The sequence below is a fragment of the Alcanivorax hongdengensis A-11-3 genome (assembly GCF_000300995.1).
Lineage (GTDB): Bacteria > Pseudomonadota > Gammaproteobacteria > Pseudomonadales > Alcanivoracaceae > Alcanivorax > Alcanivorax hongdengensis.
Genome location: NZ_AMRJ01000009.1, coordinates 1 through 109,737, shown reverse-complemented (window position 1 = coordinate 109,737; position 109,737 = coordinate 1). Strand labels below are relative to the sequence as shown.

Genomic DNA, 109,737 nt, shown 5'->3' with positions numbered 1-109,737 from the left:
GTTTTTGGACGGAAAATCCCTAGAACCCCACAACTGGACGCCGGCTACCACCTGACAAGGTGGGTTCGCCGGACGCTTACGGTCAAGAACCAGGTGCGCATCCATTCACTCAGCACCCATGCCGCAGGTAGCCCTAGCCAGAGTGCCATTGCATCCATCTCAGGGCGCAGGCAGCGCACGAGGTACGCGACGCCCCATGGAAAGAGGGCGAGCAGCGAGACAAAGGCCGCCGTGACTAACACCGCCACCACGGGGCCATTGCCGTACTGGCTAATGCTGATAAAGACCCAGGAGACACCCACGCCGAAGTAGCCAAGGCCAAAGAGGTAGGCCGACCACAGCGCCTGACGCCTTGAAGACTGCGCGGTCAGGACAAAAAATGTTGCCAGAGCGATCACCGCAAGCCATGCCCAGCCCACAGGGGCAAAGGCAAGCGGCATGGCGCCTCCAGCAAGTAGAGCCATCCCCCCTGTCAGAAGCGGCTTATAGCGCACGCCCGTGTATAGGCTAGAGGGTAGCGCGCACTTATCACCCAATGCTCTCTCGCCTCCGAATCCAGGATCAACCCTGTGGCTCATGCTTTCTTGCTCCGCTTAATCAAGCTGCGTCAATTCATTCGGCCGGCTGGCCAGGGTGGCAAAGTGAATGTTTCTGGACTCGACTAGGTGCGCCGTAAGCTGGGAGCTGCTTCGTATTCGGCCAGCACGACAGTGGCTGTGTTGGGGAGCAGTACGTTAGCTTTGCGATACCACCCCTTCCAAGCCCGCTGATACCAGAACGAACAGGACGAAGCCGCCTATGAAAGCCAGCGGTGAGATGTGCGTATCGTCACCGCTCTCGTGAGCCTCGGAGACCATATCTTCGATGGCAGCGACCGTGAGAAGGCCTGCCGTGAACGTCAGTGCCGCTAGCTTAAATGCCTCCGGCTGGTTCCTGAGTACGAAGTAAGCAAAGACGGCTGCCGAGAGCACAGGAATCGCGAAGGAAGCAGAGAGCAGTATCCGCTTGCTACGAGGGATTCCTTTATCTTTCATGGTGGCGATCGTCGCAAAGCCCTCAGGAACATCGGCGAGAACCTGACCCGCCGCCAGGATTATCGCGACCGACGGTGAGACCGCCGACCCCGCCCCGATCAGGAGGCCATCGCTGAACAGGTCGATGGATACGGCGATATAGATCATCCAGACACTCGTCTGACCGCCTTCTCCCTGCTGGCCTTGTCGCTTCTGGAGACTCTCAACGAGCTTCTCGATACCTACGTAAGCAATGCCGCCCAGCGCGAAAGCGAGGGCGATTACCCAGGCTGAGAGGTTCTCTAGCACGCGCGGCATGATTTCAACCGCCACCACCGCAATGACGAGGCCGGCAGCGCCGTGAAGGGCGTAATTGAGACGGCGCCCGGTAGTTCGGGAGGCCTCCGCAGCGAGCCCACCACTAAAATTGCCTAAGGCGGGCAACAGCGCCAGGCCGAGTACCAGCCAGATACTATCCATCATCTTCTTTCCTTGGTTGATTCCTAGATACGCTACCTTGCTGGCTCCGAGCCTTCGCGCTATATGCTGTCGTTCAGGCCTAGCGCGCTTGTACAGCCACTTCGATCAAGTGTCCCAGGCATCGATAGCTGCGTACCGTGCAGCCTCACCCCTTGAGCGCCAGGATGCGCCGAGCGCCGTTGAGGACGATCAGGCCCACGATGGTACCGATAATCAGGTCAGGGTAGCTGGACCCCGTCCAGGCGACCAAGGCACCGGCGGCGATGACGCCCATGTTGATCACCACATCATTGGCCGAGAATATCCAGCTTGCCTTCATATGCGCGCCGCCTTCGCGGTGCTTGGATATCAACAGCAGGCAACCGGTATTGGCGATCAACGCGACGAAGGCGATCGCCATCATCATCAGCGATTCAGGCTCACTACCGAAAACAAAGCGTCGCACCACCTCGACGAGTACGCCGATAGCCAAAATCAGTTGCAGTACCCCTGCCAGATGCGCGGCACGTACCTGCATTTTCGCACTGCGCCCTACGGCATAGAGAGCCAGGCCATAGACGGCTGCATCGGCAAACATATCCAGGGAATCAGCGATCAGGCCGGTAGACTGGGCGATCAGGCCAGCAGTCATTTCCACCACGAACATGATCGCATTGATACCGAGCAACACGCGCAGAGTGCCTGACTCCTGCGTAGCAGAGACTGCCGAGCTCTCAGCGGCCTTGATCGTCTCTGGGTCGGCAATGACGGTTTCCTGAAGAGAGGCGCCTAGCCCCAAGGTCGCCAGTTTCGCGGTAATGGGCTCAGCCTCGCCGTCATGCACGACCTCCAATCGGCGGTTCGACAAGTCGAAGGACAGCGTTCGAATCTCATCAAAGCCGTTCAGCGCCAAGCGGATCATCCGTTCTTCTGAGGGACAATCCATCTTCGGCACAGCATACACGCTGACCCATTCCCCTGACGCTTCGGAGGAGACCGGCATATCGGTATCCGCTGCAGGCGTTGCATCGCAGCTACATGGGCCACCACAGGCTTTACTCACGATACGGCTCCAGTTAACCAACATAGATTGCTAGTAGAGTTATTGTCAAATCTGGTGTATGACCATCAGGCAGCGTTCCTGTCAGATTGATCATCCACCTGTTCTCCATCCCGAAACTGGACGTTGTTCACGACCAGTCTGAGTTGGTCGAACCCCTTGATCCGCTTCCAGCGTTTCTGGGCGGATTGGAGCAGTTTGAACACCATCGATAACGTGGTGTCGCGGTTGCCACAGGATCGGCTCCGCTTGGTTCTCAGTCGTACGGTGGCGAAAGTGGATTCAATCGGATTGGTCGTCCGCAAGTGGATCCAGTGAATCGCCGGAAAATCGTAGAAGGCCAGCAGTTCGTTGCGGTCCTTTTCCAGGTTGTCCATGGCCTTGGGGTACTTGTCTCGGAACCGCCGCAAAGTGCTGTCAAAGGCCTTGTGAGCGCCGTCACGGGTCTCCGCCAGGTAGATCTCGTGCAGTGCCGACTTGACCTTTGGTTGTACCGATTTAGGCAGCTTGTCCAGCACATTAGCGGTCTTGTGCACCCAGCATCGCTGGTGCCGGGTGTCCGGAAACACCTTGCTCAGGGCCTTCCAGAAGCCCAGTGCGCCGTCGCCAACAGCCAGCTTGGGCGAAGGCTCCAGGCCCCTTTCCCGTAAGTCTGTGAGCAATTCTCGCCAACTGGCTTCAGACTCCCGGTGGCCATCCTCGACAGCCACCAGTTCTTTATGGCCGTGCTCGGTAACACCGATGATCACCAGCAGGCAGAGCCGGTCATCCAGGCGGACGTTGCTGTACACGCCGTCTGCCCACCAGTACACATAACGCTTCTGGCTCAGGTCCCGGCGCTGCCAATCCTTGTGCTCATCCAGCCACTTGGCCTTGAGCCGGGAGACCGTGTTCGCCGACAACCCGTTGGCCTGCTCGCCGACCAGGGCACTCAGGGCCTCCTGGAAATCGCCAGAGGAGACACCGCGCAGGTAGAGCCAGGGAATCAGCTCTTCCAGACTCTTGGCCCGCTTCAGGTACGGCGGCAGCAACTGGCTGTTGAAGCGAACGCCGGTGCCGCTGCGATCCCGAACCTTGGGCACCTGGACGTCAACGTCGCCAACACCGGTCTGAATAATGCGCTTGGGCAGGTAGCCGTTGCGCACCACCGCCTGGCGGCCATTGGGCGTGGTGACATCCGCGTACTGGCTCAGCAGGCCTTCCAGTTCGGTCTCTACCGCCCGGGCAATCAGGTCTCGGGCTCCCTTGCGAATTAAATCGTGCAACGGGTCATTCGTTACTGTCTCTGGTTGTGAAAGAGCATGCAGGTTAGACTTGGACATGGCGTATCCATCCTCTGTTGGTTGTGATCGTCGCGGTGATCAACCAACAGGATACGCCACCTCTTCAGCCTGCTTCCATACACCAGAAATCACCATAACTCTTGCTAGTATTAAAAACTATATAGCTACTATAAGGTCAATGGGACAGATGATCCGTTGAGGAGTAAGCCTGATGCGCATTGGTCAGTTAGCCCAGATAGCGGGTATCGACACGCAGACGATCCGCTTCTATGAGCAGCAGGGCCTGTTGCCGCCGCCAGAACGGCAGGAGAATGGTTACCGTGTCTATACCGAGAAGCATGGCGAGTGGCTTGCCTTTATCCGCCGCTGCCGAATTCTGGACCTGTCACTGACAGAGATTCGCGAGCTACAGAGCTATCAGGACGACCCTCGCCAGCCCTGTACCGCCGTCAACGCCATGCTCGATGACCACATCTCTCATGTGCGGTCGCAGATAACTGCTCTGCAAGCGCTTGAGCAACAACTCGTTTCACTGAGGGCGAGTTGCAACGAGGGTCGGGAGATCAATGCCTGCGGCATCCTGACGGGGATCAGCGAGGAGAGCAAACAACAGCTGTATAGGGCTAGCTCAGGCCGTAAGGACTGAGCAGAGACATGCCGGACCTTGCAGTGACATTGTGAATGCATGGTGTGTTGATCGCGAAGCCTCACTGCGTATCTCGGCATGCGAACCTGGGCGTTGCTGCAAACTTGCAGGGGCCGTGAAGAAGAGTCGTCATCAACCAGGTAATCCGCTGAGCTGATGGTTGGTTCCGTCATCATGATATGAGCCAATCAACCAAAAAATCCGGATACCCTCTTTTTCTTGGTAGCAAATTCAGCTTCGGCAAAGGTCAACTGGGTCATGACTGGCTCCTCTGGGGTGTTGGCAGTATTATGCCAAAAATCATGACTTTTTCAGAGGTTCCCTAGCAGGTCCCAGCTTCCGTTCTCCTCCGTCAGAGCAAAGCGCCCAGCAACTCCATCAGCCGGAAGAGCACGTGCCAGGTAATGCATGACCACGTCGTTATGGCTATAGCCGACGAATAGCACGGTGAATTGACGAAAGACGTCGACCAGGAATCGCCGCGCCCAGCCCTCCGTCAGATACGCGCGCCCGAAATCCGCATCAGTAAGCACCAGATCCCGTGCGCGGGGAAGCGCTCCATGAACGTGCACAATGCCAGTGAAGTCGTAGCCCAACGGCAAGGCCGGAGCTCGGTAGACATTGGGTGCTGAACCGAACAGCGTGCTGGCGGCCGTCTCAAAATGCAGATCGAAATTGGTAGTCACCAGCCTTACGCGCTCAGCGGTGCGGAATAGTCGCAGCAGGTCTTGATGAAGAGCATTCGGTGCGCTGCCTGCGGGTGATAGGAGTTGGGCAGCTATTTCGTGGACCTTGACCTTGCGATGATCCAGTTGCCCCAGAAAACGATCCAGCGGCTCCGTTGGTTCGAGCCCCGTGCGTTGAGCAATATCGCTGGCGAGTTTCCCGAAACTGGCCAGATTCGACGGTGGTCCCATCGAAACACCAGCGCCAGCGAAGACCACCAGCTTATCGTCGCGCAGGGCTTCGAGAATGCGGTCGTCGAAATCAATGGCACCGAGCTTGGTCATGAGCAAGACCTGCCCGTCGCAGTAAGGTGGATGACTTCTAGTGGCCTTTCCGCACGGACATCCGTGCTCTGACACTTGGCGTCGCAGTTGACTACGGAATCCACGTCTTCAGAAGAAAACCCATAGATCCCGTTGACGGAATTGGAGAGAGTCATCGTGTCGGCTTTCCTCACTTCTTATTCCGACCTTCTTCATCAGCAGCCCCACCCGATTTCACCCATTCATCGACTTCCTGCGTCTTGAACTTCCACAGCCGCCCTATTCGGTGGGCTGGCATGCCCCGTCCACGAATCCATGCATAGACGGTGTCCTTGCTCACTCCGAGGTATGCGGCGATCTCTTCGACCGACAGCCAACGCTCTGACATAGTCTTCCTACGCGAAGTCAAAATTCGGGCAGATTGCCAATAATGGCATGAAACAAGTAATAGACATAGCGTATTGAGCATGATTTAGAACGATTTGATAGGGTTTGACCTGATTCAAACGGGCTAATTTTCAGTATCCGGCCAGCCCCCGGCTCACGCCATAAGCAGTAGATGAAATCTCCTCCCTGAAATGAATCAGGAATCCGGTAACCCCCTCGTTCCTATTCTTTGCGGCGCAAGCCAAGCTCATCCCCCAGCATCGTGCCATTCGCCTCACGAGGAATGGCACGATGGCAAACCACAGCAGCCACAATACCCCATGGCACCGCGCCATCGTCGCGCTGCTGGCTATCTCTGTTCTGTCTGTCGACCCGGTACTGGCCGGGGATGGAGCTAACGAACAGACTCAACTGGCGGCACTGATCCGTCAACTCGACATGATCGATCGGCTGGCCAAGCACAGTGCCAACCTGCCTCACCCAGAGGGCAGCCGTTATCACTTCGACTACGCCCGCCTGACCAAAGACATCGAGCATGTGCGTCAGGGCATCCGCGATTACCTGGTTCCCCAACGTGCACAGCCCCGTGATCCGGTAGAGCTGCTCGGCGACTACCGCCAAGCATCCGAGGAGGCTGCTCCGTGAACAGCGCCCAAGTCTCCGCTTTTCAGGCCAATGCCGGTTTTTCCGCAGGGGAAGTCTCCGTGGTGCTCTTGAGCCTAGTGTTCGCCGTGCTGCTGCTCTGGGGAGTCTGGGCGCTGCGCACCGCCTATGTCGGTTGGGCCGAAGAACGTCTTTCTCAACGTCAGTTCCTTGGGGTCGCGGTGCGCTTCGTCGCGATGTACCTGGTGCTGACTTTCTTTCTGCTGTCTTGACCCGACGAGGACTTCATCATGGCTTCCCGTTTCGTTTTCCACCGTCTGATTCAACGCGCTCGCTTGTCCGCTGCTGCCGTGCTGTCGGCCAGTGCGGTGCCGCAGGTGTACGCCCAAGGGCTGCCGACACTGGAGGACCCGTCGCGGGGTACGGGCAGCGGCATCATGGAGACGCTGCGCAACTACGGCTACGACATCGTGTTGCTGGTGGCGCTACTGGTAGTGGCCTCGATGTTCATTGGCGTCTGCTACCACGCCTACAGCACCTACTCGGAGATCCACACCGGGCGCAAGACCTGGGGGCAGTTCGGCCTGACTGTAGCGGTTGGGGCGATCCTGCTGGTTGTGGGCATCTGGTTGCTGACCGAAGCCACCGGCATCTTGTGAAGGCGTCTCACGATGTCCAGCACCCCTGAACTCAACGAAGACGATATGGTGAGCTTCCTGCCACACCGGCTCAACCGCCAGCCTGTAGTGGTGCGGGGACTGACGGCGGATGAGTTGTGGATTTGCGTGGGTCTGTCGGCTCTAGCGGGATTGCTGCTCGGTCTGCCCCTGGCTTGGCTGACCTCTACCATTGCGCTGATACCGTCGATGATCGTCGCCGCCATTGCGTTTGGCATCTTCGTTGGCGGGAGCGCACTGCGACGTCGGAAGCGGGGGCGACCCGACACCTGGCTCTATCGCCAGTTGCAGTGGCACATCGCGCTCGGTCATCCCTTGCTCTCTCCCTGGGTAGGCGGGGATACGCTGGTGACGCGCTCGGGCTATTGGACGACCCGAAGGGGCAGACCATGAGCCGTTTCAAGAATGAGGTCACCCACCTTCAGGCCCATATCCGAACCCTGCGCCTGGGTGTAGGAGCGCTGTTCGTCCTTACCCTCGTACTGGGTTTTGGCTGGTGGCAGGCCCCGCGTGATCTCACCATCCATGTGCCCCCGGACTTGCGCTCCGGCAGTGTGCGCAAGTGGTGGGACGTGCCGCCGGAGTCGGTCTACGCCTTTACCTTCTATATCTTTCAGCAGCTCAACCGCTGGCCCACCAATGGCGAGGTGGATTACGCACGCAATATCCATGCGTTGTCTGCGTACCTGACGCCAGCCTGTCAGCACTTTCTTCAGCTCGACTATGAGCAGCGACAACGGACTGGCGAGCTGCGTCAGCGAGTGCGGGGTATCTATGAGATTCCGGGTCGAGGCTTTGGCGATGACCCAGCCCAGCGGGTGAAGGTGGTGTCTGAACGCGATTGGGTCGTCACCTTGGACATCTCCGCCGACGAGTATTACGGCACCGAACAGGTCAAGCGCGCTCTGGTGCGCTATCCCCTGAAGGTGGTGCGCCTGGACATCGACCCAGAGCGCAATCCCTTCGGTCTGGCCTTGGATTGCTACGACGGTACGCCACAGCGCATCGCTGCCGAAGCGCCATCCCCCACACCGGATACCCCGTAGAGGACTTGTCATGTTACGACCATTCCGCTTTCTGGCCTGTCTCACCCTGCTTCTCGGCTGGATACCTGTTAGCCATGCGGTGGAAATCCTCAAGTGGGAGCGCATGCCGCTGGCCGTGCCTCTGGTGGTCGGCCACGAGCGCGTGGTTTTTATCGACCGCAATGTGCGCGTCGGCGTTCCTGCATCAATCGATGATCGCCTTCGGGTGCAAAGCGCGGGTGGAGCTATCTACCTGTTGGCGCACGACACCATCGAACCCACACGGTTGCAGTTGCAGGATGCCGACGACGGCACCTTGATCTTGATCGACATTGCCGCACAGGAAGGCGATGAGCCTCTGGAGCCAGTACGCATCGTCGAAGGTGATGCCGTTGGTCCCCGTTATGGCGGTACCAGCACACAAGCCCCTGGGGTGCCGAGCGCTGCCACCGCGAATCCCGCGCGGGAGACACCGGTGCCGGTGATACTCACGCGCTACGCAGCCCAGCACCTGTACGCACCGCTGCGTACCGTCGAACCCGTGAACGGCCTCTCGCGCGGGAACCTGCACCGCGACCTGGTGTTGGACACGTTGTTGCCCACCTTGCCGATCCACGCCAGGGCGCTGGCCACCTGGCGGCTGGAGGATCAGTGGGTGACAGCGGTGCGCCTGACCAATACCGCTCATCGCTGGATCGACCTCGACCCGAGGACGTTACAAGGCAATTTCGTGGCGGCGACGTTCCAGCATCCCGACTTGGGACCGACAGGTACGTCACACGACACCACGGTGGTGTACCTGGTGACACGCGGCCATGGTCTGGCGAAAGCGCTGCTGCCTGCCATCAGTCCCATCGACGCTTCCCGCAATCTGCCAGCCGCCGCTGCCACCGGTGATGCGAAGGGAGTGAATCATGCGCAGTAACGGTCTGCTCAAATGGTTGATGCTCCCGGTACTGGCGTTGCTGGTGTTCGTCGGCATCCGGCTACTGTCGGGGGACCGTGGCCCTGGCACGCCCCCCCAAGAGGCAGGGGCACGACTGTCCGCCGATGAAATGCGCGCCCTCGGCATCGAGGGGGATACGCCCAACGATACGGTGGCTACGCTGGTGGCCCAGGTCCGGCAGTTGCGCGGAGAACTGCAGACAGCCCTGTCGGACAACCGCGCCCAGCAGGCAGAGAACGACCGCCTGCGCCAGCGTGAACGCGCCATCGACCAACGCATCCAGACGGCGCTGGATACCGAGCGAGCCCAGTTGCGTCAGGACCGCGACCAGGTGGCCAGAGAACGGCAGCAAGCCCAGGGCCTGTTGCAGGATTTGCAGCGGCAGCTCGAAGGTTTGAGTGGCGCGGAAGGTCATGAGGATCTACCCATCGGCCTCGGGCTCGAACCTGGCGACGGTCAGGGGTTCGGCGAGGGTATGCGCTGGATCGAGCCGGATGATGCCCGGCCAGAAGACCCTCGCAGTGGCAATCGCAGCGGCTTCACTTTTCCCAACACCTTTGGGCCAGCCCAGGGGACCATCGACTCGGCGAGTGAAACTCTGGGACGGGCCACGGATGGGCAAGTGGGCGCTTCACCGTTGAAAGCGGTCTACACCGTGCCCTCCAACGCCACCCTGATGGGCTCGGTCGCCATGACGGCACTGATCGGTCGCATCCCCGTCGACGGCACGGTGAACGATCCCTATCCATTCAAGGTGGTGATCGGCCCCGACAATCTCACCGCCAACGGCATCGAGATTCCCGATGTGGCCGGTGCCGTGGTCAGCGGTACGGCTTCAGGCGACTGGACGCTGTCCTGCGTGCGGGGGCAGATCCGCTCGATCACCTTCGTGTTTCAGGACGGCACCATCCGCACCTTGCCGGAGGAGGACGGCAGCAATACCCGCAGCAACCGGAACGATGTCGACATCCTCGATGGCCTTGGCTGGATCAGCGACCCCTACGGTATCCCTTGTGTGACCGGTGAGCGGCGCAGCAATGCCCAGCAATATCTGGGTACCCAGGCACTGATCACAGCCGCCGGTGCCGGTGCAGCTTCCCTGATCGACTCGGAGAGCGGCCGCATGTCTTACGTTGGCAGCGATGGCTCTCTGGGAACGGTTGGCATCAGTGGTAATGAGGCCATGGGCCGCATTCTGGCGGGTGGCGTGCAAGAGATGTCGCAGTGGGTCAACCAGCTCTATGGGCAAGCCTTCGCGGCGGTCTACGTGGAACCCGGTGCCCAGGTGGCCGTGCATATCGAACAAGCTCTCAACATCGACTACGACGCCAAGGGTCGCCGGGTCGATCATCGCATTGGAGGCTCCCATGTACAGGTTCTCGACTGACCGCAAAGGGGTCGGATACGCGGCCCTCATCCTTGCCATCCTGTTTCTGGCGGGCTGCGCCACCAACAAGGATGAACTGCTTACCCACAATGGTCAGACCATGCACGACATCTGGAGTCGTGAAGCAGGCAATGGCGGCCGCGCTGCCCGAGAGCTCTTGGATGCACGCCAGTCTCTGCGTCGACCACTAACCACGGAAGACGTGCAGGCAGCGCCGAGGGAACAGGCCCGTTATACCCGTACCGCGCACAATGAAATCGTCAGTCAGTTCCAACGTCTGCCCAATCCGGACCTGGTCATGTATGTGTTCCCGCACCTGGCCGGTACAGACCCCGTACCGGTACCTGGCTACAGCACCGTGTTCCCCCTGTATCAGCGCGTGCAGTACGCCCTGCCGGGCGAACGGGTGGAGGATTATTGATGGCCTGGTCACTGCCTTGGTTAAGACAAGGGTTCATTCGAAATCGTGCCGGGCAAACACGGGCGTTACCAGCGCCACCCGATGCCTGGGCCCGTCATGTGGAAAACCTGCACAACCACGGCATTCCCACACCGAGCGGCCATCGCGACCCCAAACGATCCACCGCGACACAAGCGGACGAACAGCACCTGTATGACGTCAAGCCATCATTCGTCGACCTTCTACCCTGGGTGGAGTACCTGCCAGGCTCGCAAAGTCTGCTGCTGGATGACGGCGAGTCAGTCGCAGCCTTCTTCGAGTTGACGCCTATCGGCACCGAGGGGCGTGAATCGCAATGGTTGTTGCAAGCTCGTGACGCCCTGGAAAACGCCCTGCAGGACAGCTTCGATGAATTGGACGAACACCCCTGGGTGGTGCAGCTCTACGCCCAGGACGAAACCGACTGGTCCAGCTACCTGAACACCCTGCGCGACTACATCCAGCCCCGCGCCCAGGGCAGCGCCTTCAGTGAAAGTTATCGGCGTTTTCTGGCTCATCACTTGCGCGCCATCGCCAAACCCGGAGGGCTTTTCGAGGACACCACCGTGACCCGACTGCCCTGGCGCGGCCAATGCCGCCGCGTGCGCCTGGTGGTCTACCGCCGTGCACCGGGCACTGCCCGGCGTCGAGGGCAAACCCCAGAGCACGCGCTGACGACAGTGTGTGATCGCTTGCTGGGCGGACTGGCCAATGTCGGTGTCGGCGCGCGCCGCATGCAAGCAGCGGACATCCACGCCTGGTTGCTGCGCTGGTTCAATCCGCATCCCAGCCTACTCGGGTCGACAGCGGAGGATAGGGAGCTTTTCTATCAGTTGACGGCTTACCCCAGTGAGTCGGAGCCGGGCGAAGTCGAGCTGGTCAGCGGTACCGATTTTTCGCAGCGATTGTTCTTTGGCGAGCCGTGTTCCGATGTGGAGAACGGTACCTGGACTTTCGACGGTATGCCGCACCGGGTCTTGGTGCTCGACCGTTTGCGCACGCCACCGGCTACCGGCCATGTCACCGGCGAGACCCGCAAGGGCGGCGACGCCTTCAATGCCCTGTTCGATCAGATGCCCGAGGACACGGTGATGTGCCTGACCTTGGTGGCCACCCCCCAGGATGTGCTCGAAGCGCATCTCAATCACTTGAACCGCAAGTCCGTTGGCGACACGCTTGCCTCCGAGCAAACGCGCCAGGATGTACAGGAGGCGCGTTCACTGATCGGCAGTGCCCACAAACTCTATCGCGGCACCCTGGCATTTTACCTACGCGGGCGCGACCTGGCCGAGCTGGACGCGCGCGGCCTGCAACTCGCCAACGTGATGCTCAATGCAGGTCTGCAACCCGTGCGTGAAGAGGACGAAGTCGCCCCCCTCAACAGCTATTTGCGCTGGCTGCCCGGCGTGTTCGATCCAGGCAAAGATCGCCGCCAGTGGTACACCCAGTTGATGTTCGCCCAGCACGCGGCCAACCTCTCGCCACTCTGGGGCCGCAATCAGGGCACCGGACACCCCGGCATCACTTTCTTCAATCGCGGGGGCGGCACTGTCACCTTCGACCCCCTCAACCGGCATGACCGGCAGATGAACGCGCACCTGTTCCTGTTCGGCCCGACCGGCTCCGGCAAGTCCGCGACGCTCAACAACATCCTCAACCAGGTGGTTGCGGTCTACCGGCCACGGCTGTTCATCGTCGAGGCAGGAAACTCCTTCGGTCTGTTTGGAGACTTTGCCAAGCGCCTTGGACTGAGCGTGCACCGGGTCAAGCTGGCCCCCGGTGCCGGTGTGAGCCTGGCACCGTTCAGCGATGCCAGGCGCTTGGTCGACACCCCCGGCGAGGTCAGCACCCTGGATGCCGATGCCCTGGATGACGACGAGGAAGGTGCGGTGCCCGGCACGGAAGAGGAAGAACAGCGTGATGTCCTCGGTGAATTGGAAATCACCGCCCGGCTGATGATCACCGGCGGGGAAGACAAGGAAGAGGCTCGGATGACCCGCGCCGACCGCAGCCTGATTCGCCAGTGCATCCTGGATGCCGCCCGCCGCTGTGTCCAGGACGAGCGCACGGTGTTGACCGAAGACGTGCGCGACGCCCTGCGTGAGCGCAGCGCCGACACGACATTGCCCGAAACCCGGCGAGTGCGCCTGCTGGAGATGGCCGACGCCATGGACATGTTCTGCCAAGGCCTGGACGGTGAAATGTTCAATCGCCCCGGCACACCCTGGCCCGAAGCCGACATCACCATCGTCGATCTGGCGACCTTTGCCCGCGAAGGCTACAACGCTCAACTTTCCATCGCCTACATCTCCTTGATCAACACGGTCAACAACATCGCCGAACGTGACCAGTTCCTGGGGCGGCCCATCATCAACGTCACCGACGAGGGCCACATCATCACCAAGAATCCCTTGCTCGCCCCCTATGTCGTCAAGATCACCAAGATGTGGCGCAAGCTGGGAGCCTGGTTCTGGCTGGCGACCCAGAACCTGGACGACCTGCCCAAGGCTGCCGAGCCCATGCTGTCGATGATCGAATGGTGGATCTGCCTGTCCATGCCCCCGGACGAGGTGGAGAAGGTGGCGCGCTTTCGGGAGCTCAACCCCGCTCAGAAAGCGCTGATGCGCTCGGCACGCAAGGAGTCCGGTAAGTTCAGCGAAGGCGTGATCCTGTCGAAGTCGATGGAAGTATTGTTCCGCGCCGTGCCGCCAAGCCTCTATCTCGCCATGGCGATGACCGAGCCCGAAGAGAAAGCCGAACGTCACCAGTTGATGCGCGAACACGGCATCAGCGAGCTGGAAGCGGCCTTCAAGGTGGCGGAGAAGATCGACCGGACGCGAGGCATCGAGCCCTTGTCGCCGGACAGTTTCAACTGAGGTGCTCACATGGACAGGTCTTGGCATGCAAACCACAGAACACGAGCCACCATTGGGTTGATACTGGTCACAGCGGCAGTCTCCATTGCCCTTCTGATATGGGTATTCTCGTCACGCGGCCTCAGTTCGCAACACGCTAATGATCCTATCGCCGAACCGATGGGACCACCCTGGTTCTACGGCCACCTCGATGCACGGTTCACCGTGGTCTCCTACGCCGATCTGGAATGTCCGTTTTGTCAGGCCTATTTCCCGATTCTGAGACAGTGGATCGACACCCATCCCGAAGTAAATTGGCAATGGCACCACTTGCCGCTGGCCTTCCATGAACCCGCCGCCACTCAAGGCGCGCGTATGGCGGAATGCGCCGGGGAAGTGGGCGGCCGCACCGCGTTCTGGCAGACCATTGCCTGGGTCTACCAGCACACACGTAGTGATGGCCATGGCGTTCCTGCCAGTATTCCAATCCCCGGTCTGACACCTGAGTTACAAGCGTGTCTGGATAGCACGAGGCCCGATGCCGCAATTCAAGCCCAGGCTGATGAGGCGGCACAGGCAGGTGTGGTCGCCACGCCGACCCTGCGCCTGATCGACAACCACACCGGGACTGACCTGCTGTTACCAGCGGGACCTGTCGAGGGTGATGCCCTGATATCCGCCATCGACCTGCTCATGGCCATGGCGAGTGAGACAGCGGAGGAATCGGCCACCACAACAAGCGAAATGCCTGCCGACGTCGTCGGCGACATGCCCAGGTAGCCACGGTCTTCAAGGCTACGGCGTGGTTCTGACCACGTTGATCGACCCGTTCGCTCCGCATCCCTCGTGCGAACGTCCATCACCTGTGATGGAGGATGCCTATCGTTCCGGCCCGATTGCGGGCCTTCCACTGTCCCAGGGGGCCTTGCCCCTTGGGACAGGAGCCTCCGTTCCCCTCTAGGAGGTTCCCATGACTCTGTCCGAAGCCGTCACCGACGGCACCGCTTGCACGCTCGTCGACTATGCGAGCATCCAGGATGACCCGCTGATCCGTCAGGCCATCGGCGTGCTGGAAGAACGCCTCTTCAAGCGCGGTGCGTCACTGACCAGCCCTGCCGCCGTACGTGAGTACCTGCGGTTGAAACTTGCCGGTGAAGCACTGGAGGTCTTTGCTGCCGTCTTCCTCGACTCGCAGCATTGCGTCATCGCCTATGAGCCAATGTTTCGAGGCACCATCGACGGCGCTGCGGTCTATCCACGTGCCGTGGTCAAACGTGCCATCGAGCACAACTGCGCCGCCGTGGTTTTTGCTCACAATCATCCTTCGGGTTCAACCGAACCGAGCCAGGCCGACAAGGCCATCACGACTCGCTTGAAATCGGCTCTCGAACTCGTCGATGTGAGAGTGCTGGATCACTTCATCATTGGTGATGGCATCCCGTTCTCGTTCGCCGAATCGGGTTTGCTGTAATCCCTGTTCTTTATGGAGGCGTCTTCGGACGCCTCCTTTCTTCTCCCCTGCAATAAAACGGTAGGCATTCAATTCGCATTCTTCATGGCGCATGTACCCCAAGACGATCGACGATCGCCCATCATCGATACTGGGGAGCCATGACATGCCATCAGCCACTGCCCGATTCACAAATACCAGCCACCTCCTAGTCACGGCAGTCTTCATGCTGCTGGTTTCGTCCTATGTCCAGGCGGCAGATGTGCTGGTCTTCACCGATCAAAAGCATGCCGTAGTGGCACCAAACGATGTGCCGGTCATTCACCTGGATGCCCCCGCAGAGATCGAAGCGGAACTGGCATCTGAGCTGCCTGCCGATTCCCAGCGAGCAGAGGTCATCGTTCGCCAGCGGCTGGGGGATGGCGGTACTGAGCTTCAAGCCCGTCTTGCCAGCGCTTACCAAGGCGTTGTCGATGCCTGGCATCTGGGTATCACCAAACTTCCCGCCATCGTAGTCGAGAGGCGCTATGTGGTATATGGCGATGCCGATGTGTCACGGGCCATAACCGCCATCGAGGCTTACAAGAGGGGGCAGCAATGAAATCACCTCGCCGGAAGCTACGTGCCAGTCTCGCTGTTTGCCTGATGAGCGCAGCCATACCGGCCTTCGCTATCAACACCGTCACCATCACCAGTTCGGTGCTATCCCCTGACTGCGTCAGCTACCGTGTGAAGGGTATCTGCTACTGGCTGCTCTGCACCCTGACCGGTTGTACCGTGAGGACTTCCGTCAAGGTAGAACACTACGTGCCCGATGCGGTGGTCTCCAGTTATTCCAACACGGGCGAGAACCCCTGGGTGGAAGTGCGGGCGATGAGCATGCCCAACCCCACTGCAGAAGACGGCGGCGACGGCACCACCAACGAGGAACACGAGAACAACCTGGCCAAGTTCAAGAATGCCGATGTGATCGGCCATCCAGGCTCAACCCTGTTCAGCCAGTTCATCAGCCAGTGGGGGTATTCCTGTGCGGGAGCAGGCACGGCCTTTATGCCCTACCTGCTGAGCACGCTCGATACCGTGGCTTGGCGTTACAACGTGCCGGAATCCCTCTATCCCGAAGCTTTGATACCGGGCAGGCGTGAGATCGGCACGCGATTGGGGCTGAACCTTTGGGGCAATGTCTATCCCCGTGGCGGCTTTCTGCACCATGTCGATGACTACAAGGCCGCCGCTGTCGTGGCTCAGAGGGCGGGCGATATCGTAACCCGCCGTGGTCAGGTCCATGTCTATCAACCGTTGGTGGCCAATGCCTATGACGGCTATTGGCCAGCCGGTGCGTTGATGGAAAGCGATGCCAGCACGGGCAAGTGGCAGGAACTCACTCCCACACTCAAGAACACCTGCGCGGTCTTCCCTCACAACGAGCGCCGGGTTCAGGCACAACGAGGCGACTACGCCTGGGCACTCTGGCGACCCTATGCCTGCTGCCAGCGTCGGGGCCAGATTTTTCTTGGCAGCGTGGATTTCTATTGAGGGCAGGCCAATGAAGCGACTTATCCAACGATCACTGCTGCCCATAGGGCTTGGCATGATGCTGCTCGGTCAGCCGCTGTGGGCACAAACCACTGTCGATGACTACAACGTCCATCACCGGGGCAGCGTCATCGGTGACGACGTGCTCTACAGCATCGGTGGTGGCCGGGCCGTTTCCATGGGGCCGGTCGGCCAGATGCAGACCCTGGGGGTCGGCATCGGCTGGAACAGCAACCTGATCTGCGGCGACATGAGCCTCACTACCACGCTGCAGAACCAGCTCAACGGCATCACCAATGGCTTTCAGACGATCATGAGCAACGTGATCCAGAACGCCACGTCGGCAGTTGCCTCACTGCCAGCCCTCATCATCCAGCGTGCCGATCCTGGCCTGTACAACCTGCTCACCAACGGCATTCTGCAAGCTAGGCTGGACTTCGATCGCTCGAAGATGACCTGCCGCGCTATCGCCAACCGCATGGCGGACATGGCGGGCGGCCAACTGGGTTGGGATCAACTGGCCGAGGGCATGGTGCTCAAACAGGCGGTGGCCAGTACCGACGCGGTGTCGGCCATCGAGGAGGCGGAAGCCAGCCGTGGGAATGACGGCGTGGCCTGGGTCGGGGGCGGCAATGCCGGTGGTTCGGGGCAGGCTCCCATCCGCGTGGTCGGTGACGTGACCCGTGCTGGTTACAACCTGCTGAACGGCCGCAGCGCTACCGACAGTTCGCCCATCGACAGTGCGACCTGTGGACACCGACTGAGTTGTCAGGCCTGGCCCTCGCCAGATGCCGCTGAAGACTGGGCAACGCGGGTACTGGGTGAGCAGGAACAGCGTACCTGCGATAGTTGTGAGAAGACCCGGACGGTACCGGGCGTTGGCCTGACGCCCATGATTCAGGAGGAATATGAGACTCGCTTCGAGGCACTGCGGGATCTGGTGACCGGAGCCACACCCACCACCTTCGAGAACCTGGCAGAGGCCGGTACCGCTTCATTGCCCATCACCCGTGGCGTGATCGAGGCACTGCGCGATGAGCCAGATCAGGACATCCTCGCTCGTCGCCTGGCCTCCGAGGTCGCGCTGTCCAGCGTGCTGGAGAAAGCGTTACTGCTGCAGCGGACACTACTCGCCGGACGCAAGGAGCCCAACGTGGCAGCCAACCAGCTCGCACAGGATGCAGTGTCACGCGAGAGTGACCTGCTGGCCCAGGAAATCGACAACCTCAAGACCGAACTGGAATTGCGTCGCGAGCTGGCGGCCAACTCCCCGATGGCAATCATCCAGCGCCACAGCAGTCGCAGCGACGTATCGCGGGGCATCTACCAGGGCGACACCGAGCGCAACCGCCTTGATGCCATCCAGCAGGCACCGAATCAAGGCAATCCACCATGAAACCCGCATGGTTGTTCAACCGTTCATTGGGGAGGGCACTGCTCTGGACAGCATTCGCCGTACTGATGGCAGTGGGCGTCAATCTGGTCGGCATCAGTATTGTTGGTGATGTATCGAACTGGAGCCTCTGGCTCGACGACCACGCTGGCTATTTCTTGGTCTGGCGACTGTGCCTGTACGGCGCAACCGGCTACGGCTGGCTGCGGATGCGACGTCGGCTGTCTTGGGATAAAGACACACGCCAACGGCTGTTCCGAGCAGAGATCGGTGCGGTAGTGGCCGTCCTGCTGCTCGAAGTCAGCGTATGGATGACTTAACCCCGATGGCTGGAATCTCGATATGACGCTCTACACCTCGGACTACCTGGAGTACTACCTGACCCTGGTGGCCTGGATCATCAACAACGGCATCTGGGACGTGCTCGTCGCCAGCGGTATTTTCGCTTTGCCGTTTCTGGCCATTGTCGTACAGGAATGGCTGAAGGCTCGCGCGGAAGGCGCAGATGAAGGAAACAAAGGTGTCCTCTCATCCATGCGTATCGAAAACCGCGTGTGGGTGGCCATCGTGGTCATCCTGTTTGCGGGCATCCCCTTCATTCCGGTCGATCTCGGCACACTCCAATTTGATCGCAGCCGTTCCCAGCAGTGCCAGGTCAATGTGCCGGAGCCGTCGGAGACCAACTGGTCGACATCCTTCACGACCCTCAACAACCAGAGTGCCCACGTCCCGGTTTGGTGGTTCTTCATGCACGCCATCTCCAAGGCGGTCACTGGTGCGGCGGTGGCATCTATCCCCTGTGGCACCGACCTACGCCAGATGCGTATGGACATTGACAGCACACGCATCGCCGATCCGCTGCTGGCTCAGGAAGTCGCCGATTTCACACGCGACTGCTACGGCCCTGCACGAGCAAAACTATTCACGAACCGCCCCACACTGAACAACGAGGAAATGCACGATGTCACCTGGGTCGGTTCGCGTTTTTTCCTGAATACGGCAGGCTTCTACGACACTTACCGGTCTCAATCACCCCGCGACGCCTGGCCCTACAGCGACAGCCGCGACGCAGGCCTGGCCGAAGTCGCCAGTGGCGGCGGTTACCCGAATTGCCGACAGTGGTGGTTGGACAGCGGCGACGGTTTGCGCGACCGCCTGCTTGCACAAGTCGATCCCGATCTGCTGACCCGGCTCGGGCAATGGGCAGGCTTTCTCAGCCAAACCGAAGTGGATGACTCGGTGATCCGCGCCATTGCCTCACCTCAGCACCAAGTGATGAACCAGGGACATGTCTACACCGACTACGGTGGCCAGATCGGAGTGACACTTCCCAACGTCACGACCCGCGCGGCGTCCGACCTCGGCCTGACAGTAGGCTCACTCGGCTTCTTTCCAGCCATGGACGTGGTGCGTCAGGCACTGCCGATGGTGCTTTCCTTCCTCAAGATGGCCATGGTCATCTGCATTCCGCTGCTGCTCATCTTCGGCACCTATAACCTGCAAACGGTGGTGACGATGACCGCCGTGCAGTTTGCCCTGTTCTTCGTCGATTTCTGGTTCCAGCTTGCGCGCTGGGTGGATTCCACCATTCTCAACGCGCTCTACGGCTGGCAGTCCCCGCACGTCAACTTCAATCCGCTGTTTGGGCTCAACAACGCCTTCGGAGATATGCTGTTGAACTTCGTCATGGCGTCGATGTTCATCATTCTTCCTGGCTTCTGGGTCGTCGGCTTGAGCTGGGCTGGTATCAGGGCGGGGAATATTCTCAGCGGCTTTATTACGGGCACGTCCGATGCTAAATCAGCAGGGGGAAGTGCTTCTGGGCTTGCCATGAAGGCTGCGACAAAGGGTTCGAAGTGATTGGTGCAGCGTACGCTCTCCATAACCAGAGGTGATCAGAGATCAACGCCAGCCCAGAGAAAACAAGATGATTTACGCGTCTAGAAGGCCTTGCAGTTCACCGTGCATATTTACCAGGTCAGGGAGAACATCTTTCTCGATTAGCAAGGTTTTGATGTCACTGCCAAAGCGCTCAAAAAGTTCGGACAAATCCATGCTGGACTCGGTTTCATCGACGATCAACCCCACGTAAGCATCCACCAGTTCATGTGCAATAGAGGAAAGATCGGCCTCCGGGTCAATCATCACATCAACATGCGATGCCAAAATTTCCGAAAATAAGCCCGCATCCGAAAGTGCCGAACAAACAACCCCCTCGCTACTCAGCTCAGAACTAATGACATCGCCACGATGTGGGCCTATCAAGTCAAGATTTAGGTGCGATGCCTTCTCTGAAACTTCCTCCACCAGGAGTGAAGCAATACCGTCTATCCAGATGCTTCCAGGCTCATACTCATCGTCATGCTCAATCCGTTCAGCGGCATAAATGCTCAAAAAGACTTTTGCATGACGGGGCAATGTCTCGATTTCTGCCTCAATAATGCTACGAAGCAAATCATTACAGCCTTGATCCAAGGAACCGCCAAACCCTGTGAAGTCTTCATCATAAGGCCCGGTTTGTAAAAGCCAACAATACTCGTCCCACATGTGACGGCTGGCGATCTCGCCAAACATCTCGACTGGGGGCATCTCCCGAAGGCCACCAATAACCGCAGCGACCATTCTCTCAACTTCTGGTCGCGCTGCTGACTCTGCTGCTGACAAAAGCTGAGCCATACCCTGAGCATCTATTTCCATACGATCGCTTGTCATTTCAGTTCAAACCCTTTCAAGGAAGGCAGCCATTTTTTGTTTGGCGTGGACGTTAATCGCACAGGACGCAATCAGCAATCCACATTATCTTCAGGATCCCACGGCGGCTGACTTTCTGGCAAAGTCATTTCTCTGAAGTAGTGAGTCAAAGCCATTGCGGCTTCATCCGGCTGCTTGCATGGCAGGGCGCTAATTGCCCGGAGAACATTTCTAACCACTTCATCTTCGATAACTAAATGCGGCACCAGTACATGGTAGAAGTACCGATCCCATCGTTCATCCTGCTGCTCTGCTGGGTCAAGAAACAGGCCAGCCTGTGGCGAAAAGAAATGCTCAACATACCGCTCAGCCAATACCGAGAATGGGCTCAGTAACGGCCAAACATCAACGGAAGACGACACACCGAAAGCAGTAAGTTTTTCAAGAGCAGGGCTGTTCACCTCAAGCAATCGAGCTGCCTTCAAAAAACGACGCCGACAACTCATAACGAGACTATAGAGCTGCGACTTGGCTCCTTCCTGCTGGTATACGCGGAAATTATCAATGTGCATGGTTAATACCCCGGATACTTTTCCCAAACTCGATCATCTTCAACGTCCCAACTTTTGAATGCGTAGAGATCATCGGCCATCTCCGCAATCACATGACGCAGCTCCAAGGGTTCCAACCACACTTCCGGAATAGCCTGCACGCCATGAAGTGCCCCCAGGATGTTGCCAGTAATCGAGCCTGTGGAATCCGAGTCGCCATCGTGGTTGACGGCCAGAATCACACCCTGCCTGAAATCACGGGCCACCAACGCACAATAAATCGAGATTGCCAAGGCCTCTTCTGCAATCCATCCCTGGCCAAGCTGAGCAATTGCTTCTGCATGGGAGAGTCCCGTATCGCCTTGGTACGAAAGCGCCAACGCTTCCGCAGCCTCAATCGCTCGTAATGTCTCCTGATGCTGCGCCTCGCGAAGCAGCAAGCCTTTGGCCTTGGTCAGCGCATCCGGCAACGAGGCACCTTCAACCAAAGACAAAATCAGCACAGCCAGAACCCCTCCCGTCAGACCACCGGTCGGATGGCCGTGGGTCAGAGCAGCCAGCTCCGTGCCCAGCTTGAATACTTCATCCGGCTTCTCCTGCATGCCAAGTGACCAGCCAAACAACCCCACCGGCGCGACACGCATCACACCACCGCAGCCTTTGCTATCATTCTTGGCGGGGTCACCCAGGGCTGACATCGACCGCAGCGCAGCCAAGCAGGTATTGCCCGGGGCGCGACGACTATGCAGTTCTTTTTGCTGGAACAGCCAGCCTGGCTCCTCGTCCCCGAACATGATGTCGTTGCGCGGCCGCTCACCTTGGGTTTGTAGCCAGCGTAGATAGGCGTGGGCCGTAACGCCTGAATAGGTGGTGATACCTTTCAAGCACTCACGTACCCAGGCGCGAAGCAGACCCTCGGCGGTAAACAGGGTCATCTGGGTATCGTCGGTGATTTTGCCCAGCCCACCGTAGGCCGGGGCATATTCCGATATACCTTCTGGCCCGAAGCGCTTGAGAATTTCACGATGAGACATGAACTCCACTGAAGCCCCAAGGGCATCCCCCACTGCGCCACCCAGCAGGCAACCGTGAAAGCTCTCCTGAGCAGTGCGCTGCAACGTCGGCGCAGACGCTTGACCTGAGAAAGCACTCGATGCCGTTTCAGTTTGATCCACGGGTGAAAATGCTATCGGACCTGCATCACTGTCGAGCTTGGAATACGACATGAGTTCGGCTACTACCTCACTGGCTAAACGGGGTGGTAAGTCCTTGTGCATTCGCCAGTCAGGCAACTCCGAGCCATCCCAACTGATCCCGACGCCATGCTGCCAATACGACAGATAGGCTTCTCCTCGGTCAGCGGCATAAGCATTTCCACTTCCCGCCGAGCAATCGAGTGCGTACTCCCAGTTATTGGCGCGCATGCAGACGCCATGCTCGGGGTGGGGCACCCTACTCAATTCTGTCAGGTAGTCGATGCTCTTCGAGTCCAGTGAGTGAAAGACAGCAACGCGTAAACGTCCATCATCGCGTGGCGAGAGCGCCGCCAGAAGGTCATTTCCCTTCTGAATCGTGACTACCTCCCCGTCCAGATCGACGGAACCTACCTCCATCCACCATTGGTCGCACGAAACCACCCCTGCGCCAGACGGCTCGAACATGGGTTTATTCTCTGTGTTACTCATTGCTTCCTCCCTAGGTCACTCCAACCCCAAAGCACCGCACCATGATGCACAGATGCTTTGCATTATGCAGATAATAATAGAAGAAAAAAGATATGGATAGACTTTGATTGGGGCAAACCATATACTCCAGTCAAAAGACACTACCCGCATTCACAAACAAGCATGAGGCCATAGTGACCAGCGGAATGCCGAACGAGCAGCTCTCAACCCTGACCCAGCCGCAACGCGACCGCCTCGCGTTCATAGAGCTGCGCGTACACTTCTTTGGCGACCTGCGTCGGCATGAGCTGGTGTCTCGCTTTGGCATACAAGCCGCAGCCGCCACACGGGACCTGGGTATCTACAAGGATCTGGCACCTGGCAACATCGACTACGACGCCAAGGCCAAGGCCTATGTGCTGGGGCAAAGCTTCAGGCCGGTCTTCACCTTCCCGCCAGAGAGGGTGTTGTCCTGGCTGACCCAGAGCTTTGGCGATGGGGAGCCGGGGCCACTGAAGGCCTGCGTCCCCAGCGAGTACCCCTGGCGTCTGGACCAACCCGACCTCGCCGTCCTCGCCCACGTCACGCGAGCGATTCACCAGGAGTATCCGCTCAACATTGAATACCACTCCATATCCAGCGGCCGCACTGAGCGAGTCATTGTTCCTTTCGCCTTGATCGACAACGGCCTGCGCTGGCATGTCCGTGCCTTCGACCGCAAGTCCCAAGAGTTCCGGGACTTCGTCATCACCCGCATCAAGCGTCCTGAGCGCCTCAAGAGCGACGCCAAGGAACAAGCCATCGCCGCCCACGAGCGCAGCGACCAGGACATTCAGTGGACCCGCATCGTCGAGTTGGAACTGGTGCCACACCCGGACCAGCCGCATCCCGAAATCACCGAAATGGACTATGCCATGCAGGACGGCATGATCCGAATGAAGCTGCGCGCGGCCATGGCGGGCTATGTGCTGCGCAAGTGGAGCGTGGACTGTTCGCCGGATCACAGCTTGCACGGCCCGGAGTACCGGTTATGGCTCAAGGACCATCTGGCCATCTACGGGGTGAAGAATGCCATGCTGGCTCCGGGGTATCGCGCACCCGATGCGCAACGACAGCAACACAGTGAATTGAGTTGAGGGCGGGCATGCTTGAGAAACTCGGAAAAATTGTCGACGAAATAGCCGCCCTGCAGACCAAACTGATCCTACTTGTTGGAGAGTCAGGCTCAGGGAAAACTGCGCTTTTAGCCAAAATGGCCGACAGTCGTGGTGGGCAGGTGTTGAACGCTGGCGTGCTCCTGGGAAAGCGTCTGGCAGCGTTGCCCCATCGACAACGCCCCTTGAAGGTGAATGAAGAATTGAAAGCCCTGGCTGACGACTATGTCTGTGACAAGGATCTGGTGCTGCTCGACAACATCGAGCTGTTGTTTGATCAGTCGCTGAAGCTCGACCCACTAGAGCTGCTGAAACGCCATGCACACTCCCGGCGAATCGTCGCCGTGTGGCCTGGAGAGCTGCTCGAAGGACGGTTGAGCTATGCCGTCATGGGCCATCCGGAATATCAGGACTACGGCCTGGATGGCCTGGTCCCTTTTGAAATTAACAAGAATTCGTAAAGAGGAAGCGCATGCAATACGGGGACCTTATCCAGTTCGAACCGATCGAATCGGTCATCCAACTCCTTGACGCCAACAGGCCGGACGAGGCGAAGAAGCTCGTTGCTACTTACGTCATTTCGGACGACATGGCTGACCGTATCGCTGGGCAAATGATCCCCCAGCTCTCCTTCGATGAGTCTGTTGATCACAAGGGCGTACTCATCGTCGGCAACTACGGCACCGGTAAGTCACACCTGATGTCGGTGCTGTCGCTAGTTGCAGAAGACGATGCCTACGTGCCCATGCTGCACCACCCCAAGGTGCGTGATGCCGCCGGGGCCATCGCCGGCAAGTTCAAGGTGCACCGTATCGAGATTTCAAGCCAGATGTCACTGCGAGACATCATTACCCAGGAGCTTGAAGCCTTCCTTGAAAACCATGGCATCAGCTATAGCTTCCCCCCGGCAGATAAAGTGGTAAACAACAAAGCCGCATTCGAAGAAATGATGGCGGCTTTCCACGACGCGCATCCAAATCAGGGGGTGCTGCTGGTGGTTGATGAGTTCCTCGAATTCCTGCGCTCTCGTAAAGACCACGACCTGGTACTTGACCTATCCTTCCTGCGCGAAATTGGCGAAGTCACCAAACACCTGCGTTTCCGCTTTGTAGCTGGCGTGCAGGAGGCCATCTTCGATAGCAGCCGCTTCCAGCACGTGGCTGACAGCCTGCGTCGAGTAAACGAGCGTTTCACCCAACTGCTGCTGGCTCGCCAGGACGTGAGCTTTGTGGTGGCTGAACGTCTGCTCAAAAAGACTGCCGATCAGCAGCACAAGATTCGTGGCTACCTGACCCCCTTCGCCAAGTTTTACAGCAACATGAACGAGCGGATGGACGAGTACGTTCGTCTGTTCCCTGTGCACCCAGACTATATTGGCACCTTCGAGCGCCTGGTGTTCACCGAGAAGCGCGGCGCACTGGTAACCCTGCGCGATCAAATCCAGGCCATCCTGGAGAGCCCAGTACCAGAAGATCGCCCCGGTCTGATCGGCTTTGATCAGTTCTGGAAAACGATCACTGATAACTCCGTACTGCGATCCGACCCCAACATAGGGCCAGTGCTGAAAGTAGCTGAAGTCCTTGGTGAACGTGTACAAAAGGCATTCACACGCCCCGCCTACAAGGCCATGGCCATTCGCGCCATCAACGGGCTTTCGGTACACCGCCTTACCACCGGCGGCGACATCTATGTCCCGGTTGGCCCAACGGCGGAAGAGCTGCGCGATACCTTATGCCTGTATCAGCCAGGCATTGAAGACCTGGGCGGCGAGCCCTCCGATGACTTGCTGACAGCCGTACAGACCACGCTGCGCGAGATTGTAAAAACCGTCAACGGGCAGTTCATTTCCAAAGCCCCGGATACCGAGCAGTATTACCTCGACCTGAAGAAGGACGTGGACTATGACGCTCAGATCGAAAAGCGCGCCGAAGCGCTGTCTGACGACGCGCTGGACCGAGCTTATTACAGCGCGCTCATGCAGCTCATGGAATGCACTGACGATCACGCCTATGTCACGGGCTACAAAATCTGGCAACACCAGGTTGAATGGCAGGATCGCCGAGTAGAACGTAACGGCTACCTGTTCCTCGGCGCGCCCAATGATCGTCCAACTGCCCAGCCCGAACGCGACTTCTACGTCTACTTCATTCAGCCCTTCGAGCCGCCACGCTTTCGTGATGAAGCTAAGGCCGACGAAGTGTTCTTCCGCCTGAAAGATCCAGATGCAGACATGCGTCGCTACTTGTCGTTCTATGCCGCAGCGCAAGAGCTGGCATCAACTGCCAGTGGTGCTGCCAAGTCAGTCTATCTGGACAAGACCAAAGACGCGTTGCGCGACATGAGCAAGTGGCTGCAAGACAAGCAGATGAGCGCCTTCGAAGTCACTTATCAGGGTAAAGCCAAAAGACTTCAGGACTGGGCAAAAGGGGTATCGATGCGCGACAAGCTACGCCTCGGCCCCGATGAACGCGCCAACTTCCGTGACATCGTCAATGTCACTTCTGGTCTGGCCCTTGGCACTCATTTCGCGGATCTCGCACCGGAATACCCGACATTTTCCGTGCTGGTCACCGAATCCAACCGCAAACAGCTCATCAACAATACGCTCAAGACCCTGGCGGGAGGCACCCGTACCAAGGATGCCGTCGCCATCCTGGACGCCTTGGAAATGCTTGATGGCGACCGTATCGAGCCGACTCGCTCCAAATATGCCCAAGAAGTACTCGCTCGCTTGCAAGCGAAAGGCCATGGTCAGGTACTCAACCGCAGCGAACTGATCAGCGGTGCCAGCGAGGTGGAATATTTCGCACCGGTTCGCTTCCGACTGGAACCTGATCTGCTGGCCGCCGTATTGGGCGGGCTCGTCTATTCCGGTGACATCGTACTGGCGGTTACTGGAGACAAGATCGACTCCGGCAAGATCTCTCTGTTGGTCGAGCGAGGCATGGATGACCTTACGCACTTCAAGCATGTCGAAGCACCCAAAGAAATCAATGTCGCGGTGCTTCGATCCCTGTTTGAATTGCTGGGGCTGCAACCCGGTCTGGCTCAGATGGCAACCCAAGGTAAGGAAGAGCCAGTCAAGAACCTTCTCGACGCTGTGGCTCAGCAAGTACAGCGCGTACTGACGATTGGCACCGACCTGCAAAACCGCCTCAGCCTGTGGGGACAACCACTCCTGCGGGAAGAAGAATTGAGCGATAGACGATCACGACTGGAAGCCCTGAAAGGCTTCCTGGAAAGCCTGTCGCCCTACAACACAGTGGGCAAGCTCAAGAATCTACGCATTACCCAGGCAGACATCGATACCCAGAAGAAGAACTTCGACGTACTGGCCTCGGTTGAAAAGCTGCGCGATCTGGTGGCTGAGTTGGGCTCCACCGCCACCTATCTGAGCCAGGCCGAGATGGTGCTGGCACCGGACCACCCCTGGGTTCAGCAGACCCAAACTGCGCGCAAGGAAATCCTTAGCAAGCTCATTCAGGATCACGGCGCTCAGCACGCCGCTGAATACCGCCAGCGCCTGGCCGCTCTGAAAAAGGACTACATCCACGCCTATGTGGCAGACCACAGCAAGGCGCGCCTGGGTGTAGCGGAAGACAAGACCAAGACGGCGTTGCGCAAAGACCCACGGATGGCCACCTTGCGCGCCCTGGCGGGCATATCACTGCTGCACCCCAGCCAACTCACAACCTTTGACGACAAGCTGGACAAGCTCAAGAGTTGTGCCGCCCTGGTGGAGTCTGAACTGAACACAAACCCGGTGTGCCCACACTGTGGTTTTCGTCCCGCCAACGAACAGAGTGACTGGATTCCCGCCACCAATGTGCTCAAGGCATTGGACGACGAGCTGGATCAACTGCTGGATAGCTGGCAGCAAGCGCTTCTCGACAGTTTGGAAGATCCGATCATTCAGGCCAATTTCGAGCTGCTGAAGGATAAGCAACGCACGCTGGTTGAAAGTTTCCTGAAAGCGAAATCATTGCCAGACCCCGTGACCCCGGAATTCATTGCCGCCATACAGGAAGCTTTGTCCGGTTTGGAAAAGGTGGTGATCACGGCGGAGGACGTCAAGACCGCTCTGGTCAGCGGTGGTTCACCGGCCAAGCCAGACGACCTGCGCAAACGCTTTGAGAACCTCATCAATGAGCGCTGCAAAGGGAAGGACGCCAGCAAGCTGAGATTTGTGGTGGAGTGAGACCAACACTGAATATGTATAGGGGGCAACAAAAATGAAGCTAACAAAAGTTCAAGTCACCAACTTTCGATCTGTCGAAGACAGCGGCGAATTTCATGTCGGCGCTTTGACATGCCTTGTCGGCAAGAACGAGGCGGGAAAGACAGCGATCTTGAATGCTATCCAAGGCATTGCCCCTTCTGATGATGATTATGAGTATGACAAAACGCGAGACTACCCACGGCGGTATTTAAGCAAATTCCAGGAACGCCACCCCAAAGAAGTGTCTCCGGTCGCGCAAAGTTGGTGGCAACTGGAAGACGATGACACCGAAGCCCTGGAGGACCTTCTAGGCGCAGATGTTCTTGAGAGCAACGAAATCATCATCACCAGCCATATTGGTCGCGGGAATACTTGGACGATTCGTGTCAACGAGAAGGAATGCATCAGCAAGCTCCAGGCACGCCACGGCTTGAATGTCAAAGACAAGGGTGATCTGAAACAGGTCAAAACAGTAAAGGATGCTTTAACCACACTCAAAGGCCTTCCTGAACGGACGGAAGCCCAAACTGCGCTTATGCAAGCCATCGAGAAATTCCGTGACGGAAGTCCTGTGCTTGCAGCTATCGATCTCCTCAATGAGCGAAAGCCTACCTTCTTCTATACCTCTCACTTTGAAAGGATGTCAGGCGAAATTTCCCTGAACCAACTCGCAGAGGACAAGAAGCATGGAAAGATCAGCTCCGGAGACAAGATCTTTCTCGACTTCCTAGAGTATGCGGGCACGACCATAGAAGAGCTGCGTGATGCTGCAAAGCACGAGGAACTGGTAGCACAGTGCGAAGGGGCGTCCAACGACATCACTGATGAAATCTTTGAGTTCTGGAGCCAGAACGACGCCTTGGCTATCAAAATTGAGATCAACGAGGGGAGACCTCAAGATAAGCCTCCGTTCAACAGCGGGAAAATCGCCAAAATCCGAATAGAGAACAAGCACCACCGCGTGACTGTTCCTCTGTCCGAACGAAGCGCCGGTTTTGTCTGGTTCTTCTCCTTTCTGGCGCAGTTCAAGCAACTCAAAAAGTCTGCTGGCAAGGCGATCATCCTACTTGATGAGCCGGGTCTGACTCTGCACGGTAAGGCGCAATCCGATCTTCTTCGGTATATCGAAGAGCGGATTCTGCCTGAGCACCAGGTTATCTATACCACGCACTCCCCCTTTATGGTGCCCGCTCAGCGTTTGGAAGATGTGCGTGTCGTCGAAGATGTTGTCGACTACCACGATCCACGTCGCCCGGTGGTAAAAGGAACAAAAGTTTCCGCCGACGTCCTCTCTGTTGATAAGGACACGCTTTTCCCGTTGCAAGCTCACCTCGGCTACGAAATCACCCAGTCTCTCTTTGTTGGCCAAAACTGCCTGTTGGTAGAAGGGCCGTCCGACGTTGTTTATCTACAAGTTGTGTCGAGAGCATTGCAAGCCAGGGGAAGAACTGGCTTGGATGAGCGCTGGACCATCTGCCCCACCGGTGGGCTGGATAAAGTCTGGTCTTTCTCCTCGCTCTTCAGCGGCAACAATCTCAACATGGCCGTGTTGTGTGATTACGGGAAAGGTGACAAAAGCAAAGTCGAGAGACTGCGTCAAAGTCAGATCTTGAAATCCGAAAGAGTGCTCACAGCATCTGATTTCACAGAAAAGCCTGAAAGCGATATCGAGGACTTATTCGACAGCGCCTTCTATTGTGCTCTGGCCAACCAAGCACTTGGGCTCAAGGACGGTGAGATTACAGTCGAAAAAGCCAGTGCCGCCGATGAGAAAACCTGCCGCATCGTCAAGCAGGTGGAGGCGCTATGTCGAACGCTACCGGCTGACACTCCAGACTTCGGTCATTATGTTCCCGCTGAATATCTTTTGAGAAACCCTCAGATTCTTGATGGGGAAGACGATTCAGTTACCGGAACATTGGATCGCTTTGAGAAAGTCTTCAAAGCGCTGAATAGCTTTTTGGCCTAAGCAGGACGGTGACCCAGTGAATCTATTAGAAGCAGGCAGCTGAATTGATAACGGACGTGATGCCACCTTTAACTGAAGAAGCAGCGGTCGAAGCCATTCGTGACTTCTTCCGAGGCAAGCCGTTCGTCTTCTTCGGCACAGGCATGTCCTGCGCCTTGGATCTGGGGTTTGGTATGCCCGCGCTGAGGGACGCCCTCATTGAGCAGATGCAGCACCAAACACTCAACGCCGTTCAGTGCGAAGAGTGGAACGCAGTTGTGGAGCACCTTCAACAAGGCGGCGACCTGGAAGGCGCGCTGGATTCGGTGAGTAACCACGATTTGCTGAAAATGGTGGCCGCCATTACAGGTGAATTTGTCGCCAGTCTAGATAAGAAATTCGCCTATGCCATAGCGCAGGGGACCACGGAGTGGCCAGCAATCAGCTTGTTAAACCGGTTGCTCGCAACGCTACCTGATAGCGATCCAATTCTGCATGTGCTGACGCCAAACTACGACATGCTATTCGAATATTCCTGTGATTACTCCGCCATGCCCTATACGAATGGCTTATTTGGTGGCGTCGAGCGAAAAGAAGACTGGAGCGCCATAGACCGAGCATTGCTCTCTCCCTATAAAACACGCCAAGGCACCAAGATCAAAACCTTGTTTCGGCACAGAAAGCATATCCGCCTTTATAAGGTGCATGGCTCGCTAAACTACTTTCTACATCGAGGAACTGTCATCGAGAACAACGCCTGGATGTGGAGCCCGCCTGGTTTCGCTGAGCGTGTGATGATTACGCCAGGACTATCGAAATACCAGGCGCTTCAGCGATACCGACGTGAGCTGCTCCAGTTTGCAGATGATGCCGTAGAGAGCGCCACGCATTTTCTATTCCTCGGTTACGGCTTCAATGACAGCCACCTTGAGGAATACATGAAACGAAAGCTTGTCACCCAGTCCAGTCAAGGACTGATTGTGACGCGAGACTGCAACCCACGAATAGAGTCATTGCTTGAAGAGGCAGATAACCTCTGGTTAGTCTGCAAAGAAGAAGATGGTGATGGCTCCCGAATTTATAACAAGCGGCACTCTGGATGGTTGTCCTTACCCAACCAGAAGCTCTGGGACGTTCGTGACTTTACACACCGGATATTTGGGGGATAACCATGCCAATTTTCACATTCGACGCTTCGTACTTGCTCGGCAAAGTCCGCTCGGTAGATACGCGAAAAGTTAATGTTCAAGTCAGGAGCGATGAGGACCTCCGAAAGGCTCGTGTTGGTCAGCTAGTTGCCCTGGATCTTCCAGGTGCTACCGAGGAATGGCTCATCGGGATCATTGAAAAGGTTGTCAAGACGCCGGTTCTGGAAGAAATAGCCGGGTGGGACGAGCAAGAGTCAGATGAAGACACCTCTCTGGATTTACCGAGAGAGAGCGTTCATAACACGGTCCAGCTTACCCTGGTAGGCACCGTCTGCCTGACCGTGAACAACAACGCCCGGTTCTCTCGCTCCCTGGTGCAAGTACCAGAGATTGATGCCCAGTGTTACATCCTGCGGGATGCTCAACTGCAGTCCTTCATGAACTTACTTTCCGCAGAGAGCAAGACGGATCATTCGCTGGAGATCGGCTGCTACACCATCGACGAAAGCGCCAAGGCGTACCTCGATGGGAACAAGCTCTTTCAACGCCACGCAGCACTTCTGGGAAGCACAGGATCGGGCAAATCCTGGACCGTTGCATCAATCCTGGAGCAGGCAGCCAAACTGCCATCATCCAACCTGATTGTATTTGACCTGCACGGTGAATATCGCGAACTGGGCTATGCAAGGCACCTCCGTATACCTGGCCCTGAAGAACTGGGCAATGCAGACCCCTCACTCCTGTTCCTGCCTTATTGGCTCCTCAATGCCGAGGAGCTGCAAGCCATGTTCATCGACAGAAGTGAATTCAGTGCCCACAACCAAGTGATGGCGTTCCAAGATATTGTGGTTGGGGAAAAACGCAATGTCTTAGAGTCGCTTGGCAAAACGGATGTCCTGAATGCGTTTACTCTGGATAGCCCTGTACCCTTTGACATCAATAAAGTTATTGACGAGTTAAAGCGGCTCAATGAAGAGAAGGTTCCTGGCTCTGGAAGCAATATGAAGCAAGGGCCGTTTTTTGGCCAATTCAGCCGATTGCTGTTGCGCCTTGGCAGCAAGGTGAGTGACAAGCGTTATGGTTTTCTTTTCCAGGCCCCAGAAGCACAGCATGACTATGGCGCTATGGCGGACTTGGTCAAGCGGCTCATGGATTTTTCCGAGCAGAGCTCGCAGATTAAAGTTATCGACTTCTCCGATGTGCCTGCGGACATACTCCCGGTCATTATCGGACTGGTGGCACGGATCATTTACCAAGTTCAGTTCTGGACAGATCGTGACAAGAGACAACCCCTTGCTCTTGTGTGTGATGAGGCCCACCTCTACCTACCCAAGAAGGATGGCAAGAATCCAGTTGAGCAACGCGCAATCGAAAACTTCGAGAAGATCGCGAAGGAAGGCCGGAAATATGGTGTGGCTCTGTTTGTCATTAGTCAGAGACCAGCTGATGTCAGCACCACGATACTCAGTCAATGCAACAACGTCGTTGCGCTTCGCCTGACTAATGGCGACGACCAGAATACGGTTAAGAGACTGATGCCGGAAAGCCTGGAAGGGCTGATGGACACGCTCCCCATTCTGGACATTGGTGAAGCCCTGGTCGTCGGTGACGCAGTGCTGCTGCCAAGTCGAATCCGAATTCACGAACCCACAGAAAAACCACTGAGCGCCACCATCGACTTCTGGGATGAGTGGAGCAAAGACCCCAATGCTCCTGACTTCGAGAAGTCAGTAGAGAACATGCGCAGACAGAACAGAGCATAAACATGAACGATCAACTTAATTTTGGCCAGACAGAGGCATCAGCCCAACCGGTGGAATGCCTAGGGCAAACTTTTCCGAGCGATGAGGCTCGCCGTGAGCATTTTCTGAAGCTATTGTCTGAGAAGCTGAAAGATCCGGAATTTCGTAAGCAGGAAGGCTTTCCGCAGGGAACGGATGAAGCCATTTTGGCTATGTCTGACCCGCCGTACTACACCGCTTGCCCGAATCCTTTCATAACAGACTTCGTCTTGAAGTACGGAAAGCCATACGAACCTGCTCAGAAATACAGCAGGGAGCCTTTTGCGGCTGATGTATCAGAAGGGAAGAACGATCCAATCTACAACGCGCATAGCTATCACACAAAGGTGCCGCACAAAGCAATCATGCGCTATATCGAACATTTCACGTCGCCCGGTGACTTAGTGCTCGATGGTTTCTGTGGCACGGGAATGACTGGGGTTGCTTGTTCCCATGTGGGAGAGGGAAGAAAATCCATTCTCGTTGACCTTTCACCAATAGCCACTTTTATCGCAAAAAACCTTAATGGGACTCTCGATGCAGTCGTCTTTGTGGAGTCTGCCAGAGCGCTAGTTGATAGTGTCAAGCTGAAGGAGCCGAATCTCTATAAAACCAAGCACTCAGGCTGGAAGGTAAGAGATAGAAAAATCGTCGAGCACAAATCCTACAAACACGTAGATTCTTCGCAGGGAGAAGTTGAATTTGTCCTCTATTCCGATGTTGTTTCTTGTCCAAACTGTGGCGCTCAGTATCCCTTCTACTCCATAGCTGTTGATGAGATCGAAGATTCACTTCGATCGGAGCTCAGCTGCCCGTCTTGCAGCGTTATCTCCCGAGAGACGGATTGGGAGACTTGTTACGAGAATCGGATTGATCCCTTGATGGGCGCTGCACATAAGGAAGCAAAGACTGTCCCTGTGTTGATCAATTACTCAGTAGGCAGCAGTAGATATGAAAAGATTCCTGATAATGAGGATCTTGCTGCCATTCGAGAGATGGAGGGAAAGCTTAGTCATTTAGATTTTCCTGTGGTTGAGCTAATTCCAGGGAAGGAAACGCAAAGAAACGTCTCAAGGGGCATCACACATTTGCATCACTTCTTCACGTCGCGTGAGTTGTATACCGTTGCTCTGCTATTGCATCACATTAAGAAACATCAATCAGCATCGATACGACACGCGTTGTTATTTGCGCTTACGGCTTGTTTGCCCTACGCATCAAAGATGCGGCGATTCCGTGCCGACAGGAAGGGCGGCGGCCCATTGTCTGGAACACTGTATGTTGGGTCCCTAACTACGCCACCAAATGTTCTTAACTCCTTTCTACGTAATGCTGAAACCATTGCTTCAAGTTTGTCTTACCAGCGGGCTATGAAGAAAAGCAACATCATTTCTACCCAGAGCTCTACGACGTTATCCAGGATCTCGGATAATAGTATCGATTATATTTTTGTGGACCCTCCCTTCGGGAGTAACTTCGATTATTCTGAGCTAAATTTCTTCTGGGAAGCCTTGCTTGGTGTTGTAACGCATCAGTTTTCTGAAGCAATAGTTAGTAACTCGCAAGAGAAGAATATTGCTGATTATCGATACTTGCTGACTAGGTCTTTCAAAGAATTTTTCCGCACTCTGAAGCCAGGAAGATGGATGACGGTAGAATTTTCAAATACTAAGGCGTCTATTTGGAACACCATTCAAACGTCCTTGCAAGAAGCAGGATTTGTTGTCGCCAATGTTTCAGCTCTGGATAAGAAACAAGGTAGCTTTAAGGCAGTAATGACTGCAACTGCGGTCAAACAAGATCTTGTCATTTCGGCCTATAAACCAAACGGTGGACTTGAAGAAAGGTTTGAGACAACCGGAGGTAGCGAAGAGTCAGTATGGGACTTCGTCCGAACACACCTGAAGTACCTGCCAACTGTAAAGGTTAGAGGCGGAGTGCTTGAGTTTGTCACCGAGCGAGACCCTCGAATAATTTTTGATCGTATGATTGCTTGGTTCGTTCGTCATAATACTGCTATTCCACTTTCGAGCCAGGAATTCCAAGAAGGATTGCGACAACGGTTTCCAGAGAGAGATGGAATGATTTTCCTGCCTGAGCAGGTGGCCGAATACGACAGAAAGCGAGCTCAGGCTACACAGGCGCCACAGCTAGAAATGTTCGTTTCGGACGAGCGCAGTGCGATCGATTGGCTTTGCGATTTCTTGAAGAAGCGCCCATCTACCTATGCAGAAGTTCACTCCGAGTTCATTAGGCAGATCGGCGCGGGCTGGCGAAAACATGAATCCAAACCCGAGCTTTCCGACTTGCTTGAAGACAATTTCTTCAAGTACGACGGCAACGGCGACGTCCCGAGCCAGATCCACAGCTATCTATCCACGAATCACAAGGATTTGCGTGGGCTGGAGAAGAACGATCCAAATCTGATCGCCAAAGCCAAGGATCGCTGGTATGTGCCCGACCCCAACAAGGCGCAGGATCTGGAGAAGAAGCGCGAGAAAGCGCTGCTAAAGGAATTCCAGACCTACCTGGCATTCACCGGCCGTCGGCTCAAGGAGTTCCGGCTTGAGGTACTGCGCGCGGGCTTCAAGGAAGCCTGGGCAAGCAAGGACTATGCAACCATCATCAAGGTGGCGCAAAAGATTCCCGATGCCGCCCTACAGGAAGATGAAAAGCTGCTGCTCTGGTATGACCAGGCCCTGACCCGCACGGAGGCCGACAGTTGATGCCCTACGAGGAGTTGCCATGAATCAGGATGAACTGCTCGCTCGCCTGAATGGCATCGAGTGGAACGACTTCGAGTGCAAGCGCGCCCAGCGGGGTGTGCCGGAGGATGCCTACAAGACCGTCTCCGCCTTTGCCAACACAGCGGGCGGTTGGCTGGTGTTTGGCGTGAGCGAGCGGGACGAACGTCTTGAAATCTCCGGTGTGGAAACCCCGGACAAGGTGCAGAACGATTTTCTGGCGGCCTTGCGGGGCGGCCAGAAACTGAACCGGGTCATTGCCGTGGAGCCTCACCGTTACGAGATCGACGGCAAGCACGTGTTCGCCTTCCATGTACCGGAGGCGACCCGTGCGGATAAGCCGGTCTATCTCAAGGGCGACCCACGCCAGAGTTATGTGCGGCGCGGTGCCGGTGATGAGCAATGCACCCAGAGTGAGCTTGAACGCCTGCTGCGCGATGCCTCGCAGGAGCGCTATGACGGCATGGTCTTGCCCGATATGCCGGTGGACCGCTGCTTCGACCTGGACACGGTGAAGTGGTACCAGGCTCAGTTCGCGCGACGCAACCCGGAGCATAAGGAGATTGCCGACCCAACCGAGTTCCTGCTCAACTGGAATTTCATCGTCGAGCAGGCGGGTACGTTGCTGCCTACCCGCGCCGGTGTGTTGTTGTTTGGCGAGGGGCGCTACGTGCGGCAGATTCTGCCGCGCCCGGTGCTGGACTATCAACGTATCGATACCGCGTTCGAGCATTGGTCGGCGGAACAGCGCTGGCACGACCGCTATGTGTTCGAGGAAAACATCTTCCAGACCTGGCAGGGGCTGGTGGCTCGCTACATGCGCATTGCCGAGCACCCCTTCTCGCTGGACCCATCCTCCCTGCGCCGCACGGACGATCCGCCGGATTATGTGGCGTTCCGCGAGGCGGCCATCAACCTGCTGATTCACCAGGACTATGGCGACCATGGCCGTAAGGCGTCCATCCGCCTGTTTACCGACCGCACCATCTTCTGGAACCCCGGCGATGCCTTCGCCACCGAAGCCGAGTTGCTGGACCCCACCGAGAAGGAAGTCCGCAACCCCTCCATCGTCAAGGCATTCCGGCGCATTGGTCTGTCGGACCAGGCGGGCACGGGGATTCGCGCTATTTTCCGCAATTGGCATGAACTGGGCCGGGTACCGCCTCAGTTGAACAATGACAAGGCGCGCAAGCAGTTTGAGCTGGTGTTACTCAATCAGCTCCTGGTCACCGAGGCCATGCAGCACTTCCGCCAAACCATTGGCGCCAATCTGAACCGGGAGCAGGCCGATGTGCTCGCCTTGGCCCTGGGGCAGCCAGATGACGGACGGATCAGCCTGACGGACATTCGCGGCCTGGGGGTGGCCACCACCCAGCAAGCCAGGCGAATCGCCGATTTCCTGGTTCAGCAACAACTGCTGCAGGCGGTAAGCGACACCCTGTTTGAGGTGCCGGAAGCGCTGCGTCAGCGCTTTGCCGGAGCGCCTGTGGCAGGCACAGGGAGCGGGACCCAGCAAGCGAAACCCTCTACCGGGGAAGTTACCGGGGAAGTTACCGGGGAAGTTACCGGGGAAGTTACCGGGGAAGTGCGCAAGCTGCTGTTGGTCATGGCCGGAGAGATGAAGCGGGCGGAGATTCAGGCCGCACTGGGCCTGAAACACGAGGACCACTTCCGGGATGCCTATCTCAGCCCGGCGTTGGCGGCTGGCGTCATCGAAATGACCATTCCGGACAAACCTCGCAGCAGCAAACAGCGCTACCGGCTAACCGCCAAGGGCCTTGCCCTGCAAGGAAAAGCACAATGACGGGCAAGGTGTACGCCGTTGGCGATTGGTGCTGGCACAAGCGGCTGACTGCGCCTTGCCGGGTGGTGGACAGTCAATCGCTGTGGGGAGAAAACACCTATCGGGTTTGGCTGCCAGCCAAGGATGCCGTGGTGCGCGCCCGCGCCGAGGAGCTCGGCTCACTGGCTGACGTGCAGCCGACGGCTGATCAGATTCTGCATACAGCTGCCGCGGCCAAGCTGTGCGCTGCGCTGGAGGACAACCTGCTGCTGGCCCCGATACAGTCCAGCGTGGTGCCCCTGCCGCATCAGCTTCATGCGCTGAACAGGGCCATGAGCCGGGACCGCATTCGCTACCTGCTGGCGGATGAAGTCGGCTTGGGCAAGACCATTGAAGCTGGCCTGATCCTGCGAGAGCTCAAGCTGCGTGGCATGGTGAAGCGCGTGCTGGTGGTCGCTCCCAAGGGCTTGGTGCGTCAGTGGCAGGCGGAGATGCGCTTGCACTTCGGCGAGGCACTTCGCTTCATCGAGGCAGCCGACCTGGCCGCCTTTCGCACCTGGCGGAACAACGATGACAACCTGTGGCGCATGCATGATCAGGTGATCTGTTCGCTGGACTCGGTAAAACCCATCGAAGCCCGCCGTGGCTGGAGCCTGGAACAACTCGACACCTACAACCGCGAACGCTTCGAGGACTTGGTATCCGCCGGTTGGGACCTGGTGATCATCGACGAGTCGCACCGCATGGGTGGCAGCACCGAGCAGGTCGCTCGCTACAAGTTGGGCGCTGCGTTGGCAGAAGCTACCCCCTATTTACTGTTGTTGTCTGCTACCCCCCACCAGGGCAAGACCGATCAGTTCATGCGTCTGATGCAGTTGCTGGATCGTGAGTCTTTCCCCGACGAGAACAGTATCAATCGCGACCGGGTACAGCCTTATGTGATCCGTACCGAGAAACGTTCCGCTATCGATGCCGAGGGCCAGCCACTATTCAAGCCGCGTGCAACCAGGCTTCAGGCCGTGGCATGGCAGAACCGCCATGCAGCTCAGCAGACACTCTACGAAGCGGTGACCGACTATGTGCGCCATGGCTACAACCAGGCCATGGCCGCCAAGCAGCGCCATATCGGTTTCTTGATGATTTTGATGCAGCGCCTTGTCACATCCAGTACGGCAGCCATTCGTGCCACACTGGAAAAGCGCCAAAGTCTGCTGAAAGAACCGCAATCGCAAGCCAGCTTGTTTGATACGACAAGCATGGATGAATGGGCTGAGTTGGATGGGCAAGCGCAAGTGGATATTGCGGTGCAGGCCAGTGGTTGGGAGCAGGAGAAAGCGGAAGTCGAGATGCTGCTCGACCTGGCGCGCGAAACCGAGCGCCAAGGTAGCGATGCCAAAGCCGAAGCCCTGTTGGAACTGATCTACAAGCTTCAACAGGAAGAGAGCGATCCGCAGCTCAAGGTGTTGGTGTTTACCGAGTTTGTGCCCACGCAGGTCATGCTGGCGGAGTTCCTGGAAAGTCGTGGTTTTTCCGTGGTGTTACTCAACGGCAGTATGGATCTGGATGCACGAACCAGGGCACAGCAGGACTTTTCCGGCGATGTGCGCGTGCTGATCTCGACGGATGCCGGTGGTGAAGGTTTGAACCTTCAGTTCTGCCATGTGATTGTCAATTTCGACATGCCCTGGAACCCCATGCGATTGGAACAGCGGATAGGCCGCGTTGACCGTATCGGGCAGCCTCATGTGGTGCGGGCCATCAACCTAGTACTCGAAGACACGGTTGAGCACCGAGTTCGCCAGGTGCTGGAAGAGAAGCTGGAGATCATTGCCCAGGAGTTCGGTGTAGACAAAGCGGCGGATGTCATGGACTCGGTGGAAGTGGAGCCGATTTTTGACGAACTGTTCGTGCACGGCTTGCAGGACCCAGACCGTATTGACCAGGAATGTGATGCCGTCATCGACCAGGTACGGGATAAGGTAGCCGCAAGCCGCACGGACAGCGACCTGCTGACGGAGGACTACAACCTGGAAGCGGATGATGCCCGAAAATGGCGCGACCATCCCGCGCAGTATTGGCTGGAGCGCGCCATCACTACCGGGCTGCCCTCGCGTGGCGGCCAGGCGGAAAAACGCGATGCATCGTGGAGGGTGACCTGGCCGGACGGCAGTGAATCGCCCCGTGTTTGCTTTGATGCGCGCACCGCCGAGCAACACCCCGAAATCGAGTGGGTCACCCTGGAGGACGCTCGCGCCCGCGCATTTATCAGTGAACTGCCACGCTGCGTGGCGGGGCAACCCCTGCCAATAGTTTCAATACGTGGGCTGCCTGAATCGGTTACCGGCGTATGGTCACTCTGGGAGATCAGTTTGGACGCTTCCCATGTCTCTGACCGATTCAGCCGTCGTCGCTTCCTGCCTGTCTTCATTGCCGAGGATGGACGCAGCTTTGTGCCTACCGCTAAACGAATTTGGGACTTGTTACTGACAGAGCAATTGTCTCTCTCCTCTGAGCTGGAAATCGAACAGGCTGGCGATGATTTTGAGCGTGCTTTAAGTGCTGCCCGAGATCAAGGTGCGCGGTTGTTTGCTGAATTACAGGAAGAACACCATAGCTGGCTTACCGAGGAACGGGAGCGAGCGCGCTATGCCTTTGAAGCTAGATATCAGGCTATCGGCCGCATTGGGCTTCCTGCCGTCAGGGAGCACAGACGCAAGCGCCTGGATGCGGAACACGAAACCCGTATGGCAGCGCTACAGGATGCCGAGCAGGGAACCCCGGAGCTTAACGCTGTATTGATGTTGCGGGTTGGCAGTAGTGGGAGGAATGCAGCGTGACGAATACCGCTTGGGTAAACCGTATCGTTGAAGATCTCCCATCCGATGTATCTCGCCTGTGGATTGTCTCGGACCCGGATGGCGTCCTGCTCGATGAACATGTTCTGGCGAGTTTGCGTGAACGTGGTTTTGAGACGCTGCTGTTCGAGGATAGTGTAGCGTTCCGAGCAGAATACGAAGAACGCTATCGCGCGGCCTGGGATCAGGGAGAAGCTGCCCCCTCGGATGCACTCATTTTGCATCTACGGGAACACCAGACGAGCGAACTGCCATGGGACTACTTGCGTCATGGGCGCAGCTTGAACCTGAGTCTATCCACGCTGCTGCCAAAACTCAGTTATTCAGTCTTGCGGCAACTGGACAACGAGATGCTGCCCGCCCTGTTCGAGGCACAGTCCCAGCATGCACAGCAGGTTCTGGGGGAAGCGGCCACCAAAGAATTTGTGCTGACACATATCTTTGAACTTGGCCCTCATCTGATAAAAAAGCCGGAGCAATTTTGGCGGGAACTGCTGCGCTTGCATTACCGCGAGTCGACACTGCCATTGGTGCTGGCTCAGTATGTAGAGCAAGTGCTAGGCAGCCAGACGACATTCAAAGACATCCCTCTCGCCGAACTGTTCTCGAATAGAAGCCATACACTGCGAGTGGTGCAGGAAGCCTGGTATGACTTCCTGGAAATGCATGGTCTTACTGGCAACCGTATCAGGGAACCCTCACCACCAGAATCTAGCAACAAGCTGAACATTCCCTTTGATCACCCTGATGTCTGGCTGATCGTTGACTCCATGTTCCTGGATGGCACTCTGCACCCACTGGAAGTCTCGGGGACATCTGCAGCGTTGCCTGAGTGGGCCAAGGTGGGGATAGTCCAGACCCCGCTGGACATGCGTACCCTGGTGTCGAGCGGCATCAAGACATTGCAGGACGAGATACCAAGCACCGATTCAAGTTATCGCGACTGGGCACACTTTGCCCGCCGTCTTGGCGAAATTATTTCGCGCTTCAACGGCCTGGATGCCAGCCGTGCCGAAGGTTTAAGAAATGATCTACTAACATTGCAGATGTTGGCTGACTCTCAGCTCCAGGCATGGTTGGTGAAGCACTACTCTGACCTGCCATCGCTCCCGGCCGTGAAGGGTCCGATCATGTTGCATCATGTCCCTCGTTTTCTATCGATACGGCGAGATCATGGTGAACAGAAAATCGCGCTGCTTCTGTTCGACGGACTGGCCATCGACCAGTGGGTTCAGATCCGGGAAAGCATCACCAAATCCATGTCTCAATTGATATTCGATGAGCAAGCTTGTTTTGCCTGGCTGCCAACGCTGACATCAGTTTCTCGGCAAGCCCTGTTTTCAGGTCTGCGCCCACGTGAGTTTGCCGACAGCATCGAAACGACATCCAAAGAACCAGGACTGTGGGATCGCTTCTGGCGAGACCATGGGCTGACATCCAGAGAGGTTTTCTATCGTAAGGCCATCAAGCGAAATGACGACTTGACTGGCCTGGAAGCTGATTTGTCTAACCCCGCTGTCAAGGTGGCAGGCATTGTCGTCGACACTGTAGACGAGATGATTCACGGTGCGGTGCTTGGCAAATCCGGCGTGGCAGCGCAAATAACAAAATGGTGTGAATCCGGCTTTGTTGAAAAACTGTTCCAGATGTTGCTCAGCAATGGCTTCAGTATTTACCTGACGGCGGATCACGGTAATGTAGAGGCGGTAGGCATAGGCCGACCGAATCAGGGCCTTGCTCCTGAGCTTAGGGGCGAGCGGGTGCGAACTTATCGTAGCGAAGCACTGCTTGCCGAAGCCTTGGCGACGAACCCTGATGCCTTCAACTTGAGCATTGGCGGCTTGCCAACGGACTTTATGCCGCTTTTTGCTGGAGGCCGTGGAGCCTTCGTACCGAAAGATGACCAAATAGTAGTGCACGGTGGACCTTCCGTTGAGGAACTCATCGTGCCGTTTGTAAAAGTGAGCCGTGTAGTTTGAATACCATGAAACCCTCTGCACCTAAAATTGGCTTTGATCGCTTCATACCGCTCGAATGGGCGGCGGCAGCGCTTGATGTCCGTGCAGAGTCAAATACCCTAGACGACTTGAACGCACTGCTGGATCAAGCTGAACTTGGGGCGGCTGCCCGCAAGAAAACCCGCACCGTTCTCAACCGACTTTGGCTTGAACCGCGACCAGAGTTAGCAGCATTCGCTGATCGTGGCATTGCCATTCATAAAGCTGACCCAAACACTCCCGTCGCCGCACTAACCTGGGGGATGGCGATAGCCACCTACCCGTTTTTCGGCAGGGTAAGTGAGCTTGTTGGACGACTTTCTTCCCTGCAAGGCGATTGTGCGTCGGCGGAAATTCATCGCCGTATGAGTGAAACCTACGGGGAGCGCGAAGGCACCTATCGAATGACGAATATGGTCTTGCAGTCGCAAGCAAGCTGGGGAGCCATTGAACGTATTGAGAAAGGCAAGCGGTTAGTGCGCATGCAGCCGATCGTGGTCAGCAATGAGCAGGCTGTTAGCTGGCTGATCGAAGCCGCATTGATGTACAGCGGAAAGGCGCTTCCAGTATCCAGCCTGTCATCACTGGCCGTGCTTTATCCTTTCATTCTCGATCAGCCGCTAAGCTACCTTGTTTCCAGAGGTGCAAGCCTGGGTGTGAGGACTGAAGGGACTGGCAATCAATTCGTTTATTTGGACAGACGGCAACTCTGAGAGTAGTCCATGGATCGACTGGGCATCGATGTTAGCAACGACAATGGATATGAAGTCACTGAAGCATTATTGATGCTTCCGCCGGATTTTCCTTATGCCGGGCTCCAGGCAGTATCCACGATCTTGGAGAAAGAGAGCGTATTCGTCCCAGGCTATATAGCACCCGACGTTGGCATCTACCATGTCGATGGTTTTATCTATCATGCCTGGGTAGAGAATTACGAAACTGTACTTCTTCCGGACAGAAACATTGTCTCCCGATTGGCTCAAATTGCCAAAGGAGATTCCCTGGCCAACAAAGGGGATGTCCATAGCCGAAAGGTAGCTGCAATTTTGGCGTTCGCCCAATGCCTTGATATTCAGATCGAACCATCCATTGCTTTTCACGAGCTGGCACCCCATCAGGGAAATACTGAGGCAATGGATGAACTGGCTTGGTTTCGTGTCGCTGATAGTGGCAAACCGCACGAGTGGCTTGCTGTTGCACTCAGCGAAGCAGATCGTATTTTAACCGTTGGCACTCCTCAACCAATTGACCCACTAGATCTGGCCAAACCACTCAAACGATGGAGGCGCAATTATGCGGTTGCCCTAAAAATGGCATCCCTGGAACTGGCACAAAACCTCAGTGCCCTTGACAAGGTTCTGGCGCTATTCAGATGGATGTATTCGGATTTCATTTTGGCTGGCCCGGCAGCCATATTGGCCTGCGTTTATTTCGCTCCCAACTCTCCACCGAAGAAAGGACTGCTAAAGAGCCTGCGCTCACCAACCAGGCAGAGAGCTATCGAAGGAATAAAAAATGCTGCCTGGGACATCACACACTTGAGTGATTTCGTTCGCCACGTTAATGATGAGCCAGAACATAGTGGACGCCGGTTCATATTCGCCACTCTTGACGAGAGCTTGCGAGAAATTGCGCGCATTCTGATAGGACAGAATTCAGATATTTCTCCTCAAGATGAATTGGCTTTGTCCCTACAGCAATGGTGGCCTGCGGATGACGCACAGCGCATCTCAGTCACCTGGTTTGAATACTTGAATCAAACTCGGGATGCTGACTGGTGGGATCAGTACCAAGACCGTCCTGAATACGTTGGAGAAACAGTTGCTCATATCGAGCATGACATTCTGGCCTGGCAACCTCAATAAACCACGCCCTGAATGGAACGAAGAGTTACCGAAAGCTAGGGCTCGTCTGGATCACCCATATCGATTCGCCAGTCATCCTTGTCGTACAAGCCAACGCCCGAATGCCCGTCTCTCAGCTCTGGCTGTCGTTCTGACTCTGGGTCCAGATTCTGTGCAAGCCAGGCAGAAGCTATCACGATGACGGCTAATAGGGCCAACCAAAACGCTACATACAGCAGCAAGCCAACTACGAGGATTTTGATCAGCCAGAACAACAACCATCCGGCTCGGGCCGGAACCCCTTGCTCTGCCAACCAATCAACAGCTCGCGCTTCACGATGAGCAACACCTCGCCACACGCGACCCAGCCAACGACCGGCGCGTTCAGATTTTTTGACAGTCGGTGCTGCTTTCATCGCTTTACCTCCTCAGAGGATTATCGTTTCTCCTTCTTCGACCAGTCTGGCCGACTGGCTGCCACCAGGCTTTCCCAATCATCTGGCGGGTTGCCTTTCTTGAGCATCTTCTCGAACACCGCGTAGGGGTCGGACTTGCTACCGGACGACCGTAATGTCTGCTCATCGTTGACCCAGGCATACACGATGGTCTTCGACCTGGAGTCGTAGCGGAAGAACAACCGAAAACGCCTTCCGATCTTGGCTCTCCGCCAGTGCCGGTGCTCTGGCCCTAGCGTATTGCCCTGGCGGTATTCGTCCCGCCCCGGATCACTGGGTACCACCTCCAGGATCAACTGCGTCAGCGACCTGAATAGCTTGACGTTGGCGTTACTCTCGTAGCCTTTCGGGTCACTCCGTTGCGATCGCTCGGTGGCGACGTACAACTTCTGCAACTGTTCCACGATGCAGTCGTGGAACAGCAGTATCCATCCATGGCGCTCCATCAAAGTGCCACTTCTCCTTCGATGTTCTCATCGATGTCCACCGGATGCCCCAGGTTGGCCAGCATGGCTTGAGCGAGGTCGTCCGGCAGATTGCCGACATGCTTGCCCTGGCGAATGTCCTGCTCCAGTAGGCCAAGGAAGGAACCGATGGCAGGGTCTTCATGTTCCGCATCGGCACGGGTGACGATCACCTCGCCGCCGCGCAGTTCGAAGGACACTTTGCCGCCCATCGTCACACCGAGGGCCTGGCGGATCGCCTTGGGCAAGGTGATCTGGCCTTTGGACGTGAGGGTGGCTTGTTCATGGATGCTTTCATGGACACGAGGCATGGTCGATCTCCTGTCGGTGATACTCATTCCCATAGAGTAAGGATTATTCCTTACTCTGTCAATCCTGCCACTTCCCAGTAGGTTGTGGGGCTGCATGGCTTTCTCCAGTTTTGATCAAAGCACCGATGGTAGACACGACACAGCCTGCCTTCCGCAAACAATACGGAATCTGCCACACCACATTTCTGGTAGCCCTGGTGCAGGGATTGGCCTATACCCGAGGACTTACCAAGGGCCAAAGGGCTGGGAAGGGGCAAGGGAATGGTGACAAGGGGAAAGGCTCTACCCGAAAAGGCCAAAAGGGCTCGGCCCAACCACATTGTTCGGGGTTCCAGATGCTCACTTTGTTTCAGCGGAAAAGTACCCACCTGACTGTCGGCGCTAGCCAGACTCCCGGCGCGGAAATACCCAAAGGGCTGATACGGCCCGAATCCGCTACCGCACTACTGGCGACGCCCCGCCGCCAGAAGCTGCTGGAACACATCTGGCAGCGCACCTCGCTGTCCCGCCGACAATTCAAGACTCTGTACCTGGCTCCATTGGAACGCTATGCCGAACTGGTCCAACTGTTCCCGGCCTCCGAGGGGCACCATCACGCCTATCCTGGCGGCATGTTGGATCATGGCCTGGAGATCGTTGCCTACGCCCTCAAGCTGCGCCAGTCGCACCTGCTACCCGCCGGCATGAAGCCGGAAGAGCAGGCAGCACAAGCTGAGGTCTGGACCGCTGGCATGGCCTATGCCGCACTCCTGCACGACATTGGCAAGATTGCCGTCGATCTGCATGTGGAATATGCCGACGGCTCTCTCTGGCACCCCTGGCACGGTCCCTTGCAGCGGCCCTATCGGTTTCGCTATCGCAAGGACCGGGAGTACCGCCTGCACAGTGCGGCGACGGGGCTGCTGTACACCCAGCTCCTCGATCGCGGCATTCTGGACTGGCTGTGCCAGTATCCCGATCTCTGGGCTGCTCTGTTGTACGTCCTGGCCGGACAGTATGAACGTGCTGGAGCCCTCGGCGAACTCGTGGTACAGGCAGACCAGGCTTCGGTTGCTCAGGAGCTCGGAGGCGATCCAGGAAAAGCCATCGCTGCTCCCAAGCATAGCTTGCAGCGGAAACTGCTGGATGGTCTGCGCTATCTGCTCAAAGAAGAGTTCAAGCTCAACCAGCCCCAGGCCTCCGACGGCTGGCTGACCCAGGATGCCTTGTGGCTAGTGAGCAAGACGGTCTCCGACAAGCTGCGTGCATATCTGCTGTCACAGGGTATCGAGGGCATTCCATCCAACAACACCGCCCTGTTCAACATCCTGCAGGACCACGGCATTGCGCAGCCCACCCCGGACGACAAGGCAATCTGGAAGGCGACCGTGACCAGCGATGGGGGCTGGTCGCACAGCTTCACCTTTCTGAAACTGTCTCCGGCTGTCATCTGGGAAGCGACTGAGCGACCTCCGGCATTTGCCGGGAGTGTCCAGGTCGAACAGGGTGAGAACGAGGACGCTGCCACCAACGAAGACGAGGCTGACAACCGTATGCCTGATGCCGAGCCTGCTCAGGCAGTGCCGGAGGTATCCGCCTCCCCAATCCCGGAAGACGATGGCGTGACCGCGCTGTTGGATCTGTTGGATGACACCGACAAGCCAGACTCTGACAGCCAGCCTGAAGCTCCGGCGGAATCAGAAACCGTTTCCATAGCCGATTCGGTGACAGAGGATGACCCACCATCCGGCGAACATTTCATGGCGTGGCTGCGCCAGAGTATCCAGACCCGGAAACTCATCATCAACGACGCCAAGGCGCTGGTACACACCGTGGACGGAACTGCCTACCTCATCAGTCCCGGCGTATTCCAGCGCTATGCTCAGGAACACCTACAGGTAGCGAAGTTGGCGAAGTCGGAGGAGCTACCTGGCTGGCAGTGGGTTCAGAAGCGCTTCGAGAAGCTGGGGCTGCACCGCAAACAGAATAATGGACTGAATATCTGGACGTGCGAAGTGAAAGGGCCACGCAAGTCACGACGGGTGCACGGATATTTATTAACCAGCGCCAAGCCATTGTTCGATGAGTCACCACCGGACAACCCCTACCTCCACCTCCTCGGTGACGAAGAAAAGCAAGTAGCCGACTAATATCGGAACAAGTAAGGCAACAAGAAGCCGGACTGTTATTACTCTCGCTCTGTGACCCTCAATAATGCGGTGCGCCGATCAGATAGTGGACCAAAACCTTCCATTACCTGCTCCATTGATGCGCCATCAGCCAAGGCATCGAGAATGTCCGCCCAATCCTGCATGATGATCTTCCGCGATGCGATGTACTTGGTGTGATCGTAGGGGGCACGCGACGAATCTTTCTTGCGTCTAGAATGCGCCAACTGCAGATCCACCCGGTTTTCGGGATAGCTCAGCAACCCCAGGAGGGTGGTCGCCGTCGCCCGAAAACCATGCGACGAGAAGCGCCCCAGATATCCCATCCGTTCCAGCGCCTTGTTGAGCGTTGTCGCAGAAATCACCTGACCAGGCTTGCGGAAACTGGGAAACAGAAACTCACCCCCGCCTGTCAGTTTTTGCAGCTCCTCCAATAACTCAATGGCCTGCTTTGACAGAGGTACGATATGTGGCTGCCTCATCTTCATCCGCCCAGCGGGAACCGTCCAGATCGCATTCTTCAAATCAAACTCTGTCCATTTGGCCTTACGTAGCTCAGCCGTGCGAACGTATGTCAGCGCCATTAAGCGCAAGGCAATGACGGTAGCTCGATAGCCCGATTCATCGACCTTGTTCAGAAAGTCTGGAATTTCGTTCCAGGGCAGAGGGGGGTTATGCCGAACCCTGGGGCGTTTGACCGATCGCTTCAGCAACGCGGTGGGGTCTTGGTCACAGAGATCTTCGGCGGAGGCGTAAGCAAAGAGCTGGCTACACCACTGCCTGATCAAGATGGCCACTGTGGGCGCGCCACGCTCAGCAACCCCCTGGATCAGGGGCCGAAGATGCGCCGGCCTGATGGAACTGATTGGCAAGTTTCCAACCTTGGGGAATACATCCTTCTCAAGGTATTTTTTGACTTGATCCGCGTATCCCTCGCTCCATTGGACATTACTCACCATCCACCTACGAGCCACCGATTCGAACGTCGTTTCGTTCACCTCTATCTGAACGGAAACCCTAGTTCGCTTCTCCACTACGGGATGGATTCCCTGCTTGACCAAATCTCGCGCACGATCCCTCTCCACCCGAGCAGCCTCAAGGGACACCTCCGGGTATTTGCCAATAGCATAGATCGCGGGTTTGCCGCCTATGCGATAACGAAATCGCCACAGCTTATTTCCGGCAGGAGTAACGTACAAAAAGAGGCTGCCGCCATCCTTGAGCCAGAATGGCTGTGACTGGTGTGAGGTGGTCTCGACCTTCCTGGCCGAGAGCAGGTTCATGGCCATGTGTGTATATAGCCTCTCTCCAGGGTAGATATACACAGAAATATACACAATTGAAGAAGATTGCGCCAGAACCCACTAGAACAGCACAGACTATATTTTTATAAAAATCAAAAAGTTATGTTTCTTCTATGGACTTCAGTGGAACTGAGTGGATGCCAATCGTAGTTGTCGATCATCAGCACGCGCATCACCGCTGCCCTCCGTCTGCCAGGTTGAGACCACCCAATGCCATGTTCACCGCCCGGAACACCGCCCGGGCCTTGTTCATGGTCTCGTCCCATTCGGACTGGGGAACGGAGTCGGCAACGATGCCGGCACCGGCCTGGACATAGAGCCGCTGGTCCTTGATCACCGCCGTGCGGATGGCGATGGCCGTATCCATATCGCCATTGAAACCGATATAACCCACGGCGCCGCCATAGACGCCGCGCTTGGTGGGTTCCAGCTCGTCAATGATTTCCATGGCACGAATCTTGGGCGCGCCACTGAGCGTGCCCGCCGGGAAGGTGGCGCGCAGCACATCCAGCGGCCCCAGATCCTCACGCAGTTCGCCATCCACATTGGAAACGATGTGCATGACGTGGGAATAGCGCTCCACCACCATCTTGTCGGTGACATCCACCTTGCCGGCCTTGGAGACACGACCGATGTCATTGCGGCCCAGGTCGATCAGCATCAGGTGCTCGGCGATCTCCTTGGGGTCGGCCAACAGGTCCTTTTCCAGCGCCTGGTCCTCGGCCTCGCTGGCGCCACGCTTGCGCGTGCCGGCCAGTGGCCGCACGGTAATGCGCCCCTGCTCGGCCCGGGCCAGAATCTCGGGGGAGGAGCCGGCGATATGGAAGTCATCCAGGTTCAGATAGAACATGTAGGGTGACGGGTTCAGGTAGCGCAGGGCCCGGTAGAGGTCCAGCGCCGGGGCCGCAAACGCACAGCTCATGCGCTGGGCCGGCACCACCTGCATGACGTCACCGGCGAGAATGTATTCACGAATGCGTTCCACGCCGTCCTTGAAAGCCTGCTCGGGAAACTCGCTGCGGAAGTCATGCTCATCCACCGGCTCACCGTAGACGGTATGCTCCGGCTCCGGCAGCGGTGCACGCAGCTGTGCCTCCAGCTCGTCCAGACGCTGCTCGGCGCGCATCAGCACGCCCTCTTCGGTGGGATCCACATGCACCACCAGAAACAGGGCGCCGCGCAGGTTATCAAACACCACCACTTCCTCGGAGCGCATCAGCAGGATATCCGGCACCCCCAGCACGTCCTCCCCGGGCGCCGGGCCCAGTCGTGGCTCGAAATAGCGCACGCTGTCATAACCGAAGTAGCCCACCAGGCCACCATTGAAACGGGGCAGATTCGGCAGGTCCGGGCTGTGGTAGGCCTGACGGTATTGCTCAACCCAGGCGATGGGGTCGGCCACATCCAGCTGCTGACGGCCCTGCGGGCCATCCACCTGTACCTGCTGGCCGGTGATGCGAACCACCTCCACCGCCGGCAGGCCAATGATGGAATAACGGCCCCAGCGCTCGCCACCCTGCACGGACTCGAACAGGTAGGTGTAGGGGCCAGAAGCCAGTTTGCGATAGGCCGACAGGGGCGTATCCAGATCCGCCAGCACCTCGCGGACCACGGGCACCCGGGTGAAGCCCTGGCGGGCCAAACGATCCAGTTCTTGTGGTGACATGATTGTCCTTAGCATTTCGCTACGATCCGGCTCGCAGACGGACCGCGATCAAGAGCACTTATTGTAGAGAAAAATGAAGCAAAAGGGGTGTGTCGCGAGCCGCTTCAGGGCCGACACGGGGAGATCGTCACCATCGCCAGCTGGCGGGTGCGCAGAGGAAAGCCAGATTGTTGATAAGGGCACGCGCCAAGGGGAACGTCCTTTCTCAAACGTGGGAGTTGATGGGATTCTAGCCAAAGCCGCCGCAAAATGCCAAGCCCCTGCCCCGCCCTCCATGCAAGCGTGTACACTTTGCCCATTCCAACAAGCAGGACTGTTTCCATGGCAAAAGTGCTTGCCCTGTTCACCGCCGGCACCTCGCGGGGCGCGGTGGAAAGCCAGCCGGCCGTGCAGTTGCGCGCCGGTTGCGGCATCGTTGGCGACCGCCATTACAAGCGCAATGCGCCCCCCGCCGAGCAGATCACGCTGATCGAGGCCGAGGCCGTGGCCGCCTACAACCGCGAACACCAGCAGCAGGTGGAGGCCGCCACCCTGCGCCGCAACGTGCTCACCGAAGGCGTCGACCTGAACGCCCTGGAAGGCCGGGAATTCATGCTGGGCAATATTCGCCTGCGCGGCATCGAGTTGTGCGAACCCTGCTCAGTGGTGGGTAGCCTGTTGGCCGGTGACCTGACGCCCACCCAGGTAATCCGTGCCCTGACCGGGCGCGGCGGCCTGCGCTGCGAAATTCTTGGCAGCGGCGTGATACGGGTGGGCGATGCCATTCAGGTGGATCAGCCATGAGCGACAAGGTGATCAAACGCACCCGGGACTGGCTGGAGCAGGTGGTCATTGGCCTCAACCTGTGCCCCTTTGCCCGCAAACCCTTCCAGGCCGGCCGGGTGCGTTTCGTAGTGAGCGACAGCCGCAACCTGGAAACCCTGCTGGCCGACCTGCACGAGGAGCTGGAACGGTTGGACCACACCGATGCGGAACACATCGACACCACTTTGCTGATCATTCCCGACCAGCTGGAAGGCTTCTACGATTACAACGACATGCTGGACCTGGCCGATGCCCTGCTCGAGCAAGAGGGCTGGAGCGGCACCTATCAGTTGGCCAGCTTCCACCCGGCCTACCAGTTTGCCGGCACCGAGGTGGACGATCCCGGCAATTTCACCAACCGGGCACCCTACCCGATCCTGCACCTGCTGCGCGAAGCCAGCCTGGACCGGGGGTTGGCCAGCTACCCGGACGCGGAGCAGATCCCCGAGCGCAACATCGCCACCCTCCGGGGCCTCAGCGACGCTCAGTGGCAGAGCCTGTTTGGTGGCCGGCCGGGGACGCAACCGTGAACCTGCAGCTACAGGATCTGTTACTGGTGACAGCCGTGGTAGTGATTGCCGCCCTGTTCTGGCGGGCCCATGGTATCCGTGAACGGGCCCTGGCGGTGACGCGGCGCTACTGCGAACGCCAGGAACTGGAGTTTCTGGATGACACCGTGGGGCTGGAACGTCTGACACTGGACAAGGACCGCCACGGCAAGCGGCGTTTAACGCGCATCTATCACTTCGAATTCACCGTCACCGGCGGCGAGCGCTACTCGGGACGGACCTATGTGCAGAGCGGCATGGTGCAACGCATCGAACTGCCGCCCCACCGTTACACGCCACCGCCGGAACAATTGCACTGACCCTTCGCCTCAGGCCGCCTCGATATCCACCAAGCGGCCGTGCTGCTGGCTCTGACGTTCTACTGCCCGGTTGGCATCCAGATGCCGGAAGGCCCTGGGCAGCAAACGACGGGCCACCCGATTAAGCAGCATTTCGAGCCCTGGCGACGACAGGTATATGGCGCGTGGCAGCAATATACGAGGGCGTGCGCCGCTTCACACGCCCGAAAAGTCCGTATGCCGACGCCGTGACTTACGGCATAGGCTTCTCGCAGTTGACCATCCATGGCACCCCGAAACGGTCCGTGCACACACCAAAGCGCTCCGCCCAGAAGGTTTCCTCCATGGGCATGCGGATCTCGCCCCCCTCACTCAGATCGGCAAAAATGGCTTGTGCCCGCGCGGCGCTTTCCACCTGCACATTGATGAGGGTGCCTTGCGGCTTTTCATACACATCCGGAGGACAATCCGAGCCCATTAACACCATGCCCTGGGTGCTCAGGCATACATGACAAATGTTGTTGTGGCATTCGGGCGGCACCTCACTGGCCATGGGCGACTCCCCCATGGTGATCAGCAAGCGGATCTCGGCTTGCAGTACTCTGGCATAAAAATCAAAGGCTTCCCGGCAGTTGCCCGGAAAATTCAGGTAGGGATTCAGGCGGACTTCCGACATGGTTTCTCTCCTTGAAGTGATGGTTTTCCATCACTAATCGATCGGGAGAACCGCTTTTCGACAGGCACCCAAATGTTGTTAACAACCACCGTAGCGGTCTTGTAGAGACTCGCGGGTTATTTGACCCGCTGCTTTTCCAGCTTGCGGGCCAGGGTGCGCCGGTGCATGCCCAGCCGGCGGGCGGTTTCGGAAATGTTGAAGCCGGTTTCCGCCAGGGTTTCGTGGATACGCTCCCACTCCAGCGTCTTGATGGAAGTGGCCCGCTGGGTCAGCTCCACATCCGCATCGCCGCTGACTCGGCCGAAGGCCGCCTCGATATCATCGGTGTTGGACGGTTTGGCCAGATAGTGGCTGGCACCCAGCTTGATGGCTTCCACCGCCGTGGCGATGCTGGCATAGCCGGTCAGCACCACAATCAGGGTATCCGGGTCGTGCTCGTGCAGGGCCTCCACACAGGCCAGACCGGACGCATCGCCCTTGAGCTTCAGGTCCACTACCGCATAGCCCGGCGGTGCCGGCTCTTGCTCCAGCAGGGCCTTCATGGTCTCCAGGCTATCCGCCAGCAGCACCCGGTAACCGCGCCGCCCGAAGGAGCGACTGAGGGTACGGGCAAAGGCCTCGTCATCCTCGACAATCAGCAGGGTCCTCTCTTGCCGGTTTTCATCCGTTGTCATGGGACTCCTCCTCCACAGTCAGCGCCGACAGAGGCAGGGTCAGGGTGACCACGGCCCCGCCTTCCGGGCGGTTGCGGGCGGTCACATTGCCGCCCAGGGTACGCATCACGTTCATTACCAGGAACAGACCCAGCCCACCGCCCTGGCGGCCCTTGCTGGACTGATAGGGCCGGCCCAGATGTTCAAGCATACCCTCGGCAAAGCCGGGGCCGTTGTCCATCACCGACAGCTCCAGGGTATCCTCGTGGCGCTCCACCTCCATGCCCACCCAGCCCGGCGATGCTTCCAGGGCATTGTCGAGCACATTGCAGAGGGTCTGCTTGAGGGCCGAGTCGGAGACGATCGCCACGTCCTGGCCAAAATTGTTCTGGTAACCGAAAGCCTGCACCGGTCGGGTATTGCGCCACTCTTCCACCAGCTCATCCAGAAACTCACAGACACTGGTAGCCTCCGGGGATTCGCCCCGGGTCTCCCCCGCCGATTGCAGGATGCCGGTAACGATGGTCTTGCAGCGCAGTACCTGGGTCTGCATTTCGCTGATTTCCTGCAGCAGATCCGGGTCTGACCGGAAGGCCTCCATATGCCGCCAGTCCCCCAGAATCACCGCCAGGGTAGACAGGGGCGTGCCCAGCTCGTGGGCGGCGCCGGTGGCCAGCAGGCCCATGCGCACGATGTGCTCTTCTTCCGCCGCCCGCTGGCGCAACTCCGCCAGGCGCGAATCCCGGGCACTACGGTTACGGGTAATGCGATTGATGAACACAATCAGCAGGGTGGCATTGAGCACGAAACAGACCACCAGCCCCTGCAGGTACAGACTCCACAAGCCGTAATGATGATCCAGCGGCAGGGTCAGAGGGCGGCCGGCATAGGCCAGCCAGACGAAACAGAAGGCCGTGGTGATGAGAATAATCCAGGCGGACCAGATCTCCAGCAGTACCGCACTGAGCACCACCTGCATCAGGTACAAAAACACGAACGGGTTGGTGGCGCCACCACTGAGATAGAGCTGCATGGTCAGGGTCGCCACATCCACCAACAGTGCCAGCAGCAACTCTCCGTTGCTCACATCCCGGGCCAGCCGCAGGCGCAGCAGGCTGGTACCGTTGAAGATCACCTGGCCGAGCAATACCGCCAGCATGGCCATCAGCGGCAGCTGGATATCAAAACCGAAGTGGGTAATCAGGATGGTGCCCAGCTGCCCCAGCACCGCAATCCAGCGTAGCTGGATGAGCTGCTGCATGTTCTTGCGGCCGGTGGCATCCCGGTCGGGGCCGGGCCGGCGTGGCAGGGGCAACGGCGGCAAGGGCTGGCCGCCGGACTGCACGGGAATACTCATCTTCGCGCCTCCATAGCCGCGAAGTTTACCGCGTCAGGGCGTGTTGCGCAGCCGGCTTCGCTCGTCACGAACCACGAACACAAAGGCGCCCGCCACCATCAATGCCAGTGAATACCAGGTGATGGCATAGACCAGGTGGCTGTTATGGAAGTGAATCACGGTCAGGCCGCCGCGGGGCCAGGGCTGGCCGGGCCGGGCTTCGGCATCCACGAAGTAAGGCGCCACCCGATCCTTCAGGCCCTGATCCGCGGCAATGGCCTGCACGTCGCGGGAATACCAGCGTTCGTGGTCCGGGTCATTGTCACGCAGAAACCCGCCACCGGGCTCACTGAGCCTCAGCAGGCCGGTGACCGTCACCGGCCCCTGCGGTGCGGGCGAGCCCCGCTCGGCCGGGTCACGGCGATCCGGCGGCACGAAACCGCGATTGATCAGCACCGTGGTCCCGTCATCACGGCGCAGCGGCGTCAACACCCAGAAGCCGGCACCCAGCTCCGAGCTGGCCTGCACCAGCGCCTCCTTGTCATGCAGGAAGCGGCCATGAAGGCGCACGTGCTGGTATTCGTTATCGTCACGGTTGATGGTCGCCCACTGATCCGGCCCCGGTGCGGCAATGGCCGGAGCATGGACACGCTGGTCGACCCGGGCGATCAGATCCAGCTTCCAGGCCCGGCGCTCCACCTGCCAGGTCCCCAGGGCCACAAAACCGAAAAAAGCCAGCACCGCCAGCAGCGTGGCCACGATCTTGGTGGTCAAGCTGCGCGGTGCCGGCTCATCAGACAAAGACGGGCCGCGATTGCGGCCCGTCTTCGAGAGATTACCTGACTGGCTCATCCCTATCCCTGCATGTCGCCCATCATGGACGGCATCATGTTCACGTTCATGTGGTACATCACCCACAGCGAACCGAAGATAGTGATAAGTACCAGGATCGAGGTAAAGATCAGCGACAGCATGTTCCAGCCACCCTGGGATTGGAAGTTCATGTGCAGGAAGTAAACCATGTGCACAACAATCTGAACCACGGCAAACCCGAGGATAACCACCGCGGTGGCGGCGGAGGAGCTGATAACGTTGGCCATGACCAACCAGAAGGGAATCACTGTCAGGATGACTGACAGAACGAAACCGATCATGTAGCCACGGAAAGAGCTGTGCGGAAACTCTTCGTTATGGTGGTCGTCGTGATGATCGCTCATGCCGGCAACACTCCCATCAGGTAAACAAAGGTGAATACGCCGATCCAGACCACGTCGAGGAAGTGCCAGAACATGGACAGGCAGAACACGCGACGCTTGTTCTCATGGATCAGGCCGTGCTTTTTGAGCTGCAGCAGCAGGGTCACCATCCACACCAGACCAAAAGTCACGTGCAGACCGTGGGTACCGACCAGCGAGAAGAACGCGGTCAGGAAGCCACTGCGCTGCGGGCCAGCGCCTTCGTTGATCAGACCGATGAACTCATAGAGTTCCACGCCGATAAAGGCGGCACCGAACAGCCCGGTGATCACCAGCCACAGCATGGTGCCACGCAGTTTGTTCTGCTGCATTTGCAGCACGGCAAAGCCGTAGGTGATCGAGGAGATCAACAGAAAAGTGGTGTTCAGGGCCACCAGCGGCAGCTCAAAGATGTCTGCGCCGGACGGGCCGCCCGCATAGTTGCGGCCCAGCACCCCGTAAGTGGCGAACAGGCTGGCAAAGATCAGACAGTCGCTCATCAGGTAAATCCAGAACCCCAGGAGTGTGCCCTGCGGTACGTGGTATTCACCCGGTACCAGGAAACGCGACGGCTCGGCCGCGCCCTGGTTGGTGTTGGCAGTTACAGTTGTATCAGACATTGTTCGCAAGCACCCGTGTACGTTCAGATTCAACGCGTTCAACTTCTTCGGCCGGGATGTAGTAATCACGGTCATAGTTGAAGGTATGGACAATGGCGGAGATCAGCATGGTGGCGAAAGACACCCCGGCTATCAGCCACATGTGCCAGATCATCGCGAAACCGAAAGCCGTGCACAGCCCCGCCAGCAGCATACCGGCCATGGTGTTCTTGGGCATGTGGATGGCCACGAAACCACTCTCCGGACGCTTGAAGCCTTCCTGCTTCATCTGCCACCAGCTATCAGTGTCATGAATGCGCGGCGTAAAGGCGTAGTTGTACTGCGGCGGCGGCGAGGACGTGGACCATTCCAGCGTACGGCCGTTGCCCCACGGATCGCCGGTGAGATCCCGGTTCTGGTCACGCTTGCGGTAGCTCACCACCAGCTGGATCAGGAAGCTGGCAATACCCAGTGCGATCAGGAAGGCACCGAAGGCTGCCACGATAAACCAGATCTGCAGGGACGGATCGTCGAAGTGGTTGATACGACGGGTCACGCCCATCAGGCCCAGCACGTACAGCGGCATGAAGGCGAAGTAGAAGCCGATGCACCAGAACCAGAAGGAACACTTGCCCCAGAACGGATCCAGCTTGTAGCCGAAGACTTTCGGGTACCAGTAGGTGATGGCGGCAAACACACCGAATACCACACCACCGATGATCACGTTATGGAAGTGGGCAATCAGGAACAGGCTGTTGTGCAGCACGAAGTCCGCCGGCGGTACCGCCAGGAGAACCCCGGTCATGCCACCGATCACGAAGGTGATCATGAAGCCCACGGTCCACAGCATCGGCACTTCGAACTTGATGCGACCACGGTACATGGTGAACAGCCAGTTGAAGATCTTCGCCCCGGTGGGGATGGAGATGATCATGGTGGTGATCCCGAAGAACGAGTTCACACTGGCCCCCGACCCCATGGTGAAGAAGTGGTGCAGCCATACCAGGTAGGACAGCACGGTAATCACCACGGTGGCGTACACCATGGAGGTGTAACCGAACAGACGCTTGCCACTGTAGGTGGCCACGATCTCGGAGAACACACCGAACAGCGGCAGAATCAGGATGTACACTTCCGGGTGACCCCAGATCCAGATCAGGTTGATGTACATCATGGCGTTACCGCCAAGATCATTGGTGAAGAAGTGCGTACCCAGGTAGCGGTCCAGCGTCAACATGGCCAGCACCGCAGTCAGGATCGGGAACGCCGCCACGATCAGGATGTTGGTGCACAGCGCGGTCCAGGTGAATACCGGCATCTTCATCAGGCTCATGCCCGGGGCACGCATCTTGATGATGGTCACGGTGAAGTTCACGCCGGACAGCAGGGTACCGACACCGGCAATCTGCAACGCCCAGATATAGTAATCCACCCCCACATCCGGGCTTTGCATGATCCCCGATAGTGGTGGATAGGCCAGCCAGCCGGTCTTGGCGAACTCGCCCACGAACAGGGAGATCATGGTCAGTACGGCACCGGCCACGGTCATCCAGTAACTGAAGTTGTTCAGGAACGGGAAGGCCACGTCGCGGGCACCGATCTGCAGCGGCACCACGAAGTTCATCAGGCCCACCACAAAAGGCATCGCCACGAAGAAAATCATGATCACACCGTGTGCGGTGAAGATCTGATCGTAGTGATGCGGAGGCAGGTATCCGGCATTGTCACCGAAGGCGATGGCCTGCTGGATACGCATCATGATGGCATCCGAGAAGCCACGCAGCAGCATGACGATACCCAGAACCATGTACATGACACCGATTTTCTTGTGGTCGATGCTGGTGAACCACTCTTTCCAGAGATAGCCCCAGACCCGGAAATAGGTCAGAGCACCCAGCAGTGCGATACCGCCCAGTGCAACCGCAATGAAAGTCGCAACCAGAATGGGCTCATGATAAGGAATCGCCTCCCAAGTGAGGCGGCCAAATATAAGCTTTGTTAAGTCGAAATGATCAGACATCTTGGCTACCGGCGCCCATAGCGCGTGGTGAATTGGTATGTCGTATTTGCCGCCAGGCGGCACCCTGGAGTACCCCTTCGGTATTCAGGGGTGAATTGCATCGGGACCTGCCCGGCACAATTCAAAGCCGACGACGCCACGAACAATCTGTCACCAGATTCTTCAAGGCGCCGTCAATGGCTTATTCTGCGTGCTCGTGCATGCCTTCCATGTGACCGTTTTCGGCCTCGCCTTCACCATGGTGATGGCTGTGGCTGGTCATCAGGTCTTTCATGCACACCGAACCGGGCTCGATACAACGGTTGAGAATCTTGTCGTAAAGGCCGTCGGCAACAGTCGCGTAGTAATGTACCGGATCTGCCACACTGGGCTTTTCCAGCTGCGCGTAGACGTCATAGCTGAGATCGTCACCCTGGGTCTTCACTTTCTGTACCCAGCTGTCGAAGTCGGCTTCGCTGACGCCGTGGAACTTGAACTTCATGTCGGAGTAACCGGCACCGCTATAGTTGGCGGAGAAGCCCTTGTACACGCCCGGCTCGTTGATCACCGCGTGCAGCTTGGTCTCCATGCCGCCCATGGCGTAGATCTGACCTGCCAGCGCCGGAATGAAGAAGGAGTTCATGTTGGCCGTGGAGGTGATCTTGAACTGGATCGGCTGATCCACCGGCGCGGCGATCTCGTTGACCGTGGCAATGCCCTGCTCCGGGTAGAAGAACAGCCATTTCCAGTCCATGGACACCGCTTCGATGACCAGCGGCTTGGTGTCAGCCGGGATCGGGCGGTCCGGACCGATACGGTCCAACGGACGGTAGGGGTCCAGCTGATGAGTGGTCACCCATGTCAGCGCGCCGAGCGCAATAATGATCAGAAGCGGCGCGGACCAGACCACCAGCTCGAGCACGGTGGAATGATCCCACTCGGGCTTGTAGGTCGCCTTGGTATTGGACTCGCGGTAGCGCCAGGCGAACACCAGGGTCAGAATGATGACCGGGACGATAATCAACAGCATGAGAATCGTGGACCAGATAATCAGGTCTCGCTGCTGCATAGCCACGTCACCGGAGGGCGACATCACTACTGCATCACAGCCCGCCAACATCGCAAATGCTGAGGCAATCAGGAACAACTTGGGAATAGATTTAAGTAATGACATTGCCGATAAAAAAAACGTGGCCTATGGGATGGTGGTGACTGTACGCTAAACGGAGCCTGACGTGAATTGGACAATTTGTCCTATGGAGGAGCGGCAGGAAATGGGGTAGCGCCCAGATAATGCCGCATAACAATAGTCTGAAGGAGAGCAATAATGGCCGGATCTTCAGAAGCGTTGCATACCTCTTCACTCGCCATGGAGGGTGAATATATGCACAATGCTGCACCTCACGCAAAGGTAGCCCCCAGTGAAATCGCCGTCGGCGTGGTCATTGGGCGGGCCTCGGAGTACTTTGACTTCTTTGTTTACGGCATCGCCTCGGTGCTGATCTTCCCCACCGTCTTCTTTCCCTTCGTGGACCGGTTACAGGGCACTCTCTACGCCTTCGTGATCTTCTCCTTCGCCTTTATCGCCCGGCCCTTCGGCACGGCACTGTTCATGACCATCCAGCGCCACTGGGGGCGCGGCACCAAGCTCACGGCCTCGCTATTTCTGCTGGGCACGGCCACGGTCAGTATTGCCTTCCTGCCCGGCTACAACACCCTGGGCGAAACCGCCATCGTACTGCTGGCCCTGCTGCGCATTATTCAGGGCATCGCCCTGGGCGGCACCTGGGACGGTCTTCCCTCGCTGCTGGCGCTTAACGCCCCCAAGGGCAAGCGCAGCCGCTTTGCCATGATCGGCCAGCTGGGCGCACCGGTGGGCTTCATGCTGGCGGCCTCCCTGTTCCTTTACCTGAACCACAGCCTGTCCCGGGAGGATTTCCTCGGCTGGGCCTGGCGCTACCCCTTCTATGTGGCCTTTGCCATCAACGTGGTGGCCCTGTTCGCCCGGCTGCGGCTGGTGCTGACCCAGGAATACACCGTGGCCCTGGAAGAAAGCGAGCTGGAGCCCATCAGCACCCGGCAGATGCTCGGCAGCCAGGGCTATAATATCTTCCTGGGCGCCTTCGCCGCCCTGGCCAGCTATGCGCTTTTCCACCTGGTGACCATCTTCCCGCTGTCCTGGATCTCACTGAATGCCAGCCAGGCCGTCAATGAAGTGCTCACTATCCAGCTCTACGGCGCCTGCCTTGCGGTACTCGGCACCATTGCCTCGGGCTGGATTGCAGACCGGGTGGGCAAACGCAACACGGTGGGCACCCTGGCGGTGCTGATCGGCATTTTCGCCCTGTTCTCGCCCATCCTGATGAACGGCTCGGCCATCATGCAGGATCTGTTCATCCTGATCGGCTTTACCCTGCTGGGGCTGTCCTATGGGCAGGCCGCCGGCACCGTGACCGCCAACTTCGAGCGTCGCTTCCGCTATACCGGCGCGGCCCTGACCTCCGACTTCGCCTGGCTGTTCGGCGCCGCCTTCGCGCCGCTGGTGGCTCTCGGGTTGTCAGTGGAGTTCGGCCTCTCCGCGGTCAGCATCTATCTGCTGTCCGGCGCGGTCTGCACCCTGGTGGCCCTGCGCATCAACAAGTCGCTGGAAGCCGGAGACTGACCGGCGGGCACAAAAAACGGGAGCCTCGGCTCCCGTTTTTATTCTGCCTGACACTTTCGCGTATCAGCTGAGCGAGGCCAATGCCTCCTTGGTGAAGGGCGTAATATCCTGCTCGCGCCCCTCGCGCACCTTGATCAGCCAGTTCGGGTCCTGCAGCAGGGCGCGCCCCACGGCGATCAGGTCAAACTCGTCGTTGTCCATGCGCCGGGTCAGCTCGTCCAACCCCGCCGGGTTGGCGGTGCCGCCCATGCCTGCCGGGCTGTTCAGAAAATCATCATCGAGCCCCACACTGCCCACGGAAATGATCGGCTTGCCGGTGATCTTTTTGGTCCAGCCGGCCAGATTCAGGTCAGAGCCCTCGAATTCCGGCAACCAGAAACGGCGGGTGGAGGCATGGAAGATGTCCACGCCCGCATCCACGAACGGCATCAGGAAACGCTCCAGCTCCTGCGGCGTGTGCGCCAGTTTCGCCTCGTAATCCTGCTGCTTCCACTGCGAGAAACGCAGCACGATGGCGAAATCCTCACCCACCGCCTCGCGGACTGCTCTGACGATCTCGATACCGATACGGGCGCGGTTCTCAATGGAGCCGCCGTACTCGTCATCACGCAGGTTGGTGCCTTCCCAGAAGAACTGGTCGAGCAGGTAGCCGTGGGCGCCATGGATTTCCACCCCGTCAAAGCCCACTGCTTTGGCGGCCCTGGCGGACTCGGCAAACCCCTGCACCACGTCCTCGATATCCGCCTTGCTCATGGCATGGCCGTTTTCCTTGCCGGGCTTGAACAGCCCGGACGGGGAATAACCGGGCACATCCTTGTCCGGACCAATGCCCGGCTTGCGCACCGCGCCCACATGCCAAAGCTGCGGAATGATCTGGCCACCGGCCTGGTGGACCGCTTCGACCACCTTCTTCCAGCCAGCCATGGCCGCATCGCCATAGATCGCCGGCACCCGCTCATAGCCATTGGCGGCCTTGTGGGCCACGAAGGTGCCTTCGGTAATGATCAGCCCCACCTCGCCCTCGGCACGGCGGCGGTAATAGCCCACCACCTCGTCATTGGGCACATAGCCCGGGGAAAAGGTGCGGGTCATGGGGGCCATGACCACCCGGTTACGCAGTTTCAGGGATTTATGCTCAAAAGGACGCAGCAGACTGTCCAGGGAACCACTCATTGTCACTCTCCCAATAAATGCAAAAACGTCGGAGGTCGGACGTCTGAGGTCCGACGCAAAAAAACAAGTGCTGGGCGGGGCTTTGGCGTCCGGTCTCGGACGTCCGCCGTCCGCCCCATAACCAGCCCACCCCTCTCAGGGAAGGCCCCGCCAAATTAAGTTGCATTATAAAACCTTATTTGGTTTCGTTTTGCAACCGTTATGACGTACAATGCCCCCATGACACGTAAACGCTTTGATCAAATGGATTGCTCCGTGGCCTGTGCCCTCAACGAGGTGGGGGACTGGTGGTCGCTGCTGGTGGTCAAACAGGCCATGCTCGGCACACGCCGTTATGTGGACTTTCAGAACCGCCTGGGTATCGCCAAGAATATCCTCTGCGACCGCCTCTCCCGCCTGGTGGAGAATGGTGTGATGGTGCGCGTGGATGTGGGCGAGCATGGCAAGCGTTACGAATACCGCCTCACGGACAAGGGCCGCGACCTATTCACCGTGATCACGGCCCTGCGCCAGTGGAGCGAGCGCTGGAACGGTGAAAAGGACAGCATGAAACTGGTGGACCGCCAGACCGGCGCCCCCCTGGCTCCGGTCACCGTCCAGAACCAGCAGGGCCACTCCCTCACCGTACGGGATGTGCGCTTTGTGGATGACAATGGCAACCCGCTCGAGGAAACGGGCTAATCGCAACCCGCAGGAGCGCCGCTAGCGGCGCGACCCTGCGTGAAACAGCCCCTACTCCCCCACCATCGACGCCGGTGTCACCCGGATTCGTCGTGCCTGCCAGTAGTGACGGCGCCAGTAGTGGTTGTCCAGGGAGGAAACGCGCACACCGCTGCTGGATGAGGCGTGCAGGAATTCGCCTTCCCCCATATAGATGCCCACATGGCGATTGCCCGGCCCGGTGCGGAAAAAGACCAGATCGCCGGGTTGCAGCTGGCGGCGGGAGACCGGCTCGCCGGTACGGACCAGTTCGCGGGTGGTTCGGGGCACCTGCACACCGAGCTGGTCCATGAAGGTCAGATACACCAGGCCTGAGCAGTCCACGCCGTGCTCGCTGGTACCACCGTAACGGTAGGGAACGCCCTGCCATTGCTGTAGCTGGGCCTGGAGGGAGGCTTCCAGCAACGGGGTATCGGAGGGGGCCTGTGGCCCGTCGGCCGGCTCGGAAAGCGCCTCCACATCGTTCACCGGCGCGCCGCCCGGTGCCCCGGGTTGAGCCTGAAGGGCCTGCGGGGGTGGAGGCGGCGGTGCGGGTTGATCCTGCACCCCGGTGGCACAGCCGGCCATGGCCAGCATCACCAGCAGGTTTGCCGCCAGGGCCGAACGCATCAGTGGGCGTGCTCCATCATGTGCCGGGGGTCGTGCATGCCTTCCTTCACTCCGAAATGAATCAACAGGACATTGACCGGGTAGGCCACCAGCAACCCCGCCGTCAGGGACACGATCAGCGCCGCCCAGAAGCGCGGGCTGTCCAGCCCAGCCTGACTGACCAGCCAGCTGTTGACGCCCAGGGCAGTGATTTCCATGGCGGTGATGCTCAGTGTTTCGGCCAGCAGGGTATCGCGCAGGGCCACGGCAAAGGCCTCGCCGCTCTGCATCAGCGGACCCAGGGTAAAGGCAAAACCGATCAGGTAGGCGAGCATGAAGGTCACCACATTCACCGGCCAGCCGCTGATCGACAGAAGACCGGCCAGCAGCAACACCCCGATGACCTCACCCAACCCGCAGCCGGAATAACAGTGCGCCACCGACCGGAAGCTCTTGCGCCACAGGGAGTCCCGGGCAATCTGTCCGCGGCCGCTCCAGGCGTAGATCAGCAGCCCCAGGGGCCCGGAGTAGCAGACGGTCAGCACCCAGGCCACCTTCATCATACCGCCCAGGAAGGCGTTATGCCGGCGCAGATCCGTCACGACCACCGCCACGCACAGCAACACGATCACCGCCCAGATCCACAACCCGGGCCAGCCTATGCTCTCCAGCATGCCATCTCCTTGTCCGCTATCGGTCCGTGACCGGGTCAGGCAGCGCCGCGGGCGGTGAGTTCCCGGCTCAGGCCCGGGCCAGCTCCTCGCGCATCTGGCGGATCACGCCGGCATAGTCGTCCTTGCCGAAGATCGCCGAGCCGGCCACGAAGGTATCGGCGCCGGCGGCGGCCACCTCACGGATGTTCTTCTCGGAGACCCCGCCATCCACCTCCAGGCGAATATCCCGGCCACCGGCGTCGATCATCGCACGCACCTGACGCAGCTTGTCCAGGGTGGAGGGAATGAACGCCTGGCCACCGAAGCCCGGGTTAACGCTCATCAGCAGGATCATGTCCAGCTTGTCCATCACGTATTCCAGGCAATCCGGGCGGGTGGCCGGGTTAAGCACCAGGCCGGCCTGGCAGCCATGACTCTTGATCAGCTGCAAAGAGCGGTCCACATGCTGGCTGGCTTCCGGGTGGAAGGTGATGTAGCTGACACCGGCCTCGGCGAACATGCCGATCAGCTCGTCCACCGGGCTGACCATCAGATGCACGTCGATGGGCGCGGTGATGCCGTGGTCGCGCAGGGCCTTGCAGACCATGGGACCGATGGTCAGGTTGGGCACGTAATGGTTGTCCATCACGTCGAAGTGGATCACATCCGCCCCGGCGGCCAGCACGTTATCGCACTCTTCGCCAAGACGGGCGAAGTTGGCGGCGAGGATGGAGGGGGCGATCAGGTAATCCTGCTTGGGCATGACAATTCCTCAATAATGCGTTTGGCACAGCAGCGTCACTGCGGCAGCGGTGGTTCAATCGCTGCCGCCAGCATCGGTGTTAGCACCGGGTCAGCAATCGGTCCAGTTCCGCCAGTCGTTCCGGCGTGCCGACATCCCACCATTGGCCCGTGTGGTGCTCGCCGCTGACGGCATCCTCGGCCATGGCGGCACGCAGTAGCGGTGCCAGTTTGGCTTCGCCTTCCGGCAGGTCGGCAAACAGGGCCGGGTCAAAGCGGCCGATACCGGCGTAGGTCAGCCTGGGGTCGCCATTATCGCGCAGCCGGCCCCCTTCTGTCAGATGGAAATCCCCCTCGCGATGGTGCTCAGGGTTATTCACCAGCACCAGATGAACGGGATCCCGGCGCGGCGCCAGCAACGGCGCAAAGTCGAAATCGGTCCAGATATCGCCGTTGACCAGTACAAAGGGCTGATCACCGAGCAACGGCAGGGCATGCCTGATACCGCCAGCGGTCTCCAGCGGCGTGCCCTCGTGGGACCAGGCAATGGCAATGCCGTAACGGCTGCCATCGCCCAGGGCATCAGCCAGCCGATCACCCAGCCAGCCGCTATTGATCACCAGCGACTCGATGCCGGCGTCACGGAGTTTTTCGATGTGGTACTCGATCAGTGCCTTGCCACCCGCCTGCAACAGGGGCTTGGGCGTGTGGTCGGTGAGTGGCCGCATACGTTTGCCATAGCCGGCGGCCAGGATCATGGCCTTCACGCCTCTTCCTCCAGGCCATCAAGAATCTGCCCCAGTTCCGCCAGCTCCGGACGGCGGGCAATGACGGTGCGCAGATAGGCAAAGAAGCGCGGCACGTCGCCCAGGTACTTGGGTTTGCCATCGCGATGGCAGATGCGGGCAAAGATGCCGATCACCTTCAGGTGCCGCTGGGCCCCCATCAGGTCGCAATCGCGCAGAAAGTCGTCAAACGCGGCCGGCACCGGCAGCCCGGCGGCCAGCGCCTTGTCATAATACTGGCGTAGCCAGCCCAGCACCCGGGGTTCCGGCCAGCTGATAAAGGCATCCTTGAACAGGCTGATCACGTCATAGCTGATCGGCCCGGCCACCGCATCCTGAAAGTCGATGACCCCCGGATTGGGCTCGCTGACCATCAGATTGCGGGGCATGTAGTCGCGGTGAACAAAGACCCGGGGCTGGGCCAGGGCCGATTCGATCAGCAGGTCGAACACGCGGTCCAGTTGCTGGCGCAGGGCACCGGTGACCACCTGCTCGCGGTGACGGAACAGGTACCACTGGGGGAACAGTTCCAGCTCCCGTTGCAGCAGGGCCTCGTCGTAGGCCGGCAGGCCGGCGCTGTCCGCCCGGCTCTGCTGGGTAATCAGGCTATCGATGGCGGCGCTGTACCAGGCATCCGCATTGCCTTCGTTAAGGGCGGTCAGCCAGGTTTGCGTGCCCATGTCGGTAAGCAGCAGAAAGCCCTGTTGCAGGTCCTGATGCAGTATCTGCGGCACATTGACGCCGGCCTGCTGCAGGCGGGCAGCCACCTCCACGAAGGGACGGCAATCTTCCTGGGGCGGCGGCGCATCCATGGCCACCAGGGTGCGCTCGCCGTGATGGTAACGGAAATAACGGCGAAAACTGGCATCCGCGGAGGCCGGCTCACCGGTCACCGCATCGCCCAGAAAATCACCGACCCAGAGGTCCAGGGCCTGTTTGCGGGGATCACTGTTACTCATCTCAGGCTGCATTGACCTTCCTGTTCGATTACACTGCCGCGATTGTTCACGAAAACGGCCTTTTTACCTGTTCTGAGCAGCTGATGCCACTGCCCACTCGCGCCTTACCAATTTTCTGCCTGCTCTGTGTCGCAGGCGCCGGCCATGCCGACGATGACCTGAACTGGGTGGACCGGGACCAGATGGCCCAGTTCCCGGAAGTTCAGCAACGCCCTATCCCTCCCTGGTGTAGCGGCATCTACTACAACCCGGAGGTGGGAACCCCGGTGGAAGGCAGCGATACCGTTGTCACCGCCGACCACACCAGCCTGACGCAGGATGGCCTGATCGAGATGGACGGCAACGTGCTGATCGAGCAGCCGGGGCGTCGCATCACCACCGATTCCGCCGAGCTGGACCAGGCCTCCGGCAAGTTCCAGCTCAACAACGGCATGCGGCTGGAAAGCAATATCGCCACCTTTATTGCCGATGACATGAGCGGCCAGACCCGGCTCAAGGAAGCCAGCCTGGACGGCGTGCGCTATTCGCTGTTCACCAACCATGCCCATGGCAGCGCCAGCCACATCGATCTGGCCGGCAACACCACCACCATCACCGATGGCACCTATTCCACCTGCCAGCCCGGCTCCAACGGCTGGCAGCTGTCCGGCCAGAAGATCTATCTGGACCGGGACACCGGCTGGGGTGAAGCCCGCAACATGGTGCTCAAGGTCAAGGGCATGCCGCTGATCTGGCTGCCCTGGATGACCTTTCCCATCGATGACCGGCGCAAGACCGGCCTGCTGTTCCCCACCATTGCCGTGGGCGACAGCGGCGGCCTGGATGTCACCCAGCCGATCTACATCAATATCGCGCCGCAGATGGATGCCACCATCGCACCACGCTATATCGATGCCCGTGGCAGCGGCGTGGACACGGAATTTCGCTACCTGACCCACCTGGGCCATGGCGAGCTGAGCTACGGCATTCTGTTCAACGACCGCAAGTTCGACGACCAGAGCCGGCAGGTGGCCCGCTGGACCCATGACGGCAATGTGGGCCGCTGGGGCCTGACCACCGACGTCAACTATGTGTCCGACGACTTCTACTTCAAGGACCTGGACACCGGCCTGGAAATCAGCTCCCAGACCCACCTGCCGCGCCTGGGCGAAGCGCGTTACTACGGCCGCACCTGGCAATTCCTGGGCCGGGTACAGTCCTGGCAAACCATCGATCCCACCCTGGATGACGATGAGCTGCCCTACCGGCGTCTGCCGCAATTGCAGCTGACCGGTGATCCCACCCTGGTGGGCCCGCTCAAGGGCCTGTGGGTGTCCGATCTGACCATTTTCGACCGCAGCGACACCGATACCAGTAACAACCCCACCGGCACCCGCATGCACCTGGAGCCGGCGCTGACTCTGCCGCTGCGCAACAGCTGGGGTTATGTGGAGCCGCGGGTGCGCCTCTACCACAACCGCTACCAGCTGGATGATGCCAGCGCCCAGACCGGCAACGACCCGACCCTGACCACCTGGGGCGCCAATCTGGATACCGGCCTGTTCCTGGAGCGGCGCACCAACCTGTTCGGCGGTGGCTACACCCAGACGCTGGAACCGCGCCTGTTCTTCAACAAGGTGGAATACGAGGACCAGAGCACCCTGCCCAACTTCGATACCGGTGAGCCGACCTTCTCGTACAACACCCTGTTCCGGGAAAACCGCTTCATTGGTTACGATCGCATCGGCGACGAGCAGAAGGCCTCGCTGGGTATTACCAGCCGCTTCCTGCGTGATGAAACCGGCACCGAGCAACTGCGTCTGCGCGTTGGCCAGGGCTACTACTTCAAGGATCGCCAGGTCACCCTGGACGACAGCGATACCGACCCCACCGCCGACCAGACCCCTCTTGTGGGCGACATGCGATGGAACTTTGGCCAGGATTGGTACCTCTACACGGAGGGCCAGTGGAACACTGACGAGAATCAGCGTGAGCGCTCCTCGTTCCGCATTGGCTACAACGACCGGGAACGGCGGGTATTCAACATCGGCTACCACGACCGCCCCGACGATGACATCCGGGAATCGGAAATCAGCACCATTGTGCCGATCCACCGCAACTGGCGCCTGATCGGCCGCTGGATGTATGACCTGGACAACCAGCGCACCCTGGAAACCATTGCCGGTGCGGAATACCGTAACTGCTGCTGGAAAATCCGCCTGATGAGCCAGCGGGAACTGGTGGACGATACCGGCGACGGTGTGCTGGAACCGGACAGTACTATCTGGTTGCAGATTCAAATGACCGGCCTGGGCGGTTTCGGCGGCGAAGTGGATTCCCTGCTGGAACGCAGTATCCCGGGCTACAGGAGAGAATATGAGTAAGACAATGCCGCGCTGGGGCAAGGCCCTGCTGCTGGCCATGCTGTGCCTGCCACTAATGGCCCAGGCCAAGGTCCAGATGCTGGATCGCATCGTTGCCGTGGTCAACGACGGTGCCATCATGGCCAGTGAGCTGGACGACCGCGTGGCCACCATTGCCATGCAGTTCCAGCAGAAGGGCCAGCAACTGCCGCCCCCGGCGGTGATGCGCGAGCAGGTGCTCAACCGCATGGTACTCGAGCGTATTCAGTTGCAGCTGGCTGACCGGGCCGGCATCAAGGTGGACGACACCAGCCTCAACCAGGCCCTGGCCGGCATTGCCCGCCAGAACAACATGACCCTGGAGCAGTTCGCCGACACCATTCAGTCCGACGGCCATGACTGGGGCCATTTCCGCGAACAGATCCGCCAGGAAATGGTGATCTCCCGCCTGCAACAACGGAGTGTGGCCTCGCGCATCCATATTACCGACCGCGAAGTGGACCGCTTCCTCAACTCCGAGATGGGCAAGAAGATGTTCCAGGCCGACTTCCACCTGGGTCATATCCTGGTACGCGTGCCGCCCCACGCCAGCCCGGATGACATCAAGCAAGCCCGCGCCAAGGCCGAGACCCTCCTCAAGAAACTCAAGGACGGCGCCGATTTCAGCAATCTGGCGGTGTCCGAATCCGATGGCCCCAAAGCCCTGGACGGCGGGGATCTGGGCTGGCGGCCGGCGGCCCAGTGGCCGAGCCTGTTCTCCGATGCGGCCATCGACATGAAAAAGGGCGACATCTCCGATCTGCTGCGCTCCGGGGCCGGCTTCCACATTCTTAAGATGATCGACCGTCGCGGCGGCACCGAGAAGGTGGTTACCCAGTACAAGGTGCGCCATATCCTGATCAAGACCGACGCCCTGACCACCGCGGAACAGGCCCACGACCGGGCCCAGCGCCTGCATGACCGTATCGCCAAGGGCGAACTGAGCTTCGACAAGGCCGCCGCGGAATACTCCGATGACCCGGGCAGCGCCCACAGTGGCGGCGACCTGGGCTGGGTATCCAGGGGCGACATGGTGCCGGAATTCGAAAGCATGATGCTCAGCACCCCCCAGGGTCAGCTTTCTCCGGTGTTCGAAACCCAGTTCGGCTGGCACTTCCTGGAAGTGGAGGGCAAGCGTGATGCCGACATGAGCGAGGAATACCGTCGCAGCCAGGCCATGCATGCCCTGCAGAAGCGCCGCTACGAGGAAGCCCTGGACGACTGGATCCAGGAACAGCGCAACGACGCCTACGTGGATATCCGCCTCTGATGGCAGTGGTGAGTTTCAACAGGTGCCGACCCCGTCTGCAGCGAGTACCCTTGCAGGCATGACAGACCATTTTCCCGACAAGCCGGTCGCCGTTACCTGCGGCGACCCGGCCGGCATCGGCCCTGACCTGGTGCTGACGCTGCACAATACTCTGAATACCGCGCCACTGGTGGTCATTGGTGACCAGCAGGTGCTGGACGACCGCGCCCGGCAACTGGGTTTGACCGTACCCCTGGCTGCCTGGCAACCGGGCCAGGCGCTACCGGATGGTGCCCTGGCGGTCTGGCACACCCCCGCCGGCGCCCCGGTGCAGGCCGGCCAACCCACCCCGGCCAGCGCCACCGGCACCCTGAACATGCTCACCCGCGCCGCCCGGGGCTGCCTGGACGGCACCTTTGCCGCCATGGTGACCGCGCCGGTGGCCAAGCATGTGATCTGTGACGGCGCCGACCCGGCATTTACCGGCCATACCGAGTTTCTCGCCGCCCTGGCCGGTGTCGAGCGGGTGGTGATGATGCTCACCGCCGGCACCCTGCGGGTGGCCCTGGCCACCACCCACCTGCCCCTGCGCGAGGTGCCGGCGGCAATTACCGTGGACAGCCTGCAACAGACCCTGACCATCCTGCACCGGGATCTGCAGAACAAATACCGGCTGGCCGAGCCGCGCATTCTGGTGCTGGGCCTCAACCCCCATGCCGGCGAAGGCGGGCATCTGGGCCATGAAGAGCAGGACGTGATCGAACCCGCCCTGGCGACACTGCGCCAGCAGGGCATGCGGCTGACCGGCCCGGTGCCGGCGGATACCGCCTTCCAGCCACGGCTGCTGGAGCAGCACGACGCGGTGCTGGCCATGTACCATGACCAGGGCCTGCCGGTGCTCAAATACGCCGGTTTCGGCGAAGCCATCAACATTACCCTGGGCCTGCCGTTTATCCGCACCTCCGTGGATCACGGCACCGCCTTCGAACTGGCCGGCACGGGCAAGGCCAGCGCCGGCAGCCTGATCGCCGCCACCCGCCTGGCCCTGGAGCTTGCCGCCCATGACTGAACACCGCACCCGTAAACGTTTCGGCCAGCATTTTCTGCACGACCGCAACCTGGTGGACCGGCTGGTACGCACCCTGGGCCTGCAACCGGGCGACACCCTGGTGGAAATCGGCCCTGGCCGCGGCGCGCTGACCTACCCGCTGCTGGAGGAAATGCCACACCTGCATGTGGTGGAGCTCGATCGTGACCTGATTGCCCTGCTGCGCCAGGAAAACAGCCCGGAGCGGCTGACCATCCACGAAAGTGATGCCTTGCGCTTCGACTTCACCACCCTCAAACCTGCCGATGGCAAACTGCGCGTGGTGGGCAACCTGCCCTACAACATCTCCACGCCGCTGATTTTCCATCTGCTGGCCCAGTCCACGGCCATCAGCGACATGACCTTCATGCTGCAGAAGGAAGTGGTGGACCGGCTCACCGCCAGCCCCGGGACCCGCGACTGGGGTCGCCTGTCGATCATGGTGCAGTATCATTGCCAGGCGGATTACCTGTTCTTCGTGCCGCCCGGCGCCTTCAGCCCGCCGCCGAAGGTGGATTCCGCCGTGGTACGACTGATTCCCCATGTCAGCCCGCCCTACCCGGCCAAGGACGAGGCCCACCTGCGCCGCCTGGTCACCCAGGCCTTCACCCAGCGACGCAAGGCCATTCGCAATGGGCTAAAATCCCTGATCAGTGCCGAACAATTCGAGGCCCTGGGCATCGACCCGGGGTTGCGCCCGGACCAGCTGGGCGTGGCAGAGTACGTGGCCCTGGCCAACGCCAGCACGCCCGCCGCAGAAAACCCGGAGACGCCGGACCATGACTGATGCGAACCACCAGATCCGCGTATCCGTGGAAACCGAATACCTGGCCGATCAGAGCGACGTGGACAACCAGCGCTGGGTGTTCGCCTACCACATCACCATTCGCAACGAGGGCCGCTTCAGCGCCCGCCTGCTGACCCGTCACTGGATCATCACCGATGGCGAGGAACGGGTGCAGGAGGTACACGGCGAAGGGGTGGTGGGCGAGCAGCCCAATCTCGCTCCGGGCCAGGAATTCCACTATTCCAGCGGCGCCATTCTGGAAACCGAAGTCGGCAGCATGCGTGGCAGTTACCAGATGATTGCCGAAGATGGCACCTGTTTCGACGCAGAAATCCCGGCATTCACCCTTGCCACCCCGCATGCGCTGCACTGATCCATGAGGCCAGCCCATGAGTGATTACGCCATCGGCGACCTGCAGGGTTGCCTGGACGCCTTCAACTGCCTGCTGGAGCGTATCCACTTCAACCCGGATCGCGACCGGCTGTTCCTGGCCGGCGACCTGGTCAACCGGGGCCCCGATTCCCTGGGCACGCTGCGCCGGGTGTACGCCCTGCGCGACAATTTGCACACCGTGCTCGGCAACCATGACCTGCATCTGCTGGCCGTCGCCCACCAGGCCACCGACAGCAAGCGCAAGGACACCCTCAGCGCCATTCTCGACGCCCCGGACCGCAGCAACCTGCTCGGCTGGCTGCAACAGCAGCCACTGCTGCTGGAGATTCCCGAACATCAGGCGGTGCTCACCCATGCCGGCCTGCCGCCGCTATGGAGCCTGGAGCAGGGGCGCCAGCGGGCCGCCGAGGTGCAGGCGGTACTGGCCAGCGATGACGCGGACCGGTTCTTCGCCAATATGTACGGCAACCAGCCGGCCGGCTGGAATGATGCCCTGCAGGGCCCGGACCGCTGGCGGGTGATCACCAATCACTTTACCCGCATGCGCTTCGTCAACCAGGCCGGCGAGCTGGACCTGGGCAGCAAGGGCGAGGCCGATGCGCCACCCGCCGGTTTCATGCCCTGGTTCACCCATCCGCAGCGGCTTGAACGCCAGCATCGTCTGCTGTTCGGCCACTGGGCCGCCCTGGAGGGCCATACCGGCGTGGACGGTGTGGAAGCGCTGGATACCGGCTGCGTCTGGGGCGGCAGCCTGACGGCCCTGTGCCTGGATAGCGGTGAGCGCATTCACTGCGACTGCTAAAAAAACTACGCACAAAAAATACAACACAAAAACGATGAATGTGGCGAATGCACTGACAGACTTGCCCTCACTGTGCACTCACCTTGCCAGCCCTGTCGACAAACTCAGAAAAAACCTTTCAAAGACAGCAAGATAGAAAGCAAAAACCGCTTTCACTCCACCCGCCTGCCGACCGACGGACGCTCTGTTTACACCAACGGTGCCAGCCATGCCGGCCGTGATAAAAAGTGAAAATAAAACGGCGAAATTTTTCTAATTATTTTGACTTCCCGGCGCAAATGGTTTCATTCTTGAACTGACAATGGGGAGGCCGGCAACGACGCCAGCCATCCCGAACCGGAACGTCACACCCAGAAGGAAACACACCACATGTAGTTGACGCTTGCGTAGACAGCGCCGCCAGGAGGGAAGAAATGAGCATTATCAGCCGCTATCAGGCCCGCTTTGATGCCACCCAGCAAGAGGAAATGTCGCTGGAGGAGTATCTCAACCTCTGCAAGCAGGACCCCAGTGTCTACGCCACCGCCGCCGAACGCATGCTGATGGCCATCGGCGAACCGGAGATGGTGGATACCGCCCGGGACCCGCGCCTTTCTCGCATTTTCGCCAACAAGGTGATCCGTCGCTACCCGGCCTTCGACGAGTTTTACGGCCTGGAAGAGGTGATCGAAAATATCGTCAGCTACTTCCGCCACGCGGCCCAGGGCCTGGAAGAGAAGAAGCAGATTCTTTACCTGCTGGGCCCGGTGGGTGGCGGCAAATCCTCCCTGGCGGAAAAACTCAAGAGCCTGATGCAACGCGTTCCCTTCTACGCCATCAAGGGCTCGCCGGTGAATGACTCGCCGTTATCGCTGTTCGACCCGGAAGAAGACGGGCCTATCCTGGAAGAGGAATACGGCATTCCCAAGCGTTATATCCGCACCATCATGTCGCCCTGGGCGGTGAAACGCCTGCACGAGTTCGGCGGGGATATCAGCCAGTTCCGCGTGGTCAAGCTCTACCCCTCCATTCTCGACCAGATCGCCGTGGCCAAGACCGAGCCCGGCGACGAGAACAACCAGGATATCTCCGCCCTGGTCGGCAAGGTGGATATCCGCAAGCTGGAAGACTTTGCCCAGGATGACCCGGATGCCTACGCCTATTCCGGCGGCCTTTGCCGGGCCAACCAGGGCATCCTGGAATTCGTGGAAATGTTCAAGGCACCGATCAAGGTGCTGCATCCGCTGCTCACCGCCACCCAGGAGGGTAACTACAACGGTACCGAACACCTGGGCGCCATTCCCTATGACGGTATCGTGCTGGCCCACTCCAACGAGGCGGAATGGCACAACTTCAAGAACAACAAGAACAATGAGGCCTTCATCGACCGGGTCTACATCGTCAAGGTGCCCTACTGCCTGCGCGTCACTGAAGAGATGCAGATCTACGACAAGCTGCTGCGCAATTCCAGCCTGCGCGAAGCGCAGTGCGCGCCGGACACGCTGCACATGCTGGCGCAGTTTTCCATTCTCACCCGTCTCAAGGAGCCGGAGAACTCCAGCATCTATTCCAAGATGCGCGTCTACGATGGCGAAAACCTGAAAGACGTGGACCCCCATGCCAAGTCCCTGCAGGAGTATCGGGACATGGCCGGCGTCGATGAAGGCATGGACGGGCTCTCCACCCGCTTTGCCTTCAAGATCCTCTCCAAGGTGTTCAACTTCGACCACACCGAGGTGGCCGCCAACCCGGTGCACCTGATGCATGTGCTGGAACAGCGCATCGAACAGGAACAGTTTCCCAAGGAACGCCAGGAGCAGTACCGCCGCTACATCAAGGAGTACCTGGTTCCCCGCTATGTGTCCTTCATCGGCAAGGAAATCCAGACCGCCTACCTGGAGTCCTACTCCGAGTATGGCCAGAACATTTTCGACCGCTATGTGACCTACGCGGACTTCTGGATACAGGATCAGGAATTCCGCGACCCGGATACCGGCGAAATCTTCGATCGCCAGGCCCTCAACGAAGACCTGGAAAAAATCGAAAAGCCGGCCGGCATTTCCAACCCCAAGGACTTCCGCAACGAGGTAGTCAACTTTGTGCTGCGCGCCCGTGCCAACAATCAGGGCAACAACCCCAGCTGGCTCAGCTACCAGAAGCTTCGCGATGTGATCGAGAAGAAGATGTTCTCCAACACCGAAGACCTGCTGCCGGTGATTTCCTTCAATGCCAAGGGCAGCGAGGAAGACCAGCGCAAGCACAACAACTTCGTGCAGCGGATGATGTCCCGTGGCTACACCGAGAAGCAGGTGCGCCTGCTGTCCGAGTGGTATCTGCGGGTGCGCAAGGCGCAGTAAACGGGACGCCTTTTTCACCACAGAGGGCACTGAGATCACGAAGATTGAGCCGTTCGACCACGACAACACCCCCTTTTCTTGGTGCCCTCCGTGGTGAAACGCTTTTATCTTTGCGGAGAAAGCAATGAGCTACATCATTGATCGCCGTCTCAACGACAAGCACAAGAGCACCGTCAACCGTCAGCGTTTTTTGCGTCGTTACCGCAAACATATCCGCGAGGCGGTCAACGATGCCGTGGGCCGTCGCTCCATCAAGGACATGGAACAGGGCGAGCGAATCAGCATCCCCCGCAAGGATATTTCCGAACCGGTATTCCACCACGGGCCCGGCGGCCAGCGCAGTATCGTGCATCCAGGCAACAAGGAGTTTCACGAGGGCGACCGCATCAAACGCCCGGAAGGTGGCGGCCAGGGCGACGGTGCCGGTGATGGCCAGGCCAGCAACCAGGGCGAAGGGGAGGACGGTTTTGCCTTCGAGATCGACAAGCAGGAATTTCTCAACTTCCTGTTTGAAGACCTGGAGCTGCCCAACCTGGTCAAGCGTCACCTGGAAGGTGCTCGCACCTTCCAGACCCGTCACGGAGGCATCGTCAACCAGGGCATGCCCGCCAAGATCAATATCGTGCGCTCCATGCGCCAGGCGTCCATGCGCCGCCGCGCCCTCACCGCCGCCACCCGCCGCCGCCTGCGCGACCTGCTCGAAGAGCAGGAAACACTGCTGAACGAAGAGCAGTCCCCGACCCGCCAGGCACGGCTGGCCGAGCTGGAAGAGCAGATCGCCCGGCTGCGCCGGCGCATTGATCGCATTCCCTTCCTTGATGAGGTGGACCTGCGCTTCAATCATCACGTCAAGGTACCGGTACCGGTGAGTCGGGCAGTGATGTTCTGCATCATGGATGTATCCGGTTCCATGAATCAGGACATGAAGGACCTGGCCAAGCGATTCTTTCTGCTGCTGTATCTGTTTCTGGAGCGCAATTACGAACACATCGATGTGGTCTTTATCCGTCATCACACCAGTGCCAAGGAAGTCAGTGAAGAGGAGTTTTTCTACTCCCGGGAAACCGGCGGCACCATCGTGTCCAGTGCCCTGAAACTGACCCGCGACATCATCAACGAACGCTACCCGGTGGATCAGTGGAATATCTACGCAGCGCAGGCCTCCGATGGCGACAACTGGAACGATGATTCCCCGGCCTGCGCCAGCCTGATCGAAAAGGAATTGCTGCCCAGGCTGCAGCACTTCTCCTACGTGGAAGTCATGCCGCGGGCCCACCAGGCCCTGTGGGACCATTACCAGCAGATCATGGAAAAACACCCCGCAGCCTTTTCCATGGCCCAGGTGGACGAACCCGGGGAAATCTACCCCGTGTTCCGCCAGCTGTTCCATAAACGCATGGAGGGCGCCTGATGGTCATTTCCACCGGCTCCGACTGGAGCTTCGAGCTGCTGGCCGAGTATGACGCAGCCATCGCCAGCATCGCCCACGGCAAATACGGCCTGGATACTTACCCCAACCAGATCGAGGTAATCTCCTCGGAACAGATGATGGATGCCTATGCGTCGGTGGGCATGCCACTGGGATATCACCACTGGTCGTTTGGCAAACAGTTCGTGGAAGTGGAAAACCGCTACCGGCGCGGGCAGATGGGCCTTGCCTATGAAATCGTGATCAACTCCAACCCCTGCATTGCCTACCTGATGGAGGAAAACACCATCACCCTGCAGGCGCTGGTGATTGCCCATGCCTGCTACGGGCATAACTCCTTCTTCAAGGGTAACTACCTGTTCAGAACCTGGACCGATGCCTCGGCGATCATCGATTATCTGGTGTTTGCCCGTAACTACATTGCCGAATGTGAGCAGCGCCATGGCGTCAATGCGGTGGAAGAAATGCTCGATTCCTGTCATGCCCTGATGAACTATGGTGTGGATCGCTACAAGCGCCCCTCGCCCATTTCCATCATCGAGGAACGGCGCCGCCAGCAACAGCGCGAAGAGCAACTGCAAAAGCAGGTGTCGGAACTGTGGAAGACCTTCCCGCAATTGCAGCCGGCCATCCAGCGGCGCGAGGAGCCACATACCTGGCCGGCGGAACCGCAGGAAAATCTGCTTTATTTTCTGGAGAAAAACGCGCCCCTGCTGAAACCCTGGCAACGGGAAATCATCCGCATCGTGCGCAAGATGGCCCAGTATTTTTACCCCCAGCGCCAGACCAAGGTCATGAACGAGGGCTGGGCCAGTTTCTGGCACTACACCCTGCTCAATGACCTGTACGACAGTGGCCAGGTCACCGACGGCTTCATGATGGAATTCCTGCACAATCATAGTCAGGTGATTTACCAGCCACCGTTCGACTCGCCCTACTACTCCGGCATCAACCCCTATGCACTGGGTTTTGCCATGTACCAGGATATTCGCCGCATCTGCGAAAGCCCGGACGACGAAGACCGTTACTGGTTCCCGGAGCTGGCCGGCAAGGACTGGCTGGCCAGCCTCAAGTTCGCCATGGAAAGCTTCAAGGACGAAAGTTTCATCCAGCAGTTTCTGTCACCGCGACTGATTCGCCAGTTCAAGCTGTTCCAGATCATGGATGATGATCGCCAGGATTATGTGGAGATTGCCGCCATTCACAATGAAGGCGGCTACCGTCAGGTGCGCGACGCCCTGTCCGAGCAATACAACCTGAGCATCCAGGAACCCAACATCCAGGTGACCCGGGCCAATATCCACGGCGACCGGTCCCTGACCCTGCGCCACCAGCGTGACCGGGGCCGGCCACTGGATGCGCACAGCAGCGCAGAAGTGCTGCGCCATCTGCACCGGTTATGGCAGTTCGACGTTCACCTGGAAAGCGTGGAGAACGGCGAAGTGATTCAGGCGGACTCGGTACCGGAGTGACCCGGCACTGCGGCCAGCGCGCGGCGCACCCGATGGTCGCCCAGCAGGAACAGGCCCAGCGCCAGCACAATCAGCAGGGCGCCGACCAGTACCGTAATGCCCAGGCTTTCACCATTGAGCGCGCTGCCCAGGCTCAGCGCCAGCACCGGCGTGATCAGGGTGACCAGCGCCACCGTCGCCGCCGGCAACCGTGCCAGTATCTGGAAGTAGCAGTAGAACCCCAGCAACGAGCCGAACAACGCCAGGTAGATAATGGCCGCCAGGCCGCGGGCATTGCCTGAATAACTGAAATCCTGCCCCGCTACCCACATGGCCAGGCCATAGCAGGGCAACGACAACAGCAGCCCACCCACGGTCTGCTGCATGGGTTGCAGACCGGCCGCCACCCGCTGCACCGCAATGCCACTACCGGCAAACAGGCTGACCGCCGCCAGCACCCACAACAGCCCTGCTCCCCGTTCACCGGGACGACTGCCATCGAACAAACGCACCAGGCTGTCATCAAACACCAGCATCAGGCCGCCCAGGCCCAGCAGGCAGGCGCTCCAGTGCCAGCCATTCAGACGCACGCTACCCGGCAATGCCTGCAGCATCAGCCCGGACAACAGCGGCGCTAGCCCGAAGATCACTGAAATCAGACCGGAGGGCAGATGGGTGGCGCCCATGTAGCTGCAGGCCATGGCACCGAAAATGCCCGGCAGGGCCGCCAGATAACTCAACCAGGCACGACCATGCAGAGGTAGCGCCTGACGACGCCATGCCAGCCACAGCAACCCCAGCGCGGCGGCGATGGCCATGCGCACGCCGGCTGCGGCCAGCGGCGGCAAGGCTTCACCACTCCATTTGATACCCAGCGGTGTCGTGGCCCACACCATCACCACGATCAGGTAGGCTGCCAGGGTTGGCATCGGTCATTCTCCCTTGCGGACGATCTCGTTAAAAAAACGACCTGCCATCCCTGAAAACAAAAAAGGCCGCAGGTCGGGGACACTGCGGCCTTTTGATTGACTGACGCTGTCAGCCGGGCAGCCGCGGTCCCTGCACGCGCCAATGGCGCACACAGCGAACGGCTCGCAGGCCCGGTTGCAGTTTCAGATCAAAAGAAAGCATGCGACCATTCTGTCCAAGAACGTCAGAGCAGACAACATGAAAATTTATCTGGTGGGCGGCGCCGTCCGTGATGGCCTTCTCGGCCTGCCCGTCACCGAAAAGGACTGGGTGGTGGTCGGCGCCACGCCCGACGAGATGGAGCAGCAGGGCTTTCGTCCGGTGGGCAAGGATTTCCCGGTATTTCTGCATCCCGAAACCCGCGAGGAATACGCCCTGGCGCGCACCGAGCGCAAATCCGGCCACGGTTATGGCGGCTTTCACTTTCACACCGCCGCGGATGTCAGCCTGGAAGACGACCTGCTGCGCCGGGATCTAACCATCAATGCCATGGCACGGGATATGGGCGGCCAGGTGGTGGACCCATTCAATGGCCGCGTCGATCTCAAGGCGCGCCTGCTGCGTCACGTCTCCCCGGCCTTTGCCGAAGACCCGCTACGGGTACTACGCGTGGCACGCTTTGCCGCCCGCTATCACTGGCTGGGTTTTCGCGTGGCGGATGACACCCTGGCACTGATGAAACAGCTGGCCGACAGCGGCGAACTCGGTTATCTGGTGCCCGAACGGGTCTGGAAGGAAACCCACCGGGCCCTGATGGAACCGGCCCCGCAGGTGTTCTTTCAAGTACTGCATGCCTGTGGCGCACTGGAAAAACTGTTTCCGGAACTGGCCGCCCTGGACGGCGTGCCACAACCCGAAGCGCACCACCCGGAAATCGACACCCTGGTTCACCAATGGCTTTGTCTGCAACAGGCGGCCCGCATGGGCCTGCCGTTGACGGCCCGTTACGCCCTGCTCTGCCATGATCTGGGCAAGGCGCTGACGCCCCGGGAAGAATGGCCGCGGCACATCGCCCACGAAATCCGCAGCGCGCGGCTGGCCAAACAGGTCTCCCGGCGACTACGGGTGGACCGGGACAGCGCCGACATGGCACTGCTGGTGGCCGAGTACCACACCCACTGCCACCGCGCCCTGGAACTGAAACCGGCCACCCTGTGGAAGCTGCTCAAGACCCTGGATGTGCTGCGCCGGCCCCAGCGCCTGGAATGTTTTGTCGGCGCCTGCGAAGCCGATGCGCGCGGCCGTACCGGCTTTGAGGAACGCCCCTACCCGCAGGCCGATTATCTGCGCGGTGCTGCCCGGGCGTTGCAACAGGTGGATGTTGGTGCCCTGCAGGCCCAGGGCCATGAAGGCGCCGCCCTGGGCAAGGCACTGGAGCAGGCCCGTCTCAATGCATTGAAGGAGTACAAGGCTCAATGGCAAGCCCCGTCGCCCTGATCACCGGTAGTGCCCGCCGTATTGGCGCCAGCATTGCCCGCACCCTGCACGGCCATGGCCTGCGCGTCATCATTCACTATCACCACAGTGCCGATGAGGCCCTGGCCCTGGCCGACGATCTCAACCGTCAACGCCCGGACAGCGCCTGCCTGCTACAGGCCGACCTGGACCGGCCCGAAGCGGTGCGCGAACTGGCCAGCCAGGCACAGGCCTGTTTCGATCGGCTGGATCTGCTGGTCAACAACGCCTCGCGTTTCTACCCCACGCCCATCGGACAGGCCAGCGACGAGGACTGGGAGAGACTGGTGCACAGCAATATGCGCGCGCCCTTTATCCTCAGCCAGGCGCTGGCGCCGGCTCTGGCCGCCAGCCACGGCAGCATTATCAATATTGTCGATATCTATGCAGAAAAACCGCTGCGCGAGCACACGCTCTATTGCATGGCCAAGGCCGGCCTTGCCATGATGACGCGTAGCCTGGCCCGGGAGCTCGGCCCGGCGGTGCGCGTCAATGGCGTGTCCCCCGGCCCCATTCTCTGGCCGGAAAACGGTCAGGACAATCAACAGGCGATCCAGCAATCCACCGCGCTGAAACGCTGCGGGCAACCGCAAGACATCGCCGATGCGGTATACTGGCTCAGCCAACAGGCCGGCTTTGTCACCGGCCAGATTCTGGCAGTGGACGGGGGGCGTTCACTGTCTTACTCACAGGGATGACAATAACAACGGGGAAAAGGATGCGTTTGCAAACCGTTGCGGCTCTTACCATGGGCCTGGCACTGGCGGCGTCGGCCAGCGCCGAGATTTACCGCTGGAAAGACGAAAGCGGGCACTGGCAATACAGCTCGCGCCCGCCCGCCCAGTCGCAGTCACCGTCCCACGAAACCGTGGACGTGACGCCGCCGGCCAAAATTGGCCAGGACGAAAACGTTCAGCAGATTCGCGAGCGAACCCAACGACTGCTGGACAGTGAACAGGCCGCCCGTGACGCGGAAAAGGCCGAAGCCGCCCGACTGGCCGAGCAGAAACGCCGACGTTGGGGCAAGGCCTGCCAACAGGCCCGTGAACGGGTGGACGTGATGCGCAATGGCTCCTTCGAGTACATCATGGAAGACGGCAGCCGTCGTGGCGCCCTGCCGGACGAAGTCGCCGCAGACATCAAGCGAACCCAGGCATGGATCGACCAGCATTGCGATTTCTGATCGGCACGCTGCTGTGCCTGGCCTGCGCGTCACTGCCAGCCCAGATGTATCAATGGAAGGACGCGGACGGCCATGTACATTTTGGCGACCGCGCGCCCCAGGCGTCCTCCGCCCGCGAACTGACCGTCAATCACAGTGGCCGCCAGGCACCGCTGCAGATTCGCTTTCTGGCCCGGGAGTTTGCACTGACCCCGGAGCAGGAGCAGCGCGTCAGGGATGGCATACAGCGCATTCATCATTTCTACCGCCGCCAGTTCGGGCTCGACCTGCACGGCACCACCGAAGTGAACATCTACCTGATGGCCGACCAGGCGCACTTCAGGCAATGGATGAAAGAGCGGGTCGGCGGCAGTAGCAACTTCTACGCCGGGGTATTCATTCCCGGGCGCAATGAACTGGCGGTCTGGCCGTGGAGTGACAACCCGGACGATATCGTCGAAACCCTGCTGCACGAAGCCAACCATGTGGTGCTCAATCAGCTGTCACCGCGGGCACCAGTGTGGCTGCATGAAGGGTTGTCGCAGTATTTCCAGACGCTGAAGGTCTACCAGGACCGGGCCTGGGTCACCGCCCTGCCGGATGCCAAAAAACGCATCAAGGCCTGGATTGGCAATGGCAAGCTGATCACCCTGCGCCAGTACCTGTCCATCGACGACCGGCAGTGGCAGCGGATGGCCCACCAGCTGGATGCCATCCCCTATACGGTGGCCTGGGCGACCACCGCCTTTTTGATGTCCGAGCCCTCCGGGCGGCGCACGCTCAAACGCATGCTGCAGGACCTGGAAAAAACCGACCAGCGCCCCACCCTGCAACGCCTGGACGCCCTCTACCCCGGCGGCATCACCCAGCTGGAATACCATTTCTTTCGCTGGGCCCAGGGCGACATGCCACCCCAGGCGGTGGATTGACACACACCGTCAAAAGCCCCGCTTTACCTTGGCCGAAGAGTGAGGTGAACCCGCCCAAGAGACGCAGCCTGCACGGCGTTTTGCAGTAGTTCCCCAGCTCAGGGCCGGGGCCAGTGAAACGGCACCGTCCAGAGTTTCTGGCGGCTGAAATCGGTCTGTTGCAGCAGTTGCCGGTAGCTGATGCCCAGCGCCGGATGCAGCGTGTCCGGCGCCAGGTCCACCAACGGCAACAGCACAAAGGCGTGCTTGAGGATTTCTCCGCGTGGCAGGGCCACGCCATCCACCTCACCTTGCAGATCGTCGTAGGTGAGAATGTCGATATCCAGGGTTCGGCTGGAAAACTTCTTCTCGCCGCGCACCCGACCGTGCTGCTTTTCGATATCGCGCAGCTGTGCCGCCAGCTCACCCACTGTCAGGGTGGTCTGCATGCCCACCACCAGATTCAGAAAGGCATCACCGTCAAAGCCCACCGCTTCACTCTCGTAGACCGGACTCAGGGTCAGCGCACCAAAGGCCGCCGCCAGCGCGTCCAGGCCGGAACCGATATTGTGCTCACGGTCGATATTGGAGCCCAGGCTCAGATACACCTGGTGTTGCTGATCAGCCATCGGGACGCTCACCCCGCTCGATAATGACACCCACATCCCGGGCACCCCGCAGGGCTCCCGGCTTGCTCAGCCGCAGCTTGAGCCAGGGCACCGGAAATTCATTCAGTACCAGGGTCGCCACCGCCTCGGCCAGGGTTTCCACCAGCTGGTATTCGCTCTGTTCGATGAAGGCAATCACCCGCTTGCCAATGCTCTTGTAGTCCAGCGCATCATCAATGTGATCGGTGGCCGCCCCGCGGCGAATATCCGCGGCCATCTCCAGATCCAGACTGACGGTCTGGCGGATACGGCGCTCCCAGTCGAAGATACCGATCACCGTATCTACTTTCAGATCATTGATATAAACAATATCCATAATGGCTCCGGCTCTGGCCCGGGACAGCCCCGGACGGGCGACCGCAGGCATGACATCCGGTGTTACGCTTACGGCAAGAAATTCACACGGCGGCGTGTACAATGACACCGCTGACTTGAAACGGAGATTATAGCCGGTGGATGCAGGGACATTACAGGACGTATGGTACTGGCTGCTGCCATTGTGCGCGGCGGCCTATCTGGGCGGCTCCATTTCCAGCGCCATTCTGGTCTGCCGGCTTTTCGGCTACCCGGACCCACGCACCCTGGGTTCCAACAACCCGGGCGCCACCAATGTGCTGCGCATCGGTGGCAAACCCGCCGCGGCACTGACCCTGGCCGGCGATGTGCTCAAGGGCGTCATCCCGGTACTGGTGGCCCACGCCCTGCACATGGGGCCCTTCATCGCCGCGCTGGTGGGCCTGTTTGCCTTCCTCGGCCATCTGTTTCCGGTGTTCTTCCAATTCCAGGGCGGCAAGGGCGTGGCCACCGCCTTCGGCATGCTGTTCGCCCTGCACTGGCTCAGCGGCCTGGTGGCCGGTATCACCTGGCTGGCCGTGTTCGGCCTCAACCGGATCTCCTCGATTGCTTCGCTGAGCGCCTTTGTGGTGGCGCCGGCCTGCATCTTCGTGTGGCTGCGGCCGGCCTTCTGGCCGATGGTGGTATTGAGCGTGGTGATGATCCTTCGCCATCGCAGCAATCTGCAGAAGCTGCTGCGCGGCGAAGAGCTGGGGTTCAAGAAGAAAGACTAACCGTCCCCTCCTTACAGGGAGGCGAGCTGGTCCAGCGGCCAGCGGGCCCTCACCTCGATGGGCAGCGCCGCCTGCTCACCGGCTTGCAAGCGCAAGGCTCCGGCAAAGGCGATCATGGCGCCGTTATCGGTGCAGTACTGGGGCGCCGGGTAAAACACCCGCACGCCGCGCTTGTCCATCTGGCTGGCCAGCCGCTCACGCAGGGTACCATTGGCACTGACCCCGCCGGCCATCACCAGCCGCCGGTGGCCGGTCTGCTCCACCGCCCGGCGACACTTGATCACCAGGGTATCCACCGCTGCATCCTCGAAGGCCCGGGCCACATCCGCCCGGTCCTGCTCGCTGAGCGCCTCGGCCCCGCCCAGATCATTGATGGTATTGAGCGTAAAGGTCTTCAGGCCGGAAAAGCTCATATCCAGGCCCGGGCGATCTGTCATCGGCCGGGGGAAGCGGAAGCGACCCGGGTTGCCCTGTTGGGCCAGGGCGGCAATGCGCGGCCCGCCCGGGTAGCCCAGCCCCATCATCTTGGCGGCCTTGTCGAAGGCCTCACCGGCGGCGTCATCCACCGATTCGCCGATGATGGCGTAATCCCCCAGCCCGCGGGCGTCCAGCAACAGGCTGTGGCCACCACTGACCAACAGCGCCACGAACGGGAAATCCGGGGCCTCGTCTTCCAGCAGCGGCGCCAGCAGATGGCCCTCCATATGGTGTACCGCCACCGCCGGAATGCCCCAGCCAAAGGCCAGCGAACGGGCTACCCCGGCCCCCACCAGCAGCGCCCCGGCCAGACCGGGGCCGGCGGTATAGGCCACGCCGTCCAGCTGCTCGGCGCCGGTCTGCGCCTCGTCCATCACTTGGCGGATCAGCGGCAGCACCCGGCGCACATGGTCCCGACTGGCCAGTTCCGGCACCACACCGCCATAGCGGGCATGCATGTCGATCTGGCTGAACAGGGCCTGGCCGAGCAGGCCTTTTTCCGTGTCATAGATGGCGACACCGGTCTCGTCGCAGCTTGATTCAATACCTAATACGCGCATTGGCACCTTCTCTTGGGTAAGCGCCCATGATAGCCGTGCACAAGTTAATTTGCATTTATTCGCCGCTGCGGTAGAATCCCCGCCTCGCTGCAAATGGGACACCTGAGCCCGCAGCGACCCCACAAACCCAAATATTCTAGGAAGGTGATACTTCATGCCTCAGGTGAAGGTTAAAGAAGGTGAACCGTTTGACGTGGCCCTGCGCCGTTTCAAGCGTGGCTGTGAGAAAGCCGGTGTGCTGTCCGAAGTGCGTCGTCGCGAGCACTACGAGAAGCCCACTCAGGAGCGTAAGCGCAAGCGTGCCGCAGCCGTAAAGCGTCACCTGAAAAAGCTTCAGCGTGAGCAGCTGGCCCGCAAACGCCTGTACTAAGGGCAGTTTCCATGAGTGAGCTCAAGGAGCGACTCAGCGCGGCCATGAAAGACGCCATGCGTGCCAAAGACAAGGCACGTCTTGGCGTTTTTCGTATGACGCTGGCAGCTATCAAGCAGATTGAGGTAGATGAGCGCATCGAGCCCGATGACGCCCGTGTACTGGCTTTGCTCGACAAGCTGGTCAAACAGCGCAAGGATTCCGCCAGCCAGTATCGTGACGCCGGCCGTGATGATCTGGCTGATATCGAAGACGCCGAGGTCGTGGTGTTGCAGGAGTTCCTGCCCACACAACTGACCGATGCGGAAATCGATGCCCTGATCGACGACACCATTGCCAGCACCGGCGCCGCCGGCATGCAGGACATGGGCAAGGTCATGGGCGTGCTCAAACCCCAGCTGCAGGGCCGCGCCGACATGGGCGCCGCCAGTGGCCGGGTCAAGGCCAAGCTAACCGGCTAATCGCCAGACATGTTTGGCAGGAAAGGCGCCTCCCGGCGCCTTTTTTGTTGCTCTCGCCAACTATCCCGCCCTGCGCTTTTCTGTTTGAATATCCAGCCATTTGGCAGAATCTGAACCATGGCACGCATCCCGGAAAACTTTATTCAGGATCTGTTGGCCCGCACCGATCTGGTCGAGCTGATCGATGCCCGTGTGCCCCTGAAAAAGACCGGCCGCAACTACAGCGCCTGCTGCCCCTTCCACCAGGAAAAGACCCCGTCGTTCACCGTCGCCCCCGACAAGCAGTTCTATTACTGCTTCGGCTGTGGCGCCTCCGGCAATGCGGTGGGCTTCCTGATGGAATACGAGCACCTGAATTTCCCCGAGGCAGTGAAGCAACTGGCCAGCCGCGCCGGCATGGAAGTGCCGGAAAGCCGCCCGGAAACCGCCGCCGACCGCCAGAAGAAAGACCGCCTGCAGTCGCTCTATGACCTGCTCAGTCGCGCCGAAACATTCTATGCACAGCAACTGCGCCAGGCCCCGGAACGCCAGAAGGCCGTCAGCTACCTGAAAAACCGCGGCCTGAGTGGCGAAATTGCCAAACGCTTTGCGCTGGGCTTTGCCCCGCCCGGCTTCGACAACCTGATCACCGGCCTGTCACTCACCGACGCGGGGCTGGAACAGGCCCTCACCGCCGGCCTGCTGGTAAGGCGTGAAGATACCGGGCGCACCTACGACAAGTTCCGCGATCGCATCATCTTCCCGATCCGCGATACCCGCGGGCGCACCATCGGTTTCGGTGGCCGGGTGCTGGGCGACGGCAAACCCAAATACCTCAACAGCCCGGAGACCCCGGTCTTCCACAAGGGCCAGGAGCTCTACGGCCTGTGGGAATGGCGCCAGAGCCGCGACCGCAGTGACCGCCTCTATGTGGTGGAAGGCTACATGGACGTGATAGCCCTGGCCCAGCACGGCGTGCCCAATGTGGTGGCGACCCTGGGCACCGCCACCACTGAAGACCATGCCCGCAAGCTGTTCCGCCAGGTCAACGAGGTGATTCTCTGCTTTGACGGCGACCAGGCCGGTGTGCGCGCCGCCTGGCGGGCGCTGGAGTCGCTGCTGCCGGCACTGGATGACGGCAAGCAGGTGCGCTTTCTGTTTTTGCCCGATGGCGAAGACCCGGACACCCTGGTGCGCAACCAGGGCCCGGAAGCGCTACGCGCCCTCACCGACAAGGCCGACGCCCTGTCCACCTACCTGTTCCGCCATCTCGCCGAGGGGCTGGACCTGGAGACCGTGGACGGGCGCGCCCGGCTGGCACGCCTTGCCCTGCCCTACCTGGACAAACCCGCCGGGCCGGTCTACCGGGCCCTGCTGGCCGAGGAACTGAGCCGCCTGACCCGGCTGGACAAGGAATCGCTGGCCCAACTGAAACCGGCCAAACCGGCGCCGGCCAGCCCGCCCGCCGCCAGCACCCCGCAGGCACCGCCCCCCTGGGATGAACCGCCTCCGGACGACATGCTGCCGGTGGACTCCTATGACGAACCGGACATGGGCCTGCCGACACCCGCACGCGGTCGGCCCCGCACGGGCAACCGGCGCGGCCCCCAGTCACTGGCCGAACGCCTGATCCTGGTATTGCTGGACTACCCCGACCTGCTTGAGCAGCACCCGCTGCCCGAAGGCCTGGAGCAGCTGGATCTGCCCCATCTGGACCTGCTCATCCAGGTGGCCGACCAGTGCCGGCAGAACCACAGCCCGGCGGCGTTGCTCGGGGCCATCATGGCCCTGGAACAGGGCGAGACCCTGCCGCGCCTGCTCAAGGCCAGCCTCAAGCCGCCCATGGCAGCCAACACCGCCAAACGGCTGTGGCAGGATGCCCTCTCGCAACTGGAAGTGGCTCGCCTGGAAGCGGCCCTGCTGGACGTGGAGCAGGCCGGTATCCCTGACCCGTCGCACTGGCAGGCCCTGCACAAGGCCCTGGCGGAAGCCCGCCAGCACGCGCGCAAGCCATTCGAATAAGCTAAATCATTGATTTCCATGGGCCCGCCAACCCCCTTGCCCGGCGGGCCGCAACATGGCCGAAGACTTGCAATGACTGGCTGTTGCCCCCATCTCCGAGTATAATACGCCGTTTTCCCACGCTACTTTCTACGCTACGGGCTTTTCGCATGACGACTCAGAAGCAGCAGCAACAATCCCAGCTGAAGCAGTTGATCGCACTCGGCAAGGAACAGGGCTACCTGACCTACGCCGAAGTGAACGATCACCTGCCCGAGTCCATTACTGACACGGATCAGGTGGAAGACATCATCCAGATGATCAATGACATGGGCATCACCGTGGTGGAAAAGGCCACCGATGCCGATCAGATCATGATCGATGAAAGTGCTGACAGCACCGATGAAGTCGCCGCCGAAGAAGCTGCTGCGGTACTGGCCTCCGTGGAAAGCGAGCCCGGCCGCACCACCGACCCGGTGCGCATGTACATGCGCGAAATGGGTACCGTGGAGCTGCTCACCCGGGAAGGCGAAATCGAGATCGCCAAGCGCATCGAAGAAGGCACCCGTGAAGTGCTGCACGCCCTGGCGTTCTGGCCCGGCGCCGTGGACATGCTGCTGGACGAATACGCCCGCGTGGAAGCCGAAGAGCGCAAACTCACCGACATCATCGCCGGTTACCTGGACCCCAATGACGATGGCGCCGCCGCGACCAACGCCAACAAGGAGCCGACCTTCGCCGAAAAGGCCAAAAAAGCCGCCGAAGCGAAGGAAAAGGAAGATGACGACGACGAAGACGACGCCGACAACAAGGACGATGACGACGACAGCGATGAGGACGAAGGGGGCCTGGACCCGGTACTGGCCGCCGAGCGCTTCAACCAACTGAAGAAGCTGCACGAGAAAGCCGAACGGGCCCTCAAGCGCAATGGCCGCGACCATGCCAGCACCGCCAAGGCCCAGGAAGCCCTGGCCGAACACTTCACCCTGTTCAAACTGGTGCCGCGCATCTATGACGAAATGCTGGTCGGCGCCCGCAACAACCTGGACATGGTGCGCAAGTTCGAGCGCCAGATCATGTCCGCCGCCATCCGCCGTGGCGGCATGGATCGCAAGGATTTCATCAAGGCCTTCCCCGGCAACGAAACCGACATGGGCTGGGTGGACACCCAACTCAAGACCAAGAAAGGCAAGGCCATCGCCGACCGTCTGGGAGCCGTGAAGGAAGACGTGCAGCGCGCCCAGCGCAAGATCGTCACCATCGAGGAAATCATCGGGCTGCCGGTGGCCGACATCAAGGAAATCAACCGCCGCATCTCCATCGGCGAAGCAAAGGCCCGCCGCGCCAAGAAGGAAATGGTGGAAGCCAACCTGCGTCTGGTGATTTCCATTGCCAAAAAGTACACCAACCGCGGCCTGCAATTCCTGGACCTGATCCAGGAAGGCAACATCGGCCTGATGAAGGCCGTGGACAAGTTCGAATACCGCCGTGGTTACAAGTTCTCCACCTACGCCACCTGGTGGATTCGTCAGGCCATTACCCGCTCCATCGCCGACCAGGCACGCACCATCCGGATTCCGGTGCACATGATAGAGACGATCAACAAGATCAACCGGGTACAGCGCCAGATGCTGCAGGAAATGGGCCGCGAGCCGACTCCGGAAGAACTGGGCGTGCGCCTGGAAATGCCGGAAGACAAGGTTCGCAAGGTGCTCAAGATCGCCAAGGAACCGATCTCCATGGAAACCCCCATCGGTGACGACGAGGATTCCAGCCTGGGCGACTTCATCGAAGACGGCAACATGGAATCACCGGTGGACTCGGCCACCTCTCTGGGCCTGGAAGAAGCCACCCGCGAAGTCCTGGCCAACCTGACCGCGCGCGAAGCCAAGGTGCTGCGCATGCGCTTCGGTATCGACATGAACACCGACCACACCCTTGAAGAAGTGGGCAAACAGTTCGACGTGACCCGTGAGCGTATCCGTCAGATAGAAGCCAAGGCGCTGCGCAAGCTTCGCCACCCGTCCCGCAGCGAACACCTGCGCAGTTTCCTGGACGGCGACCTGTAACACTTGAAAAAACCGGCCGGCCCCCGAATAATCGGCGGCCGGCTTTTTATTGCCACTCCGTTTTATACGGGCCTATAGCTCAGTTGGTCAGAGCAGTCGACTCATAATCGATTGGTCCCAGGTTCAAGTCCTGGTGGGCCCACCACTCCCCTCGGTCGTGCTGGACAATTCGCTCAAGCGAATTCAGGACTGCCGGCCGTCCATCACAGATGCGCGGCGTTACGATCTCGCAAAGTATACTTTGCGTGCCGCAAACGGCACCGATCTCCACCCTGGTGGGCCCACCACTCCCTTCGGTCGTGCTGGACAATTCGCTCAAGCGAATTCAGGACTGCCGGCCGTCCATCACAGATGCGCGGCGTTACGATCTCGCAAAGTATACTTTGCGTGCCGCAAACGGCACCGATCTCCACCCTGAGAAGTCACCACTCTCTATCTTCTCATCCAGGCAGTTCGCTTTAGCCCATTAAAAGCAGCCGGCAATCCTTCCTTCCCAGGTCCGACTCCCGGTTTCAGCGCGTAGCAAGACGGTCCCGATAAAAAGATGGCGTCACCCCCGTCCAGCGACGGAAGGCACGGCGAAAATTGGAAGCATCGTTATAGCCCAGCGCATAGGCCAGCTCCTGGATGGAAACATCGCTGCCTTTCATGTACTCAACGGCCAGTTTATGGCGCACATCATCCAGAATCATCTGAAAGGATGTCTGCTCATCCAGTAACCGGCGATGCAGTGTTCTGGGGGTCATGTTGAGTATGCGCGCGGCCACATTCAGTGTCGGAAAGTGCCCCTGGTTGATCAGCATCAAGCGGCGCACCTTGGCAGATATGGATGAGTCAGCCTGCATATTATGCAGCTCCCGTTCGCACAGCATCTGCGCATGCTCAAAGGCCACCGCATCCGCAGTAACCAGGGGCCTGTCCACCACTGACAATGGTATGGAAAACCCGTTCCAGGACTGCTCAAAACGTACCGGGCAACGGAACAGGGAGTCCGCAAAGGTCTTGTCGAAATGCTCAGTGAAAGCAAAGCTGACAGACGAGGTCTGACAATTGCCCAGGGTCACGAAATCGAGAATATTCTTGAGTGCCATTACCACTGCGCCAATCAGAAACGGCGCCACATCGCCCAGGGGAAAAACCGGCTCAACCTGCACTTCAATATGCCGCTCGGTTTCACGACAACACACCTGCACCAGGTTGATACGTAGCGGGACAAAACGCTCCAGCAAATCGACCACTTGCCTGACCGTGCCACTGTTCATTGCGGCATAACCGACAATGCCGTGGTTATTGATGCGCAACCGCTCGCCCACCATCAAACCCAGCGCCGGCTCCCTGCTGATGGTTTCCGCATCGAGGAACAGATGACGCACCACCGCCCAGGACACCGCCACGTCCTGATCGAGAATATCCCGGCGCAGTCCCTGTTGGGCCAACCACTGCTCTACCGCCACGCCCATTTCCGCCAGCAGATCGGCGACCTGCTTCAGGTAGATGCTGGATAACACCCACTGCTCATCTTTGCCCATCCAAGTTTCCTGCGACACGGTTTTGTCAATAAATGACGGTTGTCTGTCAACTGCCAACCTACCTCGCCCCGGCTCGTCTATCTAGCATCAAAACGTAGCCAAACCGTGAATAACACCAACAACCGGCCAGGCAGAAACCCTGACCAGAATGCGAGGAAATTAGAATGCGATATGCAAAAAAAGTCGCCATGGCGTTACTACTGCTGGCCACTTGCGCCTTCAACAACGCCATGGCCATGGAGCAGCGATCGCTGTGTGTGTTCGACATTATTGGTGCTAACGGCGATTTTTTCGGCATCATGAAAGACATGAAAGCCGCCGCCCTGAACTGGGGCGTGGACCTGCAACTCAAGCCTTACACTGATGAAAAAATTGCCGCTGAAGATCTCAAGGCCCGGCAATGTGACGGCGCACTGCTGACGGGTATCCGCGGGCGCCAGTTTGTCAGTTACACCGGCAGCATGGATTCCATTGGCGCCATTCCCGACTACGATGCCATGCGAATGGTGATCTCCGTGCTGGCCAGCGGCAATCCCAGGGTCAATCAGCATCTGGTTTCCGGCCCCTATGAATTCGCCGGCCTGGTTCCCATGGGGGCCGCCTATCTGTTTGTCAAAGACCACACCATCGATACCGTGGAGGAACTGGCCGGCAAGTCCATTGCCGTCCTGGAATATGACGTGGCCGAAGCCAACATGGCTTCACGGGTAGGCATGTCTCCGGTGATGTCGGATATCACTAATTTCTCCACCCGTTTCAATAATGGCGCCGTGGACACATGCTTTGCGCCCATCTTCGGCTATTCCGCCCTGGAGCTCTACAAAGGCATGCACCCCAATGGCGGCATCATCAATCTTGTACTGGGCCAACTGAGTGCCCAGCTGATCATCCGCAAGGATCAGTTCCCAGCCGATTTTGCCGCCCAGGCAAGGACCTATCTGGCCGGTCAGTTCGACCGGGCCATGCGCATCATCGACAACGCCGATAGTGAAGTGGACTCAAAGTGGTGGATCCAGATTTCCGATGCGGATCGGCTTCGCTATGACGAAATGTTCCGGGATGCACGCATCGACCTGACTCATCAGGGCGTCTACAACAAGGACATGATGACCCTGTTGCGCAAGGTCCGATGCAAGCACGCCCCCTCCCGCGCGGAATGCGTCAACCCAGCTGAATAACGGACCTCAGGAGCAAATGATGTTTCGTCATCTTTCCACCAACACCATGCTCGCGCTCAAGAAATGGGCCTATGTCTTCTGCTGGGCTCTATTACTGCCCATGGTGCCGGTTTCCGCTATGGCAGGGCGCGATAGTGGCTCGCAAAATCTATGGGCCTGGGCCATTCTTGGCATTTTCTTTGTGGCTATTCCGATACTGGATTTTCTGATCGGCAAGGACCCGGTAAATCCGGATGAAAAAGAACAGGTGCCGGGACTGTCCGAAGACAAGAGCTACCGATTGATCCCGCTGGCCATGGCCACGGCCTGGATCGGCCTGCTGTTCTATGCCGGCTACGTCTTTACCCACACACCCTATGCCTGGTACGGCAGCCTGGGCTGGATCATTTCCATCGGTATGCTGGGAGGTGTCATCGCTATCAATCTTGGCCATGAGTTGATTCACAAGGATCCCAAAGTCGAAAACTGGACCGGTGGCCTGCTACTGGCATCCGTGACCTATGCGGGCTTCAAGGTGGAACACATTCGCGGCCATCATATCCATGTGTCTACCCCGGAAGACGCTTCCTCAAGCCAGTACAACCAGGATCTCTATGACTTTCTGCCCAAGGCATTCTGCCGCAATTTCCTAAATGCCTGGAAGCTGGAAGCCGCCTACCTGTCGCGCAAGGGCAAGAAAGCCGTCAGCATCCACAACGAATTGATCTGGTGGTACGGCATCTCGGCCCTGTTCGCACTGACGTTCGGTCTGCTGTGGGGTTGGCAGGGTGTGCTGTTCTTTGTCGGCCAGAGCCTCTTTGCCGCCCTGGCACTGGAGATCGTCAATTACATCGAACACTATGGCCTGCACCGGCGTCAGCTGGACAACGGCCGCTATGAGCGCGTCACCCCGGCCCATAGCTGGAACTCCAACTATCTGCTGACCAACCTGATCCTGTTTCAGCTGCAACGCCACAGTGACCACCACGCCTATGCCAAACGTCGTTACCAGGTACTGCGTCACTACGATGAAAGCCCGCAGCTACCCGCCGGTTACACGGCCATGATGCTACTGGCGATGGTGCCACCGCTATGGAAAAAGGTGATGAACCCCAAGGTGGAGCGTTACTATCAGGGAGAAATGGATCAACTGTTTCGTGATGTTCAGCGGGTCAACAACATTTCCTGATCAACCCGGTCACCGTTGCACTTGATATGGATAACACCCTATCGGAGGGATGATGTGAACACACCCGAGGCAAAGGACAACAGGCTGGATACGGACTCACCGCTGGCATCACCGAATCGTTTTGATTATCGCGAACTCGGTGGCGCAGCCGATGGCCAGGCGGCATTGGCGGACGAGACTGCCCTGGCCATCAGCTACAACGGTATCAGCCAGGCGGTCATGATGATTTCGCCGGGCCATATCGAGGATTTCGTTACCGGCTTCAGCCTCAGCAACCGGATTGTTTCTCGCCCCCAGGACATTTATGACATTCAGTTGCATCGTAGTGGCGAGGCCCACCACGCCCAGGTAGAAATCGCCAGCCGCTCCTTTGCCCTCCTCAAGGAACAGCGCCGGCAACTGGCTGGCACCAGCGGCTGCGGCCTGTGTGGCGTGGAAGCGCTGGAGCAGGCCCTGCCGGATCTTGAGCCACTGGCTCCGGCCCCCTTGCCCGAGGCAGGGCATTTCCAGGAACTGCGACAACGCATTCACGCCAGCCAGCAAGCCGCACAAAAAAGCGGTGCCGTGCATGCGGCCCTGTATCTGGACAGCAATGCGCGGATCCGTTTCTGCCGGGAGGATATTGGCCGACACAATGCCCTGGACAAACTGATTGGCGCCATCAGCCGCGCCAACATCACCCCCCGGGATGGTATGGTGGTCATCACCAGCCGCTGCAGCCTGGAACTGATTCAGAAAGCGGTGCGCTGCCATATCGGCACATTGGCGACACTATCAGCGCCCACGGCCCTGGCGGTCCGCTGGGCAAGGCGCTACGGCCTCAACCTGATCCATGTTACGCAGCACAGCGCGCCACGGCTGTACAGCCCAGCTCAGTAATCGCGCGGACTACTCCAGATGTCCGGGGAGTTCGGGTGAAAGCGTTTCAGGTGCACCCGACGGGACAAGCGAATCACCGGGCGAATCAACATTTCAATGCTGCCAATCAGAAACAGCCAGGTTCCCGCATAAACCAGGGATTCGTAAAACATGAAGACGGTGCCGACCACAAACCAGATACCGATCAGGATGTCATTGAGGATACTGATCACCTCGTAACGTTGCCGGATGACCAGTTCCTCGTGACCAATACGGATCACTTGCGCTGTGACCCCGTTATCCTCTTCCTGTACAACACGCCGCATATGTCCTCCCTGCAAGCTTAGGCGGGCGGCGCCTCACTGACCGACTTGATAATGCGCACCGGCACCGACTTGTAGGATGGCGTGCCGCTTTCCTTATCGTTGTAATCCAGTGGCACCAACCGGTTGGCTTCCGGGTAGTAGGCGGCTACCGTGCCCCTGGCGACGCTGTATTCGATTGCCGTCAGATTGTCATAACGTAACGTTGAACCATCCAGCGCGGTTTCTATATCGACTTTATCGCCGTGAACCAGCCCCCTCTCCGCCATGTCCTCGGCATTCATGAAGAGCACGTCCCGGCGACCGAATACACCGCGATAACGATCATCCATGCCATAAATGGTGGTGTTGTACTGATCATGGCTGCGCACGGTGATCAATCTCAGTATGTCTTCACCGGGTACGTCGCGGTTTTCCTGCAGACCGTCAAAAACGAAAAATTCGGCTTTACCCGACGCGGTATTCCAGACTCGCTCCGTTGCCGGTAACGGCATACGAAAGCCACCCGGCACCCGAATACGCTCGTTATAACGCTCGAAACCGGGAATGGTTTTTTCGATCAGATCACGAATGCCGTCGTAGTCGGCCACCAGTGCCGACCAGTCCACCTTGCTGTCAGGCAAGGTGGACTGCGCCATGCCGGCAACGATGGCCGGCTCGGATTTCAGCCACGACGATGCCGGGGGTAACTTGCCTGCCGACGCGTGAACCATGGACATGGAGTCTTCCACGGTGACCGACTGTGGGCCGCTCTCCTGCATATCCAGTTCGGTACGCCCCAGGCAGGGGAACAGGAAACTGTTCTTCGCCACCAGCAGGTGAGAACGATTGAGCTTGGTGGCCACCTGCACACTCAGGTCCAACTTTTTCATGGCCGGGTAGCTACGCTCGGAATCCGGCATGGCCACGGCGAAATTGCCGCCCAGACACAACAGGGCGCGGGCGGAACCCTCCAGCATGGCCTGCATTGTCTTGACCGCATCATGCCCGTGCTCCGCTGGCGGGGTAAACCCGAAAGTATCCTGCAGGTTTTTCAGAAACGCCGGCGTTGGTTTTTCCGTGATCCCCACGGTGCGGTTGCCCTGTACATTGGAATGCCCACGCAATGGACAGATGCCGGCACCCGGTTTGCCGATATTGCCGCGCAGCAGCAACAAATCGCAGATCAGACGTACGTTGGAGGTGCCCTTGTTATGCTGGGTGATGCCCATGCCGTAACAGATGATGGTGGCCTTTGAGCGGGCATAGGCCGCCGCCACCATTTCCAGGTCCTGACGCTTGAGGCCGCTTTCTCGCTCAATGTCCGGCCACCCGGTGGCATGAATATCCGCGGCCAGCGCATCGTATCCATGGGTATGGTTATCGATGAACTCACGGTCAAGCACACCGCCCCCTTCCGCCTCCAGTTGCAACACCCCTTTCATGATGCCCTTGAGGGCCGCCGCATCACCACCGGCGCGTACCTGAAAATAGGACGACGCAATCGGTGTGGACCGGAAGGTAGCCATCTCGATCATGTTCTGCGGGTCGGCAAAACGCTCCAGGGAACGCTCCTTGAGCGGATTGAATACCATGATCGGCACCTTGCGCCGGGACACTTCATGGAGTGTGCCCATCATGCGCGGGTGATTAGTGCCCGGGTTATGGCCAATGGAAAGCACCAGCTCGCAATGATCAAAATCTTCCAGGGACACGGTACCCTTGCCAATGCCGATGGACCGGGGCAAACCGACACTGGTGGGCTCGTGACACATGTTTGAGCAATCGGGAAAATTATTGGTGCCCAGCTCTCGGGCAAACAACTGGTAAAGGTAAGCCGCTTCGTTGGAAGCTCGTCCGGAGGTATAGAACTCCACCTGGTTCGGCGCCAGCGTGCGCAGGGTTTCACCAATGCGATCGAAAGCATCCTGCCATTCAATCGGCTCGTATTTATCGGTAGCACGATTATACACCATGGGCTGAGTCAGGCGCCCCTGATCTTCCAGATCGTGATCGTGCCATGCCAGTAATTCAGTGACCGTATGCTCGGCAAAGAACGCCGGCGTGACACGTTTTTTGGTGGCTTCCCAGGTTACCGCCTTGGCGCCGTTCTCGCAGAACTGGAACGTGGATTTGTGTTCCTTGTCCGGCCAGGCGCAACCCGGACAATCAAAGCCACCGGGCTGGTTGGTGCGCAACAGGGTGCCAGGCACCTGGGTGGCCTGCATCTGCTCGTGGACGGCTTCTGCCGTTGCTTTCAGTGCGCCCCAACCACCGGCCGGCCCCCCGTATTCCTTGACTCCGGGCACCTTGCGTCGATCAGCCATGATGAGTCCTTGCTGTCATGGGAAAGGGAAGGATGCACGGCAAAAGGGCACATCCCGATAGCGGCACCTAAGGCAGAAACGGTGCGACACCATGCCCACCCTGTCTCAATCACCTATCAACGCCACTCTTAATGAGGTACGCCGCCATTAGATTGATGTCAAGGCGTACAGCCCCATGAACGGCCCGGAAAAAGGCGCGTCAGTGCCCCCGCAAGCGGGATACGCCGGCCACCACCGACAGCACCACCGCGCCGGCCAGCAGCCCACCGATCAGGCTGGTGAGTGCCGGCACCGCAACACCCACCGGGCCGCTCAGGGTCTGCCAGTGATGGATCACGTCGTGGGAGCCGGGAATGCCGTGAATCAGGATACCGCCGCCAACCAGGAACATGGCCGCCGTCCCCACTACTGACAGGGTCTTCATCAGCCAGGGAGCAAACCGCAGAATGCCGCGCCCCAGGGTGCGCCGCCAACCCGGATCATCCCGCTGCACGGATTCGCGCAGCAGATAAAGGCCGGCATCATCCAGTTTGACGATACCCGCCACCAGCGCATACACGCCGAGGGTAATCAGCACGGCCACCAGTGACAGCACCCCGACCTGCACACTGAAGGCCGCCTCTTTCACGGTACCCAGGGCAATCACGATGATTTCTGCCGAGAGGATAAAATCGGTGCGGATGGCGCCCTTGATCTTGCGTTTTTCCAGCGCCACCAGATCCCCGCCTTCACCACGGATGGCCTTGAGCGCTTCACGATGGTTTTCCTGTTCTGCCTCATCGTGAAAGAACTTGTGCACCACTTTTTCAAAGCCTTCGTAACAGAGGTAGGCGCCGCCCAGCATCAGCAGCGGTGTAATCAGCATGGGGATAAAGGCGCTGATCAACAGTGCCGCCGGCACCAGAATCACCTTGTTGCGCAGCGAGCCCTTGGCCACCGCCCACACCACCGGCAACTCGCGATCGGCACGGACACCGGTAACCTGCTCGGCATTGAGGGCCAGGTCATCGCCCAAGACACCGGTGGTTTTCTTGGCGGCCACCTTGGACATCACCGAGATGTCATCCAGAATGGTGGAAATGTCGTCGATCAGTGCCAGTAAGCTGGTGCCTGCCATGATGTCTCCCTTTGATGAGCCTGTGCGAACCGAACGGCGGGTTGAGTGTAACCGCCCCTCGCGGACAACGCACTTTCACCGCCGCGTCACGACTCTGCTATAGTCTCGCTTATAACGAGCTTGCCCACAGAGATCATGCCCGACGCCCAACGCCCTGCCAGCCTGTCTAACCTCCATCGCGAAGAAATGGCACAGGGTCTGCTACGCATCAGTTGCCGCTATCAACCGGAAAGGTTGCTGGACGACAGTTTTACCCGCGCCGGCATTACCCTGCCCGCGTCACTGGCCGGCGCCGTCGCCAAGCGTCGCTGTGAATATCTGGCCGGTCGCTGGTGCGCCCGCGAAGGCCTGCGCAGCCTGGGAGTGGATGCCGTTCCGGAAATGAGTCGCAGCCGCGCCCCGGTCTGGCCGGAAGGTACACTGGGCAGCATCACCCACAGCCATGGCATTGCCGAGGTCATGGTCGCAGACAACCGGTATTGGCATGCCGTGGGCCTGGACACCGAACAATGGCTGAGTGTGGAGCGGGCCAACCGCCTGCGCCGGGAGTTACTCACCCCGGCGGAGCTGGAGCAGCTGGCCGGCCTGACGCCAATACAACGAGCCAATCGCATCACGCTGATTTTTTCCGCCAAGGAGAGCCTGTTCAAGGCGCTCTACCCGCTCACCGGCAAGCGCTTCTATTTCCAGGATGCCGAGCGCCGGGACGCCCGCAGCCTGACGCTGCTGAAAACCCTGTCTGCGGACTGGAAAAAAGGCATGACTCTGCCCTTCCGCTGGCGTGAGCGCCAGCAGGGCGTACTCAGCTGGATCGCCCTGCCACACCCCTGATACACGCAATCGCCCGGATGTATCATTGCGACCCGCCGCCGGGGGTCCTACCATCTGATGACCGCCACAGGATGCCCCCATGACCCAACCGCTGACCGAGCGCGGTCGCAAGCGCTATCAGGCCCTGCTTGATGCAGCCAAGGAGATTTTTCTGGAGCAGGGCTATGCCCGCACTACCCTGGACATGATCATTGCCCGGGCCGGCGGCTCTCGGCGCAGCCTTTACGAATATTTCGGCGACAAGGCCGGTTTGTTCAGTGCGGTGATTACCGCCCACTCGCGCAACATGGTGACGCAGATACAGGCGCTGGACGTGGAACAGCTGGACGCCCGGGAGGGGCTGACGCTGCTGGGGCGCACCTTTGTGGATTCCCTGATCTCACCGGTGAACCTGGGACTGTATCGGCTACTGATTGCCGAAGGGCTGACCTTTCCCGGTCTGGGCGAGGCCATCTACCGCAACGGCCCGCAATTGCTGGTGGAACAGCTGGATGACTTTCTGTTGTCGTTGAAAGCGGCGGGCAAGCTGCCCCACCGGGCCATCACGCCTTACACCGCCCGGCAGTTTCTGGGCATGGTCAAAGGCGACTTTCACATCTGTGCCCTGCTCACGCCGGAGCAAATGCCCGGCCCACAAGCCATCGACGAACACATCACCGCCTGCGTGGATTTTTTCCTGAACGACCGCTAGGAGAAAAATTGGCGCCACCTGTCGGATAGGGTTACATTGTGTAACCCCGTCACTGCATTAAATAGTCCAACCAAGCACAGAAAAGTGTGACAGGAATCACATTATGCATAAAGTTTCACTTGCCTTCCTGGTGCTGGGCATGATCAGCCAGGCAGTGCAGGCGGACGACATGGATGAGCGGTTTATTCAGCAAGTGTACGCCCAGGGGGGACGTACATTGTATTGTCAGGAAGACTTTCAAGCCGGTGACCGCATCGCCGTTGAGCACGTTTACACCGAACGCAACCTGCGTAACCACCTCAACTGTTCCAGCGCCAGAAGCTGTGAGCAAAATGCCGACTATGTGAAAATGCGGGCGGACATGCACAACATGTTTCCGGTCACCCGCCACGCGGAACTGGATCGGCGCCGTACCCTGTTCGGCGAATTGCCGGATAGCGAAAACTCGGACGCCGACTGCGGCTACAAGCTGTCATTCCAGAGCTTCGAGCCACCGGACCACGCCAAGGGCAATGTGGCCCGCGCCATGCTGTATATGTACGACCACTACGACCTGCCGCTGATCGGCACCCTGCAAATGTATCAGCAGTGGAACCGGCTGGACCCGGTGGATGATGCCGAGCGCCAGCGCAACGCCCGTATCAAAACCATCCAGGGCAACAGCAACCCCTTCATCGACGACCCGAAAAAGGCCGACACCCTGAAAAGCCGCTCGCCGGTAAGCCTGCAATTCCCCGGCTGACAACACCACGAACCAGACACAAAAAAGCCCGGCGGTGCCGGGCTTTTTTGTGTCTCGGTCAGTCTCAGAACAGGTCGCCGTCCAGGCTCATCATGGTGTCGGCACCACTGCTGAGCTGCGCGAACAGGGACTGGGCCCGGGGCAGTACACGCTGGAAGTAATAACGACCGGTAGTACGCTTGGCCTTGGCAAAGTCATCATCACGACCGTCGGTGGCTGCCAGCATCTGTGCCCACAACCAAGCGTAGATCACGTAGCCGAAGATGTCCAGGTATTCCACCGCGGCGGCGCTGATGGCATCCGGGTTAGCACCGGCCTGGGCCAGCAGTTCGTCGGTGGCATCCTTGAGCAGGCACAGCGCGGCGTCCAGCGCTTCGCTCACGTCGGCGAGCTGGGCATTGCCGGCATTGGCATCCAGCCAGGCGCGGGCATCGGCCAGGAAGGCATCCACGGACTTGCCACCATTACGAGCCACTTTACGACCGGCCAGGTCCAGGGCCTGGATACCGTTGGTGCCTTCGTAGATCTGTGAGATGCGGCAGTCACGCACGAACTGCTCCATGCCCCACTCACGGATGTAGCCGTGGCCACCGAACACCTGCTGGCCGGTAATGGTGGTGTCCAGACCGCGGTCGGTGAAGAACGCCTTGGCCACCGGGGTGAGCAGCGCCACCCGGTCTTCGGCTTTCTTCTTGGCATCCGCGTCTTCGCTGAACTTGGCGGTGTCCAGCTGCATGCCCACGTAGGCGGCCAGGGCGCGGCCCCCTTCGTTGATGGCGCGCATGTTCATCAGCATGCGGCGCACGTCACCGTGCACGATGATCGGATCGGCCGGGCCTTCCGGGTTCTTGGCACCGGTGGCGCTGCGACCCTGCAGACGCTCGCGGGCGTATTCCACGGCGCTCTGGTAGCTCACTTCACCCAGCCCCAGGCCCTGCAGGCCGATGGACAGGCGCTCGTAGTTCATCATGGTGAACATGCAGGCCAGACCCTGGTTGGGCTCGCCGATGATCCAGCCCTTGGCGCCGTCGAAGTTCATCACGCAGGTGGCGGAGCCCTTGATGCCCATCTTGTGCTCGATGGAGCCACAGGTGGCGCCGTTGCGCTCGCCCGGGTTGTTGTCCGCGTCGGGCAGGAACTTGGGCACCAGGAACAGGGAGATGCCCTTGGAGCCGGCCGGCGCGTCCGGCAGTTTGGCCAGCACCAGATGGATATGGTTACCGGTCATGTCGTGCTCGCCACCGGTGATGAAGATCTTGGTACCGGTGATGCTATAGGAGCCGTCGCCATTGGGCTCGGCCTTGGTGCGGCCAATGCCCAGGTCAGTGCCGGAGTGCGGCTCGGTCAGGCACATGGTGCCGCTCCACTCACCGCTGTAGAGCTTGGGCAGGTACTGGGCCTTGAGCTCCTCAGAGGCGTGGGCATCGATGGCCAGGCAGGCGCCGCTGGTCAGGGCCGGGTACAGGGCAAAGGACGAACAGGCGCTGTGCATCATTTCCTCGAACAGCACCGCCAGGGACTTGGGCATGCCCTGGCCGCCGAAGTCCGGATTCCCGGAGAACGCACTCCAGCCGTTTTCGGCGAAGGTCTTGAAGGCATCCTTGAAGCCGTCGGGGGTGGTCACCTCGCCGTCGTTCCAGCTGCAGCCCTGCTCGTCACCGTTACGGTTGAGCGGAAACAGCAGGCCTTCGGTCATCTTGCCCGCTTCTTCCAGAATGGCGTCGGACAGGTCCTGGGTCACCTCGGCGGTGGCGGGCATGGAGGCCCACAGTTGATCCGCTTTGAACACATCGTTGAGAACAAAACGCATGTCCTCGAGGGGCGCTTTATAGGTCGCCATTTGCACATCTCCCGAAATTTGGCAGGGGCCGAATTTTAGGCAGTCAGGGCCCGAGGTTACAGGCTTATTTGTGACCCGCCATTCATGCCCGACACGGTGATCCCGGCACCGGCCCACAAAAAACCCGCCTTGCGGCGGGTTCCTTGTACAGCATCCGGGTCACATGCCCTGTAACTGCGCCAGCGGATCAACCTCCGCCCCCGGTGCCGGCTGGGGCGGGGTGGGCGCCAACGAACGCAGCCGCTGTTCCAGCTCGTCCTGGGTGACCGGCTGGCCATTGAGCAGCAAAGCGCCGTCGCGGGTGATAACGGAGGCGCTCCAGCCCTGCTCGGCACGCACCACCAGGCCCTGGTCCTGCAGCTCGCTGACCTTGTCGGCAAACATGGGCGGAATCAGGCCATTATTCACATCCAGGCGCACGTCCAGGTCGAGCATTTTCCTCAACGCATCCGCCGGCAGGCCCTTCAGCTGGTCAAACGGCAGGTTCTTGCCGTCCATGCCCAGGTAGCGGGCCTTGCTGTCCAGGCTCAACTGACGCTGATCCTTGTTATCCACCAGCAGTTGCACGGCCATCCGGCTGTTACCCGGTCGCAGCAGTTTTTCGCTGGCCACCTGGGTGAGCTCTTCCATTAGCGAGCGCATCTTCTTCATTTGCGCCTCGAAATCACCACCAGCCTGGCTGTCCTGGTCCAGCATGCCCATCATCATGTTGCTCTGCAGGCGGTCCAGATCCTTCTTGAGCTGGTTCACACGGATCAGTGCCTGCTTGTCCAGGCCGTCATAGCTGACGCCCAGGTAGGCGCTGTCCATGGGCAACGGCACAATGGGGCCTGACACCTTGTCCAGCCACAGGCCGCTCTTGCCGCTCAGGGTATTGCCCTGATCCTGGCTGGTGCCCTGCAGAGTGGCATCCAGGGTCAGCACGGGCTGGTCGCCCTGGATGAATTGCAGGCCCTTGGCGGTCAGGTTCATGGCGGTGAGCGGCAGGTCATCGCCGAGCATGGCAAGCACGTCCACCGAGCCGGTGAGTGACGGAATCGCCACGCCGCCGGCCAGGGAATTGACCTTGAGGCCCTTGACGGTGATGAAGCCGTTGACCGGATAACCGTCCACGGACGGACGAAACACATCCACATCGAACTGCTGCAGGGCCACCTGGCCCATGGGCGAATCCATATTCGCCGGCGATACCGTCAGGTGGTAGGCCATGCCACCATCAAAGGCATAACGGCTGGTACCCACCAGCGGCGGCTTGCCCTTGAAGAGTTCCTTGACCATGGCCTTGCCATGCTTGGGCAGTTCACTCAGGTCCAGCACTTCGCGACTGGCCGCCAGGCCGAAATAGGGGCCGTCTTCGGTCCAGGCCAGCGGCCCGTGGTGAATGGTGCTGATAGTACACAGCTTGCCGGACATGGCGCCCAGGTTCTTGGTGGCCGCCAGCTGGCCCTGTACGATCACGCAGACCAGCGCACGGGAGCTGAACAAGCCCCGGTCGTAATCCAGCACATCCAGCATCAGGTCCTTGCGGCCCGGGATGAGTTCCCGCTTGGCCACATCTTCACGGACCACGCTTTCCATACGCATGCCGACATAGTAGGTGGCCCCCAGCCACGCTACCGCCAGCACCACAACCAGTGCGAGCAGTTTCTTCATGGGTATCCCCTTCCCCTTTTATGTACCCGTTTTTGTCATTACGGGCTCGACTATAGCCGAAATAGACAATGGATGGTGTCAGCCATTGCCGACAATTTATGGATTCGGATCATTTTTTCGGGCCCATCCCGGGGCAAAAAAAAGCCCGCCATGAAGGCGGGCCCTTTTCATGCCGACTGGCAGGATCAGAACGCGAAATGCTCGGCGTCCAGTTCCATCATGCAGTCCAGGCCGCCTTCGATGGCGCCCTTGTGACCGGCCACGCGCGGCAGGATGCGCTTGAAGTAGAACTTCGCGGTGCTGATCTTGGCCTTGTAGAAGTCCTCGTCACCGGCACCGGCTTCCAGTTGGGCGTGCGCCACGGAAGCCATGCGCGCCCACAGGTAAGCCAGGGTCACGTAACCGGAGTACATCAGGAAATCCACCGACGCGGCACCCACGTAATCCGGGTTCTGCATGGCTTGCATGCCGATGGCCTGGGTCAGTTCACCCCACTGCTTGTTGTAACCGGCCAGCGGTTCCAGCAGCTCTTTCAGGTCGGCATTGTCGGCGTTGGCTTCGCAGAACTTGTGGATGATCTTGGTGAAGTTACGCAGGGACTGGCCCTGAGTCATCATCACTTTACGACCCAGCAGGTCCAGCGCCTGGATGCCAGTGGTGCCTTCGTAGAGGGTGGAGATGCGTGCATCACGCACATTCTGCTCCATGCCCCACTCACGGATGAAGCCGTGGCCACCGTAGATCTGAACGCCATGGTTGGCCGCTTCCAGACCGGCTTCGGTAACGAAGGCCTTGGCGATCGGGGTCAGCAGGGCCATCAACTCGTCAGCTTCCTTGCGGGCCGCCTCGTCTTTTTCCAGCTTGACCTTGTCACCCAGCTGGGCACACAGGTAAACCAGCGCACGGCCGCCTTCGGCGAAGGCCTTGGAGGTCAGCAGCATGCGACGCACGTCCGGATGAACGATGATCGGATCCGCCGGGCCGTCCGGGTTTTTCGGGCCGGACAGGCTGCGCATGGCCAGACGCTCTTTGGCGTAGGTCAGGCCACCCTGGAAACCCAGCTCCGCGTGGGCCACGCCCTGGATGGCGGTACCCAGACGGGCGAAGTTCATGAAGGTGAACATGCAATTCAGGCCCTTGTTCTCCGGCCCGATCAAAAAGCCCTTGGCGCCGTCGAAGTTCATTACGCAGGTGGCGGAAGCCTTGATACCCATCTTGTGCTCGATGGAGCCACAGGTCACGGCATTGCGCTCGCCCACACCGCCATTACCGTCGGTCATGAACTTGGGCACGATGAACAGGGAGATCCCCTTGGTGCCTTTCGGTGCGTCGGGCAGACGGGCCAGCACGATGTGGACGATGTTCTCGGCCATGTCATGCTCACCGGCGGAGATGAAGATCTTGGTGCCGGTAATGTTGAAGGAGCCGTCCGCGTTGGGCTCGGCCTTGGTCTTGAGGATACCCAGGTCGGAACCACAGTGCGGCTCGGTCAGGCACATGGTGCCGGTCCATTCACCGCTGGTCAGCTTGGGCAGGTAGGCCTGCTTCTGCTCGTCGGTGCCGTGCTCTTCGATGGTGGCCACAGCACCGTGGGACAGGCCCGGGTACATGCTCCAGGACCAGTTGGCGGTACCGGTCATTTCGCTGATGGCGATACCGGCGGAACCGGGCAGGCCCTGGCCGCCGAATTCCGGGTCGCCGCCCATGGCCGGCCAGCCGCCTTCCACGTATTTGGCGTAGGCTTCCTTGAAGCCTTTCGGCGTGGTCACCACACCGTTGTCGAAACCACAGCCTTCCTCATCACCGGAACGGTTCAGGGGAGCCAGCTCGTTCTCGGCGAACTTGGCGCCCTCTTCCAGGAAGGCATTCAGCAGTTCACTGTTAACCTCTTCCAGACCCAGACTGGCGTAGTGGCTATCCAGGTCCAGCACTTCATTCAGCACAAAGCGCATATCGCGCAGGGGAGCCTTGTAATCCGGCATCTCAAATCTCCCTAGATTATCGGTGACAATGAGGCGGGCCGTGGCTCGCCACTGTATTTGGGACGCTAATCTTAGGTCAGGGCTCCAGCCCGTCTCCAGCCCTATTTGTGACCCGCAAGTCAAACAAGCGTTTGAAACCGCCGTTTGCCACCCGGACACCTTGTATACCGGCAAAAACGGTAAAAAGTCGTCAGCCCGACGCCCCCGCCGGTGCAAGCCGGAGCGCTTTCGGTATACTCGGGCCAAACCGGTTAAGGAATGGTGAAATGATCGACCCCAATCTGCTGGATATTCTGGTCTGCCCGGTCAGCAAGGCGCCGCTGATTTATGATGAAAAAGCCGGCGAACTCAAGTGCAAGGCCAGCGGCCTGGCCTATCCGGTGCGCGATGGCATTCCTGTCATGCTGGAAGAACAGGCTCGCACCATGACCGATGAGGAATGCCAGTAACCCGCAAAAGGATCTTTCATGCGCCATCTGCTGCTCCTGGTGCTGCTGGCAAGCAGCCCGCTGTTCGCTGCCACCGACAACAACACCCAGGGCAAGAACCCGGTACCGGACGAACCTCCTTCCGACATGACGCCTTCGCAGCAGCTCAATGATTGCCTGCTGCGCTCCGCCCAGACCGCCGACGACGCCGTGACCCTGGAGGAAATTCGCCAGTGGTGCACCGACGGCAATGGCCAGAAACAAAAGCTCAGCGCCCAGGAAGACGCCCTGCGCGCCCGGCTGTCGCTGGAGAACAACACCCGCGGCAACCCGTTCGTGATCACCCCGCACCGGCGCAACTACCTGCTGCCCTACAGTTACTGGTCCAACCGCAAGTGGCATGACCCGACCAAGAACGACAGCGACCTGCAACCCACGGAAGTGAAGTTCCAGCTGTCTCTGAAAGCCCCGATCAAGGAAAACCTGGTCGACGACATTACCCTGTGGATGGCCTTCACCGGCACCTTTTACTGGCAGGCCTACAACCATCAATTGTCCGCCCCGTTTCGCGAAGTGAACTACGAACCGGAAATCTTTGCCTCCAAACCCGTGGACTGGCAATTCGGCCCGATTGATTCGGAGCTGATCATGGTCGGCTTCGATCACCAGTCCAACGGCCAGGATGTGCCGGTATCGCGCAGCTGGAACCGTCTTTACGTGGATTACATCTTCAAGACCGGCGCCTATTACTGGTCGGTGCGGCCCTGGTATCGGATTCCGGAAAAGGAAAAGGACGACCCGCAGGACACCCGTGGCGATGACAACCCGGACATCGAGAAATACATGGGCAACTTCCAGCTGGAAGTGAGCCGACCGTTCGGTAATCACGTGGTGGAGCTGATGCTGCGCAACAACCTGCGCTCGGACAACAAGGGCGCCGCCCGCATCAACTATTCTTTCCCGCTCAGCAAACGCTTCAAGGGGCTGGTGCAATTGTTCAGTGGCTACGGCGACTCCCTGATCAACTACAATAACTACGAAAACCGGTTCAGCTTCGGCATCCTGCTGACCGACTCCCTGTAGGAGCCCCACTGGCGGCGCGATGGACAAAGCGTAATCTCACCCAGAGAGTACACAGAGGTGACTGCGGAAAACCGGTAGTTTGCTCAGTGTGCTCTGCGCCCTCTGTGGTGAAAATCGCTTTGATGCAGGCAGCGGTGCACCGAACAAAACCGACACCGAAAAAACAACGACACAGACCGGACAGTTCATGGATGACTTTCTTGAAGCCATTATCAGAGGCTTTGGCCGTGCCCTGGGTTACCTGCTACTGAATCTGCTTTTTGAGTGTGTTTTCTACTATCTGGGCTGGCCGGTGGTCAAAGTCCTGACTCTGGGACGCTATCCATCAGCCAGCCATCAGCAGGGCTGGAAGACAGGCAACCACCAGGGCATGTGGGTCAGCGGCGTGGGCCTGCTGGTATTCGTGCTGGCCGGCATGCTGGCCTTTCACCTTGCCGGTTTTTAAGGAACCTCTGAAAAACCCCTTACATACTCAGCGTGGCCTGAAGCGTGCAGCTGTTGTGTCTTGTCACGACGGACAGGGTGGTTCCCTTTGCTAGGGGCAAGGCGCAGCAGATGCGCGCTTCAGGGCGCGCCCTTTGGGGCTTACAGGCTGGCCCACACTCGTTCGGTGGATCGACATACACCTTCAAAAGGGCGCCC

102 protein-coding genes and 1 tRNA gene are annotated in these 109,737 nt (G+C 59.2%); 63 read left to right on the top strand and 40 right to left on the bottom strand.

What is annotated here, in order from left to right:
- Nucleotides 1-44: 44 nt before the first annotated feature.
- The 4 genes from A11A3_RS07815 to A11A3_RS07800 all read right to left on the bottom strand — a co-directional run bounded on the left by A11A3_RS07815 (nucleotide 45) and on the right by A11A3_RS07800 (nucleotide 3,854).
- Nucleotides 45-440, bottom strand: a complete 396-nt coding sequence (locus A11A3_RS07815) for a hypothetical protein (RefSeq protein ID WP_040296902.1) — start codon at nucleotides 438-440, stop codon at nucleotides 45-47.
- 294 nt (nucleotides 441-734) lie between these two features.
- Nucleotides 735-1,496: a ZIP family metal transporter gene (locus A11A3_RS07810; protein ID WP_009686175.1), complete on the bottom strand. Its 762-nt coding sequence runs from the start codon at nucleotides 1,494-1,496 to the stop codon at nucleotides 735-737.
- A 142-nt stretch (nucleotides 1,497-1,638) separates the two neighbouring features.
- Entirely contained in the window at nucleotides 1,639-2,535 is an 897-nt protein-coding gene (locus tag A11A3_RS07805; protein WP_008928737.1) for a cation efflux transmembrane domain-containing protein, read from the bottom strand.
- Nucleotides 2,536-2,600: 65 nt separating this feature from the next.
- Nucleotides 2,601-3,854, bottom strand: coding sequence for an IS256 family transposase (locus A11A3_RS07800; protein ID WP_008928736.1), 1,254 nt, complete (start codon nucleotides 3,852-3,854; stop codon nucleotides 2,601-2,603).
- 172 nt (nucleotides 3,855-4,026) lie between these two features.
- Between A11A3_RS07800 and cadR the strand changes: the two genes are divergently transcribed.
- Nucleotides 4,027-4,461, top strand: a complete 435-nt coding sequence (cadR, locus tag A11A3_RS07795; protein WP_008175821.1) for a Cd(II)/Pb(II)-responsive transcriptional regulator — start codon at nucleotides 4,027-4,029, stop codon at nucleotides 4,459-4,461.
- Between the two features lie 311 nt (nucleotides 4,462-4,772).
- On the opposite strand, the gene A11A3_RS07790 is transcribed toward cadR, so the two are convergent.
- Nucleotides 4,773-5,471, bottom strand: coding sequence for an SIR2 family protein (locus A11A3_RS07790; RefSeq protein ID WP_008928735.1), 699 nt, complete (start codon nucleotides 5,469-5,471; stop codon nucleotides 4,773-4,775).
- Between the two features lie 169 nt (nucleotides 5,472-5,640).
- Nucleotides 5,641-5,838 carry a helix-turn-helix domain-containing protein gene (locus A11A3_RS07785; protein WP_008928734.1) on the bottom strand — a complete coding sequence of 66 codons (198 nt, stop codon included), beginning with the start codon at nucleotides 5,836-5,838 and terminating at the stop codon, nucleotides 5,641-5,643.
- Nucleotides 5,839-6,128: 290 nt separating this feature from the next.
- Between A11A3_RS07785 and A11A3_RS07780 the strand changes: the two genes are divergently transcribed.
- The 16 genes from A11A3_RS07780 (at nucleotide 6,129) to A11A3_RS07705 (ending at nucleotide 20,008) form a co-directional block, all read left to right on the top strand.
- Nucleotides 6,129-6,482, top strand: a complete 354-nt coding sequence (locus A11A3_RS07780; RefSeq protein WP_008928733.1) for an integrative conjugative element protein, RAQPRD family — start codon at nucleotides 6,129-6,131, stop codon at nucleotides 6,480-6,482.
- Nucleotides 6,479-6,712, top strand: coding sequence for a TIGR03758 family integrating conjugative element protein (locus A11A3_RS07775; protein ID WP_008928732.1), 234 nt, complete (start codon nucleotides 6,479-6,481; stop codon nucleotides 6,710-6,712). Before A11A3_RS07780 ends, A11A3_RS07775 begins: the two co-directional genes overlap by 4 nt.
- A gap of 18 nt (nucleotides 6,713-6,730) precedes the next feature.
- Nucleotides 6,731-7,099, top strand: a complete 369-nt coding sequence (locus A11A3_RS07770) for a TIGR03745 family integrating conjugative element membrane protein (RefSeq protein ID WP_008928731.1) — start codon at nucleotides 6,731-6,733, stop codon at nucleotides 7,097-7,099.
- 12 nt (nucleotides 7,100-7,111) lie between these two features.
- On the top strand, nucleotides 7,112-7,510 hold the full coding sequence (locus tag A11A3_RS07765; RefSeq protein ID WP_008928730.1) for a TIGR03750 family conjugal transfer protein: 399 nt from the start codon (nucleotides 7,112-7,114) through the stop codon (nucleotides 7,508-7,510).
- On the top strand, nucleotides 7,507-8,163 hold the full coding sequence (locus A11A3_RS07760; protein WP_008928729.1) for a PFL_4703 family integrating conjugative element protein: 657 nt from the start codon (nucleotides 7,507-7,509) through the stop codon (nucleotides 8,161-8,163). Before A11A3_RS07765 ends, A11A3_RS07760 begins: the two co-directional genes overlap by 4 nt.
- Nucleotides 8,164-8,173: 10 nt before the next feature.
- The gene (locus tag A11A3_RS07755; protein WP_008928728.1) at nucleotides 8,174-9,067 is read left to right on the top strand and encodes a TIGR03749 family integrating conjugative element protein; all 894 of its coding nucleotides are present in this window, start codon (nucleotides 8,174-8,176) and stop codon (nucleotides 9,065-9,067) included.
- The gene (locus A11A3_RS07750) at nucleotides 9,057-10,475 is read left to right on the top strand and encodes a TIGR03752 family integrating conjugative element protein (protein WP_008928727.1); all 1,419 of its coding nucleotides are present in this window, start codon (nucleotides 9,057-9,059) and stop codon (nucleotides 10,473-10,475) included. The genes A11A3_RS07755 and A11A3_RS07750 overlap by 11 nt, the downstream gene beginning before the upstream one ends.
- Nucleotides 10,456-10,896 (top strand): TIGR03751 family conjugal transfer lipoprotein, encoded by a 441-nt coding sequence (locus A11A3_RS07745; RefSeq protein WP_008928726.1) that lies wholly within the window; start codon nucleotides 10,456-10,458, stop codon nucleotides 10,894-10,896. The genes A11A3_RS07750 and A11A3_RS07745 overlap by 20 nt, the downstream gene beginning before the upstream one ends.
- Nucleotides 10,896-13,790 carry a conjugative transfer ATPase gene (locus tag A11A3_RS07740; RefSeq protein ID WP_040296899.1) on the top strand — a complete coding sequence of 965 codons (2,895 nt, stop codon included), beginning with the start codon at nucleotides 10,896-10,898 and terminating at the stop codon, nucleotides 13,788-13,790. Before A11A3_RS07745 ends, A11A3_RS07740 begins: the two co-directional genes overlap by 1 nt.
- Before the next feature lie 9 nt (nucleotides 13,791-13,799).
- On the top strand, nucleotides 13,800-14,549 hold the full coding sequence (locus A11A3_RS07735; RefSeq protein WP_008928724.1) for a DsbA family protein: 750 nt from the start codon (nucleotides 13,800-13,802) through the stop codon (nucleotides 14,547-14,549).
- Nucleotides 14,550-14,739: 190 nt separating this feature from the next.
- A complete protein-coding gene (gene radC / locus A11A3_RS07730; RefSeq protein ID WP_008928723.1) occupies nucleotides 14,740-15,240 on the top strand; it encodes a RadC family protein in 501 nt (166 codons plus the stop codon).
- A gap of 205 nt (nucleotides 15,241-15,445) precedes the next feature.
- On the top strand, nucleotides 15,446-15,820 hold the full coding sequence (locus A11A3_RS07725; RefSeq protein WP_008928722.1) for a TIGR03757 family integrating conjugative element protein: 375 nt from the start codon (nucleotides 15,446-15,448) through the stop codon (nucleotides 15,818-15,820).
- Nucleotides 15,821-15,864: 44 nt separating this feature from the next.
- Nucleotides 15,865-16,755: a TIGR03756 family integrating conjugative element protein gene (locus A11A3_RS07720; RefSeq protein WP_008928721.1), complete on the top strand. Its 891-nt coding sequence runs from the start codon at nucleotides 15,865-15,867 to the stop codon at nucleotides 16,753-16,755.
- A gap of 10 nt (nucleotides 16,756-16,765) precedes the next feature.
- Nucleotides 16,766-18,151 carry an integrating conjugative element protein gene (locus A11A3_RS07715; RefSeq protein ID WP_040296896.1) on the top strand — a complete coding sequence of 462 codons (1,386 nt, stop codon included), beginning with the start codon at nucleotides 16,766-16,768 and terminating at the stop codon, nucleotides 18,149-18,151.
- Entirely contained in the window at nucleotides 18,148-18,468 is a 321-nt protein-coding gene (locus A11A3_RS07710; RefSeq protein ID WP_008928719.1) for a hypothetical protein, read from the top strand. Before A11A3_RS07715 ends, A11A3_RS07710 begins: the two co-directional genes overlap by 4 nt.
- A gap of 22 nt (nucleotides 18,469-18,490) precedes the next feature.
- On the top strand, nucleotides 18,491-20,008 hold the full coding sequence (locus A11A3_RS07705; RefSeq protein WP_008928718.1) for a conjugal transfer protein TraG N-terminal domain-containing protein: 1,518 nt from the start codon (nucleotides 18,491-18,493) through the stop codon (nucleotides 20,006-20,008).
- A 72-nt stretch (nucleotides 20,009-20,080) separates the two neighbouring features.
- On the opposite strand, the gene A11A3_RS07700 is transcribed toward A11A3_RS07705, so the two are convergent.
- From A11A3_RS07700 to A11A3_RS07695, 3 genes are all read right to left on the bottom strand, one after another.
- Nucleotides 20,081-20,860: a hypothetical protein gene (locus A11A3_RS07700; RefSeq protein ID WP_157375469.1), complete on the bottom strand. Its 780-nt coding sequence runs from the start codon at nucleotides 20,858-20,860 to the stop codon at nucleotides 20,081-20,083.
- A 71-nt stretch (nucleotides 20,861-20,931) separates the two neighbouring features.
- Nucleotides 20,932-21,411: a hypothetical protein gene (locus A11A3_RS17700; protein ID WP_008928716.1), complete on the bottom strand. Its 480-nt coding sequence runs from the start codon at nucleotides 21,409-21,411 to the stop codon at nucleotides 20,932-20,934.
- A gap of 2 nt (nucleotides 21,412-21,413) precedes the next feature.
- Nucleotides 21,414-23,075, bottom strand: coding sequence for an ADP-ribosylglycohydrolase family protein (locus A11A3_RS07695; protein ID WP_008928715.1), 1,662 nt, complete (start codon nucleotides 23,073-23,075; stop codon nucleotides 21,414-21,416).
- Between the two features lie 185 nt (nucleotides 23,076-23,260).
- Between A11A3_RS07695 and A11A3_RS07690 the strand changes: the two genes are divergently transcribed.
- The 12 genes from A11A3_RS07690 to A11A3_RS17695 are packed head-to-tail and all read left to right on the top strand — an operon-like array spanning nucleotide 23,261 to nucleotide 44,548.
- Entirely contained in the window at nucleotides 23,261-24,190 is a 930-nt protein-coding gene (locus A11A3_RS07690; protein WP_008928714.1) for a helix-turn-helix transcriptional regulator, read from the top strand.
- A gap of 8 nt (nucleotides 24,191-24,198) precedes the next feature.
- The gene (brxF, locus tag A11A3_RS07685; protein WP_008928713.1) at nucleotides 24,199-24,669 is read left to right on the top strand and encodes a BREX-3 system P-loop-containing protein BrxF; all 471 of its coding nucleotides are present in this window, start codon (nucleotides 24,199-24,201) and stop codon (nucleotides 24,667-24,669) included.
- A gap of 11 nt (nucleotides 24,670-24,680) precedes the next feature.
- Nucleotides 24,681-28,406 carry a DUF6079 family protein gene (locus A11A3_RS07680; protein ID WP_008928712.1) on the top strand — a complete coding sequence of 1,242 codons (3,726 nt, stop codon included), beginning with the start codon at nucleotides 24,681-24,683 and terminating at the stop codon, nucleotides 28,404-28,406.
- Between the two features lie 34 nt (nucleotides 28,407-28,440).
- Nucleotides 28,441-30,396 (top strand): AAA family ATPase, encoded by a 1,956-nt coding sequence (locus tag A11A3_RS07675; protein WP_008928711.1) that lies wholly within the window; start codon nucleotides 28,441-28,443, stop codon nucleotides 30,394-30,396.
- Between the two features lie 44 nt (nucleotides 30,397-30,440).
- Nucleotides 30,441-31,544: an SIR2 family protein gene (locus A11A3_RS07670; RefSeq protein ID WP_008928710.1), complete on the top strand. Its 1,104-nt coding sequence runs from the start codon at nucleotides 30,441-30,443 to the stop codon at nucleotides 31,542-31,544.
- Between the two features lie 2 nt (nucleotides 31,545-31,546).
- Entirely contained in the window at nucleotides 31,547-33,286 is a 1,740-nt protein-coding gene (locus A11A3_RS07665) for an ATP-binding protein (RefSeq protein WP_008928709.1), read from the top strand.
- A gap of 2 nt (nucleotides 33,287-33,288) precedes the next feature.
- On the top strand, nucleotides 33,289-36,030 hold the full coding sequence (locus A11A3_RS07660) for a DNA methyltransferase (protein ID WP_008928708.1): 2,742 nt from the start codon (nucleotides 33,289-33,291) through the stop codon (nucleotides 36,028-36,030).
- A gap of 19 nt (nucleotides 36,031-36,049) precedes the next feature.
- The gene (locus A11A3_RS07655; protein ID WP_008928707.1) at nucleotides 36,050-37,852 is read left to right on the top strand and encodes an RNA/DNA-binding domain-containing protein; all 1,803 of its coding nucleotides are present in this window, start codon (nucleotides 36,050-36,052) and stop codon (nucleotides 37,850-37,852) included.
- Nucleotides 37,849-40,668 carry a helicase-related protein gene (locus tag A11A3_RS07650; protein WP_008928706.1) on the top strand — a complete coding sequence of 940 codons (2,820 nt, stop codon included), beginning with the start codon at nucleotides 37,849-37,851 and terminating at the stop codon, nucleotides 40,666-40,668. The genes A11A3_RS07655 and A11A3_RS07650 overlap by 4 nt, the downstream gene beginning before the upstream one ends.
- The gene (gene pglZ, locus A11A3_RS07645) at nucleotides 40,665-42,665 is read left to right on the top strand and encodes a BREX-3 system phosphatase PglZ (RefSeq protein ID WP_008928705.1); all 2,001 of its coding nucleotides are present in this window, start codon (nucleotides 40,665-40,667) and stop codon (nucleotides 42,663-42,665) included. Before A11A3_RS07650 ends, pglZ begins: the two co-directional genes overlap by 4 nt.
- 5 nt (nucleotides 42,666-42,670) lie before the next feature.
- Nucleotides 42,671-43,396, top strand: a complete 726-nt coding sequence (locus A11A3_RS07640) for a hypothetical protein (RefSeq protein WP_008928704.1) — start codon at nucleotides 42,671-42,673, stop codon at nucleotides 43,394-43,396.
- Between the two features lie 9 nt (nucleotides 43,397-43,405).
- Nucleotides 43,406-44,548, top strand: a complete 1,143-nt coding sequence (locus tag A11A3_RS17695) for a hypothetical protein (RefSeq protein ID WP_162136911.1) — start codon at nucleotides 43,406-43,408, stop codon at nucleotides 44,546-44,548.
- A gap of 35 nt (nucleotides 44,549-44,583) precedes the next feature.
- On the opposite strand, the gene A11A3_RS07625 is transcribed toward A11A3_RS17695, so the two are convergent.
- From A11A3_RS07625 to A11A3_RS07615, 3 genes are read right to left on the bottom strand one after another with little or no spacing between them, the layout of a single operon-like run.
- Entirely contained in the window at nucleotides 44,584-44,943 is a 360-nt protein-coding gene (locus tag A11A3_RS07625; protein WP_040296894.1) for a DUF3742 family protein, read from the bottom strand.
- Nucleotides 44,944-44,963: 20 nt separating this feature from the next.
- A complete protein-coding gene (locus A11A3_RS07620) occupies nucleotides 44,964-45,428 on the bottom strand; it encodes a type II toxin-antitoxin system YhaV family toxin (RefSeq protein WP_008928700.1) in 465 nt (154 codons plus the stop codon).
- Nucleotides 45,428-45,757: a type II toxin-antitoxin system PrlF family antitoxin gene (locus A11A3_RS07615; RefSeq protein ID WP_008928699.1), complete on the bottom strand. Its 330-nt coding sequence runs from the start codon at nucleotides 45,755-45,757 to the stop codon at nucleotides 45,428-45,430. The genes A11A3_RS07620 and A11A3_RS07615 overlap by 1 nt, the downstream gene beginning before the upstream one ends.
- A gap of 335 nt (nucleotides 45,758-46,092) precedes the next feature.
- Between A11A3_RS07615 and mobH the strand changes: the two genes are divergently transcribed.
- Nucleotides 46,093-47,886: a MobH family relaxase gene (mobH, locus tag A11A3_RS07610; protein WP_008928698.1), complete on the top strand. Its 1,794-nt coding sequence runs from the start codon at nucleotides 46,093-46,095 to the stop codon at nucleotides 47,884-47,886.
- Nucleotides 47,887-47,924: 38 nt separating this feature from the next.
- Here mobH and A11A3_RS07605 read toward each other — a convergent pair whose 3' ends face one another.
- Together A11A3_RS07605 and trpE are read right to left on the bottom strand one after the other, a co-directional pair.
- Nucleotides 47,925-49,193: a tyrosine-type recombinase/integrase gene (locus tag A11A3_RS07605; RefSeq protein WP_008928697.1), complete on the bottom strand. Its 1,269-nt coding sequence runs from the start codon at nucleotides 49,191-49,193 to the stop codon at nucleotides 47,925-47,927.
- 187 nt (nucleotides 49,194-49,380) lie between these two features.
- Nucleotides 49,381-50,874: an anthranilate synthase component I gene (gene trpE, locus A11A3_RS07600; protein WP_008928696.1), complete on the bottom strand. Its 1,494-nt coding sequence runs from the start codon at nucleotides 50,872-50,874 to the stop codon at nucleotides 49,381-49,383.
- A gap of 321 nt (nucleotides 50,875-51,195) precedes the next feature.
- Here trpE and A11A3_RS07595 point away from each other — a divergent pair, with 321 nt between their 5' ends.
- From A11A3_RS07595 to A11A3_RS07585, 3 genes are read left to right on the top strand one after another with little or no spacing between them, the layout of a single operon-like run.
- Nucleotides 51,196-51,657, top strand: coding sequence for an MOSC domain-containing protein (locus tag A11A3_RS07595; RefSeq protein ID WP_008928695.1), 462 nt, complete (start codon nucleotides 51,196-51,198; stop codon nucleotides 51,655-51,657).
- Nucleotides 51,654-52,208 (top strand): DUF1415 domain-containing protein, encoded by a 555-nt coding sequence (locus A11A3_RS07590; protein ID WP_008928694.1) that lies wholly within the window; start codon nucleotides 51,654-51,656, stop codon nucleotides 52,206-52,208. The genes A11A3_RS07595 and A11A3_RS07590 overlap by 4 nt, the downstream gene beginning before the upstream one ends.
- Complete coding sequence (locus A11A3_RS07585; RefSeq protein WP_008928693.1) at nucleotides 52,205-52,546, top strand: DUF3301 domain-containing protein; 342 nt, start codon at nucleotides 52,205-52,207, stop codon at nucleotides 52,544-52,546. Before A11A3_RS07590 ends, A11A3_RS07585 begins: the two co-directional genes overlap by 4 nt.
- Before the next feature lie 9 nt (nucleotides 52,547-52,555).
- On the opposite strand, the gene A11A3_RS18150 is transcribed toward A11A3_RS07585, so the two are convergent.
- The 9 genes from A11A3_RS18150 to cyoA form a co-directional block, all read right to left on the bottom strand.
- The gene (locus tag A11A3_RS18150; RefSeq protein ID WP_272942973.1) at nucleotides 52,556-52,678 is read right to left on the bottom strand and encodes a hypothetical protein; all 123 of its coding nucleotides are present in this window, start codon (nucleotides 52,676-52,678) and stop codon (nucleotides 52,556-52,558) included.
- A 100-nt stretch (nucleotides 52,679-52,778) separates the two neighbouring features.
- Entirely contained in the window at nucleotides 52,779-53,201 is a 423-nt protein-coding gene (locus tag A11A3_RS07580) for a VOC family protein (RefSeq protein ID WP_008928692.1), read from the bottom strand.
- A gap of 116 nt (nucleotides 53,202-53,317) precedes the next feature.
- Nucleotides 53,318-53,875 carry a response regulator transcription factor gene (locus A11A3_RS07575; protein ID WP_008928691.1) on the bottom strand — a complete coding sequence of 186 codons (558 nt, stop codon included), beginning with the start codon at nucleotides 53,873-53,875 and terminating at the stop codon, nucleotides 53,318-53,320.
- On the bottom strand, nucleotides 53,862-55,211 hold the full coding sequence (locus A11A3_RS07570; RefSeq protein ID WP_008928690.1) for an ATP-binding protein: 1,350 nt from the start codon (nucleotides 55,209-55,211) through the stop codon (nucleotides 53,862-53,864). The genes A11A3_RS07575 and A11A3_RS07570 overlap by 14 nt, the downstream gene beginning before the upstream one ends.
- A 33-nt stretch (nucleotides 55,212-55,244) precedes the next feature.
- Nucleotides 55,245-55,964 (bottom strand): SURF1 family protein, encoded by a 720-nt coding sequence (locus tag A11A3_RS07565; RefSeq protein WP_008928689.1) that lies wholly within the window; start codon nucleotides 55,962-55,964, stop codon nucleotides 55,245-55,247.
- Nucleotides 55,965-56,044: 80 nt separating this feature from the next.
- Complete coding sequence (gene cyoD / locus A11A3_RS07560) at nucleotides 56,045-56,407, bottom strand: cytochrome o ubiquinol oxidase subunit IV (RefSeq protein ID WP_008928688.1); 363 nt, start codon at nucleotides 56,405-56,407, stop codon at nucleotides 56,045-56,047.
- Nucleotides 56,404-57,045, bottom strand: a complete 642-nt coding sequence (cyoC, locus tag A11A3_RS07555; RefSeq protein ID WP_008928687.1) for a cytochrome o ubiquinol oxidase subunit III — start codon at nucleotides 57,043-57,045, stop codon at nucleotides 56,404-56,406. The genes cyoD and cyoC overlap by 4 nt, the downstream gene beginning before the upstream one ends.
- Nucleotides 57,038-59,044, bottom strand: coding sequence for a cytochrome o ubiquinol oxidase subunit I (gene cyoB, locus A11A3_RS07550; protein ID WP_008928686.1), 2,007 nt, complete (start codon nucleotides 59,042-59,044; stop codon nucleotides 57,038-57,040). The genes cyoC and cyoB overlap by 8 nt, the downstream gene beginning before the upstream one ends.
- 181 nt (nucleotides 59,045-59,225) lie before the next feature.
- The gene (gene cyoA / locus A11A3_RS07545) at nucleotides 59,226-60,197 is read right to left on the bottom strand and encodes a ubiquinol oxidase subunit II (RefSeq protein WP_083851715.1); all 972 of its coding nucleotides are present in this window, start codon (nucleotides 60,195-60,197) and stop codon (nucleotides 59,226-59,228) included.
- Between the two features lie 153 nt (nucleotides 60,198-60,350).
- Between cyoA and A11A3_RS07540 the strand changes: the two genes are divergently transcribed.
- On the top strand, nucleotides 60,351-61,685 hold the full coding sequence (locus A11A3_RS07540; RefSeq protein WP_083851713.1) for an MFS transporter: 1,335 nt from the start codon (nucleotides 60,351-60,353) through the stop codon (nucleotides 61,683-61,685).
- Between the two features lie 63 nt (nucleotides 61,686-61,748).
- On the opposite strand, the gene A11A3_RS07535 is transcribed toward A11A3_RS07540, so the two are convergent.
- Nucleotides 61,749-62,858, bottom strand: a complete 1,110-nt coding sequence (locus A11A3_RS07535) for an NADH:flavin oxidoreductase (RefSeq protein WP_008928683.1) — start codon at nucleotides 62,856-62,858, stop codon at nucleotides 61,749-61,751.
- A 219-nt stretch (nucleotides 62,859-63,077) separates the two neighbouring features.
- Here A11A3_RS07535 and A11A3_RS07530 point away from each other — a divergent pair, with 219 nt between their 5' ends.
- A complete protein-coding gene (locus A11A3_RS07530; protein WP_040296891.1) occupies nucleotides 63,078-63,539 on the top strand; it encodes a winged helix-turn-helix transcriptional regulator in 462 nt (153 codons plus the stop codon).
- A gap of 51 nt (nucleotides 63,540-63,590) precedes the next feature.
- Here the strand turns inward: A11A3_RS07530 and A11A3_RS07525 are convergent, their stop codons facing one another.
- From A11A3_RS07525 to A11A3_RS07505, 5 genes are all read right to left on the bottom strand, one after another.
- Nucleotides 63,591-64,187 (bottom strand): C40 family peptidase, encoded by a 597-nt coding sequence (locus tag A11A3_RS07525; RefSeq protein WP_008928681.1) that lies wholly within the window; start codon nucleotides 64,185-64,187, stop codon nucleotides 63,591-63,593.
- Entirely contained in the window at nucleotides 64,187-64,840 is a 654-nt protein-coding gene (locus A11A3_RS07520; protein WP_008928680.1) for a DUF4396 domain-containing protein, read from the bottom strand. Before A11A3_RS07520 ends, A11A3_RS07525 begins: the two co-directional genes overlap by 1 nt.
- Nucleotides 64,841-64,907: 67 nt before the next feature.
- Complete coding sequence (rpe, locus tag A11A3_RS07515; protein WP_008928679.1) at nucleotides 64,908-65,582, bottom strand: ribulose-phosphate 3-epimerase; 675 nt, start codon at nucleotides 65,580-65,582, stop codon at nucleotides 64,908-64,910.
- A gap of 79 nt (nucleotides 65,583-65,661) precedes the next feature.
- The gene (murU, locus tag A11A3_RS07510; RefSeq protein WP_008928678.1) at nucleotides 65,662-66,327 is read right to left on the bottom strand and encodes an N-acetylmuramate alpha-1-phosphate uridylyltransferase MurU; all 666 of its coding nucleotides are present in this window, start codon (nucleotides 66,325-66,327) and stop codon (nucleotides 65,662-65,664) included.
- Complete coding sequence (locus A11A3_RS07505; protein WP_008928677.1) at nucleotides 66,324-67,316, bottom strand: aminoglycoside phosphotransferase family protein; 993 nt, start codon at nucleotides 67,314-67,316, stop codon at nucleotides 66,324-66,326. The genes murU and A11A3_RS07505 overlap by 4 nt, the downstream gene beginning before the upstream one ends.
- A 71-nt stretch (nucleotides 67,317-67,387) precedes the next feature.
- Between A11A3_RS07505 and A11A3_RS07500 the strand changes: the two genes are divergently transcribed.
- The 9 genes from A11A3_RS07500 (at nucleotide 67,388) to A11A3_RS07460 (ending at nucleotide 79,241) form a co-directional block, all read left to right on the top strand.
- Nucleotides 67,388-69,667 carry an LPS-assembly protein LptD gene (locus A11A3_RS07500; RefSeq protein ID WP_040296905.1) on the top strand — a complete coding sequence of 760 codons (2,280 nt, stop codon included), beginning with the start codon at nucleotides 67,388-67,390 and terminating at the stop codon, nucleotides 69,665-69,667.
- The gene (locus A11A3_RS07495) at nucleotides 69,660-70,955 is read left to right on the top strand and encodes a peptidylprolyl isomerase (protein ID WP_157375466.1); all 1,296 of its coding nucleotides are present in this window, start codon (nucleotides 69,660-69,662) and stop codon (nucleotides 70,953-70,955) included. Before A11A3_RS07500 ends, A11A3_RS07495 begins: the two co-directional genes overlap by 8 nt.
- Before the next feature lie 58 nt (nucleotides 70,956-71,013).
- Entirely contained in the window at nucleotides 71,014-72,003 is a 990-nt protein-coding gene (pdxA, locus tag A11A3_RS07490) for a 4-hydroxythreonine-4-phosphate dehydrogenase PdxA (protein WP_008928674.1), read from the top strand.
- Nucleotides 71,996-72,808, top strand: coding sequence for a 16S rRNA (adenine(1518)-N(6)/adenine(1519)-N(6))-dimethyltransferase RsmA (gene rsmA / locus A11A3_RS07485; protein ID WP_008928673.1), 813 nt, complete (start codon nucleotides 71,996-71,998; stop codon nucleotides 72,806-72,808). Before pdxA ends, rsmA begins: the two co-directional genes overlap by 8 nt.
- A complete protein-coding gene (gene apaG / locus A11A3_RS07480) occupies nucleotides 72,801-73,181 on the top strand; it encodes a Co2+/Mg2+ efflux facilitator ApaG/CorD (protein ID WP_008928672.1) in 381 nt (126 codons plus the stop codon). Before rsmA ends, apaG begins: the two co-directional genes overlap by 8 nt.
- Nucleotides 73,182-73,197: 16 nt before the next feature.
- Nucleotides 73,198-74,004, top strand: coding sequence for a symmetrical bis(5'-nucleosyl)-tetraphosphatase (locus tag A11A3_RS07475; RefSeq protein ID WP_008928671.1), 807 nt, complete (start codon nucleotides 73,198-73,200; stop codon nucleotides 74,002-74,004).
- Between the two features lie 413 nt (nucleotides 74,005-74,417).
- Nucleotides 74,418-76,340: a PrkA family serine protein kinase gene (locus tag A11A3_RS07470; protein ID WP_008928670.1), complete on the top strand. Its 1,923-nt coding sequence runs from the start codon at nucleotides 74,418-74,420 to the stop codon at nucleotides 76,338-76,340.
- A 124-nt stretch (nucleotides 76,341-76,464) separates the two neighbouring features.
- Entirely contained in the window at nucleotides 76,465-77,751 is a 1,287-nt protein-coding gene (locus A11A3_RS07465; protein ID WP_008928669.1) for a YeaH/YhbH family protein, read from the top strand.
- Nucleotides 77,751-79,241: a SpoVR family protein gene (locus tag A11A3_RS07460; protein WP_008928668.1), complete on the top strand. Its 1,491-nt coding sequence runs from the start codon at nucleotides 77,751-77,753 to the stop codon at nucleotides 79,239-79,241. The genes A11A3_RS07465 and A11A3_RS07460 overlap by 1 nt, the downstream gene beginning before the upstream one ends.
- On the opposite strand, the gene A11A3_RS07455 is transcribed toward A11A3_RS07460, so the two are convergent.
- On the bottom strand, nucleotides 79,217-80,149 hold the full coding sequence (locus A11A3_RS07455; RefSeq protein WP_008928667.1) for a DMT family transporter: 933 nt from the start codon (nucleotides 80,147-80,149) through the stop codon (nucleotides 79,217-79,219). The genes A11A3_RS07460 and A11A3_RS07455 overlap by 25 nt on opposite strands.
- A 238-nt stretch (nucleotides 80,150-80,387) precedes the next feature.
- On the opposite strand from A11A3_RS07455, the gene A11A3_RS07450 reads away from it, so the two are divergent.
- Genes A11A3_RS07450 through A11A3_RS07435 form a run of 4 tightly spaced genes read left to right on the top strand, consistent with a single transcriptional unit; the run spans nucleotide 80,388 to nucleotide 83,735 of the window.
- Nucleotides 80,388-81,626, top strand: coding sequence for a multifunctional CCA addition/repair protein (locus A11A3_RS07450; RefSeq protein ID WP_008928666.1), 1,239 nt, complete (start codon nucleotides 80,388-80,390; stop codon nucleotides 81,624-81,626).
- Nucleotides 81,605-82,342: a pteridine reductase gene (locus A11A3_RS07445; protein ID WP_008928665.1), complete on the top strand. Its 738-nt coding sequence runs from the start codon at nucleotides 81,605-81,607 to the stop codon at nucleotides 82,340-82,342. The genes A11A3_RS07450 and A11A3_RS07445 overlap by 22 nt, the downstream gene beginning before the upstream one ends.
- 20 nt (nucleotides 82,343-82,362) lie before the next feature.
- Entirely contained in the window at nucleotides 82,363-82,827 is a 465-nt protein-coding gene (locus A11A3_RS07440; protein WP_008928664.1) for a DUF4124 domain-containing protein, read from the top strand.
- Nucleotides 82,800-83,735 (top strand): DUF4124 domain-containing protein, encoded by a 936-nt coding sequence (locus tag A11A3_RS07435; RefSeq protein ID WP_040296890.1) that lies wholly within the window; start codon nucleotides 82,800-82,802, stop codon nucleotides 83,733-83,735. The genes A11A3_RS07440 and A11A3_RS07435 overlap by 28 nt, the downstream gene beginning before the upstream one ends.
- Nucleotides 83,736-83,833: 98 nt before the next feature.
- On the opposite strand, the gene folK is transcribed toward A11A3_RS07435, so the two are convergent.
- A complete protein-coding gene (folK, locus tag A11A3_RS07430; RefSeq protein ID WP_008928662.1) occupies nucleotides 83,834-84,343 on the bottom strand; it encodes a 2-amino-4-hydroxy-6-hydroxymethyldihydropteridine diphosphokinase in 510 nt (169 codons plus the stop codon).
- Nucleotides 84,336-84,698, bottom strand: a complete 363-nt coding sequence (folB, locus tag A11A3_RS07425) for a dihydroneopterin aldolase (protein WP_008928661.1) — start codon at nucleotides 84,696-84,698, stop codon at nucleotides 84,336-84,338. The genes folK and folB overlap by 8 nt, the downstream gene beginning before the upstream one ends.
- Before the next feature lie 136 nt (nucleotides 84,699-84,834).
- Between folB and plsY the strand changes: the two genes are divergently transcribed.
- A complete protein-coding gene (gene plsY / locus A11A3_RS07420) occupies nucleotides 84,835-85,449 on the top strand; it encodes a glycerol-3-phosphate 1-O-acyltransferase PlsY (protein ID WP_051011771.1) in 615 nt (204 codons plus the stop codon).
- Nucleotides 85,450-85,460: 11 nt separating this feature from the next.
- Here plsY and tsaD read toward each other — a convergent pair whose 3' ends face one another.
- Nucleotides 85,461-86,486: a tRNA (adenosine(37)-N6)-threonylcarbamoyltransferase complex transferase subunit TsaD gene (gene tsaD / locus A11A3_RS07415; RefSeq protein WP_008928659.1), complete on the bottom strand. Its 1,026-nt coding sequence runs from the start codon at nucleotides 86,484-86,486 to the stop codon at nucleotides 85,461-85,463.
- Nucleotides 86,487-86,640: 154 nt separating this feature from the next.
- Between tsaD and rpsU the strand changes: the two genes are divergently transcribed.
- The 5 genes from rpsU (at nucleotide 86,641) to A11A3_RS07390 (ending at nucleotide 91,511) form a co-directional block, all read left to right on the top strand.
- Nucleotides 86,641-86,856 (top strand): 30S ribosomal protein S21, encoded by a 216-nt coding sequence (gene rpsU, locus A11A3_RS07410; RefSeq protein ID WP_008928658.1) that lies wholly within the window; start codon nucleotides 86,641-86,643, stop codon nucleotides 86,854-86,856.
- 11 nt (nucleotides 86,857-86,867) lie between these two features.
- A complete protein-coding gene (locus A11A3_RS07405; protein ID WP_008928657.1) occupies nucleotides 86,868-87,317 on the top strand; it encodes a GatB/YqeY domain-containing protein in 450 nt (149 codons plus the stop codon).
- Between the two features lie 117 nt (nucleotides 87,318-87,434).
- Nucleotides 87,435-89,318: a DNA primase gene (gene dnaG, locus A11A3_RS07400; RefSeq protein WP_008928656.1), complete on the top strand. Its 1,884-nt coding sequence runs from the start codon at nucleotides 87,435-87,437 to the stop codon at nucleotides 89,316-89,318.
- 149 nt (nucleotides 89,319-89,467) lie between these two features.
- On the top strand, nucleotides 89,468-91,366 hold the full coding sequence (gene rpoD, locus A11A3_RS07395) for an RNA polymerase sigma factor RpoD (RefSeq protein WP_008928655.1): 1,899 nt from the start codon (nucleotides 89,468-89,470) through the stop codon (nucleotides 91,364-91,366).
- Between the two features lie 68 nt (nucleotides 91,367-91,434).
- A tRNA-Ile gene (locus tag A11A3_RS07390) sits at nucleotides 91,435-91,511 on the top strand.
- A gap of 367 nt (nucleotides 91,512-91,878) precedes the next feature.
- Here A11A3_RS07390 and A11A3_RS07385 read toward each other — a convergent pair.
- A complete protein-coding gene (locus tag A11A3_RS07385) occupies nucleotides 91,879-92,895 on the bottom strand; it encodes an AraC family transcriptional regulator (protein ID WP_008928654.1) in 1,017 nt (338 codons plus the stop codon).
- 164 nt (nucleotides 92,896-93,059) lie between these two features.
- Between A11A3_RS07385 and A11A3_RS07380 the strand changes: the two genes are divergently transcribed.
- From A11A3_RS07380 to fdhD, 3 genes are read left to right on the top strand one after another with little or no spacing between them, the layout of a single operon-like run.
- Nucleotides 93,060-94,073 carry a putative solute-binding protein gene (locus A11A3_RS07380; RefSeq protein WP_008928653.1) on the top strand — a complete coding sequence of 338 codons (1,014 nt, stop codon included), beginning with the start codon at nucleotides 93,060-93,062 and terminating at the stop codon, nucleotides 94,071-94,073.
- A 19-nt stretch (nucleotides 94,074-94,092) separates the two neighbouring features.
- A complete protein-coding gene (locus A11A3_RS07375) occupies nucleotides 94,093-95,241 on the top strand; it encodes an alkane 1-monooxygenase (protein WP_008928652.1) in 1,149 nt (382 codons plus the stop codon).
- Between the two features lie 54 nt (nucleotides 95,242-95,295).
- Nucleotides 95,296-96,120: a formate dehydrogenase accessory sulfurtransferase FdhD gene (gene fdhD / locus A11A3_RS07370; protein WP_008928651.1), complete on the top strand. Its 825-nt coding sequence runs from the start codon at nucleotides 95,296-95,298 to the stop codon at nucleotides 96,118-96,120.
- Here fdhD and A11A3_RS07365 read toward each other — a convergent pair.
- From A11A3_RS07365 to A11A3_RS07355, 3 genes are all read right to left on the bottom strand, one after another.
- Nucleotides 96,114-96,425 carry a YrhK family protein gene (locus A11A3_RS07365; protein WP_008928650.1) on the bottom strand — a complete coding sequence of 104 codons (312 nt, stop codon included), beginning with the start codon at nucleotides 96,423-96,425 and terminating at the stop codon, nucleotides 96,114-96,116. The two genes, fdhD and A11A3_RS07365, sit on opposite strands and share 7 nt — an antisense overlap.
- Before the next feature lie 17 nt (nucleotides 96,426-96,442).
- The gene (locus tag A11A3_RS07360; RefSeq protein WP_008928649.1) at nucleotides 96,443-98,728 is read right to left on the bottom strand and encodes an FdhF/YdeP family oxidoreductase; all 2,286 of its coding nucleotides are present in this window, start codon (nucleotides 98,726-98,728) and stop codon (nucleotides 96,443-96,445) included.
- Between the two features lie 199 nt (nucleotides 98,729-98,927).
- Nucleotides 98,928-99,845 (bottom strand): DUF808 domain-containing protein, encoded by a 918-nt coding sequence (locus A11A3_RS07355; RefSeq protein WP_008928648.1) that lies wholly within the window; start codon nucleotides 99,843-99,845, stop codon nucleotides 98,928-98,930.
- A gap of 135 nt (nucleotides 99,846-99,980) precedes the next feature.
- Between A11A3_RS07355 and A11A3_RS07350 the strand changes: the two genes are divergently transcribed.
- The 3 genes from A11A3_RS07350 (at nucleotide 99,981) to A11A3_RS07340 (ending at nucleotide 102,109) form a co-directional block, all read left to right on the top strand.
- Nucleotides 99,981-100,676, top strand: a complete 696-nt coding sequence (locus A11A3_RS07350; protein WP_008928647.1) for a 4'-phosphopantetheinyl transferase family protein — start codon at nucleotides 99,981-99,983, stop codon at nucleotides 100,674-100,676.
- 79 nt (nucleotides 100,677-100,755) lie between these two features.
- Nucleotides 100,756-101,367, top strand: coding sequence for a TetR/AcrR family transcriptional regulator (locus A11A3_RS07345; protein WP_008928646.1), 612 nt, complete (start codon nucleotides 100,756-100,758; stop codon nucleotides 101,365-101,367).
- A gap of 103 nt (nucleotides 101,368-101,470) precedes the next feature.
- Nucleotides 101,471-102,109 (top strand): endonuclease, encoded by a 639-nt coding sequence (locus tag A11A3_RS07340; RefSeq protein WP_008928645.1) that lies wholly within the window; start codon nucleotides 101,471-101,473, stop codon nucleotides 102,107-102,109.
- Nucleotides 102,110-102,173: 64 nt separating this feature from the next.
- Here A11A3_RS07340 and A11A3_RS07335 read toward each other — a convergent pair whose 3' ends face one another.
- The 3 genes from A11A3_RS07335 to A11A3_RS07325 all read right to left on the bottom strand — a co-directional run bounded on the left by A11A3_RS07335 (nucleotide 102,174) and on the right by A11A3_RS07325 (nucleotide 107,584).
- The gene (locus A11A3_RS07335) at nucleotides 102,174-103,949 is read right to left on the bottom strand and encodes an acyl-CoA dehydrogenase C-terminal domain-containing protein (protein WP_008928644.1); all 1,776 of its coding nucleotides are present in this window, start codon (nucleotides 103,947-103,949) and stop codon (nucleotides 102,174-102,176) included.
- A 159-nt stretch (nucleotides 103,950-104,108) separates the two neighbouring features.
- Nucleotides 104,109-105,602, bottom strand: a complete 1,494-nt coding sequence (locus A11A3_RS07330; RefSeq protein ID WP_008928643.1) for a DUF945 family protein — start codon at nucleotides 105,600-105,602, stop codon at nucleotides 104,109-104,111.
- Between the two features lie 185 nt (nucleotides 105,603-105,787).
- Nucleotides 105,788-107,584, bottom strand: a complete 1,797-nt coding sequence (locus tag A11A3_RS07325) for an acyl-CoA dehydrogenase C-terminal domain-containing protein (protein WP_008928642.1) — start codon at nucleotides 107,582-107,584, stop codon at nucleotides 105,788-105,790.
- A gap of 266 nt (nucleotides 107,585-107,850) precedes the next feature.
- Here A11A3_RS07325 and A11A3_RS07320 point away from each other — a divergent pair, with 266 nt between their 5' ends.
- From A11A3_RS07320 to A11A3_RS17240, 3 genes are all read left to right on the top strand, one after another.
- The gene (locus A11A3_RS07320; protein WP_008928641.1) at nucleotides 107,851-108,033 is read left to right on the top strand and encodes a Trm112 family protein; all 183 of its coding nucleotides are present in this window, start codon (nucleotides 107,851-107,853) and stop codon (nucleotides 108,031-108,033) included.
- Nucleotides 108,034-108,051: 18 nt separating this feature from the next.
- Nucleotides 108,052-109,095, top strand: a complete 1,044-nt coding sequence (locus tag A11A3_RS07315) for a phospholipase A (RefSeq protein WP_008928640.1) — start codon at nucleotides 108,052-108,054, stop codon at nucleotides 109,093-109,095.
- A 187-nt stretch (nucleotides 109,096-109,282) separates the two neighbouring features.
- Nucleotides 109,283-109,540: a hypothetical protein gene (locus A11A3_RS17240; RefSeq protein WP_157375463.1), complete on the top strand. Its 258-nt coding sequence runs from the start codon at nucleotides 109,283-109,285 to the stop codon at nucleotides 109,538-109,540.
- Nucleotides 109,541-109,737 lie beyond the last annotated feature (197 nt).

Bases quoted from the DNA above. Each gene is read 5' to 3' on its own strand.
- A11A3_RS07815 (WP_040296902.1), bottom strand. From the start codon at position 440: ATGCCGCTTGCCTTTGCCCCTGTGGGCTGGGCATGGCTTGCGGTGATC.
- A11A3_RS07810 (WP_009686175.1), bottom strand. From the start codon at position 1,496: ATGATGGATAGTATCTGGCTGGTACTCGGCCTGGCGCTGTTGCCCGCC.
- A11A3_RS07800 (WP_008928736.1), bottom strand. From the start codon at position 3,854: ATGTCCAAGTCTAACCTGCATGCTCTTTCACAACCAGAGACAGTAACG.
- cadR (WP_008175821.1), top strand. From the start codon at position 4,027: ATGCGCATTGGTCAGTTAGCCCAGATAGCGGGTATCGACACGCAGACG.
- A11A3_RS07790 (WP_008928735.1), bottom strand. From the start codon at position 5,471: ATGACCAAGCTCGGTGCCATTGATTTCGACGACCGCATTCTCGAAGCC.
- A11A3_RS07785 (WP_008928734.1), bottom strand. From the start codon at position 5,838: ATGTCAGAGCGTTGGCTGTCGGTCGAAGAGATCGCCGCATACCTCGGA.
- A11A3_RS07780 (WP_008928733.1), top strand. From the start codon at position 6,129: ATGGCAAACCACAGCAGCCACAATACCCCATGGCACCGCGCCATCGTC.
- A11A3_RS07770 (WP_008928731.1), top strand. From the start codon at position 6,731: ATGGCTTCCCGTTTCGTTTTCCACCGTCTGATTCAACGCGCTCGCTTG.
- A11A3_RS07765 (WP_008928730.1), top strand. From the start codon at position 7,112: ATGTCCAGCACCCCTGAACTCAACGAAGACGATATGGTGAGCTTCCTG.
- A11A3_RS07760 (WP_008928729.1), top strand. From the start codon at position 7,507: ATGAGCCGTTTCAAGAATGAGGTCACCCACCTTCAGGCCCATATCCGA.
- A11A3_RS07755 (WP_008928728.1), top strand. From the start codon at position 8,174: ATGTTACGACCATTCCGCTTTCTGGCCTGTCTCACCCTGCTTCTCGGC.
- A11A3_RS07750 (WP_008928727.1), top strand. From the start codon at position 9,057: ATGCGCAGTAACGGTCTGCTCAAATGGTTGATGCTCCCGGTACTGGCG.
- A11A3_RS07745 (WP_008928726.1), top strand. From the start codon at position 10,456: ATGTACAGGTTCTCGACTGACCGCAAAGGGGTCGGATACGCGGCCCTC.
- A11A3_RS07740 (WP_040296899.1), top strand. From the start codon at position 10,896: ATGGCCTGGTCACTGCCTTGGTTAAGACAAGGGTTCATTCGAAATCGT.
- A11A3_RS07735 (WP_008928724.1), top strand. From the start codon at position 13,800: ATGGACAGGTCTTGGCATGCAAACCACAGAACACGAGCCACCATTGGG.
- radC (WP_008928723.1), top strand. From the start codon at position 14,740: ATGACTCTGTCCGAAGCCGTCACCGACGGCACCGCTTGCACGCTCGTC.
- A11A3_RS07725 (WP_008928722.1), top strand. From the start codon at position 15,446: ATGCTGCTGGTTTCGTCCTATGTCCAGGCGGCAGATGTGCTGGTCTTC.
- A11A3_RS07720 (WP_008928721.1), top strand. From the start codon at position 15,865: ATGAGCGCAGCCATACCGGCCTTCGCTATCAACACCGTCACCATCACC.
- A11A3_RS07715 (WP_040296896.1), top strand. From the start codon at position 16,766: ATGAAGCGACTTATCCAACGATCACTGCTGCCCATAGGGCTTGGCATG.
- A11A3_RS07710 (WP_008928719.1), top strand. From the start codon at position 18,148: ATGAAACCCGCATGGTTGTTCAACCGTTCATTGGGGAGGGCACTGCTC.
- A11A3_RS07705 (WP_008928718.1), top strand. From the start codon at position 18,491: ATGACGCTCTACACCTCGGACTACCTGGAGTACTACCTGACCCTGGTG.
- A11A3_RS07700 (WP_157375469.1), bottom strand. From the start codon at position 20,860: ATGACAAGCGATCGTATGGAAATAGATGCTCAGGGTATGGCTCAGCTT.
- A11A3_RS17700 (WP_008928716.1), bottom strand. From the start codon at position 21,411: ATGCACATTGATAATTTCCGCGTATACCAGCAGGAAGGAGCCAAGTCG.
- A11A3_RS07695 (WP_008928715.1), bottom strand. From the start codon at position 23,075: ATGAGTAACACAGAGAATAAACCCATGTTCGAGCCGTCTGGCGCAGGG.
- A11A3_RS07690 (WP_008928714.1), top strand. From the start codon at position 23,261: ATGCCGAACGAGCAGCTCTCAACCCTGACCCAGCCGCAACGCGACCGC.
- brxF (WP_008928713.1), top strand. From the start codon at position 24,199: ATGCTTGAGAAACTCGGAAAAATTGTCGACGAAATAGCCGCCCTGCAG.
- A11A3_RS07680 (WP_008928712.1), top strand. From the start codon at position 24,681: ATGCAATACGGGGACCTTATCCAGTTCGAACCGATCGAATCGGTCATC.
- A11A3_RS07675 (WP_008928711.1), top strand. From the start codon at position 28,441: ATGAAGCTAACAAAAGTTCAAGTCACCAACTTTCGATCTGTCGAAGAC.
- A11A3_RS07665 (WP_008928709.1), top strand. From the start codon at position 31,547: ATGCCAATTTTCACATTCGACGCTTCGTACTTGCTCGGCAAAGTCCGC.
- A11A3_RS07660 (WP_008928708.1), top strand. From the start codon at position 33,289: ATGAACGATCAACTTAATTTTGGCCAGACAGAGGCATCAGCCCAACCG.
- A11A3_RS07655 (WP_008928707.1), top strand. From the start codon at position 36,050: ATGAATCAGGATGAACTGCTCGCTCGCCTGAATGGCATCGAGTGGAAC.
- A11A3_RS07650 (WP_008928706.1), top strand. From the start codon at position 37,849: ATGACGGGCAAGGTGTACGCCGTTGGCGATTGGTGCTGGCACAAGCGG.
- A11A3_RS07640 (WP_008928704.1), top strand. From the start codon at position 42,671: ATGAAACCCTCTGCACCTAAAATTGGCTTTGATCGCTTCATACCGCTC.
- A11A3_RS17695 (WP_162136911.1), top strand. From the start codon at position 43,406: ATGGATCGACTGGGCATCGATGTTAGCAACGACAATGGATATGAAGTC.
- A11A3_RS07625 (WP_040296894.1), bottom strand. From the start codon at position 44,943: ATGAAAGCAGCACCGACTGTCAAAAAATCTGAACGCGCCGGTCGTTGG.
- A11A3_RS07620 (WP_008928700.1), bottom strand. From the start codon at position 45,428: ATGGAGCGCCATGGATGGATACTGCTGTTCCACGACTGCATCGTGGAA.
- A11A3_RS07615 (WP_008928699.1), bottom strand. From the start codon at position 45,757: ATGCCTCGTGTCCATGAAAGCATCCATGAACAAGCCACCCTCACGTCC.
- mobH (WP_008928698.1), top strand. From the start codon at position 46,093: ATGCTCACTTTGTTTCAGCGGAAAAGTACCCACCTGACTGTCGGCGCT.
- A11A3_RS07605 (WP_008928697.1), bottom strand. From the start codon at position 49,193: ATGGCCATGAACCTGCTCTCGGCCAGGAAGGTCGAGACCACCTCACAC.
- trpE (WP_008928696.1), bottom strand. From the start codon at position 50,874: ATGTCACCACAAGAACTGGATCGTTTGGCCCGCCAGGGCTTCACCCGG.
- A11A3_RS07595 (WP_008928695.1), top strand. From the start codon at position 51,196: ATGGCAAAAGTGCTTGCCCTGTTCACCGCCGGCACCTCGCGGGGCGCG.
- A11A3_RS07590 (WP_008928694.1), top strand. From the start codon at position 51,654: ATGAGCGACAAGGTGATCAAACGCACCCGGGACTGGCTGGAGCAGGTG.
- A11A3_RS18150 (WP_272942973.1), bottom strand. From the start codon at position 52,678: ATGCTGCTTAATCGGGTGGCCCGTCGTTTGCTGCCCAGGGCCTTCCGG.
- A11A3_RS07580 (WP_008928692.1), bottom strand. From the start codon at position 53,201: ATGTCGGAAGTCCGCCTGAATCCCTACCTGAATTTTCCGGGCAACTGC.
- A11A3_RS07575 (WP_008928691.1), bottom strand. From the start codon at position 53,875: ATGACAACGGATGAAAACCGGCAAGAGAGGACCCTGCTGATTGTCGAG.
- A11A3_RS07570 (WP_008928690.1), bottom strand. From the start codon at position 55,211: ATGAGTATTCCCGTGCAGTCCGGCGGCCAGCCCTTGCCGCCGTTGCCC.
- cyoD (WP_008928688.1), bottom strand. From the start codon at position 56,407: ATGAGCGATCATCACGACGACCACCATAACGAAGAGTTTCCGCACAGC.
- cyoC (WP_008928687.1), bottom strand. From the start codon at position 57,045: ATGTCTGATACAACTGTAACTGCCAACACCAACCAGGGCGCGGCCGAG.
- cyoB (WP_008928686.1), bottom strand. From the start codon at position 59,044: ATGTCTGATCATTTCGACTTAACAAAGCTTATATTTGGCCGCCTCACT.
- cyoA (WP_083851715.1), bottom strand. From the start codon at position 60,197: ATGTCATTACTTAAATCTATTCCCAAGTTGTTCCTGATTGCCTCAGCA.
- A11A3_RS07540 (WP_083851713.1), top strand. From the start codon at position 60,351: ATGGCCGGATCTTCAGAAGCGTTGCATACCTCTTCACTCGCCATGGAG.
- A11A3_RS07535 (WP_008928683.1), bottom strand. From the start codon at position 62,858: ATGAGTGGTTCCCTGGACAGTCTGCTGCGTCCTTTTGAGCATAAATCC.
- A11A3_RS07530 (WP_040296891.1), top strand. From the start codon at position 63,078: ATGACACGTAAACGCTTTGATCAAATGGATTGCTCCGTGGCCTGTGCC.
- A11A3_RS07525 (WP_008928681.1), bottom strand. From the start codon at position 64,187: ATGCGTTCGGCCCTGGCGGCAAACCTGCTGGTGATGCTGGCCATGGCC.
- A11A3_RS07520 (WP_008928680.1), bottom strand. From the start codon at position 64,840: ATGCTGGAGAGCATAGGCTGGCCCGGGTTGTGGATCTGGGCGGTGATC.
- rpe (WP_008928679.1), bottom strand. From the start codon at position 65,582: ATGCCCAAGCAGGATTACCTGATCGCCCCCTCCATCCTCGCCGCCAAC.
- A11A3_RS07505 (WP_008928677.1), bottom strand. From the start codon at position 67,316: ATGCAGCCTGAGATGAGTAACAGTGATCCCCGCAAACAGGCCCTGGAC.
- A11A3_RS07500 (WP_040296905.1), top strand. From the start codon at position 67,388: ATGCCACTGCCCACTCGCGCCTTACCAATTTTCTGCCTGCTCTGTGTC.
- A11A3_RS07495 (WP_157375466.1), top strand. From the start codon at position 69,660: ATGAGTAAGACAATGCCGCGCTGGGGCAAGGCCCTGCTGCTGGCCATG.
- pdxA (WP_008928674.1), top strand. From the start codon at position 71,014: ATGACAGACCATTTTCCCGACAAGCCGGTCGCCGTTACCTGCGGCGAC.
- rsmA (WP_008928673.1), top strand. From the start codon at position 71,996: ATGACTGAACACCGCACCCGTAAACGTTTCGGCCAGCATTTTCTGCAC.
- apaG (WP_008928672.1), top strand. From the start codon at position 72,801: ATGACTGATGCGAACCACCAGATCCGCGTATCCGTGGAAACCGAATAC.
- A11A3_RS07475 (WP_008928671.1), top strand. From the start codon at position 73,198: ATGAGTGATTACGCCATCGGCGACCTGCAGGGTTGCCTGGACGCCTTC.
- A11A3_RS07470 (WP_008928670.1), top strand. From the start codon at position 74,418: ATGAGCATTATCAGCCGCTATCAGGCCCGCTTTGATGCCACCCAGCAA.
- A11A3_RS07465 (WP_008928669.1), top strand. From the start codon at position 76,465: ATGAGCTACATCATTGATCGCCGTCTCAACGACAAGCACAAGAGCACC.
- A11A3_RS07460 (WP_008928668.1), top strand. From the start codon at position 77,751: ATGGTCATTTCCACCGGCTCCGACTGGAGCTTCGAGCTGCTGGCCGAG.
- A11A3_RS07455 (WP_008928667.1), bottom strand. From the start codon at position 80,149: ATGCCAACCCTGGCAGCCTACCTGATCGTGGTGATGGTGTGGGCCACG.
- A11A3_RS07450 (WP_008928666.1), top strand. From the start codon at position 80,388: ATGAAAATTTATCTGGTGGGCGGCGCCGTCCGTGATGGCCTTCTCGGC.
- A11A3_RS07445 (WP_008928665.1), top strand. From the start codon at position 81,605: ATGGCAAGCCCCGTCGCCCTGATCACCGGTAGTGCCCGCCGTATTGGC.
- A11A3_RS07440 (WP_008928664.1), top strand. From the start codon at position 82,363: ATGCGTTTGCAAACCGTTGCGGCTCTTACCATGGGCCTGGCACTGGCG.
- A11A3_RS07435 (WP_040296890.1), top strand. From the start codon at position 82,800: ATGGATCGACCAGCATTGCGATTTCTGATCGGCACGCTGCTGTGCCTG.
- folK (WP_008928662.1), bottom strand. From the start codon at position 84,343: ATGGCTGATCAGCAACACCAGGTGTATCTGAGCCTGGGCTCCAATATC.
- folB (WP_008928661.1), bottom strand. From the start codon at position 84,698: ATGGATATTGTTTATATCAATGATCTGAAAGTAGATACGGTGATCGGT.
- tsaD (WP_008928659.1), bottom strand. From the start codon at position 86,486: ATGCGCGTATTAGGTATTGAATCAAGCTGCGACGAGACCGGTGTCGCC.
- rpsU (WP_008928658.1), top strand. From the start codon at position 86,641: ATGCCTCAGGTGAAGGTTAAAGAAGGTGAACCGTTTGACGTGGCCCTG.
- A11A3_RS07405 (WP_008928657.1), top strand. From the start codon at position 86,868: ATGAGTGAGCTCAAGGAGCGACTCAGCGCGGCCATGAAAGACGCCATG.
- dnaG (WP_008928656.1), top strand. From the start codon at position 87,435: ATGGCACGCATCCCGGAAAACTTTATTCAGGATCTGTTGGCCCGCACC.
- rpoD (WP_008928655.1), top strand. From the start codon at position 89,468: ATGACGACTCAGAAGCAGCAGCAACAATCCCAGCTGAAGCAGTTGATC.
- A11A3_RS07385 (WP_008928654.1), bottom strand. From the start codon at position 92,895: ATGGGCAAAGATGAGCAGTGGGTGTTATCCAGCATCTACCTGAAGCAG.
- A11A3_RS07380 (WP_008928653.1), top strand. From the start codon at position 93,060: ATGCGATATGCAAAAAAAGTCGCCATGGCGTTACTACTGCTGGCCACT.
- A11A3_RS07375 (WP_008928652.1), top strand. From the start codon at position 94,093: ATGTTTCGTCATCTTTCCACCAACACCATGCTCGCGCTCAAGAAATGG.
- A11A3_RS07365 (WP_008928650.1), bottom strand. From the start codon at position 96,425: ATGCGGCGTGTTGTACAGGAAGAGGATAACGGGGTCACAGCGCAAGTG.
- A11A3_RS07360 (WP_008928649.1), bottom strand. From the start codon at position 98,728: ATGGCTGATCGACGCAAGGTGCCCGGAGTCAAGGAATACGGGGGGCCG.
- A11A3_RS07355 (WP_008928648.1), bottom strand. From the start codon at position 99,845: ATGGCAGGCACCAGCTTACTGGCACTGATCGACGACATTTCCACCATT.
- A11A3_RS07350 (WP_008928647.1), top strand. From the start codon at position 99,981: ATGCCCGACGCCCAACGCCCTGCCAGCCTGTCTAACCTCCATCGCGAA.
- A11A3_RS07345 (WP_008928646.1), top strand. From the start codon at position 100,756: ATGACCCAACCGCTGACCGAGCGCGGTCGCAAGCGCTATCAGGCCCTG.
- A11A3_RS07340 (WP_008928645.1), top strand. From the start codon at position 101,471: ATGCATAAAGTTTCACTTGCCTTCCTGGTGCTGGGCATGATCAGCCAG.
- A11A3_RS07335 (WP_008928644.1), bottom strand. From the start codon at position 103,949: ATGGCGACCTATAAAGCGCCCCTCGAGGACATGCGTTTTGTTCTCAAC.
- A11A3_RS07330 (WP_008928643.1), bottom strand. From the start codon at position 105,602: ATGAAGAAACTGCTCGCACTGGTTGTGGTGCTGGCGGTAGCGTGGCTG.
- A11A3_RS07325 (WP_008928642.1), bottom strand. From the start codon at position 107,584: ATGCCGGATTACAAGGCTCCCCTGCGCGATATGCGCTTTGTGCTGAAT.
- A11A3_RS07320 (WP_008928641.1), top strand. From the start codon at position 107,851: ATGATCGACCCCAATCTGCTGGATATTCTGGTCTGCCCGGTCAGCAAG.
- A11A3_RS07315 (WP_008928640.1), top strand. From the start codon at position 108,052: ATGCGCCATCTGCTGCTCCTGGTGCTGCTGGCAAGCAGCCCGCTGTTC.
- A11A3_RS17240 (WP_157375463.1), top strand. From the start codon at position 109,283: ATGGATGACTTTCTTGAAGCCATTATCAGAGGCTTTGGCCGTGCCCTG.